The organism is Blastomonas sp. CCH9-A1, from assembly GCF_001557175.1.
Taxonomy (GTDB): Bacteria; Pseudomonadota; Alphaproteobacteria; order Sphingomonadales; family Sphingomonadaceae; genus Blastomonas; species Blastomonas delafieldii_A.
Genome location: NZ_LSHM01000070.1, coordinates 56,548 through 165,540, shown reverse-complemented (window position 1 = coordinate 165,540; position 108,993 = coordinate 56,548). Strand labels below are relative to the sequence as shown.

The window sequence follows — 108,993 nt, the reverse complement described above, 5'->3', positions numbered from 1 at the left end:
AACGCACTGTCGGGCGGGATCAACGGCGAGTTCGCCTCGATCGACTGGGTGCCGGTGCGCTATGTCAACAAGGGCTATGCGCGCGAGGAGCTGTTCGGGATCTACCGCGCCTCGCGCGTCGGGCTGGTCACACCCTTGCGCGACGGGATGAACCTGGTCGCCAAGGAATATGTCGCGGCGCAGGATCCCGAGGACCCCGGCGTGCTGGTGCTGTCGCGCTTCGCCGGCGCGTCGGTGCAGCTCGATGCCGCGCTGATCATCAACCCGCACAGCAGCGAGGACATGGCCGATGCGATCGCGCGCGCGCTCACCATGCCGCTTGAGGAGCGGCGCGAGCGCCATGCCGCGATGCTGGCCTCGGTGGTCAAGCAGGACGTGCGCTGGTGGAGCGCGCGCTTCATCGCCGCGCTGCAGCCGCCCCAGCCGAGCGAGGATCGCCCCCGGCTTGCGCTCGCCGGCGGCAAGGGCTGAATACCGACGGCCATCGTCTGCAAAAAAAATGGCGACCCGAAGGCCGCCAGTGAGGTGGAGAGAAGGAGCGGATCCGCTCTGTTTGTCCGCCGTTACTGATCGGTGGTCGAACCGGTCGCGCGCGGGGCGCGGTTGGCGCTCGACGATTCGTTCGCTGTGCCCATGCTACCGTCCTGCATCGCGCCGCTGCGGTTGCCCGTGCCCACCCCGGCGGTCGTGCCATTGGCACCCTGGCCATTCTGTTCCAGCCAGTCGTGATGCTTCTGGATGACCGGGATGACCTGTGTCGCAAAGCCCTTGAGCTCGTTATTGTCGCCGCTCTGGGCATAGCCCTGATGCAGCGCCAGCGCCTTGCGGTGCGCCGCCATCTGCTGGCTCAGATATTCGCGATCGAAGGCCTCGCCCCGTGCCGCCTTCAGCCGGTCGATCATCGCCTGATGTTCGGTATCGAGCCGCGCCGGGGGCTGGGTGCCCAGATTGGCGCGCGTCACCATCGCCTTCATGTCCTGCGAGGATTTTGTGTGGTCAGTGACCATCATCCGGCCGAAATCCTTGACCTGTTGCGACTGGCCGTTCTTTGCTGCCAGCTCGCCCGCCTGGATCTCGTACAAATCCGAATTGGCGGCCTGCGCCACATAGGTGCCAGTCGATACCGGTGTTGCCGTGACGGCGGGATCGTTCGCCGAATTCATTGCCATATCGTCCTGCCCGGTCGCAGCCGCATCGCCCGCTGCCGTGTCCGAGCGCGCGCCATCGGGTGCATCGCAGGCCGCCACCAGCAGGGCCGCCGTCAAGATTGCCATATTCCGCATAACCACATCCTTTCGATGGTTGGTGCGGCAGGAATAGGCGGGGCTAGGCGAGGGTGAACTTACATAGGCAAGTCCATTTCGGCGTTCAGCGCAACGGCCCTCCCCGCGCGCTCTGCATCATGCGCGCGATCATCTGCACCATCTCGGTAAAGCTCTGGTGCGACAGCGGCTTTTCGAAGCGCGTGACCTCGCGAAAGCAATCGGCAATCGGGTCTTCGCCATAGCCGGTGCAGAAGAGAAAGGGGATGTCCAGCGCCTCGAGATGGCGGGCAAGGGGAAAGACCAGCGTGCCGCGCAAGTTGATATCGAGCACAGCCACATCGACCGATCCCGCCTGATCGAGCGCTTGCAGGGCAGCGTCGAGGGTTGCGGCCGGCCCAACGATCTGCGCGCCATGCGCAACCAGCCGCCGCGAGAAATCATCGGCGATCAGGAAATCGTCTTCCACGACGAGGACGCGGCAGCCGCGCAGCAAGGCTTCGTCAGACGGCGGTGATGTCATTGACCACTCAAGCTTTTTTCACTGGAACGGATGAGTTCGGTTTCCCTGTGCAACATACTCGCAGGCCGTGCGTAGGTTCCCCACAAGACGCCATGGGAGGCCGAAAATCTTGACGCCGCACGTCACCTTGAAGCTGCGCGGCTTTGGCGAATTGAACAGCGCGTCTGAAGCCTGGCTGGCCAAGCGGGTGCAACGCGATGTGCGCGCCCTGCCCCCGCGGGTCGATCTCGTGCGTCAGGGCGAAGGCAGCGGTCCGCTGCATGTGCTGATCGAAGGCTGGGCAATCCGCTACAAGACGCTCGAGGATGGGCGCAGGCAGATTCTCTCGGTCCTCATCCCCGGCGATATCTTCGACATCAACGGCCATCTCGCAAAATCGATGGACCACAGCATCGCCACGCTGACCCAGACGAGAGTCGGGCTGCTGGACGACGATTTTCTCGATATCGCCCGCGCCCGGCATTCCGACCTAGAGAAGCTGCTCTGGTGCGACATGCATGTTTCCTCCGCCATCCAGCGCGAACGGTCCACCTCGCTCGGACAGCGCACGGCGCGCGAGCGGATGGCGCATTTTCTGTGCGAGCTGTTCCTGCGTCAGCGCTCGGTCGGGCTCAGTACCGGCCGCAGGTGCAGCTTCCACCTCACCCAGACCGAACTGGCCGAGGCGCTCGGCATGACCCCGGTCTATGTCAATCGGACCCTGCAGGATCTGCGCCGTGACGGGCTGATCCAGCTCGAACAGAAATGTCTGACGGTGCTCGACCTGCCGCGGCTCGAAGCAACCGCGCTGTTTGATGGCGGTTATCTCAAGATCTGCGATGCCGATGGCGGGGCAGGTGCGCACAAGGAGAATGCCCATGCCTTCTAGCTGGTCCGGCCCGGTCCAGACGCTCAACCATTTCATCGCTACGCTGCCGCTGCTCGTGTGGCGCGCGGGGCGCGATGGGGCGTGGCTCTGGGCGAGCCCGCAATGGGAGGCGTTTACCGGCCAGAGCGAGGCCGAGTATGTCGGCGATGGCTGGCTTGATGTCGTCCATCCCGACGATCGCGAGGCTGCGCAGACCGCATGGAGCCTCGCGTCCGATCGGCAGAGTTTCGAGGTCGAATTTCGCATCCGAAAGGCGGAAGAAGACCGCTATTACTGGCACAAGACCCGCGCCGGACCGGTCCACGGCGATGATGGCAGCATCATCGAATGGCTGGGCACCTCGACCGATATCGACGACCTCAAGCGATTGCGCGACCAGGAGCGGTCGCTGCTGGGGGAGTTGCAGCATCGCGTCCGCAACACGCTGGGCGTGGTGCGGGCGCTGTCGCGGCGGACGGCAGACCATTGCGATACCATTGAGGATTTCGTCGCCAAGTTCGACGGGCGCATCAACACCTTCGCGCGCACCCAGTCGCTTTCGACCCGCTCAGCGACTGGCCAGGTCAACCTTGCCGATCTGGTGCATGACGAGCTGCTGAGCCACCATCTCGACGGCGAGGAACAGGTGCGCGCCGAAGGGCCGGACATCATGCTGGGGGTCAAGGCCGCGAACATGCTGGGCCTGGCAATCCACGAGCTTGCCAGCCATGCGGTGACCTTTGGCGAACCGGGTGATCCGCCGCCGCGCCTGCAGGTGCAATGGGGCATTGACGATAGCGCCGCCAAGCCGCTGCTGACGCTGATCTGGAAGGAAGAGGGCCGCAACCTCTCAGATCCCGATCAGGCGCTGGGCGCACTGGCGCGCGATTTTGTCGAGCGCGCGCTGCATTACGAGATGGACGCCGAGACTGCGATCGAGACGCTGCCCGGCGGGCTGATGTTCGATGTGCGCTTGCCGCTCGCTCGCGCGCAGGATCGCGACAGCTGACCGCGGAATATGCGGATTTTATCGGTACTTACCAACCCATGTGATGATCGCGGGCGGCCTCGCCGCCTAATCCTGACCCCGACACGGTGCCTTTACCCACCCCCCGACGAGCCTTGAGGGGCACCGTGTCACCATTGCTCGCAACCAGGGACACAGGCCATGAACATCGCCAACTGGGCCCGATACGGGCTCGCTGCCACGCTTGCCACTGCGGCAGGCGGGGTCCTGATCTATCGCCGCAAGCCGGGCATCAACCATGATGCCGCCCCCGCGCGCAGCGCCCGGCACCGCCGACGCTTTGGCGATTATCGCGTCACCGGCGCCACCGTCACCATCCGCGCCACCCCCGAGCAGATCCGCGCCTGCTGGCAGGGCACTGCACAGCTCTGGTCGGTACTCGAATATCTGCCCTTTCCCGAAGGCAACCAGCCCGATCTGCTGCTGCCCCCATCCGAACTGCGCGACATGGCCTCGCGCCCGCTGCTCACCCGGATCGTCGCCGAGCGCGAGGACGAGCTGATCGCCTGGCGCTCCGAGGGCGAGGGCCATGCCGATATGCACGGCCGACTGCGCTTTCGCGACAATGGCGACAAGGGCACGGCGGTCGAGGTGATCATGGCGGTGCGTCCGCACCATTTTGCGTCTGCCTGGAAGACCGAGGCGATGATGGCCGAAGCGCTCGAGCTGGGCCTGCTGCGCGATCTGCGCCGGATGAAGATGCTGGTCGAGACGGGCGAGATCGCCACCGCGAAGATGCGCCCCGACGCCGCCTGAGGCCCGTGCATCCCGATCCCCCGAATACAAGGAACCTCAAGCCATGCGTGCTGCCACCTTTCAGGGCAAGGGCGATATCGACGTCCGTCAGATGCCCGACCCTGCCATCGTCAACCCGCGCGACTGCATCATCGAAGTCACCTCCACCGCGATCTGCGGGTCGGACCTCCACCTGTATGACGGCGTGATCCCTGCGGTCGAAAAGGATGACATATTGGGTCACGAGTTCATGGGCCGGGTCGTCGCCGTGGGCAAGGATAGCACGCTTGAGGTCGGCCAGCGCGTCGTCGTGCCCTTCACCATCTTCTGCGGCCAATGCTTCCACTGCAGCGAGCAGCGCTACAGCAATTGCGACAACAGCTGCCCGGTCGAGGACCAGGAAGTCGCCGAAAAGGCGTTCGGCCACCCGATGGCTGGCATGTTCGGCTATTCGCACCTGACCGGGGGCTATGCCGGTGGCCAGGCCGAATATGTCCGCATCCCCTATTCGGACGTCGTGCCTTTGGTCGTGCCCGAGGATATTCCCGACGAGCGGCTGCTGTTCCTCTCGGATATCCTGCCCACCGGCTGGATGGCCGCGCTCAACGCCGAGATCGCGCCGGGCGACACCATCGCGGTCTGGGGCTGCGGCCCGGTCGGGCTGTTCACGATCCTCAGCGCCTTCCAGCAAAAGGCCGGGCGCGTGATCGCGATCGACGGTGTCCAGGGGCGGCTCGACATGGCCGAGCAGCTGGGCGCCGAGCCGGTCAATTTCCACGAGACCGACATTCTCGATGCGCTCAAGCAGATGACCGGCGGGATCGGCCCTGATGCGGTGATCGACGCGGTCGGCATGGAAGCGCACGGCTTTGTGGTCGACAATATCGCCGACCGGATCAAGCAGACGGTCGGCCTGGGGCAAGACCGTGCGCATGTGCTGCGCCAGGCGATCATGGCCTGCCGCAAGGGTGGGCGCGTCTCGGTCCCCGGTGTCTATGGCGGCAAGGCCGATCTGTTTCCCCTGGGTGCGATGATGCAGAAGGGGCTGCAGCTGCGCACCGGTCAGACGCATGTTCGACGCTATACGGCGGAACTACTCGACCTCATCGAGCGTGATGTCATTGATCCCAGTTTCTTGATCAGCCACCGCCTGCCGCTCGACGAGGCAGCGACCGGCTACCGCAATTTCCGCGATCATCAGAATGAATGGATCAAGGTGGTCATGCACCCCTGATCGCGGTCCCGAGGAGAATACCCATGGAATACAGCATTTTCGGCATCGTCATCCTGATTCTGGACGTGATCGCGGTGCTCAGCGTCTGGGGCAGCGGTGCCACCACCACGACCAAATTGCTCTGGACGCTGCTCATCGTCATCCTTCCGGTAATCGGTCTGATCGCCTGGTTCTTCCTCGGCCCCAAGCGCGGGCGGGTCTGACCGCGGCGTTGGTCAGCCCGGCGGCAGGATGAAGGCCCGTAACGGCTGCCAGGCTTCGGCCTTGGCAGCGAGGGGCAGTGTATAAGCCGGGCTGCTCGACGGCAAAGGCACGATCGGCAGGTCCAGCCCGGCCAGCGCGCGCAGCGCGCCCCTCGCCGACAGCGCACCATTGCAGCCGATCGCGCGCAGATGCGGCAGCCGCTCGACCAGCGGGCGCAGCGGATTGGCCACGGCATCGCGAATATCGCCATCCAGGCTCGATCCGCGCCGCGCCGACCCGATCACATCCCACAGACCGATGCCGCGCGCGCCGATTCGCTCGAGCCGCGCGGCATAGTCGAGCGCGACCAGCGATTCGCCGATCACTCGCTCCATCAGCGCCCAGAAATGGTTGCGCGGATGCCCGTAATAGCGCCCAGCCGCCAGCGACGCCCGGCCCGGCAGACTGCCCAGCAGCAGCAGCGTGCAGGTCTGCGGCAGCACCGGTGCAAGGCTGCTGACGGGATCGGGAAGCGGGCGAGAGTGCGTCATGTCGGCGTTTCAGCGCGCCGCGACGAGGCGCGCACTATCCTGCACAAGGCTGGCCGATCGGGGTTTTTCGGGGAAGGAAATGGATGCCCCCCAAGGATTCGAACCTTGATTAACGGAGTCAGAGTCCGTGGTCTTACCATTAGACGAAGGGGCAATAGGCGGTCGCAATTAGGCGCGTCGGCGGACGCGGTCAAGACCCAAATCGCGACGAATCGGTGCCAAGCTTGCGCATTCACCGCATATTGGCTAGCCTTGGCCTCAAGTACCGGCGAAGCGTGGACATATTGGCCGCGTGGGCATGCCCGGATGAGAAAAAGAGCGATTTTGGCATGGTGGAGCGACCCACATCCATGCCGCAGGCCGAATCCCCCGCAATCACCCCGTCCGATGGCGGCAAGGTTGCCAAGGAACTGGCAAATCCTGCCAGAAATGGCCGGAATGCGGCACGACAGCGAGGCAGGTCCAAGACGGGTGCCCATCAGGGCCAGCGCGGCCCGGGGCCCGCACCCGGCACACCGACGCGAATCACCGAATCCAGACCGGCAAAGAGCGGCCATGGCGATCGTGGCGGCTGGAATGCCCGGCGCGCCTATGCCGCGATCGATCTCGGCACCAACAATTGCAGATTGCTGATCGCGAAACCGGCCGCGGACGGCTTTGTCGTGGTCGATGCGTTCTCCCGCGTCGTGCGGCTGGGCGAGGGCCTTGGCCAGAGCGGACGGCTGAGCGATGCCGCAATGGATCGCGCGGTCGCCGCTTTGTCGATCTGCGCCGACAAGCTGCGCCGCCGCCATGTCGCGCTGGCGCGGTCGGTCGCGACCGAGGCGTGCCGCAAGGCGAGCAACGGCCCGGCCTTTATCGATCGCGTGCGCCGCGAAACCGGGATCGTGCTCGACATCATCACCGCCGAGGAAGAGGCGCGGCTCGCGGTCCTTGGCTGTCATATCCTGCTCGAACCCGGCGATGGCCCGGCGCTGATCTTCGATATCGGCGGCGGATCGACCGAGCTCGTGCTGGTCGACAGCTCAGGCCCGGTGCCCGACATTCTCGACTGGATGAGCGTGCCCTGGGGCGTGGTGACGCTGACCGAGAGCGAGCGCTTCGATCATGACGATCCCGAGTCGCGCGCGGCCGCCTATACGCGCATGCGAGCGCGGGTGATGGACGGCTTTGCCCCCTTTGCCCGCCGGTTGCCGGAGCTGCCCGATGCAGAGCGGCGGCTGCTCGGCACCAGCGGCACGGTGACGACGCTCGCCAGCCTGCATCTCGACCTGCCTTGTTATAACCGCGACGCGATCGACGGGCTGATCGTGCCGTCCGAATCGATGCGCGCCATCAGCGCGCGGCTGGCGGGCATGAGCCTGAACCAGCGGCGCGAACTGCCCTGCATCGGCAAGGAGCGCGCCGATCTGGTGGTGGCGGGCTGCGCCATTCTCGAATCGATCCTCGACATATGGCCCGCCATGCGGCTGGGCGTCGCCGATCGCGGCATTCGCGAGGGCATATTGCGCGCATTGATGGGCAAGGATGCGCCGCAACCACGCTCCGCGCATGAGCAACGCGCATGAGCGGCGACGGCAAGGATGGCGGTGCCGGCAGCGGTAGCGGCGGCGGAAGGATTCCCGGCGATTCGCGGCGCAAGGCCAAGGGCAAATATGGCGATGGTCTCAAGCAACGGGTCAAGACTGCGCGCGGGCGCACCGCCTCGTCCAACCGCTGGCTCGAGCGCCAGCTCAACGATCCCTATGTCCGCAAGGCCAAGGCCGAAGGCTATCGCAGCCGCGCGGTGTACAAGCTGGTCGAGCTCGACGAGAAATTCGCCATCGTGCGCAAGGCGCGGCATGTGGTCGATTTAGGCATTGCGCCGGGCGGCTGGTCGCAGCTGGTGCGCCGGGTGAACCCCAAGGCGGCAGTGGTCGGCATCGACCTGCTGCCGGTCGACCCGATCGAGGGCGTCACCATCTTCCAGATGGACTTCATGGCCGATGATGCGCCGGGCAAGCTGATCGATGCGCTCGGCGGCAGGCCCGATCTGGTTCTGTCCGACATGGCGGCGAACACCGTCGGCCACAAGCAGACCGATCATCTGCGCACCATGGGGCTGGTCGAGGCGGCGGCGCATTTCGCGGTCGATCAGCTGATCGAGGGTGGGACCTTCGTTGCCAAGGTGCTGGCCGGTGGCACCGACAACGACCTGCTCACGCTGCTCAAGCAGCATTTCAAGACCGTGAAGCACGCCAAGCCGCCTGCCAGCCGCAAGGGCAGCAACGAATGGTATGTCGTGGCGCAAGGTCGCAAACCGCGAGCAGCGTCTGCGGGCGGCGACGAACTGGCCTGAAACTGGGGGTGATTCGCCTTGCCCTGTGGGGCGGAATGGCGATGCTGGGGGCTGATGCAGCCTGACCGATGCGCTGCCATGGACGTGGGGGCCTCATGATCCATCGCAATTTGCTGGTTCTGGCGTCGATCGTGTTCATCGACATGGCCGGTATCGGCCTGATCGTGCCGGTGATGCCGTCGCTGATCCAGTCGCTGACAGGGCAAGGCCTCGATCACGCGGCGACCTGGGGCGGCTGGCTGCTGTTCACTTATGCTGCGATGCAATTCCTGTTCGCGCCGGTGATAGGGGGGCTGAGCGACCGGTTCGGGCGGCGTCCGGTGCTGCTGGCGACACTGGCGCTTTTGGGCGTCGACTATGCGCTGATGGCTTTTGCCCCGAGCCTTGCCTGGCTGTTCGCAGGCCGCGCCATTTCGGGCGTGATGGGCGCAAGCTATGCCGCCGCGAACAGCTGCATCGCCGACAGCATTCCGGCCGAGCGGCGCGGGGCGGCGTTTGGCATGCTCGGCGGCGCGGGCGCAGCGGGCTTCGTGCTCGGCCCGGCGATCGGCGGGCTGATCGGCCAGTTTGGCGACCGGCTGCCGTTTGTCGCTGCGGCTCTGTTGTGCGCCGCCGGGGCGGTTTTCGGGCTGTTGCGGTTCGAGGAAACGCTTCTTCCCGAGCGGCGGCGGCGATTCGATCCCTTCCGATCCAATCCGCTGGGCACGATTCGCCGAATGCGGCGCATCCCGCTGGTCATGGGATGCCTCTGCGCGATCTTCCTGATGCAGCTCGCCAGCCAGGCGCAGCTTTCGGTCTGGGCCTATTATGGCACGGCGAAATTCGAGTGGACGCCTGCGGTCACCGGCGCAACCATCGCGCTGTTCGGCATATTGCTGGTTTTGACCCAGGGCGTGCTGTCGGGCAAGGCCATCGCCCGGTTCGGCCCGGTGCGCACCGCGACGATCAGCCTGCTGTTCTCGATCCCCTCGTTTCTGACGCTCGCCTTTGCGCCGAGCACGCCCGTGGTGATCCTGGGTGTGATCATCGGCGCCATCCCGGGCATGTGCTTCCCGGCGATGCAGCAGCTGATGAGCCCCCGCGTGGCCGAAGATGCGCAGGGCGAGTTGCAGGGTGCCATCGCCAGCACCATCAGCCTGACCGCGATCATCGGGCCGCCGCTGATGACCGGGGTGTTTGCCGCTTATGCCGATGCCCAGGGCCCTTTCTTCCCGGGCGCACCCTTTGTCGTTGCAGCAGGGCTGATGGCGGGCGCGGTGACGGTGCTGACGGTCACGCTGCTGCGCCATGCCGGGCAACCCTCCGCCGCCTGAGCGCAGCAAAAAGCCCCGCCCGCGATGTGCGGACGGGGCTTTTTAGCGTTACCCTTGCAGAGCGATCAGAAACGGCCGCGCAGGGTGATGCCATAGGTGCGCGGTTCGCCCAGGAAGGCCGAGAAAATCTGGCGTCCACCGGGGAATTGCGGATCGACGAACGGCGCTGCGGTCGTACCGGCCTGGAACGGGCTGTTGAACGCGACCTGGGTGAAGTCCTCGTTGAACAGGTTCTGTGCCCAGAGCTCGACCGCCCAGGCCTGGTCCGGACCGCGCAGGCCGACGCGTGCGTTGACCACCACGAAGCTCGGCTGTTCCTTCTGCGGGAACAGGTCCGATCCGGTGTTGAAGGCATCGGTCACGCGGGTGTCGAGATAGACCAGACCCGAGAGGCCGTTATTGCCGATATCCGGCGTCCAGGCCATCGATCCGGTCAGCGTCAGCTCGGGCGCGTTCGACAGGTTGTCGCCGGGCAGCTTGCGCAGCGCCGGATCCAGCGGCGCGCCGTTGCGGTTGCCGATCAGGTTGTTGCGATAGCTGGTATCGGCATAGGTCAGACCGCCATTGACCGTGAAGGTGCGCGACGGACGGATCGAGGCTTCGAGCTCGACGCCTTGGGCGACCACGCCATAGGTCACGTCGCCACGGGCACAGCCGCCGGTCGTGGCGCTGAGATCGCGGTCGGCGCCGGCGAGATCGGTCGAGCAGCCGTTGACCGTCTGCACCAGGAAGACGGTGCCGTTGAAGGTGTTGAGCTGGAAATTCTCGAACTGCTGACGGAACAGCGCGAGGTTGATGGTCAGCGGACCGCGCGAATATTTCGCGCCCAGTTCGAACGCATCGACGATTTCCTGGTCGAACTGCAGGTTGCGCACCAGCGCCTGCGCACCGCCGACCGCCGCGAAGGTGGTCACCGGAGCGCCGCCCAGCGGAGCGACGACCGGGCCCTTGAGCGCCGAACGGTCGAGGTTGAAACCGCCTGCCTTGTAGCCGCGCGAATAGCTGCCGTAGAGCAGCAGATCGTCGGTGGGCTTCCACGACAGCACCGCAGTGCCGGTGAACTCGTTCTCGCTGCGGCGATCGCGGATCGATACGCCGTTGAGCTCTGCGGTCGAGTTGCCCTGGCAGCCCAGGCCGACCAGAGCGCCAGCCAGCGCGCGTGCGGTGGCATTGGGGCTGATCAGATCGTCGGTGAGCGATGCCTGCAGGCGGGTACAGACGGTGTTGTCGTTGCTGAAGGTCGCGTTGAAGCGCTTGCGCTCGTTGGTGTAGCGCAGGCCGACCGTCAGATCGAGATTGTCGGTGATGTGGAAGATATTGTGCGTGAAGAACGCATAGTTGCGGCTGTTCTGGAAATAGCGATCGCTGATCGAGCCGAGATTGTTGAGCGTATCGAGCAGCGCGAAGCCGTTGGCGATATCCGCGCCGGTCTGTCCACCGCCGCTCGCCGCAGCCAGCGTGGCGGGACCCACGCCGGGTACGACGCATCCCGGCGAGGTCGGCGAATACAGGCCGGCGAGACCGCCGCCCGAGATGATGCGGCAGGTGGCGAAGCGGCCATATTGGTTGCCGAAGCGCAGGTTGTCGCGCACGGTCAGGTCTTCGTCGGCGAAATAGCCACCGACCAGCCAGTCGAGCTTGCCGTCGAACGCCTCGCCCTGCAGGCGCAGTTCCTGGGTGAAGGTCTTGAACTGACGGAACTGGGCGTCGGTATCGTCGGCGCGATAGAGAATGTCGACCGCGCTGTAATCGGTGTCCGAGGCCTGGCTGTTCTTGTAATAGCGATAGCCGGTGATCGAGGTCAGCGTTGCGCCGCCCATGTCCCAGTTCACTTCGAGCGAGAGACCGCCATCCTTGGTCTTGCCGTTATAGGTGCGGCCGCGGGTGACGAAGGTGTTGCGGCTGAACGGATCGTTGAACGAACCGATCGGCTGGCCGAGGTCGCGCAGCACGTTGATGATGTTGTTGCCCGTGGTCTGGAGCGGCGCGAGCGGAGTCGACGGGTTGTTGAGGTCGCCGATCAGCGGGTTGAAATCGCGGCCCAGATAAACCGCACCGCAGCAGCGCTCGTCGCGGTTGGTATAGTCGGCGATGAAGCGGAACGAGACCGCATCCACCGGCTCCCACAGCAGCTGGCCCTTGACGAAATAGCGGTCGCGATTGTTCAGGTCGATATTGTTGTTCACATCGCGCAGGAAGCCGTCGCGCTTTTCGTACACGCCGTCGAAGCGCGCCGCGAGCGTTTCGCTCAACGGGCCGGTGAGGCCGGCCTGCAGACGGATATTGTCGAAATTGCCATAGGTCGCCTCGCCAAAGCCGCCGAATTCGAATTCGGGCTTTTTCGAGTAGATCGACAGGATACCGGCCGAGGCGTTGCGGCCGAACAAGGTGCCCTGCGGACCGCGCAGCACTTCCACCCGGTCGAGCTCACCCAGTTCGTTGAGACCGATGCCCGAGCGCGAGCGATAGACGCCGTCGATGAACACCGCGACCGAGCTTTCGAGGCCCGGATTGTCACCCACCGTGCCGATACCGCGGATACGCGCCGATCCGTTCGCCTCGTTGCCGGTGGAGGATACGAGCAGCGAGGGGACGACCTGGTTCAGCTGGCGGATGTCGTTGGCGCCGGTATTCTCGAGCGTTTCGGCGTTGACGGCCGACACCGCGACCGGAACGTCGGACAGCAGCTGCTCGCGGCCCTGGGCCACGACGACGATGGTGTTGCTGTCGTTGACGCCTTCCTGATCCGTATCCTGCGCCAGGGCGGGGCTCGCCATGGCCACCAGGCCGGCTGAAAGCATGAGGGACACACGGCTGGCTTTGCCGAAACGCATGGGCATATCTCTCTCCTGATTGTGGTCTCTCTGGCGGTCATGCGCCGCCTTGACGTGAACGTTAGACCAAAATCGGCGGGATTCCAGCGGTTGCGCGGGCTGCCCGCAAAAATGCAGAGTGTTGTCGCGAAAACGCAACACCAGTTATGCAAGTGACTTTATCGCCGGAATTCTGCCGTTTTTTGCAAGTCGAAGCGCAAGGCCGCGCTTTCCGTAGCGACAAAGGCATGAGGGCCTGCGCCCAGAACGGACAGAATAGCCGGGTCATCGGCATCGAGCCCTCCGGTCAATGCACCGAAGGCGGGCAGGATCAGCCGGTCGGAACAGGCGACGAAACAGGGGCGCGAGACCGTCCGCCCGCGCAGCCGTACCCTGAGGCGCGGATGGAAATGGCCCGAAAGTTCGGGCACGCTCCTGCGCGATTCGGCCTTGTGGCGCAGCGCCAGCCCGGCAAGTTCGGCCTCTTCGATTACCCTGCCGCCGAAACCGGTTTCGAGCGCGCTGTCATGGTTGCCGGTGATCCAGTGCAGCGCGATCCGGCACGACAGGCTTTCGATCCGCGCAGCGAGCGCCGGGTCGAGCCGCGAGGCGCCGTCACTGTCGTGGAAATTGTCGCCCAGGCACCACAGGCTGGTCGCGCCCGAGGCCGCGAGCGCGCGTTCGAGCCGGTCGAGCGTCGCCGCGCTGTCATAGGGCGGCAGCATCTGCCCGCCCCGTGCATACCAGCTCGCCTTCTCGAAATGCAGGTCGGCCACGAACAGCGCCTTTTCGCGCGGCCAGTAGAGCGCGGCGCGATCGACGATGACGAAATCCTGCCCGGCGAACGAAAGGGGAACCATGGCTCTGCCATGCCGCAGACATCGGGGTGTTGCAAGCCCGGTGCTTGGCAGATCGTCGCACGCCGATTATGGGGCAGCGCATGACCTTGCCCACCGACTATCCGCTGACCGTCGCGGCGCTCTATCATTTCGCGCCGATCGCGGAGCCTCAGGCCGCGCGCGATGCGCTGCACGCGCTGTGCGAGGCGCAAGCGCTGTGCGGCACGCTGCTGATCGCGCACGAGGGCGTCAACGGCACGCTGGCGGGGCCTGGAGACGGGATCGCAGCTTTGGTCGATGCCATCCGCGCGATGCCGGGCTTTGCCCCGATCGAGGTCAAATATTCGGGCGCGCATATGCCCCCATTCAAGCGGCTCAAGGTCAAGGTGAAGCGCGAGATCGTGACGATGGGCGTGCCCGATATCGACCCAGTGCATGGCCAGGGCGCCTATGTCGAACCCGCGGACTGGAACGCGCTGATCGCCGATCCCGATACGGTGGTGATCGACACGCGCAACAGCTTCGAATTCGCGCAAGGGACCTTTGCCGGCTCGGTCGATCCTGGCACCGAGCGATTCACCCAGTTTCCCGCATGGTTCGATGCGCAGGCCGAGCAGTTGCGCACTTCGGGCAAGAAGATCGCGATGTTCTGCACCGGCGGCATCCGCTGCGAAAAAGCGACCGCCTATGTCCGCGCGCAGGGTTTTGACGAGGTCTATCACCTCAGGGGCGGCATCCTGAAATATCTGGAACAGGTGCCCGCCGAGCAATCGCTGTTCGAGGGCGGCTGCTTCGTGTTCGACGAGCGCGTCGCGCTGGGCCAGGGGCTCGAACTGCTCGATGTCGAGCGTGCGGTGGCGAAAGGTGGCACCGACTAAATCCCGTTTTCCGGCGAAAGCCGGAATCCAGAAGCGGCTACAGCACCACCTCGCCCTTAGGCTCCGGCTTTCGCCGGAGAACAGGAAAATTTAACGCCGTCCGAAGGTGCTCTTCACCAGCCGCGTCACCAGCCCGGAAAGGCTGCGATAATTCGCCAGCTGGTAGGTCGATTCCACGCCGAGTTCGCGCACCAGGCGGCGGTGCGCCTCGGGCAGCGCGTGATAGGGCACGCCGGGCAGCAGATGGTGCAGCGCATGGTAGCGCAGGCCCACCGGCGCCCAGAGCTCGGGCAGCAGGCCGGGCGGTGGCACGTTGACGCTGTCGAGATATTGCGCGGTGACGCTCATCGGCTCCTCCTCGTTCTCCCACAGATGCGCGACCAGCGTGCGTACCTGGTTGAGCACCATGGTGCCCGAGACGATGGCAAGACCGATCAGGAAGGCGCGCAGCGGCAGCGTGCCGGTCGCGACCAGCGCGATCAGCGTCATCGCCCAGGCGCTGGCGAGCGTTTCGAGCACCAGCCAGTGGCGGCGCGCCTGACCTTCGGGCATGACGCGGCGGAAGGCGGGGTTGATGACGAGCCCCGAATAGCGCTCCACGACGATGCGGCGCAGCGGCGGGATGATCAGCGAGAGCGGCGACAGCACGCCATAGCGCACGATAAGGCCGATCGGGCCCAGGGCCGCGACCAGCACGAACAGCGGCACCGTCCACGGCTTCATCAGCGCGAGCGGCAGATATTCGGGGTCCTTGACCGTGCCATAGCGCAGCCGCTGGTGGTGCAGATTGTGCACGCCCTCGTACATGAAGCTGGGAATGAGCAGCGGAATGCCGACCAGCGCGTTCCAGCCGGCATTGAATCCGGGGACGGCATCGGGGCGCAAATGAGTCAGTTCGTGGATGAAGCTGCCAGCGCGGTAGAGCGCCAGGATCGCGACCAGCGCGCACAGCAGCGCCAGCCCGGTGCCATCGACCAGGATCGCGCCGACCAGCGCGCCATAGCCGACCGCGACCGAGGCGAGCATGTCCGCCCAGTAAACGCCCGGCTTCGCGGCGTTGAGATCGCGCGTCAGCGATGCGGCCGCGCGGATCATCGCCATGTCGTCGGGCACCTGGCCGCTGGCGCGCGCCAGGGTCGCGCCCTGGGCGGCACTGCGGCCGGAATCGGAAAGGGGGAAACTGCTAGCCATGATGTTCCTGTACTGATCGCCCGCTTAAGCCACGGCAACGTGGCAGCATGATGGCAATATCTGGCCCGCAATTCCTTGACACAGATCATGGCGGAGCGACAAAGGGCACGGCCCTTTGGGGCTTCCATGACGATGAAGGATGAGTTTTGGCGGACCAGCAGCAGATAAGCGTCAGCCCGGTGAACGACAAGGCCGCCCTCAAGGCGTTCGTCGATATCGCCTATGATCTGAATGCCTCCGACCCGGCCTGGGTGCCGCCCCTGCGCGCCGAAGTCTACGAGATGTTCAATCCGGCCAAGAACCCGTTTTATGGCCATGCCACCGTCCAGCCGATGATCGCGCGGCGCGATGGCAAGGTGGTGGGGCGCATTTCGGCGCATATCGACCATCTCGCGCTGACCCAGCCGGTCGAACAGGGCATGGGCCCCGGCACTGGCAATTTCGGCATGTTCGAGGCGGCGGACGAGGCCGTAGCCCGCGCGCTGCTGAACGCCGCCGAGCAATGGCTGCGCGACCAGGGCATGACCCGCGCGCTCGGCCCCTTGAGCCTGTCGATCTGGGACGAGCCGGGGCTGCTCACCTTCGGTCATGACCGCCCGCCGATCATCATGATGGGGCATCACAACCGCGCCTATCAGGGCTGGATCGAGCGCGCCGGCTACACGCCCGCCAAGAAGCTGCTGTCCTACGAGCTGCCGATCGTCGAGGGCTTTTCGCCGCTGGTCCAGCGCATCGTCGCCGCCGGGCGCAAGAACGAGCGCATCCGGCTGCGCAAGGTCGACAAGAGCCGGTTCGACGAGGATGCTGCGACGATCCTGGCGATCCTCAACGATGCCTGGGGCGAGAACTGGGGCTTCGTGCCGATCACCGATGCAGAGGTCGCCTATATCGGCAAGAAGCTGCGCCCGCTGGTGCGCGAGGACCTGATCATGATCGCCGAATATGACGGCCGTCCTGTCGCGTTCCTGATGACGCTGCCCGATATCAACACCGTCACCGCACCGCTTAACGGATCGCTCTTCCCCTTCGGCTGGGCCAAGCTGCTCTGGTGGCTGCGCACCTGCCGTTCGCCCAGCGTGCGCGTGCCGCTGATGGGCGTGGTCAAGGACCTGCAGAACACGCGCATGGCCGCGCAGCTTGCCTTCATGCTGATCGAGACGATCCGCGTCGAGGCGGTGAAGAATTACGGCACCGTGCGCGGCGAGATCGGCTGGGTGCTCGAGGACAATCAGGGCATGAACGCGATCGCCGATGCGATCGAGAGCAAGGTCAACCGCGAATATCTGATCTACGAAAAGCCGCTCTGATCGCCTGACCGGACTGCCGGGCGTTCAGACCATTGCAACATTCGCGCGTTAAGGCGTCCGGCCGGCCCGGCGCGGCGGGGATTTGACGCCCCGTTTTGCGCCCTCTAGACGACACGCAAACGCTGTGGAGCTTATCCCCTTATGAAGATCGCGATGATTGGTTCGGGCTATGTCGGCCTGGTGTCGGGTGCCTGTTTCGCCGATTTCGGCCATGACGTGGTCTGCGTCGACAAGGATCCGGCCAAGATCGAATCTCTGCTCGCCGGCAAGATGCCGATCTACGAGCCGGGGCTTGAAGGGCTGGTTGCCGCCAATGTGCGCGCTGGCCGCCTGTCGTTCTCGACCGATCTGCCCTCGAGCGTCGCCGATGCCGATGCGGTGTTCATCGCGGTGGGCACGCCCTCGCGCCGCGGCGACGGCTTTGCGGACCTCAGCTATGTGCGCGATGCCGCGCGCGAGATCGGCGAATCGATCCGCAAGCGCTGCGTCGTCGTCACCAAGTCGACCGTGCCGGTGGGCACCGGCGACGAGGTCGAGAAGATCATCCGCCAGACCGCGCCGGAAGCCGATTTCGAGGTCGTCTCCAACCCCGAATTCCTGCGCGAGGGCGCGGCGATCGGCGATTTCAAGCGGCCCGACCGCATCGTCGTCGGCACCGAGGTCGAATGGGCACGCGAATATATGCGCGAGATCTACCAGCCGCTGTTCCTCAATGAATCGCCGATCCTGTTCGTTTCGCGCCGCACGTCCGAGGTAATCAAATACGCCGCCAACGCGTTTCTCGCGACCAAGATCACCTTCATCAACGAAATGGCAGATCTGTGCGAGAAGGTCGGCGCGAACGTGCAGGACGTCTCGCGCGGCATCGGGCTCGATGGCCGGATCGGCTCCAAGTTCCTGCACGCAGGCCCCGGCTATGGCGGCAGCTGCTTCCCCAAGGACACGCTCGCGCTGATGAAGACCGCGCAGGACCATGAGGCGCCGCTGCAGATCGTCGAGGCCGTGGTGCGCGTCAACGACCTGCGCAAGCGCGCGATGGCGCGCAAGGTGATCGCGGCGATGGGCGGCGATGTCGAGGGCAAGCGCATCGCGATGCTGGGCCTGACCTTCAAGCCGAATACCGACGACATGCGCGATGCCCCCGCCATCGTCATCGCCCAGGGGCTGATCGACGCGGGCGCCGAGGTCATCGCCTATGATCCCGAGGGCATGGAGGCAGCCGCCGCACTGATGCCCGGCGTGACGATGGCCGAAGGCGCCTATCAGGCATTGCAGGACGCCGATTGCGCGGTGATCGTCACCGAATGGGACGTGTTCCGCGCCCTCGCGCTGCCGCGCGTGCTCAGCACCATGCGCGGCAACACGCTGGTCGATCTGCGCAACATCTATAAGCCCGAGCAGATGAGTGCGGCGGGCTTCCATTATGTGAGCGTCGGCCGCTGAGCTGACAGGCGGGGGGAGACAAGGGCATGACACGGCGGATTGCGGTGATCTTCGGCACGCGGCCCGAGGCGATCAAGCTGTTCCCGGTGGTGGCCGCGCTCCAGGCCGCGCCGGATCTGGAGCCGGTGGTGCTGGTCACCGGCCAGCACCGCGAGATGCTCGACCAGGTGCTGGAAATCGCCGGGCTGGTGCCCGATCATGACCTCGCGCTGATGCAGCCGGGTCAGAGCCTCGACGAGATCAGCGCGCGGCTGCTCACCGGCATCGGCAGCGTGCTCGATGCCGAAAAGCCCGACATGGTGATCGTGCAGGGCGATACCGCGACCGCGATGTGCGGCGCGCTCGCCGCCTATTATCGCAAGATTCCGGTCGCGCATGTCGAGGCGGGCCTGCGCTCGGGCAATATCTATCATCCCTGGCCCGAAGAGGTGAACCGCAAGATCATCGGATCCTTCGCCGACCTGCACTTCGCACCGACCGAAACCGCCGCCAGCGCCCTGCGCCGCGAGGCGGTGGACGAGGCGAAGATTCTGGTCACCGGCAACACCGTGATCGATGCGCTGCACTGGGTGACCGGCAAGCTCGCCGCCGATCCGGGCCGGGCGGGCCTGCTCGCCCCGGTCGAGGCGCGCTTTGCGGGCAAGCGGATCATCGGCGTCACGACGCACCGGCGCGAGAATTTCGGCAGCGGGATGGACGATATCGCCCATGCCATTCGCGAACTCGCCGCGCGCGACGATGTCGCGATCATCTTCCCCGTGCATCTCAATCCGCAGGTGCGTGCCGCGATGCTGCCAATCCTGGGTGGGCTGGACAATGTCGCGCTGCTCGAGCCGCTCGACTATCTCAACTTCACCCGGCTGCTGCAGATTGCCGAGCTGATGCTGACCGATAGCGGCGGCGTGCAGGAAGAGGCTCCGGCGCTCGGCAAGCCCGTGCTGGTGATGCGCGACACCACCGAGCGGCCCGAGGGCGTCGCGGCGGGCACGGCGAAGCTGGTCGGCACCGACCGCGCGACGATCATCGCCGAAGCGACCCGGCTGCTCGACGATGGGCAAGCTTATGCCGCGATGGCGCAGGCGCACAATCCCTTTGGCGACGGCAAGAGCTCAGCCCGGATCGTCAATGCCATCAGCGCCTGGTTCGCCCGCCTATAGCCAGCCCTGGCTGCGCAGCACCGGCTGCATCGCCCTCGACACCGGCGCGCTGATATTACCGGGCAGCGCCAGTTCCATCCGGCCCGATTGCTGGCGCACCGCCTGCACCGCATCGCGCGCAACCCACCAGCTGCGATGCACGCGCGCGCCCGCCGAATCGTCGAGCAGCGCACAGGCATCGGCCATGCGCATCAGCACCAGATCGCTGCCCAGATCGGTATGCACGCGCAGATAATGGTCCTCCGCCTCGATCGCGATCAGCCGTCCGGCGCGCAACCGGTGCGGCAGCTTTTCGGCGAGCAGCGGCGGAAGCGCGGAATGATCGGTCACGGGGGCTTCGGCAGAGGTCGATGCGGGCGCAGGCTCGGTTGCAGGCTGCGGCATGGGCACGACCGCCGCCTGGACGACCTGGTGTCCAGTCGCCAGATAGTTGATCGTGGTGAGCACCACCGAAATGAGCAGCACCGCCAGCCAGAATTCGAGCACGACGATCGGCGTGATCAGACCGATGCCGAAGAACAGCGCGCTGACCACGATGACGACGAAGCTGTGCGGCAGCGACACTAGCAGCGCGACCAGCCCGGCCTCTGCCCAGCGATGCGCCGCGAGGCCGCCCCAGCCGCGCACCAGCGCATTGACCCCCAGGCCGAGCAGCGATCCGGGCAGGATCACCGCCGCCCAATAGGCAAAGCGCTGGAGAAAGGGCGCAGCCTGGGTGCCCATCGCGCCCAGATAGGCGAGCACCGCCGCCGCGATTATCCCGATGACAAGTCCCCGCAATGCCTGGCTTTTCGCATCCCAAGCATTTCGCGAAGCGTGAACGGCAGGGGGTGGCAACTCACGCATCAGGGCGGGCAACTCGCGTAACCGGACAGGACAGCCGGGTCTAGCTGCGCCAGGGTGAGGGGGTCAAGCATGGCCCCGTCGCCATCGCAACCCGCAAGGAGAACCAGACCCATGAAAGCCCTGTATCTCGCCGCCACGCTCGCGCTTGCCACCGCCGGAAACGGCATCGCCTGGGCCAGCGCGCCCGCTACCGCCCCTGCCGCCTCCAACGCGGCGCTGACCGTTACCTTCGAGCAGATCGAGATGCCTGAGGGCCAGATCCTGCTCAGCCTCTATGACAACGAAGGTGCGCACGATGCGGGCGGCAAGCCGGTGCGCGCCGCAATGGCCAAGGTGGAAGGCAAGACCGTCTCGGTCCGCTTCGAGGGCCTCGCGCCCGGCCGCTATGCGATCAAGGCGTTTCATGATGTCGATGGCGACGGCAAGATGAAGACAAACCCCTTCGGCATGCCGCTCGAACCCTTTGCCTTTTCGAACAACGCCAAGCCCGTGGGCGGCCCGGCGCGCTGGCAGGCGGCCAGCTTCGACGTACCCGCCGGCGGTTCCGAAACCCGCATCGCGATCCAGTAAGGACACGATCTCATGAACCGTCGTGATCTGCTGATCGGTGGAGGCCTGGCCGCGCTCGGCACCCTCGCCCCCGTTACCGCCCGTGCCGCTGCCGCCGTGGCTACCGCGCCCGACTGGACGCTGGGCACCACCGACATTCTGGCAGACATCGCCCCGCGCAGCCTCCGCCGCATCCAGGGCCGTGCGCCCGATCTGGCCGGCACGCTCTACCGCAACGGACCGGCGCGCTTCCGGCGGGGCGACAGCGCTTCAGGCCACTGGTTCGATGGCGACGGGCTGATCCGCGCCTGGCAGCTGCGCGGCAACGAGGCACGGCTCGCCGCGCGCTTTGTCGATACGCCCAAGCGCCGCCTCGAGGAAAAGCTCGGCCGCATCGTCCAGCCGGGCTTCGGCACGCTCGAGCAGCCCGGCGCGCTCGTCGGCAGCTCCGACGATACCAATGCCGCCAACACGCATGTCATCAAGGCGGGCAATCGCCTGCTGGCGCTATGGGAGGCGGGCTCTGCCACCGCAATGGACCCGGGCACGCTGGACACGATCGGCCAGGTCACCTTTCGCGACGACCTGAAGCACATGCCCTTCCTCGCGCATCCGCGCATCGAGCCCGATGGCCGCATCTGGAACATCGGATCGGGCGGGGCGGCGGTCTATGTCTGGCGGCTGTCGAAGCATGGCACGTTCGAGGCGGGCGAAGCGGTGAAGCTGCCGATGGCGAGCTATATCCATGATTTCACCGCGACCGCGCGACACCTGGTGATCCTGTGCCAGCCCTGGATCGCGGGTGCGATGAAGCTGCCCTTCTCGAAAAGCCTGACCTGGCAGCCCGAATTGGGATCGAAGGTGCTGGTGCTCGACAAGGACGACCTGTCGAAGGCCCGCGTGTTCGATCTGCCGCCGCTCTCCTTCTTTCATCTGGGCGATGCCTGGGAAGAGACGGACGGCACGATCCGTTTCGATGGCTGCTTCCACAAGGACGTGACCTTTGCGGTCGAAGGCGCACCCGGGCTGGTCGAGGGACGCTATGTCCATGCCGAACGGCCCGAGCTTAACCTGGTCGCGCTGCACCCCGATGGCCGCGCGACGCTGACGCCGGCCGGGATCACCGCCGAATTCCCGCGCAGCGCGCCCGAGCGGGCCGGCTTGCCCCGGTCGGCCACGGTGCATGTCGGCGGCTATACCGGCGACCGGCCGTTTGCGCGCAGCGTCGGCAGCTGGGACTGGGTCAGGGGACGCCATGACAGCTTCGATTTCGGCGCGCGGCATCTGGTCGAGGAATTCGTGCCCGCAGGCGCGCATCACCTGATCGGCACCACGCTTAACCTCGACGCCAGCGCCACCGAGCTGCACCTGTTCGATGCCCGCCGCATCGCCGATGGCCCGGTGGCGAGCTGGCGCAGCGACATCGCGCTGCCGGTCAGCTTCCATGGCAGCTGGGTCAGCGCCTGACGGGTGCGACGAAAGGCGGGTCAAGCCACTGGTCGCGTCACGATGCGTGCGTTAGAGCAGGGAAATGTCCTCTGCCTTCATTGCGCTCCAGCATCTCGTACCGCAGCACGCGCTGACCCGGCTCGCCGGACGGCTGGCGGCGAGCGAGAGCCCCTGGCTGCGCGACCGGATGATCCGCCGCTTTGCCGCCGCCTATAATGTCGACATGGGCGAGGCGGCGCGCGGCTTCGGACAGTTTGCCAGCTTCAACGACTTCTTCACCCGCGAGCTCAAGCCCGGAGCGCGTCCGCTCGCCGATGCGGGGCGCTTCATCCTCAGCCCCGCCGACGGCGCGGTCAGCCAGGCGGGGCCGATCCGCGACGGGCGCATCATCCAGGCCAAGGGGCGCGACTACAGCGTCGAGGAGCTGCTCGGCGGCCAAAGCGGCGACGCGCACCGTTTCGATGGCGGGCAGTTCGTCACCATTTACCTGAGCCCGCGCGACTATCACCGCGTGCACATGCCGGCGGCGGGAACGCTGCAATCGACCGTATACCTTCCCGGCAAGCTGTTCTCGGTCAATCCGGGCACCGCCGCAGGGGTCGACCGGCTGTTCGCGCGCAACGAGCGCCTGGCATGTCTGTTCGACGGGCACGATGGGGTGTTTGCGAGCGTGATGGTCGGCGCGATGATCGTCGCCGGGATCGACACCGTCTGGCCGCACCGTTTTGCCGACCATGAAACCGCGCCGGTCGCCGAGGATTTCTCGGCTAGCGGTTTCCACCTCGCGGCGGGCGACGAGATGGGCCGCTTCTATCTGGGATCGACCGTGGTGCTGCTGTTCGAGCCGGGCCGCGTTGCCTGGACCGATGCGCTTCAGCCCGGCGCGACGCTGCGCATGGGCCAGGCGATCGGAAAGCGGTTGTCGGGAGGATGAGGGGCCGCCTGAGCGGCGGAACCCCGAAGTGACTGGTGCGGTCAAGAAGACTCGAACTTCCACGGGCTTTCGCCCACAACGACCTCAACGTTGCGCGTCTACCAATTCCGCCATGACCGCACAGTCCAGCAATTCGCGGGGATTTCGGCCGTTTCGACGGCCCTGCCCGCGTGGCAGGCCGCGCCATTAGCAAAGCGTAACGCCCATAGCAACAAGGGAATCTCGTGTGCCTGTCAGGCAGCGCGTGCGATCAGTTGCGCTTGGCCCAGGCGATCTCGGCCGAGGTGGCAGAGCGCGGAACATCGACCATCGCCTGGCGGAAATCGGCCGACTGGCCTGGCTCCAGCTTCTCGACCGGCGGGTTGATGATCCAGTTGAACACTACCCGGTCCTGCGCATCGCGCAGCACCACCAGCATCGGCGGCACATCCTGCGCGCGCTGGCTCAGGTTCTTGATCGTGCCCGAGGCGCTGAAATATTCGGTGCCGTTGGGCAGGGTGCGCCGTTCCTGCTTCTTGGGCGGGAAATCGATCACCAGATCGGGCTCGACCTCGGCAAAGGGCAGGCTGTAATCGGCGATGAAGCCGGGCAGTCCGAAGGTCTGGATCGCCACCGCTGCCCCCGATGCAACGAGCGCAAAGGCGACCGCACCGATCATCCACAGCTTGGCCGGGTTGCGGCGCGGACGGAAGGGCGGCTCGTGGCTGAAGCTGCTCGGCCGATCGGCCAGCGCGTCGTCGGCATAGCTGGCGACGATCGGACGGTCGACCGGAGGAACCGGCCGGGGCAGCGGCGGCAATTCGGGCTCCGGCTCGCGCGCGGATTCGGGCTCGACCGGCACCGGCGCGACCATCGGCGGCTCCGGGCTCGCTGCCGGCGGCGGCGCAGGCGCAGCCGGTCTTGGCTCGGATTCGACCGGCGCTGCTGGCGAAGCGGCAGGTGCTGCCGGTTCCGCGACCGGCGCAGGTGCGGGGGTGGGCGCAGGCTGCACTACCGGATCGGCGACCGACTCCGGCGCGGGAATGCCCGGACCATGCTGGAACCAGCTGTGCCCGCACTTGGCGCAACGCACCGATCGTCCATCGATACCGATGGCGCTGTCGGGAACCGCATAGCGGGTGTTGCACGCAGGGCACGCAATAATCATGGCGTTTCTAACCATGATGGGCGAATCGCCGCAAGGGGCTTGCAGCGCCTGCAAACGCGGTGACCCCATGTTTTCCACTGCTGATTGCACGCAAGGGCGGTTTTTCAACGGCTTGACGCCATGGCAGCGGGATTTGGCAGTGCGGGTGACGTGAGGGTGCGCATTCCCATTGCCTGTTTGGGCCGCGCCGCGCTATCGCCGCTGTATGAGCGCCCCGCAGATGGCCCCTTCGGTCGAAAGCATCGTCCAGTTCGAGAATGTGGGGCTGCGCTATGGCACCGGGCCCGAAGCGCTGATCGATCTGTCGTTCACGCTCTTTTCCGGCCAGTTCTATTTCCTCACCGGCCCGTCGGGCGCGGGCAAGTCCTCGCTGCTCAAGCTGCTCTATCTGGCGCAGCGGCCCAGCCGCGGGATGATCCGGCTGTTCGGCAGCGACCTCATGACGCTGGCGCGCGACCGGCTGCCCGGCTTTCGCCGTCGCATCGGCGTCGTCTTCCAGGATTTCCGGCTGGTGCCGCACCTCTCTGCATTCGACAATATCGCGCTGCCGCTGCGCATCGCGGGGATGCGCGATGCCGATATCGCGACGCCCGTGCGCGAGATTCTCGACTGGGTGGGGCTGAGCGCGCGCGGCGATGCCCTGCCTGCGACGCTTTCGGGCGGCGAGCAGCAGCGCGTGGCGATCGCGCGCGCGGTCATCACCCGGCCCGACATTCTCGTCGCCGACGAACCCACGGGCAATGTCGATCCCGATATGGCGGTGAAGCTGCTGCGGCTGTTCGAGGCGCTCAATCGCATGGGCACCACGATCATCGTCGCGACGCATGACGTGCACCTGATGACGCGGATCAAGCGCGCGCAGATGATGCGGCTGGAAGGCGGGCGCCTGTCCGACCCCACCGGTGCGCTGCGCTATCCGCCGCGCCCGTCCGACATGACCGGCTGGGGCGACATGCCCGGCAAGCCCGGCGAGGCACGCTGATGCTCGGCGCGCTCTTCCCCACCGGGCACGACCGGCGCCTGATCCCGCAGGCGCGGCTGACCGGGCCGATGCCCTGGGTAATCGCGGTGATGCTGTTCCTCACCCTGCTCGCCGCTGCGGCAGCGCTGGCGCTGGGCAGCGCGGCGCAGCAGATCAATGCGGATCTTGCGGGCCGGGCAACGGTGCAGATCGTCAATGCCGATGCCGAGGCGCGGCAGAAACAGGCGCTCGCGGCCGAGGCGCTGCTGCGCTCCGATCGCGCGGTGGCCAGCGTCACCCAGGTGAGCGAGGCCGAGGTCCGTGCGCTGCTGACGCCATGGCTGGGCAGCGGCGCGGTCAGCCGCGACATCCCCCTGCCCGCGCTGATCGATGTCGATTTTCGCGCCGAGGCCGATACTGCCACGCTCACCCGGCTGCGCCGCGCAATGAGGCCCGTCGCGCCCGATGCGCGGATCGATGCGCATGGCCAGTGGCTGAAACCGGTGTTCGATCTGATCGGGACGCTGCGCTGGCTGGCGATCGCGCTGGTCGCGCTGCTCGCGCTCGCCACCACCGCCTCGGTCATGCTCTCGGCCCGCAGCAGCTTTGCCGCGCATTCCGAGACGATCGACATCATGCACCTGCTCGGCAGCACGCATCAGCAGATCGCGCGGCTGTTCCAGCGCCGCATCGCGCTCGATGCCGCCATGGGAGCGCTGATCGGCTGCCTGCTTGCTGCGCCGGTGCTCTGGATGCTCGGGCGCGCCGCCGCCCGGCTCGATTCGGGGCTGATTTCTGCCGGATCGTTCGGCCCGATCGACTGGCTGCAGCTTGCAACTGTGCCGATAGCGGGTATTGCGCTCGCAGTGTTCACCGCGCGGGTGACGGTGCTCGGCGCGCTCAGGAAGAAGCTGTGATCGTTCGCCTGTTGTCATCGGTGCTGCTGGCCTGGATCCTGGGCTTTGCCTGGTTCGCGATCCTGCTGCCCCAGCCCTTGGGCGACCAGCGGACCGATGCCGTGGTGGTACCCACCGGCGGCCCGCTGCGCATTGATCGCGGGCTCGAGGCGCTGCGCAACAAATGGGCCGAGCGCATGCTGATTTCGGGCGTCGACCGCGATGTTCGTCCGGCAGAGCTCAGCGCGCGCTTTCCCGGATCGGTGGCGCTGTTCGACTGCTGCGTCGACCTCGGCTTTCGCGCCTATGACACGCGCTCGAACGGGCTGGAGACCGCGCGCTGGGCCAAGCAGCGCAAGGTCAAGTCGGTCCGGCTGGTCACCACCGACTGGCACATGCGTCGCGCCGAATATGAGCTGCACCGCGCGCTGCCCGACGACATCGCCATCTATCCCGATGCGGTCGCGAGCAAGCCCAGCCTGATGACGCTGTGGCGCGAATATAACAAGCTGGTGCTGCGCGTCATCGCCGGGCTGTTCGGGGTCTGATCATGGCACGCACGCTGCTGGCGATTTTCCGGTCTATCCTGTTCACCATCGCCTTTTACGGCGGATCGGTGTTCATCGTCATCATCGCCTTCATCATCCTGCCCTTCTCGCGGCACCGGCTGCAGAGCATGGCGCGCGGATGGGGCATGTATCATTATTGCTGCGCGCGGACGTTTCTCGGTATCCGCGTGCGCATCGAAGGGCCGATACCGCAGGGCCAGGTGCTCTATGCCATCAAGCACGAAAGCTTTTTCGAGACGATCGAGCTGCTGCGCATCTTCAACCGGCCTGCCGTCGTCGCCAAGATCGAGCTGTCGCGCATTCCGCTATGGAGCCATATCGCGCGCACCTATGGCATGATCTTCATCGATCGGGCGGGCGGCGCGGTGGCGCTGCGCAACATGATGGCCGAGGTGCGCCGCTTCGTCGCCGAAGGGCGATCGATCGTGATCTATCCCGAAGGCACCAGCACCCCGCCAGGCGAGCAGCCGCCGCTCCAGGCGGGCTTTGCCGGGCTGTACAAGCTCGCCAAGCTGCCGGTGGTGCCGATCGCGCTGGCGAGCGGGCATCTCTATCCCCGGCGCGGCTTCATCAAGCGCCCCGGCGTGATCATCTACAAGTTCGGCGAGATGATCCCTGCAGGGCTCTCGCGCGAGGAGATCGAGGCGCGGGTGCACAAGGCGATCAACGAGCTGAACGCGGTGGAGCGGGGCTGAAGTTTCTACCCCCTTTTCATCGTCACCCCCGCGCAGGCGGGGGTCCCGCTGCCCTGAACGTTCGCACTTGAAGCGGGATTCCTGCTTTCGCGGGAATGAAAGGTTAAATATCTGTAATAATTAGATTATCTCACCCGAAAGACGCTGACAGATCAGGTCGAGCTGGTCGAGATTGCCATAGCGGATGGTGACGCTGCCGCTGCGCTGGTTCGCCTCGCTGCTGATCTTGACCTTGAGGCCGAGCAGGTCTTCCAGATGCCGCTCGACCGCCTCGATATCGGCATTGCTCGCCGGATCGCCCGCCCCGCCAGTGCGGGACCTGCCGCCCGGCTTGCCCCCGGCATCGCTGCGCGCGCGGCGCACCAGCTTCTCGACCTCGCGCACCGAAAGCCCGCGATCGACCACTTCGGCGGCGATCGCCTCGGCATCGGGCACGTTGATCAGCGCGCGGGCATGACCCATGCTGAGGCTCTTGTCGGCGACCATCTTGAGCACCGGCTGCGGCAATGCGAGCAGGCGCATGAGGTTCGCGATATGGCTACGCGACTTGTCGACCATCCGCGCGACCTCGACCGGGGTATAGCCCTGGTCGCCGACCAGCCGCTGATAGGCTTCGGCCTCTTCGACCGGATTCAGGTCCTCGCGCTGGATATTCTCGATCAGCGCCAGTGCCAGCGTATCGGGGTCGCTGAGTTCGCGGACGATCGCCGGAATCTCGTGCAGCCGGGCGCGCTGCGCCGCGCGCCAACGGCGTTCGCCGGCGACCAGCTCATACCCCCCACCCTTGCGCGGACGGACGATGACCGGTTGAATCACCCCGCGCTGCGCAATCGAGCGCGCCAGATCATCGAGCGCTTCCTCATCGAAATAACGGCGGGGCTGGCCGGGGTGCGGGCGGATCTCGGCGAGCGGCAGCGTGCGCAGGCCGGTGGCAGAACCGGGCTGCCCCTCGCTGCCCTCGTCGCGCCGCACCAGCGGTTCCTCGCGCCCGACTTCGCCCAGCAGCGCATTGAGCCCCCGCCCCAGCCCGCTCGGACGCTTGCGTCCCAGCGCCTTGGCGATATCGGGCAGACCGCTATTGTCTTCGGCCATCAGGCAGCTTCCTCTTCCATGCGCGGCATGCGGGTGATGAATTCGCGGGCCAGCGCGATATAGGCTTCCGATCCGACGCAGCGATGGTCGTAGATCAGCGCCGGCATGCCATGGCTCGGCGCTTCGGACAGGCGCACATTGCGCGGGATCACGGTATCGAACACCAGCCGCCCGAGCACCGCGCGCACGTCATCGGAAACCTGATCGGTCAGCCGGTTGCGGCGATCGTACATGGTCAGCACCACACCGATGATCGACAGATCCGGATTGAACCGCTGCTGCACGCGTTCTACCGTCTGCAGCAGCTGGCTCAGTCCCTCGAGCGCGAAGAACTCGCACTGCAGCGGGACCAGCACCTGATCGGTGGCGACAAGCGCATTCAGGGTCAGCAGACCGAGCGAAGGCGGACAATCGATCAGACACACCTGCCAGCGATCTTCGGGTGCGTTGTCCATTGCCGCCTTCAGCCGGTGCGTGCGCATTTCCAGATCGACCATCTCGATCTCTGCGCCCGAAAGATCGACCGTCGCCGGGATGACATCGAGCCCCGGAATCTGCGTCGGGACGCAGCATTGAACGAGCGAGCTTTCGTTGGTGAGCAGATCATAGCTCGAATATTCGCGATCGTTGCGCGCAATGCCGAGCCCGGTCGAGGCATTGCCTTGCGGGTCGAGATCGATCAGCAACACCGACAGTCCGGTCGCTGCCAGCGCCGTCGCCAGGTTGATCGCGGTCGTGGTCTTGCCCACCCCGCCTTTCTGATTCGCGACCGCAATGCGGATCATCTTTTGCTCCTGTGTCTGCGCTCGATCTTGCGGCGCGGTGCCTGCCGGGCTCCGATCGGCGCCACGCGTCCGGTTCCGACGAGAATCGCGGCGTCGGCATCGGTGAGGCTCTGTTCCACGTGGAACAGTTTCTGCCACGCCGCGGCGATGCTTTCCAGTTCTGCACGCGCATTGCGTCCCTTTGGCAGCAACCAGCGCGTCTTTTCTGTGGAAAAGCGCCCCGCCCCCTCCAGCAGACGCGGCAGCGGCGCAAACGCACGCGCGGATATGTAATCGGCAGCAAAGCTCTCCACCTTGTCGAGCGCACTGCCCGCCACCTCGGCCCGCCCCCCAAGCCCGAACCGATCGATGGCTTTGTCCAGATAGGCGATGCGCAAGCCGCGCGACTCGATCAGAGTAACCCGGCACGGCGCGAGCAGCGCGATCACCAGTCCAGGAAAGCCCGCACCACTGCCCAGGTCCACCCAGTGCTCATCGGGCTGCGGTGCGGCGAAGCGGAACAGCTGGGCGCTGTCGGCGATATGGCGTTGCCACATCGATGCCAGGGTCGCCGCCGATACAAGGTTCTGGTGCCTCGCCTCTTCCGCCACGAACGCGGCCAGCGCATCGAGCCGGTCCATTGTTTCACGTGAAACACCTGGCCGGCTGGCAACCCAGGATCGGGCCTGGTCCTCGGTCTCGAGAATCATGCTGCGCGCTTGCGGGCGTGCACGAGAATGGCAGCGAGCGCTGCAGGAGTGACACCCCGAACCCGTCCCGCCTCGGCCAGCGTCTCGGGCCGGGCAAGATCGAGCCGCTCGACCATCTCGTTCGACAGCCCGGTGATCGCGCGATAATCGATATCCGCCCCCAGCAGCACCTTCTCGTTCGCGCGAAGATCGCGCAGCTCGGCATCCTGCCGCGCGAGATAGGGTGCGTAGACCGCATCCTCCTCGATCTCGGCGCGCAGATCGTCAGGCAGATCGGCCATTGCCTCGGGCAACAGCGCCGCCAGTGATTTGAGCGTGACCGATGGGAAGCGCAGCCAATCGTACAGGCTCTGCCGCGTGCCATCGGCCTTGATCGGTAGGCCGAGTGCCGCCAGCTCGGTGCATGTCGTCTGTCGATCCAGCACAGCGAGCATCTCGGCCTTGGCCTGCTGGCGCTGCTCGAACCAGCGCTGGCGCTCCTCACCCACCACGCTATTGGCGATGGCCATTCCGGTCAATCGGTCGGTCGCATTGTTGGCGCGCAGACGCAGGCGATATTCAGCGCGCGCGGTGAGCATGCGATAGGGCTCGGTCACGCCCTGCAGCACCAGGTCGTCGATCATGACCGCCAGATAGCTGCTCGCACGATCGGGCAACACAATGTCACGACCCAGCACCGCACCGGCAGCCGCCATGCCTGCAGTCAGCCCTTGCGCCGCAGCCTCCTCGTACCCGGTCGTGCCATTGATCTGGCCCGCGCAATAGAGCCCCGGGATCGCGCGCACTTCCAGCCGATGGTCGAGCGCGCGTGGGTCGATATGGTCATATTCGACCGCATATCCCGGCACGACAATCTCGGCGCGCTCGAGCCCCGCCATGCTGCGCACAAAGGCGAGCTGCACATCGGTGGGCAGCGAGGTCGAGATGCCGTTGGGATAGACCAGATGCGTGTCGAGACCCTCGGGCTCGAGGAACACCTGATGCCCGTCGCGATCGCCGAAACGGTGGATCTTGTCCTCGATCGAGGGGCAGTAGCGCGGTCCCTGCGCCCCGATCGCACCGCTGAACAGCGGCGAACGGTCGAGATTCGCGCGGATGATATCATGCGTCTGCTGGCTGGTCCGGGTGATCGCGCAGAAGACTTGCGGTACTGTGCGGCCTTCGCTCAGCGGCGACATGGTCCAGGCTTCGCCGTCGCTCGGCTGTTCCTCGAGCTGCGCCCAGTTAATGGTGCGTCCATCGATGCGGGGAGGGGTGCCGGTCTTGAGCCGCGCCATCGGCAGATTGGCCGCGCGGAGCTGCTGCGCGAGCAGGCTCGCACCGGGTTCACCGATGCGACCGCCCTCGAGCCGCTCTTCGCCGCGGAACAATCGTCCGCCCAGAAAGGTCCCGGTCGCCAGCACCACGGCGCGTGCGGCAACTGCACCGCCATCGGCGAGATCGACCCCTGCCACCCGGCCCTGTTCGAGCCGCAGCGCTGCGACCTCGCCCTCGGCAATCGACAGGTTCGGCTGCGCTGCCAGCATCGCCTGGATCGCAGCCTTGTACAGCTTGCGGTCAGCCTGGACGCGCGGCCCCTGCACGGCGCTGCCCTTTGAGCTGTTGAGCATGCGATAGTGGATCGCGGCCTTGTCTGCCGCGCGCGCGATCAGGCCATCAAAGGCATCCACCTCGCGCACCAGATGGCCCTTGCCCAGGCCACCGATCGCCGGATTGCACGACATCGCCCCGATCGCGTCGCGCGTGAAGCTGACCAGCCCGACGCGCGCACCCATGCGCGCGGCGACCGCCGCCGCTTCGCAACCGGCATGACCGCCGCCGACCACCAGAACATCAAATTGCTGCATGGAGCCGCGCATACAGCAATTGCGGGATTCGGTCGAGGGGGTGTCATGCGAGCGAAACGGCATAGCGAGCCGTACCGTCTCCCCTCCCGCCAGCGGAAGGGGAGAGGTTCATTTCCCGATGCAAAACGCGCCGAACAGGGCGTCGAGCATATCTTCGACATGCGTGCGGCCGAGCAGTTGGTCGAGCGCATGTCGTGCGAGCCGCAGACCTTCGGCACGAAGCAACAGGTCCGTCTGTGCCCTGGCTCCGTGGAGAGCGGAGGCGCATTCGCCGAGCAGCCGGTGCTGGCGCGCATTGAGCGCGACCTCGTTGCTCGCCGGAAGCAACGTCCGCGCTGTTGCCACAAGATCGTTGATCAGCGCATCGAGCCCCTGCCCCGTCTTCGCCGAAAGCCGATGGCGTGCCACCTGCTTTGTTTCACGTGGAACACCCGTTCGATCAATCTGCGACTCGACCTCCCACAGGGCAGGATGAGAAGGCCCTTCACCTTCTGTACCTAACCACAGGACGATGTCCGCCGCCGCGATCGCATCTTGCGCCCGGGCAATGCCAATGGACTCGATCTCCTCGGCCCCCTCGTCGCGCAGCCCCGCCGTATCGGTCAGCACGAAAGGGATTCCGCCCAGCGCCACCGGCGCTTCGATGACATCGCGCGTGGTCCCCGCGATATCGGATACGATGGCCGCTTCGCGCTGCAGCAGTGCGTTGAGCAATGTGGACTTGCCGGCATTGGGCGGCCCGGCAAGCACCACGCGGATACCATCGCGCAACCGCTCGGCGCGCGGCCTTGCCAGCGCAAGGTCGATATCGCCTGCCAGCGTGCCGATCCCCTGCCCCACCGCATCAACGGCATGCTCAGGCACATCATCCTCATCGGAAAAGTCGAGATCGGCCTCGACCAGCGCAGAGAGCCTCAGCACATCGCGCCGCCACGCCTCGACCTGGCGCGAAAGATGCCCGCTCGCCATGCGGATCGCGGCGACGCGCTGCGCCTCCGTTTCGGCGAACAACAGATCGGACAGGCCCTCGGCCTCGGCCAGGTCCATGCGGCCGTTGAGAAAGGCGCGGCGGGTGAACTCGCCGGGTTCCGCGAGCCGGAGCCCTTCAATCCCTGCAAGCGCGATCTCGACCGCGCGCACCACTGCCCTGCCTCCGTGCAGATGCAGTTCGGCCAGATCCTCGCCCGTGGCCGTGTCTGGCCCTGGAAACCACAGGATGAGCGCACGGTCGAGTATCTCGCTCGAGACCGGATGGCGCAGGGTACGCAAAGAGGCGCGGCGCGGCCCGGGCAGCGCGCCGGAAAGCGCCTTGAGCGCCGTTCCTGCATCTGGCCCACTGATCCTAATGATCGCCAGGGCTGCGGGAGGTGCGCCGCTCGACAGCGCATAGATCGTCGCCCCCGCAGTCATGATTCAATAAGGGGAAAGGTCAGTCCGAGGACTTCTTGCCGCTCGCCCCGGCGGCAGCGGCGTCCATGATCTGCTGGAAGAAGCGCAGGCCCATTTCGCCCATCGGGGCGATGTTCTTGGCGATGGTCTGCAGCTGGTCGACATTGCTGGTGCCCTTCATCGCGCTGACGACACCATCGACATAGGTCTTGTTGACATCGGAGACATCGGGCAACCCCATGAATCGGCGCATCTCTTCCGGGGAACAATCGACTTCGATATTCACTTTCATGGCATTACCCTCTTGTCAGCGCAAAGGCCCCCAAGCCCCGGATTCACGCTTATCAGCACGGGCAAAGTGGGTATAAACGGGTCACAAATCAATCGAATTGATGATGGAGAGCAGAATGGGTTCGACGCACAGCATCGCCACTTTCGACCACGAGGCAAGCTTCGACGCCTATGTCGCCGCGCCCGAAGGCACGCCAAAGGCCGCGATCATCGTGATCCAGGAGATTTTCGGCGTCAATCCGGGCATCCGCCAGAAGTGCGATGGGTGGGCGGCGCAAGGCTATCTCGCGGTCGCGCCCGATCTGTTCTGGCGGATCAAGCCGGGGATCGAGCTCGACCCCGATGTCGAGGCCGAGCTGCACGAAGCCTTCGGCTATTTCGGCCAGTATGATCCCGATGATGGCGTCAAGGATATCGAGGCGACCATCCGCGCGATCCGGTCCGGCATCGGCGGGCTTGATGGCGTCGCCAAGGTCGGCGCGGTAGGCTACTGCCTCGGCGGACGGCTCGCCTATATGACGGCTGCGCGCACCGATATCGACGCCAGCGTCGGCTATTACGGCGTGATGATCGACCAGATGCTGGGCGAGGCGCACGCGATTGCCAATCCCCTGATGCTGCACATTCCGACCGCGGACCATCTTGTCGGGCCCGAGGCGCAGGCAGCGATTCATGCCGGGCTGGATGATCACCCCAAGGTCACGCTGCATGATTATGAAGGGCTCGATCACGGCTTTGCCGCCGAGATGGGCAACCGCCGCGACGAGTCCGGCGCGCAGCTCGCCGATGGCCGCACCGCTGCCTTCTTTGCGGAGCATCTGGCATGAGCGTCGCACAAGCCGGAATCGCCGCCTGGCACGATTACATGCATGGCGGCTCGGACCCCGAAAAGCTGAGCGCCATGCTGGCAGACGACGCGGTATTCCATTCGCCCGTCGTCCACACCCCGCAAGAAGGCAAGGCCAAGGTCTTCGCCTATCTGCACGCCGCCGCGCACGTGCTGGGCAATGACAGCTTTCATTACGTCCGCGAGATCGTCGATGGGGACACCGCCGTGCTCGAATTCGCGCTCGTGCTCGATGGCATCCAGGTCAACGGCGTCGACATGGTCCGCTGGAATGCCGATGGCAAGATCGAGGACTTCAAGGTGATGGTGCGGCCGCTGAAGGCGGTCAACAAGGTCTGGGAGAAAATGGGCGAGATGCTGGCTAGGGCGGGTTAAGAGGCAGACCGCTAACACCAGCATCGTCATTCTCGCGAAAGCGGGAATCCCGCTACTGAGAAGCGCTGAAGTAAGCGGGACCCCCGCCTTTGCGGGGACGATAGATATGAACCGTTGTGGTTAATCGTCCGCCATCAGATAGGCGATAATCGCCGCGCGCTCCTCGGCTTTGCGCAGGCCGAAAAAGCCCATCTGGTTGCCTGGCACCAAAGCTTCCGGATCGGTCATTAAGCGGTCGAGCAGTTCGGGGGTCCAGCGCGGGTTGCTGGCGGCGAAAGCCTTGAAAGCCTTGGAATAGGCAAAAGTCCTGTCGCCAGCGACGGGGCGCTGGCTCAACCCATGCAGATTGGGCCCGCTCAGCCCCTTCTCGCCCTTTTGCACCGAATGGCAACTGTAACAGCGTTGGAAAGCACGTTCACCCATCTGGTTGGTGGATTGCGCCAATGCTGTACCGGGCAGTATCAGGACCAGCAGCGACAGGACAACGCGCAGCCTCATCTGTCGGTCCGGATCACCATCAGCCGCTCGGTGCCCGATTCGGGCAGGAACACCTCCCCCTTGCGGCCCAGGATCTGGCGGACATTCGCCCCCTCGCCGCTGCCGGCATAGCGTTGCACGAACTTCTCGGTGCGCGGATCGAAGACGCGGGTGGAATTGTCACCAAAATCGCTGACCCACACCATGTCGCGCTCGTCGACATAGACCGCATAGGCCTTGGGTGCGGGTCCGGGGAGCTTCCAGGCCTTCCAGCTCTTGTTTGAAGGCCTGTAGCGATAGAGCTCGCCGCTATTCCATCCCGTGATCCACAGATCGCCCTTGCTGTCCGCCCAGACGCGGCGCAGCCCTGTGTCCTTTGTCGGCGGCTCGATCACGCTGATGTCGCCAGTGGCGCTGTCGATCCGCGCGAGATGGCTGCCCGCGAGCGAGACATACCAGACCGTGCCGTCGGGCGCGGTGGCGATGCCATAGGGGCCGCGTCCCTTGGGGTCCTTCCACACCCGAACCTTGCCGTCGGCGGCGCTCACCCGGCCATAAATTCCGTTCTGGCCGGTGAACCAGTGCGTGCCCTGCTTGTCAAAGGCGCCCGTGTTGAGATTGGTATAGCCCGTGTCCTCGGGCAGCTTCCAGACGTCCAGCTTGCCATTCTTCGGGTCGTAGCGGACGATGGCATTCTGACCGCCATCGGTGATCCAGGCCATGCCATCGGGCCCCTGAATGACCCCGTGCGGGGCAGAATCGGGGCCGAGCGAGAGCTGCACGACCTTGCCCGACACCGGATCGAGAATGCCGAGCGCACCCTGTTTCTGTGCGGTGTACCAGATCCTGCCGTCGGGTGCCGGGGCAACATCGTGCGGGCGCGATCCCTTGGGAAGCTCGAACAGCTGGACGTTGCGGCCAATTTCGGCCGAGGCGGCGATCTGGGCCTTTTCCTCAGCGACCAGCGGGCCGCTAGCAAAACAGGCCAGCACCATTCCGGAAAGCCATACCCGCTTCATGCAAAAATCCTCCCCGATCGATGTTGCGATCCTATCAGGGATCCAACACCGATGGAGAGGAAATGTTGCGCGCTAAACGATGGTCAGTTGAACAGCGTCACCACGCCGACGCCGGGATCGACGAACCCGTCATAGATCATCTTGCCCGCGACATAGAGGATCACGGCCAGGCCGATATAGGCGATCCAGCGATAGCGCTCGATATATTTGGCGATGAAATTCGCCGCGATGCCCATCAGCGCGACCGACAGGATCAGGCCGACGATCAGGATGCCGGGATGTTCGCGCGCAGCCCCTGCCACCGCGAGCACATTGTCGAGGCTCATGCTGACATCGGCCACCGCAACCGCCCAGGCGGCAGCGGCGAAGCTCTTGGCCGGTGCGACGCCGCTATGCTCGTCGCCTTCGATTTCGGGCGAGCCTGCGTTCGCGCCCGCCGGTTGCAGCTCGCGGTACATCTTCCACGAGACCCAGAGCAGCAACAGGCCGCCGGCAAAGATCAGCCCGACGATCTGCATCAGCTGGGTGACGACCAGCGCGAATCCGATGCGCAGCACCAGAGCGGCGATGATGCCGATCAGGATCACCTTCTTGCGCTGATCGGCAGGCAGGCCCGCCGCCAGTGCGCCGACGACGATGGCATTGTCGCCGGCGAGCAGCACGTCGATCATCAGCACCTGGCCGAAAGCGGCGAGCGCGGACGGGGAGCCGATATTCGAGAAATCGGCAACGATATGGTTCCAAAGTTCCATCATGATGGGTGTCGCAGCCCTGAAGGATTACTGGTTCATGGAATCGAAGAAGTCTTCGTTGGTCTTCGAATCCTTCATCTTGTCGAGCAGGAACTCCATCGCGTCGACGGTGCCCATCTGCATGAGGATGCGGCGCAGCACCCACATCTTGGAAAGAATATCCTTCTCCACGAGCAGTTCCTCCTTGCGCGTGCCGGACTTTCCGACATCGAGCGCGGGGAAGATACGCTTGTCGGCGACCTTGCGATCCAGCACGATTTCGCTGTTGCCGGTGCCCTTGAATTCTTCGAAGATGACCTCGTCCATGCGGCTGCCGGTATCGATCAGCGCGGTGGCGATGATCGAGAGCGAACCGCCTTCCTCGATATTGCGCGCGGCACCGAAGAAGCGCTTGGGACGCTGCAGCGCATTGGCATCGACACCGCCGGTCAGCACCTTGCCCGACGAGGGCACGACGGTGTTATAGGCACGGCCCAGACGCGTAATCGAATCGAGCAGGATGACGACATCCTTCTTGTGCTCGACCAGACGCTTGGCCTTCTCGATCACCATTTCGGCGACCTGGACGTGGCGCTGCGCGGGTTCGTCAAAGGTTGAGCTGATGACCTCGCCCTTCACGCTGCGCTGCATGTCGGTGACTTCTTCCGGGCGCTCGTCGATCAGCAGCACGATCAGGAAGACTTCGGGATGGTTGTCGGTGATCGCCTTGGCAATGTTCTGCAGCAGCACGGTCTTGCCGACGCGCGGCGGCGCGACGATCAGCGCGCGCTGGCCCTTGCCCTGCGGCGAGACGATGTCGATGACCCGCGCCGACTTGTCCTTGACCGTCGGGTCGAGCGTGTCGAGCCGCAACTTCTCGTTCGGGTAGAGCGGGGTCAGGTTGTCGAAATTGACGCGGTGACGCACGACATCGGGATCGTCGAAATTGACCGCAGTGAGCTTGGTCAGCGCGAAATAGCGCTCGCCATCGCGCGGCGCGCGGATTTCGCCTTCCACCGTATCACCGGTGCGCAGGCCGAAGCGGCGCACCTGGTTGGGGCTGACGTAAATGTCATCGGGCCCGGCGAGATAGTTCGCCTCGGGGCTGCGCAGGAACCCGAAACCGTCGGACAGCACCTCGATGGTGCCCAGACCCATGATCTGCTCGCCGTCTTCGGCCAGTTCCTTGAGGATCGCGAACATCAGGTCCTGGCGGCGAAGCGTCGATGCGCCCTCGACGCCCAGCTCTTCGGCCATGGTGACGAGTTCGGCGGGGGTTTTCTGCTTGAGTTCTTTGAGATGCATGAGGTGCAGGATTCCGTGGGAAGGGTGCCGCCAAAAATGGAAACGCGGCAGTCAGGAAAGAGATGCGGGACGCCCAACCGGTAATCCGGTCACTGGTGAAGCGGGTCGTCGAAGGTCCCGGACGGGACGGGATCGGAAATAGGGCCGAGAGCGGCGAAAGTCAATCCGGGCTGCGATGGGTGGAGGCCTGGGCGCAATCTCCACCACCCCCGCTCAGCCTGGGCCTGTCGCAGGCCCCGCTATATGGCCAGCGTGGGCGCGGGCCCTTCGACTACGCGGGCTGCGCCCGCTGCTCAGGGTGAGCGGACGTGGTCAGGCGAAAGTCTTCGCGACTAGAACGGCTTCACGATCACCAGGATCACGATCACCGCGGCAGCGACGCCCGGAACCTCGTTGATCAGCCGCAGCTGCTTGCCGGTAAGCTTGCGCTCGCCGCGAGCCAGCTTCTTCGCATAGCCGATCATCCAGCCATGATAGCCGCTCAAAAGCAGCACGAAGAGCAGCTTGGCGTGCAGCCAGCCGGCGGTCCACCAGTTGCCCTGGCTCGCCAGCACCAGCCCCAGCACCCAGACTATGATCAGCGAGGGGTTGAGGATGATCTTTCGCAGCTTGTTCTCGCGGTCGATCCAGCGCGTCGCCTCTTCGGAGCCGTGCTCGGCCTCCTGATGATAGACCAGGAAGCGCGGCATCATGAACAGGCCGGCCATCCAGAAGATGACGAAGATGAGGTGCGCCGCTTTCAGCCAGAGATAGAGCATGGAGAGAACATAATCCGTTGTCAGAAGAAGCTCGTTCATGGGTTCTGCCGCCAGTCACACCGGTTGAGGCGGCAGGGCGGTCATACGCCCTGCTTCACCAGTGTAAGCAGTGCATGCACGTGTTCAATGGGGGTCTGCTGCAATATGCCGTGCCCCAGGTTGAAAATATGCGGCCGTCCCTCGAACGTGCGCAGGATATGCCGGACCGCATTTTCCATCTGCTCGCCGCCCGCCAGCAGCGCCAGCGGGTCGAGATTGCCTTGGACGGGCAGATGCGCCGGAATATTGGCGGCAGCCCAGACCGGATCGATCGTCTCGTCGAGCCCCAGCGCATCGACGCCGGTTTCGCGGGCATAGGCGGCAAGCTTCTCGCCTGCACCCTTGGGGAAACCGATCACCGGCACGCCGGGGCGTGCTTCGTGGATGGCTGCGGCAATGCGCGCATTGGGCGCGATCACCCAGCGTTCGAACTGCGCCGGGGCGAGCGAACCCGACCAGCTGTCGAAAATCTGGACGGCATCGACGCCGGCATCGATCTGGCCGATCAGATATTCGATGGTGAGATCGACGATTCCGTCGATGAGCGCCTGAAAACCGGCGGGATCGCGATAGGCATATTCGCGTGTTGCGTGCTGGTCCTTGCTGCCCTCGCCGTTGACCATATAGGTCGCAACGGTCCAGGCCGACCCTGCAAAGCCCAGAAACGTCTTTTCAGGCGCAAGCTCGGCCCTGACCAGCCGCACGGTCTCGTAGATCGCCTCGAGCCGCTCAGGGACCGCGACAAGGCTCTCCAGCGCATGATCGAGCAACCGGGGCGACAGATGCGGCCCCTCGCCCACCAGGAATTTCAGATCCTGGCCCATCGCATAGGGGACGATCAGGATATCGGAAAACAGGATCGCGGCATCGAGCGCGAACCGGCGCAGCGGCTGCAGCGTGATCTCGGCGGCCGCCGGACTGTCATAGACCAGCTCGAGAAAGCCGCCCTTTTCCGCCCGCAGCGCGCGATATTCGGGAAGATAGCGCCCGGCCTGGCGCATCATCCACATCGGCGGCACCTTGGCCACATGTCCGTTCAGGCAATCGAGCAAGGGCGCCTTGCGCGCCGTCGTCTGCATTGTGTCCCCACCCATCTTAATTCTTATATCCTTTATATAGGGATTCTGTTGAAGAAAGCCGCTGGAAAACCGGCATGACGCTTTCTTGCCCTATGTATCGACAGATTGACAGTCGCCAAATCGCAGCAGCCTGACGAGTCGGCAAATTTTTGCCCGCTATCAACAGCCTGTGGGTAAAGCTTTCACTTGTGGACAAGCCCTGTGAGGAATCTCGGGTCAGGGGGGAGCAAAACCATCCCCGGTTTTGCCCACAATATCATGCCTTGATTTATCCCCGCGCTGCCCACAGACCATGGGCATGAGCCGCTTTCACCTGCACCTCTTGTCAGATTCCACGGGAGAGACCCTGGAGAACATCGCCAAGGCGGCGCTGGCGCAGTTTGACGCGGTGGAGATCATCAAGCATTTCTGGCCAATGGTGCGTTCCGAAACGCATCTCGACCGGATATTGGACGAGGTCGCGGCCAATCCGGGGCTGGTGCTGTTCACCTTGGTCAATCCCGATATCCGCGCCAAGCTCGAGCGGCGCTGCCGCGTGCTCGGGCTGCCGATGGTGCCCGCGCTCGATGCGGTGAGTGATGCCTTGTCCAATCTGCTCGGCCAGGCGGCCAAGGCGCGGCCGGGCCGACAGCATGTGCTCGATGCCGCCTATTTCGCACGCGTGGAAGCGATCCAGTTCACGATCGCGCATGATGACGGGCAGAACTGGGAGAATTGGGAGGCGGCGGACATCGTGCTCGCCGGCGTCTCGCGCTCGTCCAAGACGCCGACCTCGATCTATCTCGCCAATCGCGGCTACAAGACCGCGAACATCCCGATCGTGATCGAATCGCCGCCGCCTTCCGCGCTGTTCACGCTCAGGCATCCGCTGGTGGTGGGGCTGACGACCAATCCCGAACGGCTGATCGCGGTGCGCCGCAACCGGCTGTTGTCCTTGAACCAGGCCCCCGAAACCGATTATGTCAATGACGAGAAGGTGAAGGCCGAGCTGGCCTTTGCCAGGCGGATGTTTGCGGATAATGGTTGGCCGGTGATCGACGTGACGCGTCGATCGATCGAGGAATCGGCGGCGGCGATCATCAACCTGTTCAACGAGCGCGAAGCCGCGCGCGAAAACAGGCGGCAGGCGACCGAGCCGATGGATAAAGCCTAGTTTGCTTCGGGCATAAGGACGATGGAAATGCTGATACTCGCATCGCAGAGCACCGCACGCCGGGCCATGCTCGATGCTGCCGATGTGCCTTTCTCGGTCGTGGCGGCGCATATCGATGAATCCTCGATCCGTGCCTCGCTCCATGCCGAGGGCACCTCCCCTCGCGATATCGCCGATGCCCTGGCAGAAGCCAAAGCGATGCGCGTCGGCACCCGGCGGCCCGAGGCGATGGTGCTCGGCTCCGACCAGATCCTGGAAACCAGCGAAGGCGAGATGCTGAGCAAACCGCAGACCCCCGACGATGCGATCCGCCAGCTCGAATCGCTGTCGGGCAAGCCGCACAAATTGTGGAGCGCCGCCGTCATCGTCGAGGGCGGTCGGCCGATCTGGCGGCATGTCGGCAAGGCGGTGATGCACGTGCGTCCGCTGGGCCCTGCCTTTGTCCGTGACTATGTGGAAAAGCACTGGGAAACCATTGGATATACGGTGGGTTGCTACGAGATAGAGGGTGCGGGAGCCCAGCTTTTCAGCCATATCGAGGGCGATGTGTTCACCGTCCAGGGCATGCCGCTGCTGCCGCTGCTCGGCTTCCTGCGCGAACGCGAACTGATGCCGAGCTGATTCATCCGCTTGGAAAATCGGCAAGGGTTTCAGCAGAGTCCGCCTTACCCCCTCCGTTTGTCCCGAGCGAAGTCGAGGGACGCAGACCCAAGGGTTTCCCATGTCCCAACCCTATGCCGAGTTGATCGGCGACCCGATCGCGCACAGCAAATCGCCGCTGATCCACAATTTCTGGCTCAAAACGCTGGGGATGGAAGCCGAGTATCGCGCCTGCCATGTCACGCCCGACGCGCTGGCCGATTATATCGCCCAGCGCCGTGCCGATCCGCTCTGGCGCGGGTGCAATGTCACCATTCCGCACAAGATTGCGGTGATGGAGCATGTCGCCGATCCGGGCGATGTGCGCAGCAGCATCGGGGCGATGAACACGATCGCGCGCGATGAACAGGGCGCGCTGTTCGGCACCAACACCGATGCCGGCGGTTTCTACGCACCGCTCGGGCAGAGCGATTTTACCGGTGCAGATGTCGCGCTGATCGGCGCGGGCGGGGCGGCGCGGGCGGTGCTGTTCGCGCTCGCCCGAATGGAGGTCGCCAGCGTGACAATCCATGCGCGCAATCCCCTGAAAGCCATGGGGCTGCTTGCGAGCTTCGCGCTCAAGGGCCAGGTGCGCGGCATGGACGATCCGCTGGGCGAGGTCGATCTGCTGGTCAACACGAGCCCCTTGGGCATGAAGGGTTTCGACCCGCTGGTGCTCGACCTTTTGCCGCTGCCCGAGAGCGCGCTGGTCTATGACATTGTCTACAATCCGCTCGAAACCGGGCTGCTGAAGGCGGCGCGGGCGCGCGGGCTCGAGACGGTCGACGGGCTCGAGATGCTGATCGGCCAGGCAGCGCTCGCCTTCGAAATCTTCTTCGGTGCCGCTCCCCCGCGGAACCGCGACGATGAGCTCCGGGCATTGCTGCTGGCATGATGGCACCGATCAAGCGCCTGCCGCCGCACCATCGTCATCGGCCACTGGTGCTGGGGCTGACCGGATCGATCGGCATGGGCAAATCGGCGGTGGCGAAGATGCTGCGCGCCGAGGGCGTGCCGGTGTTCGATGCCGATGCCGAGGTACATGTGCTGCAGGGACCGGGCGGAGCGCTGCTGCCCGCGATCGAGGCCGCGTTTCCCGGCACGACAGGGCCGCAAGGTGTCGACCGTGCGAAGCTGGGTGCGGCGGTGTTCGGCAATCCGGTGGCGCTGAAAAGGCTCGAGCATATCGTGCATCCGGCGGTGGCGCGCTCGCGCGCCGCCTTCGTCCGCGCCCACCGGTCGCGCCGGATCATCGTGTTCGATATCCCGCTGCTGTTCGAGAAAGGCGGTACCCAGAATGTCGATGGCATCGTGGTCGTCTCCGCGGCGCTGTGGCAGCAGCGCAAGCGCGTGCTCGCCCGCCCGGGCATGACCGCGGCACGCCTGCGCCATATCCGTCACCTGCAGATGGCTGATCACCACAAGCGCGCGCATGCCGATTGGGTGATCCCCACCGGCGGCACCAAATTGGCGACGCGACAGGCGGTGCGCAGGCTGCTTCAGAATTTACGTTCGGCCCTTGCACGATGAGCAAATCGGTCCAATAGTATCGGAAATGAGAGAGATCATTTTCGATACCGAAACCACCGGCCTGTCCCCTGATGAAGGACACAGGATGGTGGAAATCGGGTGTATCGAGATGGTCGGTCGCAGCCTGACGGGCCGCACCTTCCACGCCTATTTCAATCCCGAAATCCCGATGCCGCCCGAAGCCGAGAAGGTGCATGGCCTGGGCGATGCGTTTCTCGCCGACAAGCCGCTGTTTGGCGCAGGCGTCGAGGATCTGCTCGAGTTTCTCGGCGATGCGACCCTGGTCGCGCACAATGCCGGGTTCGACATGCGCTTCCTGAATGCGGAACTGGCCATGGTCGGCAAGCCCGCCATTGCGATGAGCCGTGTGATCGACACCGTCGCGATGGCACGCGCCAAGTTTCCCGGATCGCCCGCCAGCCTGGATGCATTGTGCAAGCGCTTCGGCGTCGATCGCAGCCACCGCGTGCTGCACGGCGCGCTGCTCGATGCCGAGCTGCTGGCGCAGGTCTATATCGAGCTGACCGGGGGTCGCCAGATCGGGCTCGGTCTCGCCGACGACAGCGCGGAAACCGCCGTCGTCCCCGGTGCACGGCCTCGCCTCATTCCCAGTGTCCAGCGTCCGCACCGCCTGCCGCGCCCGTTTGCCGCCAGCGAGGAAGAGCTGGCCGCGCATGCCGAGTTCCTGGGCAAGATCAAGCAGCCGCTCTGGCTGTCGACACGCTAACCTTTGTACTGAAAATCATTCCGGAAAGGAGGTCTTTACCCGAATCGTCACCCGATCCTTAGCGTTGGACGCCAAGGATATATCGATCCGGCCCGTCGCGGCAGTGATCCTGCGGCTGGCCCCAAAAAATGGAGAATATCATGGACATTCGTATTTCTGGTCATCAGGTCGACACTGGCGAAGCGCTCAAGGTGCACGTCGCGGACCGACTCAATGCGATTGTCGAAAAGTATTTTTCCAAGGCGATATCCAGCCAGGTCACCTTCAGCCGAGGGCCTCACGAACAGTTCCAGTGCGATATCGTCACGCATGTGATGCAGGGCCTGATCCTCAAGGGCCATGGCCTGGCGCAGGATGCGCATGTCTGCTTCGACGGCGCGGCGGACAAGATCGAGAAGCAGCTGCGCCGCTATATGGGCCGCCTCAAGGGCCGCCATGAACAGTTCCAGCATGCCGCGCGCGAGGAAGAAGCCGCCTATGTCGTGTTCGACAGCGGCAACGAGGAAGAGGAGGTCGTGGGCGATGCTCCGGTCGTGATCGCCGAAACCCGCGTCGACGTGCCCACCGCCACCGTATCCGACGCCGTGATGATGCTCGACCTGCGCAACACCAATGCGCTGTTCTTCAAGAATACCGGCACCGGGCGGCACAACATGGTCTATCGCCGCCCCGATGGTTCGATCGGCTGGGTCGAACCGCGCGTCTGAATATTTTCGGCGCGTTGTGCGCCCGTGCATCGCATGGCTTGGTTTTTCGGGCGATATGGTGCATGGGCGCGGCAGCAATGCGTCGGCGGGATGAGGCAACCCCCTCCCGGCAGGGCCGACGGTGATCCTTTGAACATTCGTGCGCGCCGCCTCGGCAACGATCGGGGGCGGCGCGACAGAATCGAGAATTTTGACTGTCATGGCATGGTTCGAACTCCATAAGCAGGCGGTGCTGATCTCGGCACGCGTCGCGGACAAGCACCAGGCGCTCGAGCTGGCCGCCGAACAGTTCGGTCATTGCTACGGGCTGGATCCGGACAAGGTGCTCGGCTGCCTGCTCGAGCGCGAGCAACTCGGTTCGACCGGCTTCGGGCGCCGCGTTGCCATTCCGCATGGCAAGATGGATGGGCTGGACCATTCGGTGGCGGTGGTGCTGCGGCTGGGCAAGCCGATCGAGTTCGGCTCGATCGACAATCTTCCGGTCGATCTGGTGATCGCGCTGCTCTCGCCGGTGGCCACGGGTGCGATGCACCTTCAGGCACTTGCGCATATCTCGCGGCTGACGCGTGACGAAAAGACGCTCGCCAAGATCAAGGGCGCGGATGACCCGGACGCGATCTATGCGCTGGTCACCGCCGAGCTGGATCGTGACGCTGCCTGACCGGGCGACAGGGCCTGGCGAAGAGGCGCATTTCCGCGCGCTCGAACGCCTTTATGCCGCCGCTGCGATCAATCGGCTGTTCCCGTCGCGGCTGACGATCACGGCAGCGGGCAAGGCACGGATCGATTTCGAGGTGACCCCTGAACATTTCCATGCGGCCGGTGCGGCGCATGGCACGCTCTATTTCAAGATGCTCGACGATGCCGCCTTTTATGCGTGCAATGCGCTGGTCACCGACCGATTCCTGCTCACCACGGCGTTCAACCTGCATTTCACCGCGCCGGTGCGCGCGGGGCCGGTCTATGCCGAGGGCCATTGGGTAAGCGGGCGCCGACGCGTCTGGGTGGGCGAATCCCGGCTGGTGGATAGCCATGGCGAGGAGATCGCGCGCGGCACGGGCACGTTCATGCGCTCGCACATCGCGCTGTCGGGGCTGGAAGGCTACAAGCCGCCGATCGCGGACAGCCTGTGATCGAGCCTCGGCTGGCGACTCACGTCCGCATCGAGGCGCTCAAGCGTCTCACCGCCGCAGCAGGCGGCTTTGCCACCATCATCGCCAAAGGGGACCCGGTATCGGGCGCGATCCTTATCGCGCGGACGGTTCGCGGACAGGACAATGCGCTGTTCGAACTGTTCCGCAGGTTCGACGACCAGGCGGAGTGGCAGGAGGTGTGGAGCGAGGATTCCGGCTCGCTGGCGCGCAAGGGCAGCATGGCCGAATATGCCGAGCGACGCCGTCTTCGCGATGCCGACTTGTGGATTATTGAACTGGATGTCGCCAGCCGCGCACAGTTCAACGCGATAATGGGTCAGACGAGTTGACTCATTATCGCCGCTGCTAGAGGGGCCGCTGCACCGATCAACGCGCAGGCGGCTCATATGGTTCCCCGGCTTTTCAAGGCCAGAGAAGAACAGGGCTAGCACGCAGACGGGGGGTTTCCCTTCCGGAACCGGCCGGGCTTTTCTGCCCGATCCCAGTTCCGGCCGTGGTGATCCACCGCACAGTCAAAGTTTGTAATGAGTAAGATCCTCAAGGTCGCCAGCATGGCCGCCATGACAGTCTATTCGATTGTCACCTTCTCTCTCACCGACGCGTCAGCCGCCCTTGCATCGCCGCTGATTGCCGACATGATCCAGCCGGTTCCCGCCCAGACGAGCGAAACCACCGCCTCCAGCGCTGATGAAGCCGCTGTCGTAGCCGGTGCTGCCTCGGCCGAAACCGCTCCCCAGCAGATCGACACCCAGACCGCCAAGCCGCCGCTCAAGGCCGAAAGCCTGGCGCAGCTCGTGTCGATGTCCGACATGCCCGCCGAAATCGACGAGGAAACCCGTTGTCTCGCCGGTGCCGTCTATTTCGAATCCAAGGGCGAGACCCTTAACGGCCAGCTCGCCGTCGCCAAGGTGGTGATCGCGCGCCGCGATTCGGGCCGCTTCGCCAGCAGCCTGTGCGGCGTGGTCTATCAGCCCAGCCAGTTCTCGTTCGTTCGCGGCGGCCGCATGCCCGCCATTCCCACCGCCAGCCAGGACTGGAAGGAAGCCGTCGCCATCGCGCAGATCGCGATGAAAGACAGCTGGGACAGCCCGGTCGAAGGCGCGCTGTTCTTCCACGCGCGTCATGTCTCGCCGGGCTGGCGCATGCAGCGCCTCGCCGCGGTCGACAATCACGTCTTCTATCGCTGATCGCCTGGCCTCAGGGCCAGCCACGACAGCTTGAGAGCTAGTCCTTTGGGTCGCAAAGGACTGAGGCGGGCGCTCCTCTAGCGTCCGCCTCGACCTTTTTGCGCGTAGGGAAAGCGCATGAAGAAAGGACCGGCAGCTTGGGGGCTACCGGTCCAGTCGGGTTTCTACCAAGGGTGTGGTAAAGGCTTGGCGCGTCAGCTGCCGACGGCAATGCGCTCGCCGGGCTTGAAACGCTCGCCGGCTTCGGCGCGGGCGATCAGCGTCACCATCGCGCGCTGGCCGCTGGCGATCGTTTCGCTCACGCAGTTGCGGTAATCGATGCGCTCGCGCAGGGTGGGCGTTTCGGGCGTACCGCAGACCTGGCGCGAGGCGGTTTTCAGCCGGGCCTGCAGCGTTGCAGCGCCCGCCGGCGTGGTGAGATCGAGATCGACGAACGGAACCTCGACGCTGCGGACGACGCGGCCGCCAGCGGCCTCGCTGGTCTTGACGGGATTGGCCTGGACGGAAGCGGAAAAGATGATGGCCGAGGCGGCAGCGGCGGCCAGGGCACGGGTGGCGACGGGGGCGAGAGCACGGGCGAACATGGGGTGGGGTCCTTTCTTGGGGGCAAACTGAACGGTGGGGCCGGTCCTGTCGGCAAGGGTCCCTTCAGGACCGGCCTTGTTGTCGTTTGCCGCCGATGTCCTGCCTGGGGAGCTATGGAGCATCGGCGACATCATCTGGATAGGGCAAGGCGCGCCGATGCGCGCGCCGCGCTCGACAAGGACGCAGCAGATGTCGCTCAACGACTACAGCTGTCGACGAACGACACAGCCGCATCGACCAATGTAACATATGCAAAGAAAGCGTCACCGAATCGGCAAGAAACGGTCATGCTTCCGCTACGGAAAGCTGGGGCCGTCAGCCGATAGGGAATGTCGCGAGCGCTTCCGCCAGAAGCGCCGCGCGGGGTTCCACGTGGAACCCTGTCAGATCAGTCCCGCGAGCGGGCTGGAGGGATCGGCATATTTGCGCGTGCCCATGCGACCGGCGAGATAGGCCTCGCGGCCGGCCTCGACTGCCAGCTTCATCGCGCGCGCCATGCGGATCGGGTCCTTCGCCTCGGCGATCGCAGTGTTCATCAGCACGCCGTCACAGCCCAGCTCCATTGCGATCGCCGCATCAGAAGCCGTGCCGACCCCGGCATCGACCAGCACCGGCACCTTGGCGTTCTCGACGATCAGCCGGATGGTGACGCGGTTCTGGATGCCCAGCCCCGATCCGATCGGCGCGCCCAGCGGCATGATCGCCACGGCACCGGCGTCTTCCAGGCGTTTCGCGCCGATGGGATCGTCGACGCAATAGACCATCGGCTTGAAACCTTCCCTGGCGAGAATCTCGGTCGCGCGCAGCGTTTCGTGCATGTCGGGATAGAGCGTCTTCGCCTCGCCCAGCACCTCGAGCTTGACCAGGTCCCAGCCGCCTGCCTCGCGCGCCAGGCGCAGCGTGCGGATTGCCTCCTCGCCGGTGAAACAGCCGGCGGTGTTGGGAAGATAGGTGATCTTCTTCGGGTCGATAAAGTCGGTGAGCATCGGCGCATTGGGGTCCGACACGTTGACCCGGCGCACCGCGACGGTGACGATCTCTGCCCCCGAAGCGGCGACCGCTGCGGCGTTCTGCGCGAAATCCTTGTACTTGCCGGTGCCGACGATCAGCCGCGAGCGAAACGTGTGACCCGCGACGGTCCAGCTGTCATCCGCCGGAGCATGATCGCCGCCGCCGACGAAATGCACGATCTCCAGCCGGTCGCCATCGTGCACGGTGACATCGCCGAGCGTCGAACGCGGCACGATCTCCAGATTGCGCTCGACCGCCACCTTGGCGGCGTCGAGCCCGAGCGAGCCGACGAGCGCAGCAATGCTCTGGCCCGCGGCAACGCGGCGCGGCTCGCCATTGATATGAATGCTGATCTGGGCGGTTTCGGTGGAGGTGCTGGTCATAGGGCGCGACTCTTGGCGCGGATCGAGGGGCAAGGGCAAGCCCCAATATTGGCAATCGGGATTGCGTTCAGTGCTGGCGCGCGGCGCGATAGTTCAGCAGATGCGCGATGCTGAGCAGCGCGACGCCGGTCAGCGTCAGCGCATATTCCCAGGAACCGCCATGCGGCACGGTCATCGCGGCGAGCATCGCGGCAATGCCCATCGAGCCGATGGCGAGCGGTGTCCAGGCACCGTGCAATCGGACGCCATGGCCCAGCGCGAGTGCGGCCATGATCGCCGCAAGCACGAAGCCGATCTCATGCACCCAGGGAGAAAGGAAGATGCCGCCCATCGAGGCGAATCCCGCCACCAGCCACAGGCCCGCCGCGCAATGCACCATGCATAGCGCAGACAGCGCAATCGCGGCCGAATCGAGCTGGCCGGACCGGGTGATACGAGACAACATGCCTCGCACATAGGTGATATGATATCATTGCGCAATCGGGCTTTAGCAACAATCTCGCCAGGACGCGATGAGCGGTGCCGAAAAACCCCTTGCAAGCAGGGCATCGCCGTCCGAAATGCGTGCATCATGACCAGCCTGTCGCACCCCCGGATCGCCACGCCGCTGTCGCCCGACCGCAGCACGCCCAATGCCATCGCCATCTGGCTCTACGGCGTCGCGCTGCTGGTCTTCTGCATGGTGGTCGTGGGCGGGATTACACGGTTGACCGAATCGGGCCTGTCGATCACCGAATGGAATGTGGTCACCGGTACCCTGCCGCCGCTGTCCGAAGCCGCCTGGGTGGCGGAGTTCGAGAAATACAAGCGCATCCCCGAATATATCGAGGTCAATGCCGGCATGTCGCTGGCCGAGTTCAAGACCATCTATTTCTGGGAATATGTCCACCGGCTGCTCGGGCGGCTCGTCGGAGTCGCCTTCGCCCTGCCCTTCGCCTGGTTCGCCATCCGCCGCGCGATTCCGCAGGGCTATGGCTGGCGGCTGTTCGCGCTGTTCGCGCTGGGCGGGCTGCAGGGTGCGATCGGATGGTGGATGGTCGCGTCGGGCCTGACCGAGCGTACCGATGTCAGCCATTTCCGGCTCGCGGTGCACCTGCTCAACGCGCTGTTCATCATGGCAGGGCTGATCTGGACCGCGCGCGACCTGCAGGTGCTCGCGCGCGATCCCGCAGCGCGGCCGGCGCGCATGACCGGGCTGGCGCTGGCGACGATCCTCATCCTCTTCGTGCAGCTGCTGCTCGGCGCCTGGGTCGCGGGGCTCAACGCGGGCTATGCCGCCAAGAGCTGGCCGCTGATGAATGGCAGCTTCGTTCCGCAAGATATCGACTGGTCGCATGGCGTGGTGCACACGCTGACGCACGACCCGTTCCTGCTGCATTTCCTGCATCGCTGGTGGGCCTTTGTCGCGGTCGCCGCACTGGTCGTGATGGCGCGTGCGGTGCGCAAGGCCGACCGGCCTGCCTCGGTCGCGATCCACAGCGCGTTCGGCGTGCAGGTGCTGCTCGGCATCGCCACGGTGATGAGCAGCGTCGATCTGCACCTCGCCGTGCTGCACCAGGCCGTGGGCGCGATTCTGGTCGGCACCGTCGCCTGGGGTGCGCACAGCCTGGGCCGTCAGGGTGCGACGCACCCGGCATGATCGGCGATTCGCTTACCGACACCAGCGAGATCCGGCTGGTCTATTGCCCCTTTGCCGACAAGGAAGAGGCACAGACGATCGCACGCACCGTGGTGCGCGAACAGCTCGCCGCCTGCGCCAATGTGCTGGGGACGGTCCAGTCGATCTATCACTGGAACGGTGAGCTGACCGAACAGGCCGAGGTGCCGGTGCTGTTCAAGACCGCCCTGCCCCAGTCCAAGGCGCTGGTCGCCCGAATTGTGCATCTGCACAGCTATGACGAGCCGGCAGTGCTGGTGCTGCCGGTGGAATATTGCCCGCCCAGCTTTCGCGCCTGGGTGCTCGGCCAGACTCTGGCGATCGACTGAGCCGCGCCGGGCGACAGTTCCTGCGGATGGTGCGAATCGAGGCTTTTCCCAGCCTCCTCTAGGGCCGGAAACCCGATGGTATCATGATACCCTACGCCAAAAGCCCCAAAATGCTTGACGAATCGGGACCTGATCGTCATTAGCCGCGCTTCGTTCAGGCCTGCTGACCAGCGGCCTGTCGTGTCACGGAAATCTGTCAGCCGATCGCACTTCCCGATCCACCCGATCCGGAACCGCAGCGGAGGACGTTTTGGAAGGTTGAAGGCCATGAAGGCTTTGCTCAAGACCACCAAGTCGATCAAGCCGGCTGAGGTGGAAAAGAAATGGCATATTATCGATGCCGATGGACTGGTGGTCGGCCGCGTCGCGGTGATCATCGCCAACATCCTGCGCGGCAAGCACAAGCCGAGCTACACCCCGCATGTCGATTGCGGTGACCATGTCATCGTCATCAACGCAGGCAAGGTGCAGCTGACCGGCAACAAGCGCAGCGACAAGGTCTATTACAAGCACACCGGTTATATCGGTGGCATCAAGGAAGTGACCGCCGCCAAGGTGCTGGACGGCCGCTTCCCCGAGCGCGTGCTTGAAAAGGCGGTGGAGCGCATGGTTCCCCGTGGTCCGCTGGGTCGCCAGCAGATGCGCAACCTGCACCTCTTCACCGGAACCGAACATCCGCATGCCGGCCAGCAGCCCGAAGTGCTCGACGTGGCCTCGCTCAACCGCAAGAACAAGGTGGGTGCATAATGTCTGATACCGTGCAATCCCTGTCCGACATCAAGGACATCGCTGCCGACATCGAAACCACCGACGCGCCCGTCGCCAAGGTTTCGAACGCCCCGCTGCGCGAGCAGGAGCTCGACAAGCAGGGCCGCGCCTATGCCACCGGTCGCCGCAAGGACGCCGTGGCCCGCGTGTGGCTGAAGCCCGGCACTGGCAAGATCATCGTCAACAAGCGCGACCAGGCCGTGTATTTCGCACGCCCGACTCTGCGTCTGGTGATCAACCAGGTGTTCGACATCACCGACCGCAAGGATCAGTATGACGTGATCTGCACCGTCAAGGGCGGCGGTCTCTCGGGCCAGGCCGGCGCGGTCAAGCACGGCATCAGCCAGGCGCTGACCAAGTACGAACCCGCTCTGCGCAGCACGGTTAAGCAGGCAGGCTTCCTGACCCGCGACAGCCGCACCGTCGAGCGCAAGAAGTACGGCAAGGCCAAGGCGCGCAAGAGCTTCCAGTTCTCGAAGCGCTGATGCGTCTCGTCGCCGGGGTCTTCGGACTCCGTGCGATGCCGGAATGAAAAACGGGGTGATCGCCCCCCTTGGATTGGGCCTTCGGGCGTCTCCATCGGGCCAGCGATCGCCCCGATTTTCATTTCAGGCCGCCCGATCGGTGCAGCAGCGCTTGCACAGCGCGGTTGCACCCGCTAAGGGCGTCGCCTGCCCGCGAAGGAGTGTAGCTCAGCTGGTAGAGCGTCGGTCTCCAAAACCGAATGCCGGGGGTTCGAGTCCCTCCACTCCTGCCAGCGGCGATCAGTGTCTCCCCCAAGCGGGGCATCCCCTTCCATTGAATCCCCTTGCTTCTGCGGATTTGCGCGGCTATGGGGCTGTCTTTCTCCGACAGGGTGCATATATCGCGTTTCAGCCGGGCAAGGCTGGCGGCGATGTGTCTGCCAATGCGAATATGCCCGCCCATCGGAACAAGGAAAGTGAAGGCCATGGCCAGCGAAGGAAAGAAGACCAGCCCCGGCGAGTTCGTGCGACAGGTGCGCACTGAAGCCTCGAAGGTCGTCTGGCCGAGCCGCCAGGAAACGGTGACCACCTCGATCATGGTGTTCATCCTGATGACCATCCTGGCGATCTTCTTCCTGACCGTCGATTCGATCTTCGGTGCCATCGTCAAGTGGCTGCTCACGCTCGCGTAAGAGCGCCAAAACGTCTTTTGAAAGAGAACTGAATGTCGCGCTGGTACATCATTCACGCTTATTCGGGCTTCGAGAACAAGGTCCGCGACGCGATTCTCGCCGATGCCGAGCGCATGGGCCTGTCGGCGCTGGTCGAGCAGGTCGAGGTTCCGACCGAAACCGTGACCGAGGTGCGCCGCGGCAAGAAGGTGCAGACCGAGCGCAAGTTCTTCCCCGGCTATGTGCTGGCCAAGCTCAAGATGACCGACGATGTCTATCACGTCGTCAAGAACACGCCCAAGGTCACCGGTTTTCTCGGCCCCAATGGCAAGCCCCAGGCGATCAGCGATGCCGAGGCTGCGCGCATCCTGAACACCAAGGAAGAAGCCGCCAACGCGCCGCGCGCCCGTATCGATGTCGATTACGAAATCGGCGATTCGGTCAAGGTGCTCGAAGGTCCGTTCGCCAGCTTCAACGGCATTGTCGAGGAACTCGATTTCGACAAGGCCCGCGTCAAGGTCTCGGTCTCGATCTTCGGCCGCGCCACGCCGGTCGATCTCGATTTCGAGCATGTGGAACTGGCGAAGTAAGGGAGCATCGCAGGAAAAGTGGGAACCGGTTTTCCGGTTCGCGATGCGACCCACAAGGAATTTTGTCCTCACCCCTTTAGGGGAGAGGGCGACGAGACTTGGCAGCTTGCTGCCTAGTCGCAGTGGGAGAGGGTCTCCGGCGTTCGATCTTGACGCATCCCCTCTCCAACTCCGCGTAACCGGCAAGCCGGTAACGCTCCGTATCCTCTCCCCTGAAGGAGAGAGGATACATCGTGCGGGAGACTGGCCTTAAACCAGTCGCTTGACCGCTTAATTTGAGGGCGACGGGCACCTGCCTTTCGCCTGACAGAATGAAGGAGTGCCATCATGGCAAAGAAGATTGAAGGCTATATCAAGCTGCAGGTGGCCGCTGGTGCCGCCAACCCCTCGCCGCCGATCGGCCCTGCTCTGGGTCAGCGCGGCGTCAACATCATGGAATTCTGCAAGCAGTTCAACGCTGCCACGCAGGACATGGAAAAGGGCACCCCGCTGCCGACCGTCATCACCGTGTACGGCGACCGCAGCTTCACCTTCGTGACCAAGACGCCGCCGGCGAGCTACCTGATCAAGAAGGCGGCGAACCTCAAGAGCGGTTCGAAGCTTCCGGGCAAGGAAAGCGCGGGCACCATCAAGCGTTCGCAGCTTGCGGAAATCGCGCAGGTGAAGATGGCCGACCTCAATGCCAACGACATCGAGGCAGCAACGAAGATTATCGAAGGCTCGGCAACGTCGATGGGCCTTGAAGTGGTGGAGGGCTGAGATCATGGCAAAGGTGACCAAGAAGGCAAAGGCTCTCGCCGCCAAGCTCGACGCTGAAAAGCTGTATGGTGTCGATGAAGCCATCAAGACCATCAAGGAACTGGCGAGCGCCAAGTTCGACGAGACCATCGAAGTCGCGCTGAACCTGGGCGTCGACCCGCGTCATGCCGACCAGATGGTCCGCGGTGTCGTGTCGCTGCCCTCGGGCACCGGCAAGGACGTCCGCGTCGCCGTGTTCGCGCGTGGCGACAAGGCCGAAGCGGCTCTGGCCGCCGGTGCCGAGCGTGCGGGTGCCGAAGACCTGATGGAAGAAATCCAGAACGGCAAGATCGACTATGATCGCATCATCGCCACCCCCGACATGATGGGCGTGGTCGGTCGTCTCGGCAAGCTGCTGGGTCCCAAGGGCCTGATGCCGAACCCGAAGCTGGGCACCGTCACCCCGAACGTCGCCGAAGCCGTCAAGGCGGCCAAGGGCGGCCAGGTGGAATTCCGCGTCGAAAAGGCCGGCATCATCCATTCGGGCATCGGCAAGGCCAGCTTCTCGGACGAAGCGCTGCGCGCCAATTTCGACGCGTTCGTCGATGCGATCGTCAAGGCGAAGCCCTCGGGCTCCAAGGGCAAGTATCTGCGCAAGATCTCGGTCAGCTCGTCGATGGGCCCCGGCCTGAAGGTCGACGTGTCGGAAGTGCACGCAGGCTGATCGTCACAATCTGCTGCTAAGCCATTCAGGGGCCGGAGGGGAACCTTCGGCCCCTTTTTGGTGTCTGGCTTCGACAGCCAATCCACCCCATCGCCTTCCCTCTCTGGCCGGAGCCGCGCCCCATGACCCTCGATCTGCACGTCACGCTGACCTATGACATGGAGGGGCCTACCGACATCCTGCTCCAGGTCGAGGCCGCCGCCATCCCCGAACAGCGGATCGAATCGGCGCATATCCAGGCTTCGCATTGCGACCATTTCGTCCGGGTGGCGGCGCTTGACGGGATCGGCGACCGCATCTGGCTGCGCACCAGCGGGCGGCTCAGCATCGATTACCGCGCGCGGATGACGGTGCTGCGCGATCTCGCCGATGTCGCCACGCTGCCGCAGATGCCACTGCACCAGCTGCCCGGCGAGACGGTGCAATATCTGTTCGATTCGCATTATTGCCCGGCGACCAAGTTCCACAGCTTCGTTGATACCGAGTTCGGCACCCTGTCGGGCGGCGCGCGGATCGCGGCGATGCGGGACTGGATCGCCGAGCATTTCACCTATCAATCGGGCAGCTCGGACGCGACCACCACCGCGCTCGACAGCTTCGTCACCCGGCACGGGGTGTGCCGCGACTATGCGCATGTCATGATCGTGCTTGCGCGCGCCTGTTCGATCCCCGCGCGCTTCGCCAGCGTCTATGCGCCCGATGTGACCCCGCAGGATTTCCATGCGGTGGCCGAGGTCTTCCTCGCCAATCCGGACGGCGAGGGCGGCGCCTGGCATCTGGTCGACCCCACCGGCATGGCGACCGCCGCCGACATGGTGAAGATCGGCGTCGGTCGCGACGCGCTCGACGTGGCGTTTCTCACCGCCTTCGGCACCGTCGAGCTGGTCGAGCAGCAGGTCAGCGTGAAACGCGCGGCGTAACGGGCACGCGCGAGCTTGACTCTACGGCCGTAGCTGCTAATGCCCGCGCCGACCGGATCGCTCGCAAGGGCGTATCCGATCGCCGTCCGAGACAGTTGGTGCGGGGGATCTGCCCTGCTTAATTCCCAGCCTAGACGGGGACATGTTTTTCGCTGTCGTGCGCTCGTCGCACCACAGACGCTGCCATTTTCGTCCCTCTGACGCACAGGCGCAGCAGGGGCTTCGGCTCGGCAAACACCCCCCACGGACAGACGTAGCAGTGCGGCCAGGACCGGCAACGGCCCCTTTTCGTGCTGCACAAGCAACCGGGCGCACCGGTGGATGGTCTCGTGTCATCCATCAAACCGATGCGCTCATGTGGAAGGAGAACGGCATGGATCGTGCTGAAAAAGAAGCCGCTGTTGCCTCGCTGAACGCAACCTTCGGTGAAGCCGGTGTGGTGGTGGTGACCCGTAATCTGGGTCTGACCGTTGCCAAGTCGACCGAGCTTCGCACGAAGATGCGCGCGGAAGGCGCCAGCTACAAAGTGACCAAGAACCGGCTGGCCAAGCTTGCCGCTCAGGGCACGCCTTATGCCTCGATCGCCGACCTGTTCACCGGCCCCGTCGCGCTTGCGACCTCGGGTGATCCGGTGGCAGCGGCCAAGGTCGCGGTCAACTTCGCCAAGGATAACGACAAGCTCGAGATCGTTGGCGGCGCGATGGGCGATGTGGTCCTCGATGCCGAAGGTGTGAAGGCGCTCGCCTCGATGCCCTCGCTCGACGAACTGCGCGCCAAGATCATTGGTCTCGTCAATGCCCCGGCCACTAAGGTGGTTCAGGTCATTCAGGCTCCCGCCGGGCAGCTCGCCCGCGTGTTCGGCGCCTATGCGGCCAAGGAAGACGCATAAGTTTTGGTACCCCCTGCCGCACGCCCGAACGGCTGCGGCAAGCAACATGTTTAGAATTGGAGACTTAAAATGGCAGATATCGCAAACCTGGTCGAAGAACTCTCGAAGCTGACCGTTCTGGAAGCCGCTGAACTCTCGAAGGCTCTGGAAGAAGCATGGGGCGTTTCGGCCGCTGCTGCTGTGGCTGTTGCTGCACCCGCCGCTGGCGGCGCTGCTCCGGCTGCTGAAGAGCAGACCGAATTCGACGTCATCCTGACCGGCGACGGCGGCAAGAAGATCCAGGTCATCAAGGAAGTCCGCGCGATCACCAACCTGGGTCTGACCGAAGCCAAGACCCTGGTCGAAAGCGCTCCCAAGGCGATCAAGGAAGGCGTCAGCAAGGCTGAAGCCGAAGACATCAAGGCGAAGATCGAAGCAGCCGGCGGCACCGTCGAGCTCAAGTAATCTTCTGCGCCCAAGCCTTCGGGCCTGGGGATGAAGAAAAGGGCGGCCTGCTTTCGCGCAGGTCGCCCTTTTTCGTTTTCAGGCAGCGGGTTGTTTCACGTGAAGCCGCCCACCCCTTCCCTAACGCCCCTCGAACGCGCATATGTCTGCGATGACCCAGACAGACCCCCGCTCGTTCCTCTACCGCGCCGATGCGCTCGACCCCGATACCGCGCAGGCGATCACCCGCGATGCGCTGAAAGCCTGCGACGATGGCGAGCTCTATCTGCAATATTCGGCGAGCGAGAGCTTCGTCTTCGACGACGGGCGGCTGAAGACCGCCGATTATTCGACCGATTCTGGCTTCGGCCTGCGCGGTGTTTCGGGCGAGATGACCGGCTTTGCCCATGCCAATGATGTCAGCGCCTCCGGAATCCGCCGCGCCGCCGAGACGCTCAAGCTGCTCGATCCCGCCAGGGGCGAGGCCGCGCCGCCGCCGCGCAAGAACAACCGGCATCTGTACACCGATGGCAATCCGCTCGAATCGATCCCCTTCGAGGCGAAGATCGCGCTGCTCGAGAAGATCGATGCCGCCGCGCGCGCCCGCGATCCGCGCGTCGCGCAGGTCACCGCGAGCCTGGTCGGCAGCTGGTCGGTGGTCGAGGTGGTGCGCGCCGATGGCTTTATCGCCACCGATGTGCGGCCCCTGGTGCGGCTCAACGTCTCGATCGTGGCGCAGAGCGGCGACCGGCGCGAGGTCGGCAGCTTCGGCATGGGCGGACGCTATCTGTACGACAGCATGTTCGAGGACGCGGTCTGGAACCGCGCGATCGACGAGGCGCTCGCCCAGGCGCTGACCAATCTGGAAAGCGTCGCCGCGCCCGCGGGCGAGATGACGGTGCTGCTCGGCCCCGGCTGGCCCGGCATCATCCTGCACGAGGCGATCGGGCACGGGCTGGAGGGTGATTTCAACCGCAAGGGCACCAGCGCCTTTTCGGGCCGCATCGGCCAGCGCGTCGCCGCCGATGGCGTCACCGTGGTCGACGATGGCTCGATCCAGGACCGGCGCGGCTCGCTCTCCATCGACGATGAAGGCACGCCCACGCAGGAAAATGTGCTGATCGAGAACGGCATATTGCGCGGCTATATGCAGGACCGGCTGAACGCCCGGCTGATGGGTGTCGCCCCGACCGGCAACGGCCGCCGCCAGTCCTATGCCCATGCCCCGATGCCGCGCATGACCAACACCTTCATGCGCGCCGGCAACGACGACCCCGCCGAGCTGCTGAGCCGAGTGAAAAACGGCATCTATGCCAGAAGCTTCGGCGGCGGCCAGGTCGACATCGTCTCGGGCAAGTTCGTCTTCACCTGCACCGAGGCGTACCGCGTCGAAAACGGAAAGCTGGGTGCCCCGATCAAGGGCGCGACGCTGATCGGCGACGGCCCGACGGTGCTCACCAAGGTCACCGGCATCGGCAACGACTTCGCCCTCGATGAAGGCGTCGGCGTCTGCGGCAAGGGGGGGCAGGGCGTGCCCGCAGGCGTGGGCCAGCCCAGCTTGCTGGTCAGCGGGCTGACGGTGGGTGGGACGGGGGGCTAATCCGCTTCGCCACCCCCGTCGAGATCGTCGGGGGAATAGCTATAGCCGATAATGTCGCCCGGCTCGCATTCGAGATAGCAGCAGATCGCGGCGAGCGTCGAAAAGCGCAGGCCTTTGACCTTGCCCGACTTGAGCAGCGACAGGTTGGATTCGGTGATCCCGATCGCTTCGGCGAGCTGCTTGGAGCGCACCTTGCGCTGCGCGAGCATGACATTCAGGTTGACGACGATCGGCATCAGACGAACCCGTCGAGCTCGTGCTGCTTGCGCAGCGCGGTCTCGATCGCCCAGGTGACCGAATAGGCCGCGAGCGCCAGCAGCAATGGTGTCGCGAGATAGGCAAGGTTGACCACGATCTGGAACACGGGCCCTGTCGGCGTACCGGGCGACAGGAAGGATTCGAGCAGCGTTTCGTGCACCGGGCTGGCCAGGGCCCAGACCACCGCTGCCCCCGATGCGCGTTTGAGCCATCGCAGCGCCTCGACCAGCGCGGCGTCTGTCGGCCCGCCGAGGCGGCGCAGGGCCAGCCCCACGCACGCAAGCAGCAGCGCATAAGGCACGCTGACGACCGCCTCGATGGCGGCGAGACCCAGCCGCACTTCGGATCGATCGACATAGGCCGCGAAGACGGCGCGTGTTTCGGCTGTGGCCTCGACCTGCAGGCGGATTTCCTGGCTGAGCAGGCTGGCGGGTTTGGACACCCACAGGCACCCCTCGCCACCGCAATAGGGCGACGCTCCGGGGGTCAATCCGGCAAAGACGATCACGGGAAGCATCACAAGCGCTGCGACCAGGAACAGCGCCCCGATCAGCCGAAACCGGCGCGCCTGGTCTGGCGTCAGCCAATATCTGTCGGACATGATATTCTTTCTGTTTGACAGCAATTTTTTGCCATTATACATGAAAGACGCGGCGCAACGACAGCCGTTTTGTCTTGAGGTTTTCCATGATGCGGATGCAATGGACCGCGCTTTTCGCGGCGCTGACGCTTGCCTGCCATGCCGCCCCCGCCAAGGCCCGCGATGGCAGCGAGCTCGAACAGGTGGGTCCCGAACTGGCGGTCGGCATGTTTCGGCACGGTGCGAACTTTCACCCGCTTGGCAGTGCGCTCAGTTTCGATCTGCCGCCACTACCGCTGGGCCAGGTCTATGACGGGATGGAGGAAGACGGCACCGCCGACGTGCAGGTGCTCTATCGTACCGCTCCTTTGAAATTCGCGCTCAAGCCGCGTCTCACCGCCAAGCTGCAGATCAGCCTCGACAAGCGCACCAGCTTTGCTAGCGTCGGCGCGGAATGGCGGCAGCACATCCTCGGTGGGCGTGTTTACGGCCAGGTCGGCATCGGGGTGAGCGTGCACGACGGCTATCGCTTCACCCCCAATCCGTTCGTACCCGGCCTGCCGCTTGCCGAGGCGCGGCGGCGCTTTGCCATCTACCAGACGCGCACGGCGTTCGGATCGCGCGTGCTGTTCAACCCCAATGCCTCGATTGGCATCCGTCTGAGCCGCAAATGGGCGGCGGAACTGGCCTGGGAACATCAGAGCCATGCCCAGCTGTTTTCCGACCAGAATCCCGGGATCGACCATGTCGGACTGCGCCTAGTGCATAGCTTCTAGATGGCGTCAGCGGAGAGCCCGGATGGGTCGGCGGCAGCAGTGACAAGCTGTCATCCAGCCTTTCTCGGCCTCCCGCCCTTCCTCCCATTTTCGCGCGACGCCCGCGCCTTCGCGCTTGACGTCGCCTGCCCTGCCCGCGCCGCCATCCATCGCGCGGTGCCGAACACGCCGTTCATCAGGCCGGGCACAGTATAGTCGACGTCCAGCGTCTCCCAGTGCAGCCCGAAGCCCGCGCCCTGCACCTCGACTTCGGCAAGCTGCTCGGGCGTGGCGTCCTGCAGGAATTCGACCAGCGCGGGCGGGAAGGCAAAGGTCGCGCCGCTCGTCAGATCGACGATGATGCGGTCCGTTTCGGCGTCATAGCGCGCCGCGACTGCGCGCGGTTCGGCGTCCAGTTTTGCCTTGCCGCGCTGCCTGGCGGCGGGGGCTTGCGCATCGGACCAGTGGGTATCGGCGGTCACGTCATTCACTCCCGTGTATCTCTTGCCAGCGCTGATGAAAGTCGGCGCTGTGGCGTTCGATGATGTCCATCGCGCGCCTGCGGTCATTGGTCTTCATGGCGATGCTATAGTCCATCACCGGACGCCCTTCTGGGCCGAACAGAAAGACCTTCATCTCGCCGTCCTGACCGATCACATGGACATGCGGCGGATCGTGGTCGTCGACATAGATCACGAAACGCATTCCGGCTTCTCGATGGACGACGACCATGGACGATATGGATAACCCAACAAGCTGGGTTTTTCAATATAGCCAACCCCCTTCCCCGCCGCAGAACCTTGCGCTAAGGGCTTGGCCGACTTATCGGTTGATGCATCGGCCCGCCGGTTCCGCGCACAAAAAAATGGTCGCGCGCGTCCCCATCCGGCCTGTCGGTGACGAACCGCCTGAGATCGGGCACCGCTCCGGTGCCGTGGGACATATAACTGGAAGGGACTCCACATGACCGCTGTTGGACAGGACACGCTCGGCACCCGGGCGACGATGGAAGTGGGCGGACGCACCATCGCCTATTATTCGCTGGCCAAGGCGGCGGAAAAGCTGGGCGATATCTCGCGCCTGCCGTTCAGCATGAAGGTGCTGCTCGAGAACATGCTGCGCTTCGAGGACGGCGGCTTCACCGTCTCGACCGCCGACGCGCAGGCAATCGTCGACTGGCAGAAGAACCCCTCGTCCGACGCGGAAATCCAGTATCGCCCCGCGCGCGTGCTGCTGCAGGATTTCACCGGCGTGCCCTGCGTCGTCGACCTCGCCGCGATGCGCGATGCCATCGCCAAGCTCGGCGGCGATACCAGCAAGATCAACCCGCTGGTCCCCGTGCACCTCGTCATCGACCACTCGGTGATGGTCGACGAATTCGGTCATCCCAAGGCGTTCGAGCAGAATGTGGAAATCGAATATTACCGCAATGGCGAGCGCTACGATTTCCTGAAATGGGGATCGAAGAGCCTCGACAATTTCAAGGCGGTCCCTCCCGGCACCGGCATCTGCCACCAGGTGAACCTGGAAAATATCGCGCAGGCGGTGTGGACCAGCACCGATGAGAGCGGCGCGATCGTCGCCTATCCCGATACCTGTGTCGGAACCGACAGCCACACCACGATGATCAACGGCCTGGGCGTGCTCGGCTGGGGCGTGGGCGGGATCGAGGCGGAAGCCGCGATGCTCGGCCAGCCGGTCTCGATGCTGATCCCCGAAGTCGTCGGCTTCAAGCTGACCGGACAGCTGCGCGAAGGCGTCACCGCCACCGACCTCGTGCTCACCTGCACGAACATGCTGCGCAAGCATGGCGTGGTCGGCCGTTTCGTCGAATATTACGGCCCGGGCCTCGCCTCGCTGAGCCTCGCCGATCGTGCGACGCTGGCCAATATGGCGCCGGAATATGGCGCGACCTGCGGTTTCTTCGGCATCGACGACAAGACCATCGATTACATGCGCCTGACCGGCCGCGACGAGGAGCTGCTGGCGCTGGTCGAGGCCTATGCCAAGGCGCAGGGCTTCTGGATCGAACCCGATGCGGTGGACCCGGTGTTCACCAGCACGCTCGAGCTCGACATGTCGACCGTCGTCCCCTCGCTCGCCGGCCCCAAGCGTCCGCAGGACCGCGTCGACCTCACGCAAGTCGACGATGTCTTCGCCAAGGACATGGCGGAAACCTACAAGAAGGCGAACCAGCGCGTTCCGGTCGAAGGCAAGGATTTCGACATCGGCGATGGCGACGTGATGATCGCCGCGATCACCAGCTGCACCAACACCTCGAACCCCGGCGTGCTCGTCGCGGCGGGTCTCGTCGCCAAGAAGGCCGATGAGCTGGGCCTCAAGCCCAAGCCCTGGGTCAAGACCTCGCTCGCACCGGGATCGCAGGTGGTCACCGACTATCTCGTCAAGGCCGGGCTGCAGCAGCATCTCGACAATGTCGGCTTCAACCTGGTCGGCTATGGCTGCACCACCTGTATCGGCAATTCGGGTCCGCTCGCCGAGCCGATCAGCAAGGCGATCAACGACAATGGCCTGGTCGCCGCTGCCGTCATCTCGGGCAACCGCAATTTCGAGGGCCGCGTCTCGCCCGACGTGCGCGCGAACTTCCTGGCCAGCCCGCCGCTGGTCGTCGCCTATGCGCTCAAGGGCACGGTGATCGAGGATTTCACCACCACCCCGATCGGCACCGGCAAGGACGGCCAGAATGTGTTCCTCAAGGACATCTGGCCGACCAATCTCGAAGTCGCCGACACCATGGCATCGTGCATGGACCGCTCGATGTTCCAGGCGCGCTATGCCAATGTCTACAAGGGTGACGAGCACTGGCAGGCGATCAATGTCGAAGGATCGGAAACCTATAGCTGGCGCGCCGGTTCAACCTATGTCGCCAACCCCCCCTATTTCGAGGGCATGAGCATGACGCCCGCGCCGGTGGGCGACATCATCGAGGCCAAGCCGCTCGCGATCCTGGGCGATTCGATCACCACCGACCACATCTCGCCCGCCGGATCGATCAAGGCGGATTCGCCTGCGGGCAAGTGGCTGATGGAGCATCAGGTCGCCAAGGCCGATTTCAACAGCTATGGCGCGCGTCGCGGCCATCACGAGGTGATGATGCGCGGCACCTTCGCCAATATCCGCATCAAGAACGAGATGGTCCCGGGGATCGAAGGCGGCATGAGCCGCTATGGCCAGGAAGTGATGCCGATCTATGACGCCGCGATGCGCCACAAGGCCGATGGCACGCCGCTGGTCGTGATCGCGGGCAAGGAATATGGCACCGGATCGTCGCGCGACTGGGCGGCCAAGGGCACCAACCTCTTGGGCGTCAAGGCGGTGATCGTCGAGAGTTTCGAGCGTATCCACCGTTCGAACCTCGTCGGCATGGGCGTGCTGCCGCTGCAGTTCCAGAACGGCGATACCCGCCAGTCGCTGGGCCTGACCGGTGACGATACGTTCACGATCCGGGGCATTGCCGATCTCAAGCCGCGCCAGCAGGTGACGGTCGAAGTGACCCGCGCCGATGGCTCGACCTTCAGCTTCGAGGCTTTGTGCCGCATCGATACCGCCAACGAGATCGAGTATTTCATGAACGGCGGCATCCTCCACTACGTGCTGCGCAAGCTCGCGGCATGATCCGGTTCGTGTCCAGGGCCATGGTTGCGCTCGCCAGCGCGGCGATGGCCCTTGGCGCGGCCCCGATGGCGGGCGCCCAGGCGCCCGCCCGTCAGGCGAGGCTGGCTACCGATCCGCAAGAGGCCGGTCTCACCTGTTTCTATGCGGCGGTGGTGACCGGCGGCGGCAAGACCGAGGCTGTGGCCGAGGCAAGCTGGTTCCTGTTCGACCTGACCCGCCAGCAGACGGAAGGCGCGCCCGAGACGTTCGCCGAGAAGCTCGAGGCGACGGCGAGCCTGCCCCCGCCCAATCTCGATACGCTCGCCGCCGATGCGCAGACGCTGCTGCCGCAATGCGCCAGCCGCTATCCGCTGATCAGCTCGAAGCGCGTCGTCACCCTGCCCTCAGACCCGTTCACGCGCGAGATGCAGTGCTTTGCGCTGACCAGCTATCTCGCCGGCATGGCCGAAAGCGAGCTCGAGGATTCGGGCGAAAGCCCGTTCGGCAAGCGCGTCGGTGCGCTGGCAGACAGGCTCGCGGCGCAACTGACCGAAGAGCGCGCCAAGGCCGCCGGCATTGCGGATGAGGCGGGGATGATCCGCCAGTTCTCGCTGGCGCTGCGCGATGTCAGCCCGCTCGGCAACCCGATGAAGGTGCTCGAAGCCTGCGAGGCGATGAAGTGACCGGCGCGGCTCGCTCTGCCCGCCAGCAGAGGAGCCGCTGATGCCGCGTCTGCGCCAGGTCCCGCGCGACGAGGCGGACGATTATGTGCGCAAGCTTTATACCGCTTTGTTCGGGGATCGCGATCCCGTAGATCAGCCCGGCACCGCCACGGGCACGCCGGGCAACTGGTGGACCGTCTTCGCGCTCGTCCCCGATGCCTTCCGCCACACCACCGAGGGCTTCGGTTTCTACCGCTCCGACAAGCGCAAACTCGATCCTGTCCTGCGCGAACTCGGTCAGACGCGCGCGGGCTATGCGGTGGGATCGCGCTTCGTCTATTCGCAGCACATGAAGGCGGCGCGCTTTGCCGGGCTCAGCGAGGAGCAGGTCCAGGCGATCGCGCACTGGCAGGTCGCCGATTGCTTCACACCCGTGCAACGCGCGGTCCTGGCCTATGCCGACGCACTGGTGCTGCAGCATGGCCGCGTGCCCGATGGCGTGTTCGCCGCCTTGAAGGCGGAGCTCTCCGACGAGGAAATTCTGGAGCTCACCTATGTCACCGCGACCTATATCATGCATGCCGTGATGAGCCGCGCGCTGCGGCTGGAATATGACGATGTCGACGATCCCGTGACCGAGGTGCCCGCGCCCGAAGGCGCCACCGCCGATGTCATGGGCATGGTCGACCGGCGGAAACGGGACTGAGATGAGCTATCACCACCTCGCCATGGCGGCGCGCGACATGGCCGCGATCCACGATTTCTACGAACGGATCACCGGGTTCGAGCTGGTCAAGGTCGAGATCTCGCCGATGATGGGCGGCGGCTGGGGCAAGCATTTCTTCTACCGCATGGACGGCGACGACAGCAGCTTCATCGCCTTCTGGGAACTGAACGAGGTGCCGAATGCCGAGCGCCATGAGTTCAACCTCAACAAGGCCGCGCACATGCCGCCGGGCACCAACCATTTCGCCTTTGCGGTGCACAGCGCCGAAGAGCTCGACGCGCGGCGCGACCAGTGGAATGCGGCCGGGCTCGACGTGCTCGAGATCGATCACAACTGGTGCCGCTCGATTTATACCCGCGACCCCAATGGCAATATGGTCGAATTCTGCCTGACCACAGGCAGCTTTACCGAGGCGGATCGGGCGCGGGCGCTCGCGGCGCTGGGCGAACGCGAGATGAACCCGTCGCCGCCGCCCGCATCGATGCGGCAATGGCTGGCCAAGGACCGGGCGCAGGCGGAAACCCAAAGCACCTGAAGCTGCCCGCGCGCGCTTGACTTTCCACAGGCCTCCCCTTATGCGCCCAGCTTTCGCGGGGACGGCTTGGCCGGTTTCTGCAGCGAATCATTTGAACCCGTAATTTTCAGGAGTGCCGCATGAAGCGCACATTTCAGCCCAGCAATCTCGTGCGCGCGCGTCGCCATGGTTTCCGTTCGCGCATGGCGACCCCGGGTGGCCGCGCCGTGCTGCGTGCACGCCGTGCCCGTGGCCGCAAGCGCCTGAGCGCCTGATCGGGCCGCCGCCCGTGATTGCGGGCGCGCACGACAGCACCAAATTCGACAGCACGGGCGCTCCGGAAGGCTCCGGGGCGCCCGTTGTCATGCGGCTGCGGTCCGATTTTCTCGCCGCCAATGGCGGCCTGCGTGTCGGTACGCCGGGCTTCGTGTTGCTGGTCAAGCCGCGCGCGGACGAGAGCCCGCAGGCGCGGATCGGCTATACCGTCACCAAGAAGACCGGCAATGCGGTAGTGCGCAACCGGATCAAGCGGCGCTTCCGCGAACTGGCGCGCGCGCTGCTGCCCGAACACGGGATCGCGGGCGCAGACCATGTGCTGATCGGGCGCAACGAGGCGCTGACCCGCGATTTTGCCGCGATGAAGGCCGATCTCGAGCGCGCTCTCGCCCGGGTGCGCGAAGGCAAGGCGAGCTCGGACCGCCGTCCGCCGCGTGCCAAGCCGCGCAGGCGCTGATGCTGCGCCGGTCGTCTGGCCTTGCATGTCCGTCTAACGCCGCTGGCATGTTCGGCGCGCTTCGGGTGAGGGCAGGGGGCATGGAGCCACAATGCGCCAGATCCTGATCCTGATCGCCCGCGCCTGGCAGCTCGGTCCCTCGCGCGTGCTGCCGCCCAGCTGCCGTTACAGCCCCAGTTGCTCGCAATATGCCATCGAGGCGCTGACGAAATACGGTGCGATTAAGGGTGGCTGGCTGGCGATGAAGCGGCTATTGCGCTGTCACCCATGGGGCGGGCACGGCCATGATCCAGTGCCCTGACAGCATCGCGCCCCCTTATGAATTGCCGGAAGAAGGTTTGAAGCGTGGAGAATCAGCGTAACGTCATCCTGGCCATCGGTTTGATGGCTCTGGTACTGTTCGGATGGCCCTATGCGCTGGAATTCTTCTATCCAGCGCGCCCGGCGACGATCGAGGATGCGGTCGAAGCGCCGCGCCCCGGCCTCAAGAACGCCGACGCCGTGCCCGATACCGGCACCGCGCCCAAGGTGATCCGCGAGCGCAAGGCGGTGATCGCCAGCTCGGCGCGCATTCCCATCGACGCGCCGCGCGTCGCCGGATCGATCAACCTCACCGGTGCGCGGCTCGACGATCTGGTGCTCAAGGATTATCGCGAGAAGCTCGACAAGAATTCGGACCTTGTCCACCTGTTCTCGCCGGCGGGTACCGAAGACCAGTATTTCGCGCAGTTCGGCTGGATCGGCGAGGGTGTCGTCACCCCGACCAGCCAGACCGTCTGGACGGCCAATGGCAGCAAGCTGACGCAGAAGACGCCGGTGACGCTGAGCTGGACCAATCCTGCGGGCCAGCGGTTCGAGATCACCTATGCCATCGACGCCAATTACCTGATCACCGTCACCCAGCGCTTCATCAACAGCGGCACCGCGCCTGCGATCGTGCGTCCGCTGGGGCTGATCAACCGCACCAGCGCCAATGCCGATCCCAGCACCTGGACGGTGCGCAACGGGCCGCTCGGCGTGTTCGACGATGTTGCCGATTTCGACGTCCACTATGACGATCTCGACGAAAACCCGAAAAAGCTGGTCGAATATAACGGCAATATCGACTGGCTCGGCTTTACCGACCATTACTGGCTCTCGGCGCTGATCCCCGCACCCGATACCAAGGGCAAGATGGCGGGCAATTTCCGTGCATTGGGCGGCAAGCTCTACCAGTCCGAGCTGCTGTTCGACACCACCGTCGTCGCGCCGGGCAAGCAGATCCAGACCAAATCGATGCTGTTTGCCGGGGCGAAGGAAACCGAGCTGCTCGACGATTATGTCGATGCCAAGGGGATCAAGCTGCTCGACCGCGCGGTCGACTGGGGCTGGTTCATCTGGTTCGAAAAGCCGATCTTCAAGCTGCTCAACTGGCTGTTCGAACAGGTCGGCAATTTCGGCGTGGCGATCATCCTTTTGACCATCATCATCCGCGGCCTGATGTTCCCGATCGCGCAAAAGCAATTCGCCTCGATGGCGGCGATGCGCGCGGTGCAGCCCAAGATGAAGGCGCTGCAGGAACGCTACAAGGACGACAAGCAGAAGCTGCAAACCGAGATGATGGAGCTGTACCGCAAGGAAAAGGTCAATCCGCTTGCCGGATGTCTGCCCATGTTCCTGCAGATCCCGGTCTTCTTTGCGCTGTACAAGGTGCTGCTGCTGGCGATCGAGATGCGCCACCAGCCGTTCGCGCTGTGGATCAAGGACCTGTCCGCGCCCGATCCGCTCACCCCGGTCAACCTGTTCGGGCTGCTGCCCTTCGATCCGCCGAGCATGATCGCCATCGGCGTCCTGCCGATCATCCTGGGTGTTACCATGTGGCTGCAGTTCAAGCTCAATCCCGCGCCGATGGACCCGGTCCAGCAGCAGGTCTTCGGAATCATGCCCTGGGTGCTGATGTTCGTGATGGCGCCGTTCGCCGCCGGTTTGCAATTGTACTGGGCGATGTCGAACGTGCTCACCATCGCGCAGCAGAAATGGCTGTACAGTCGCCATCCGCAATTGAAGGAGCTGGCGGCCAAGGAAGCGGCAGAGAAGGCGGCGAAGGCCGACGGCAAGGGCAAGGCGTGACCGACGAAGCCCAACCCATCATCCACCCGCTGCTTCAGGAAGCGAACCGGCTGTTCTCGGGATCGGTCACCTTCCTCAAGTCCGCGCCCTCGCTCGAATTCCTGCCGCCGCCCACCGTGCCGGAAATCGCGTTTGCCGGCCGGTCGAATGTCGGCAAGTCCTCGCTGCTTAACGCGCTGGTGGGCCGGCGCGCGATCGCGCGCACCTCGGTGACGCCGGGGCGCACGCAGGAATTGAACTTCTTCGATATCGGCGATCCGCCGCGCTTTCGCGTGGTCGACATGCCCGGCTATGGCTTTGCCAAGGCGCCCAAGGATGTCGTCAAGAAATGGCGCTTCCTGATCAACGACTATCTGCGCGGCCGCGCGGCGCTCAAGCGCACTTTGGTGCTGATCGACAGCCGTCATGGCGTGAAGCCGGTCGATCTCGATGTCATGAAGATGCTCGATGAGGCCGCTGTGAGCTATCGCCTCGTGCTGACCAAGGCGGACAAGATCAAGGCGAGCGAACTCGAGCGCATCGCCGATCTCACCCGTGCCGAAGCGCGCAAGCATCCCGCGGCCTTTCCCGATGTCATCATCACCTCGTCCGAAAAGCGCATGGGGATTGACGATCTGCGCGGCTTTGTGATGGACAGCATCAGCGAGTAACCTTCTCGCAGACCATCTCCGTTTCGTGGCCCTTGCCGGGAAACAGGTCAGACATACAGCCGATCGATTGGGGCAGATATGAAGCTGTACATTGGCAACAAGAACTATTCGAGCTGGTCGCTGCGCGGCTGGCTGGCGTGCAAGCAATCGGGGCTGCCGTTCGAGGAAGTGGTCGTGCCGCTTTACGACGAGGCCTGGCCCGAGCGGCGGCAGGCGCCCGAATTCCAGCCCTCTGCCGGCAAGGTGCCGGTGCTGTGGGACGGCGAGGCGGTGGTGTGGGATTCGCTCGCCATTATCGACTGGCTGGCAGACAGGACCCATCGCGATCGTTTCTGGCCGAAGGACCCCGTAGCCGCTGCGCTTGCCCGTTCGATGGCGGCGGAAATGCACGCCGGCTTCCTGCCGCTGCGGCGCGAATGCGGCATGAACATGCGCCGGACCTACGACGATTTCAGCGTCAGCCCCGAAGTGCATCAGGACGTGATGCGCATATTGTCGCTCTGGGCCGAGGCACGCGCGCGCTTCGGGCGCGGCGGGCCGTTCCTGTTCGGCAGTTTCAGCGCGGCGGACATCATGTTCGCCCCTGTCATCACCCGCTTCCAGACCTATGGCATCACCCTGCCGGGCTTCGCCCAGGCCTATAGCGAGGCGATCCTGGGCCATGAATGGATGCTCGATTGGGCCGAGGCCGCAAAATCCGAGCCGTGGGTGATCGAACGGTTCGAGCGCTGAGTCTTCAGCCGCCGCCGCGCAGGATGGCGGCGAGCCCGGCCTCGTAATCGGGATAGGCGAGCTTCCACCCGAGCATCCGCTTCGCCTTGCCGTTCGCGACTCTGCGGTTCTCGGCATAAAAGCCCAGCGCCATCGGCGAGAGGTTCGCCTGCTCGAGCGATTGCAGCGCCGGCAGCGGCGCGCCCAGCAACCGGCACGCCGCCTCGATCACCCGGTTCTGCGAGCAGGGCAGGTCGTCGGCAAGATTGTACACGCCCGCAGGCCCGTCAAACGAGGCGATGACGCCGCCTGCAATATCCTCGACATGCACCCGGCTGAACACCTGGCCCGGCATGGCGATACGCTTTGCGCTGCCATCGCGCACCCGGTCGAGCGCGCTGCGGCCCGGGCCATAGATGCCGGGCAGGCGGAGCACGCGGACGCGCGTATCAAGCGCCTGCCAGACCAGGTCCGCCTCGGTGCGCGCATTGCGCCGTCCGGTGCCGACGACGGACGTTTCATCCACCCACGCCCCGCCCGCATCGCCATAGACGCCGGTCGAGGAGAGATAGCCGATCCAGCGCGCGGGGGAGGCGCGCAGGATGTCGGCATAGTGCGTCAGCACCGGATCGAGCCCGGTCGCGCGGTCGGGCGGCACGCTGGACAGGATGTGCGTGGCTTCGGCGAGGGCGGCTTGCACCGAGGCAGAATCGGCAAAATCCACGTCGCCCGCGCGCCCGGTCCCGCGCACCTGCCAGCCCTGAGCGCGCAGCTTTGCCGCAAGGTGCGAGGCCGAATAACCCATGCCGAAGATGAAGAGATGGCTCATGCGGGCGAACCTAATCAACTCCCGTCCACAGGCAACCGTTCTCCGGCGAAAGCCGGAGTCCAGTGGCGAGATAGTGTTGTATCCGCTCTGGATTCCGGCGTTCGCCGGAAAACGGCGTGACGCGGCCGGACACGCGCACTAGTCTCTCGCCCCATGGCCGATATCCAGACCGCAACCGCCAGCCCGGCGCTCCACGAACCTCCGGTGATCTACCGCGCCGATTATCAGCCGCCCGACTGGCGCGTCGAGACGGTGGCGCTGGAATTCGATCTCGATCTCTCGGCGACCGAGGTCCACGCGACGCTTGCCATCGTGCGAAACGGCGATCATGACCGCCCCGTTCGGTTCGATTGCGACGGCGCGCTGCCGCGATCCCTCGCCGTCGATGGCCAGTCGGTGAACTGGCGGACCGAGGGCAGCGCCATCGCCTTCGACTTGGCAAGCGAACGCGCCACCGTCACGCTCACCACGCGCATCGCGCCCGATACCAACACCCAGCTGATGGGCCTGTTCGCCTCGAACGGCATGCTGTGCACCCAGTGCGAGGCCGAAGGCTTCCGCCGGGTCATCCCGTTCATCGACCGGCCCGACAACATGGCGGTCTACGAGGTGCTGCTGCGCGCGGACAAGCAACGCTTCCCCGTCCTGCTCTCCAACGGCGCGCTGGTCGAATCGGGCGATCTGGACGGTGGGCGGCACTTTGCCCGCTGGCGCGATCCGCACCCCAAGCCGAGCTATCTGTTCGCTTTGGTCGCGGGCGATCTGGTGGCGACGCGCGACCATTTTGTCACGAAGAGCGGCAAGGATGTCGATCTCGCCATCTTCGTGCGCGCAGGCGACGAGGGGCGCACCGCGCACGCAATGCAGGCGCTGAAAGCCTCGATGGCCTGGGACGAGCGCGTCTATGGCCTCGAATATGACCTGCCGGTGTTCAACATCGTCGCGGTCAGCGATTTCAACATGGGGGCAATGGAGAACAAGGGCCTCAACATCTTCAATTCGCGCTATATTCTCGCCGATCCCGATACCGCGACCGACTATGACTATGACGCAATCGAGGGCGTGGTCGCGCACGAATATTTCCACAACTGGTCGGGCAACCGGGTCACCTGCCGCGACTGGTTCCAGCTGAGCCTGAAAGAGGGCTTCACCGTCTATCGCGACCAGTGCTTTTCCGCCGATATGGGTTCAGAAGCGGTCAAGCGGATCGAGGACGTGCGGATGCTGCGCGCGAGCCAGTTCCCCGAGGATGCTGGGCCGCTGGCGCACCCGATCCGCCCCGACAGCTATATGGAGATCAGCAACTTCTACACCTCCACCGTCTACAACAAGGGCGCCGAGGTGATCCGCATGATGGCGACCATGGCGGGACCCGAGCGCTTCCGCGCGGGCTGCGACCTCTATTTTACGCGGCATGACGGCGAGGCGGTGACCTGCGAGGACTTCGTCCGGGCGATGGAGGAGGGCGCCGGGCTCGACTTGAGCCAGTTCCGCCGCTGGTACGAACAAGCGGGCACGCCGCAGGTTCAGGCGCGGCTCGAGCATGATGCGGCGACCGGCACCGCGACGCTGCACCTCCGCCAGAATTTCGCCTCCACGCCCGGCCAGCCAGTCAAGCCGCTTATGCCGATCCCCTTGCGCACCGCATTGATCGACCGCGACATGAAGGCGCATCGCGGCGAGATGCTGTTGATGCTGACCGAGGCCGAGCAGGCGCTGACTTTTACCGGCTATGCGCGCGCGCCGGTGCTGTCGATCAACCGCGGCTTTTCCGCGCCGGTGAATCTCGATGTCGCGCGCGCAAGCGGCGACCTGCCGTTTCTGGTGCGCCACGATGACGATCCGTTCGCGCGCTACGAGGCGCTGCAGCAGCTCGTCATCGACCGGCTGATTGCGGATATCGCCGCTCTGGACGGCCCCGGCGGCGCGCTGGGCCACGCGGTCTCGCTCGACGAGATCATCGCGGTGTTCGGCGATCTGGTCAGCGACCAGCGGCTCGACGATTCGATGCGCGCCGAGATCCTCAGCCTGCCGACCGAGGCGTTCCTCGGCGAACAGATGCTGGTGGTGCGGCCCGAGGCGATCCATGCGGCGCGCAAGAGCCTGCGCAAGGCGATCGGAGCGCGGCTGCTGAACCAATGGCGGATCGTGCACGAGCGCGCGAGTGCGGTGCCCTATTCGCTGAGCCGCGAGGCGAGGGGGGCACGCAAGATCAAGTCGCTGGCGCTCGGTTACATCGCTTCGTCAGAAGCCGGCGACGCTGCGGCGCTTGCGTTCGATCAGTTCGCGCGCGCCGACAACATGACCGACCGCCAGGGCGCGCTATCGGTGCTCGCCAGCATGCAGGCGGACGAACGCGAGACCGCGCTCGACAGCTTTTACAACCGCTATCAGGGCAACGCGCTGGTCATCGACAAATGGTTCTCGCTGCAGACCGGATCGGCGCATCCGAAGGTGTACGAGCAGATGCTCGAGCTTATCCGGCACAAGGATTTCACGCTGACCAACCCCAACAGGGTGCGCGCGCTCTACTGGCCGTTCGTCTCCAACCAGCCGGTTTTCCATCACGAAAGCGGGCGCGGCTATGATCTGCTGACCGATCTGGTCTTGAGGCTCGATCCGCTCAACCCGCAGACCACCGCGCGCTTCATCGCGCCGCTGGGTCGCTGGCGGCGGTTCGACGAGGCGCGCGCTGGCATGATGCGCGGATGCCTCGAGCGGATCCTGGCGCAGCCGGGACTGTCGAAGGATGTGACCGAACAGGTGGTGAAGAGTCTGGAATAGCCATTCCTTCTCCCTTGAAGGGAGAAGGATACTGAGCCTTGCCAGCGGAGCTGGCTAGGCGAAGTTGGATGAGGGTGACAAACGCAACGCTGGCGCATGGTCACCCTCACCCAGCTGCGACTAACTCGCTGCGCTCGTAAGTCTTCGCAGCCCTCTCCCTTCAAGGGAGAGGGGTATTTGGGAAAAGAGAATTGACCGATATCCCCATCCTCACCTCGCCCGCTCTTTCCGGCATCGCGCATGGCTTTACCGGGCGGCGGGGCGGGGTTTCGACCGGGCTGGTCGCAGGGCTCAATGTCGGGCTGGGATCAGACGACGATCCGGCGGCGGTGCACGAGAACCGGCGGCGCGCGGCAGAGGCGATCCTGCCCGGTTCCACGCTGGTGACGCTGCACCAGGTGCACAGCGCCGATGTGGTGCGGGTCAATGCCGCGATTCCGGTCGACGACCGGCCGAAAGCCGATGCGATGGTCACCGACCGGCCGGGGCTGCTGCTCGGCGTGCTCGGCGCGGATTGCCCGCCGATCCTGTTCGCCGACGCGCGTGCGCAGATCATCGGCGCGGCGCATTCGGGCTGGAAGGGCGCGTTTGCCGGGGTCGGCGAGGCGACGGTGGCGGCGATGGAGCGCATGGGCGCGCATCGCGAGAATATCGTCGCCGCGGTCGGCCCGTGCATCCAGCAGAAAAGCTATGAGGTAGATGCAGGCTTCTTCCGCCGCTTCTGCGAGGCCGCGCCCGAAAACGAGCGCTTCTTTCGCGAAGGCCGGGCCGACCATTATCAGTTCGATCTGGAAGGCTATATCGCTGCCCGGCTCGCCGCCTTTGGCATCGGTACGGTGCATGTGAGCGGCGTGGACACCTATTCGGACGAGGCGGGCTATTTCAGCTTCCGCCGCGCGACGCACCGGGGCGAGCCCGATTACGGGCGGCAGATGGGCGCGATCGGGCTTCGCGGCTGACCGGGCCGCAGATGCGGCACGGAGCGGATGGTTTCCTTTGTAATCATTTGCGCGCTCGGGCATAGATTGGGGCATAACAAGGGACCGGGACCAACATCCTCAACCACCTCCGCTCAGCTAAGAGCCTGTCGAAGGCCCCGCAATTCCGCCAACGTGCGCGCGTGACCTTCGACAGGCTCAGGTTGAGCGGGGTTGGGAAAGGGGAAGTGGAAACCCGCCCCAATCGCAGGAACCCCGCATATGACCGACACCCCGATCAAGCCGATCGCCACCCCCACCCCGCGCCGCAAGCCCAAGCCCGAGATCGGCACGCTCGGCGGACGCAAGCTCAAGCCCGCCACGCTGATGATGGGGCACGGCTTCGACCCCGTATTGTCCGAAGGCTCGCTGAAAGCCCCGATCTTCCTCACCTCGACCTTCGCGTTCGAAAATGCCGCGGCGGGCAAGCGCCATTTCGAGGGGCTGACCGGAAAGCGCCCCGGCGGCGCCGAAGGCCTGGTCTATTCGCGCTTCAACGGCCCCAATCAGGAGATTCTCGAAGATCGCCTGAGCATCTGGGACGATGCGGAGGACGCGCTGGTGTTTTCCAGCGGCATGTCCGCGATCGCCACCTTGCTGCTCGCCTATTGCAGCAACAATGACGTGATCGTGCATTCCGGCCCGCTCTATGCCGCGACCGAGGCGATGATCGCGCGCATCCTGTCGCGCTTCGGCATCACCTATCTCGACTTCCCCGCCGGCGCGACCCGCGCGGAGATCGATGCGGTGCTCGAACAGGCGAAGGACATGGCAGCGAAGCAGGGCGGCCGGGTCGCGATGATCTATCTCGAAAGCCCGGCCAACCCGACCAATGCGCTGGTCGACATCGAAGCGGTATCGCAGGCCCGCGATGCGGTGCTGGGCGCTGAGGCCGTGCCGACGCCGATCGCGATCGACAACACCTTCCTGGGTCCGCTCTGGCAGCAGCCGCTGCATCATGGCGCGGATATCGTCGTCTACAGCCTCACCAAATATGTCGGCGGGCATAGCGATCTGGTCGCGGGTGGCCTGTCTGGCCCCAAAAAGTGGATGGACCCGGTGCGCGCGCTGCGCAACACCATCGGCACGATCTGCGATCCCAATACCGCCTGGATGCTGATGCGCTCATTGGAGACGGTCGAGCTGCGCATGACGCGGGCGGGCGAGAATGCCGCCAAGGTCTGCGCGTTCCTGGCGCAGCACCCCAAGGTCGAGGGGCTGGGCTATCTCGGCATGATCCACGATGCGCGCCAGCAGGACATTTTCGATCGCCATTGTTCGGGCGCTGGATCGACCTTCTCGCTGTTCATCAAGGGCGGCGAGGCCGAAAGCTTCCGCTTCCTTGACAGTCTGCGTCTCGCCAAGCTGGCGGTGAGCCTTGGTGGCACCGAAACACTGGCCAGCCATCCGGCTGCAATGACGCATCTTTCGGTCCCCGACGCGCGCAAGGCCGCGCTCGGCATCACCGACAATCTGGTGCGCATCTCGATCGGCGTCGAAGATCCCGACGATCTGATCGCCGATTTCGAACAGGCGCTCGAGCAGGTCTGACCAATCGATGGCCCCCGGAGCGCTCCGGGGGCCGATGCTCGCTTAGCGGATCGCGCGATAGGGCACGCCGCCGCTGCCCGCCTGGCGCTGGCGGATCAGGCGGATATAGGTTTCGGCAAGACCCCGGTTGATCCGGTCCCAGCTGTATTTCTCGCTGCGCTTGAGGCCCGCCTGGCCATGGCGTGCGCGAAGCTCGGCATCGCCGCAATAGGCCTGGAGCGCATCGGCGAACTCGACCGTCGCGCCGGGGCGCACCAGCTGGCCGGTGACATTGTGTTCGACCAGGCTCTCGCTGCCCGTCGCGCGCGCGGCGACCACGGGCACGCCGCAGGCCATGGCCTCGAGCGTCACATTGCCGAAGGTCTCGGTGATCGAGGGGTTGAAGAACAGGTCCATGCTCGCGACCGCGCGGCCGAGATCGGTGCCGCCCTGGAAGCCCGCAAATACCGCTTTGGGCAACCGCGATTCGAACCATCCGCGCGCGGGCCCTTCGCCCACTACCAGCACCTGATGCGGCACCTGGCGGCGGACCAGCCGGTCGATCGAATCGGAAAAGACGTCGAGCCCCTTTTCCATCACCAGCCGCCCGAGAAAGCCTATCACCGGCACGTTATCGGCCAGCCCCAGCGAGCGCCGCCAGTCCATGTCGCGCATGCCGGGGTTGAAGATGTGCTTGTCGACGCCGCGCGACCAGATGCCGACATCATAGCTCATCCGCTGTTCGCGAAGCACCTGCGCCATCGAATCGGACGGCGCGACGATGGCGTCGCACTTGCGATACAGGCGGCGCAGGATCGCCTCGAGCAATGGCTCGAGAAACGCCATGTTGTAATAGCGCGGATAGGTCTCGAACCGCGTGTGCACCGATCCGAGCACCGGGATATTGTGCCGCTGCGCCCAGCGCACGGCGCTGTGCCCGGCGCTGTCGGGGCTGGAAATGTGCACGACATTGGGTGCGAACCGGTTCAGGTCCTTCTTGATCCTGGGCGGCAGGATCGTCGTCACGCGATATTCGGCGCGGCCGGGGATCGGCAGTGAGGGCAGGCTGATCAAATCGCCCGCCGGCTCGAACGCGGGGGTTTTGGTCGTCGGCGAATAGACGCGAACCTGCGCGCCATTGTCGAGCAGCCAGCCGACCAGCCGGTTGAGCGCCTGGTTCGCGCCATCGCGCACGTAATTGTAGTTGCCGCTGAACAGCGCAATGCGGAGATCGGAAATGTCCATGATCGGCCCGCCTTAGGCCCGCTTCGATACAAAAGCCAGCATTTGCGGGATGGCGGCCCGATCAGGCTTCCGCCGCGACCGTCTCGGGCGGCGGCAGCAGGCGGATGCGGGTCACGCGGCGCTCGTCGCCATCTATGATCTCCAGCCGCCAGCCGCTGTCATGCTCGAGCATGCGTCCGGGAGCCGGCACCTCGCCCGCCAGCATGAAGGCCAGCCCGCCCAAGGTATCGACCTCGTCGTCGATCTCGCCCAGCGCCGCATCGACCAGCTTGGCGACATCGGCGAGTTCGGCGCGCGCATCGGCCTCCCATGCGCCGTTCTCGCCGGGCGTCACCAGCGTCTCGGGCTCGTCGTCATGCTCGTCCTCGATATCGCCGACGATTTCCTCGACCAGATCCTCGATCGTCACCAGCCCTTCGGTGCCCGAATATTCGTCGATGACGATGGCGAGGTGGGTGCGTGTCTGGCGCATCTCCGCCAGCAGATCGAGCACGCCCATGGTTTCGGGCACGAAGCGCGGCTGGCGGATCAGATTGTCCCAGGTTGCCGGGCGCGGGCCATCGGCGGCGATGATCGGGAACACGTCCTTGATGTGCACCATGCCGACAATGTGATCGAGCGATCCGTCATAGACCGGCACGCGGCTGTGCCCGTGTTCGGCGAAAATCTGCACCAGCGCATCGAAGCTCGCATGCTTGTCGATCGCGATGATGTCGCTGCGCGGCACCGCGACATCGTCGACGTCGTGCTCGCTGAAATGCAGCAGGTTGCGCAGCATCTCGCGCTCGATGCGCGACAGGTCGCCACGCGACGATGCACTGTCGGAATCGTCATCATCCTCGTGCTCGTCGATCGCCTCTTCAAGCTGGGCGCGCAGCGACTGGTCGTGTTGTTCTCCGAACAGCAGGGCCTTCAAGCCCCGCCATATTCGCCCCGAACCTTCGTCTTGTGCGGTGGATTTCCCCCCGCCATTACTGTCTCCGTCTGCCATGACTGGCTGAATCTTAACCCCGCTCTTGGATTTGATGGGAAGGCAGCATCTGAACTTGCGCCGCTAATATGGATTGTCGATGCCCAGATTGGCAAGCGCTTTCACCTCCAGCGCTTCCATGATCTCCGCATCGGCCTCGTCGATATGGTCATGCCCCAGCAGGTGGAGCATGCCGTGCAGCGCCAGATGGGTGGCATGGGCGGCCAGCGCAATGCCCTTTTCCTCGGCCTCGCGCGCACAGGTCTGATAGGCGAGCATGATGTCGCCGAGCAGCACCTCGCCGTCATCGGTATTGGCGAGCGCCGCAAAATCATCCGGATCGATCATGGGAAAGGACAGCACGTTGGTCGGCTTGTCCTTGTGGCGGTAATCGCGGTTGAGCGCCTGCACCTCGTCATCGGTGCCGAAATGCACGCTGACCGAGACGGTGAAGCGGGCATCGGCGAGCGATCCTTGCGCACTAACGGCGAGCGCGGCGGAGACGGCGCGCGCGGCCAGCGCTTCCCAGTCGGTATCGCCGGGCCAGATCGGGTCAACAGAGGCTTCGGTCTCGATCATGGGGCTATCAAGATCCCTTCGTCATTCCCGCGAACGCGGGAATCCCGCTATCGTTTCAATCGTGCGGAAGAAGCGGGACCCCCGCCTGCGCGGGGGTGACGGGCAGGAAGAAGCGAGGGTGCGCTTCACGCATCCTTGCCCTCATAGGCCTCGACGATGCGCCCGACGATCGGGTGGCGCACCACGTCCGCGGCGGTGAAGCGCACGGTGCCGATGCCCTGCACGCCCTCAAGCCGCCCGACCGCATCGGCGAGGCCCGAAGCGCCGACCCCGCCGGGCAGGTCGACCTGTTTGGGGTCGCCGCAGATCACCATGCGGCTGTTCATGCCGAAGCGGGTGAGGAACATCTTCATCTGTGCCGGCGTGGTGTTCTGTGCCTCATCGAGGATGATGAAGCTGTCGGCCAATGTGCGCCCGCGCATGAAGGCGAGCGGGGCGATCTCGATTTCGCCGCTGGCAATCCGCCGCTCGACCTGCTCGGCGGGCAACGTGTCGTACAGCGCGTCGTAGAGCGGGCGAAGGTACGGATCGACCTTCTCCTTCATGTCGCCGGGCAGGAAGCCCAGACGCTCGCCCGCCTCGACTGCGGGGCGCGACAGGATCAGCCGGTTGACGGTGCCGGTGATCAGCTGGCTCACCGCCTGCGCCACCGCGAGATAGGTCTTGCCGGTGCCCGCCGGGCCGAGCGCGAAGATCACGTCGTCGCGCACCAGCGAGCGCATGTACTCGGTCTGCGTCGCAGAACGCGGCACGATGGTCTTCTTGCGCGTGCGGATCATGATGCCGGGCGGCTCGGCCACCTCGGAACGCACGATGCCCTCCAGCGTCGGTTCGGCGGACATCGTGATCAGCGCGTCGACCGCGCCCTCATCGATATCGAGTCCCTGCTCGATCCTTTTGTGCAGGCCGACCAGCACGTCGCGCGCGCGCGCGGCGCTTTCCGCCTCGCCCTCGATCTGGATGCGGTTGCCGCGCGCCTGGATGTAGACGCCGAGCCGGTTCTCGATCGCCACCAGATTCTTGTCGAACTGGCCGAACAATGGCCCGAGCAGCGTGGGTTCGTCGAACTCGACCCCGATCCGCGCCTTGTTGGCCGGTTCGGGCCGATTGAACGGAAAGTCGCTGCCATAGACAGGCGAGAGCTGCGTCGATTGCGGGTCGCGCTTGCCGCGAAACTTGGTCGAATCGCCGCCGCGTCCGCCGCTACCCTTCTTGTGCGCCATCAGGCCGCCACCAGTGCCAGCGGCTCGCCCGCCAGGCTGTTGGGGCCGGCAGAAACGATTTCGACCTCGATCAGATCGCCGATCTTCGCCCCCTCCTGCGTCACATGCACCGATTGCAGCCAGGGCGATTTGCCCACCAGCTGGCCCGGCTTGCGCCCCTGCCGTTCGAGCAGCACCTTCATGCGCTTGCCGACCGTGTCCATGTTGAAGGCATGCTGCTGGGCGTTGAGCAGGTCCTGCAGACGCTGCAACCGCTCGTCCATGATCTCGGGCGCGATCTGATCCTCCATATCGGCGGCGGGGGTACCGGGGCGGGGCGAATATTTGAAGCTGAACGCCTGAGCGTAAACCGTGTCGCGCACGATATCGAGCGTCGCCCGGAAATCGGCCTCGGTCTCGCCGGGAAAGCCCACGATGAAATCGCCCGACATCGCGATATCGGGCTTGGCGGCGCGGATCCGGTCGATGAGCTTGAGATAGCTCGCCGCCGTGTGGCTGCGGTTCATCGCCTTGAGGATGCGGTCCGAACCTGCCTGCACGGGCAGGTGAAGGTACGGCATCAGCTTGGGGATGTCGCGGTGCGCCGCGATCAGCGCGTCGGTCATGTCATTGGGGTGGCTGGTGGTATAGCGGATGCGCTCGAGCCCGCTCATATCGGCCAGCGCCTCGATCAGTCCTTCCAGCCCCCTGGCGCGGCCACGATCGTCGCTGCCGGTCCAGGCGTTGACGTTCTGACCGAGCAGCGTGATTTCCTTCACCCCCGCCTCGACCAGCGTGCGCGCTTCGGCCACCAGATCCGCATAGGGGCGGCTGATTTCCGCGCCGCGGGTATAGGGCACCACGCAATAGGTGCAGAACTTGTCGCAGCCTTCCTGCACGGTGAGGAAGGCGGAAGGCCGCTGCTGGCGCGCGCGACCAGGCAACGCGCCGAACTTGGTAGCGGCGGGCATGTCGGTATCAATCGCGGTTTCGCCGCGCCGCGCCTGTTCGATCAACTCGGGCAGCCGGTGATAGGCCTGCGGTCCGACGACGATATCGACGCTTCGCGCGCGCTTTGCGATTTCCTCGCCCTCGGCCTGGGCGACGCAGCCTGCGACCGCGATCATCGGTTTGGTGCCATCCTCGCGCTTCAGGCGACCGATGTCGGAATAGACCCGCGCCACCGCCTTTTCGCGGATATGGCAGGTGTTGAGGATGACGAGATCGGCCTCGTCGCGACTTTCGGCCTGGCTCATGCCCTGGGCAGCGAGCATCTCGCCCATGCGCTCGCCATCATAGACGTTCATCTGGCAGCCGAACGAGGTGACGAAATAGCGGCGAGGGGCGTCCCCGGCGGATTCGGGGGCGGATGCGGCAGGGTTATCGATGCTGTGGGTCATGAATGCCAATGGCTATACAGCCGGTTCACGCCCCAAGGAAGCACAAAGCGCCGCATCGATCCGCGCCCGCGCCTCGGCCGCGATCGCCTTGCGCCCGGGAAAATCGGCCGGGCTGAACGGTTCGAGGAAATGCATCGTCACCCAGAAGCTGCCGCGCCGGGTGAACAGCCGCAGCGCATTGTTCGGCGCGGTTTCCTCGCCCACCCAGGCGATGTCATGCGCATTCGCGCCGTAATCGAGATAGATCGGCTGGACGAGCACGCCGGGCGGCGGCGGATCGAGCACCTGCAGCAGCGGCGACTTGAACGGCAGCAGCGTGCTGCCATCGGTGGTCGTGCCTTCGGGAAAGATGGTGATCGCCCAGGTCTCGGCGAGCGCGTCGCGCAACTCGTTGATCTGCCCGGCAATGCCGAGCCGGTTGGTGCGCGAGACGAACACGGTGTCGTTGAGCTTGCACAGCCAGCCGATGACAGGCCAGCTCTTGATCCCGTCCTGCGCCACGAACGCACTGCCGTTGCGTCCGGCGATGACCGGAATGTCCAGCCAGCTCAAGTGGTTGGCAATATAGAACACGTCGCGCTTGAGCGGCGTTCCGACCACCCGGACCTTGGCCCCGCAGGCGCGCCCCACCCCGCGCAGGAACAGCTTGGGCCAGGGATTGGAGAGGCGGAGCGTGCGCCAGACATAATAGAGCGGCACGCAGACCAAGAGCATCGCCACGATCAGCAGCACGCGCAAGGCGAGCCGCACGCGCCCGATGGGCCCGGGATCGCGCCAGTGCAGATGCGCCATGTCGGGCGTATCGGGATAGAGCGGCGGCGACGGTGCGGGTGCCGGGCTGGCCTCGCTCATGGAAAGGCTCAATCCTTGCGGTCGAGCGCGACGCCGTAAAGCTCCATGCGATGATCGACCAGCCGATAGCCGAGCCTCTCGGCGATCAGCTTCTGCAGCGCCTCGAGCTCGGGGTCGACGAACTCGAGCACCTTGCCGGTCTCGACATCGATCAGATGGTCGTGATGCGCTTCGGGCGCAGCCTCATAGCGCGCGCGGCCATCGCCGAAATCGTGCCGGTCGAGAATGCCCGCCTCTTCGAACAGCCGGACGGTGCGATAGACCGTGGCGATCGAAATGCGCGGATCGATGGCCGAGGCGCGTTCGTGCAGCCGCTCGACATCGGGATGATCATCGGCTTCGGACAGCACGCGCGCGATCACGCGCCGCTGATCGGTGATCCGCAGGCCACGATCGGCGCACAACGCCTCCAGGTCGATTTTCTGGCGCATGCTGCCCCTTTTGCAATGCCGTTGCTGGTTGAGGCCAGTCCGCCGCATGGTGAAAGGCGATGGCTGGCCGGCGCCGGGACAGGTCCCTTGCGCCTTCCAGCCAATTTATCGTGCCATGCCGCAAATGCAACCGCTCGCGATGCCGGATGGCTCCGGATCAGCGATTAGCTGACGCTGCGCTGGCTTGGCCCCAGGATTACTTGCCGGTCCGCTTGCCAGGCTTGCGACCCAGGCCGATCTTCTTGGCGAGCTCGCGGCGGGTCGCGGCGTAATTGGGCGCAACCATCGGGTAATCGGCGGGCAGGTTCCAGCGCGCGCGATATTCCTCGGGCGTCATGTTGTAATGGGTCATCAGATGGCGCTTGAGCATTTTCAGCTTTTTGCCGTCTTCCAGACAGATGATGTAATCCGGCTTGACCGACGCGCGTACGGAAACTGCAGGTTCGGGCAGCTCGGGCTCGGCCGCGGCTTCTCCGGGCGTCAGGCTATTCAGCGCGCGATGAACATTTTCGATCAGGCCGGGAATATCGGAAACCGACACGCTGTTGTTGCTTACATGCGCAGCGACAATATCCGCCGTCAGTGTAATGAGCGTTTCACGCATATCGAGTTCTGCTTCTGCCATCGTCCTTCATCCCTTTTCTTGTTCTAGTGTGCGACCACTAATCCCGCAAAGTGGCAGGGCACCGGCGGTATGCAAGGGCAAATCATCCCCGTCAATAGCTAAAGTCTATCACAAAAAACGGATAGTGAATGCTAACATTTTTGGCAGATAAATGCGATTCTATTTTTTACAAGTCGAGCGCTAATGTGAGCGCATCGTAGTGATGACTACCGGCGCCCTTGTAGTAACCTTTCCGTAAACCTACGGATTGAAAGCCGAATTTTGAATAAAGATGAATGGCAGGGTTATTTGACCGCATTTCGAGATGGAGTCGCGACACGCCGGCTTGACGCGAATTTTCAACCACTTGATTGAGGAGTGTGGTCGCAGCGCCAAATTGACGCCAATTTGGGGCGACCGCGATCAGCAACAGTTCTTCTTCCTCGGCCACGCGCCGGGTCATGGCAAAACCGACCGGCTCGCCTGCCGTGTCGGGCATCGTGGGGGCGGTCTCGAGCAGCAGCACATGCGTGAGCGGCATTGCCAGCATCGACCGGGTCTGGCTGTGGTTCCAGGCCTCGCCATAAAGCGGATCGAAGGCCCGCTGCATGATGTGCATGACGGGTCCGATCGCATCTTCTGCCGCCAGTCCGGCGACGAGCTGAAAGGCCGGAGCCGCACGCGGAGCGGATGGGTCGTCCTGGGCCATGGTCAGCCAGTGCCCTGCACGGCCATCGGCTTGGCATCGGCGCCGCGACCATAGACCGGATCGGCCGCCAGCCCGCGCGATGGCGCAGGCAGCAGCAGCGCGCGCCTGGCATCGGGCAGCAGCGTCAACGCCATCCCGTGACCGCGCGCGGCCACCAGCGGCTCGGCCATGCTGCCAGCCACCAGGTCGTGCACGCACGCCGCGCTCGCCGCCTCGGGCGGGAGCGAGCCGAGCGCGCTCAGCGCTGCGCCGTCGCGCGCGAAGCTCTGGACGAAATATTCGCCATGGCCGCCGGTCATCGCGACATCGAGTGCCTTGGCGTCGGGATGCGCCTCGAACGCCATCGCGGCGACCAGCGCATGCGTCGAATAGCCGGTCACCGGCACGCCCCAGGCAAGGCCGAGCGCGCGCGCTGCCGCCAGGCCCACGCGCACGCCGGTAAAGCTGCCCGGGCCGCAATTGACCAGAATCGCCTTGGCGCGGCCGCGATCGGGCAGCGCAGCGATCATCGGGACCAGCCTTTCGGCATGGCCGCGGCCCATGACCGCATGGTCGCTGGCGATCAGCTCGGAATCGTGGAACAGCGCCACCGAACAGGCTTCGGTCGCGGTATCGATGACCAGCAATGTTTCACGATCGGGCAGCATACCCGATGGCCGCTAGCTGATTGTGTTGAACCGGTCAAAACCCGGACGCGGGCTGCGACCGAAAATCGTCGACGGGTCGCCATAGCCCAGCGTCGAGATGAAGTTCGACTTCACATTCGGCTGGTCGGCGAAGAAGGCCGCATCGACCGCGGCATTGTCGAACCCCGACATCGGCCCGGTATCAAGCCCCAGCGCGCGCGCGGCGAGGATGAAATAGGCGCCCTGGAGCGAGGAATTGCGCAACGCCGAGATGCGGCGGAACTCGGCCTTGTCGTCGCCGGTGAACCAGCTGCGCGCATCGGTATGCGGGAAGAGTTCGGGCAGGAGCTCGTGAAACTCCAGATCCATGCCGATCACGACGCTGACCGGCGCAGCCAGGATCTTCTTGGCATTGGCCTCCATGCAGCAGGCGGCGAGCTTCTGCTTTGCCTCGTCCGACACGCACCACACAAGGCGCGACGGCAGCATGTTGGCCGAGGTCGGGCCCATCTTCATCAGGTCCCAGATCGCGTGCAGCTGCTCCGTCGTTACCGGCTGGTCGGTATAGCCGTTATAGGTGCGCGCGGTGCGGAACAGCTGGTCAAGCGCGGCATCGTCGAGCGGTGCGGACATGGGGTGCTTTCTGGGTCTCGGGGGAGGGGGAAGAGCCGTCAGGCGGCGCGGACTTCGGTCACTTCGGGGACGTAATGCTTGAGCAGCGATTCGATGCCGTGCTTGAGCGTCGCGCTCGACGAGGGGCAGCCCGAACACGCGCCCTGCATCTGCAGATAGACCACGCCCTTGTCGAAGCCGCGATAGACGATGTCGCCACCGTCATTGGCGACGGCAGGGCGCACGCGCGTCTCGATCAGCTCCTTGATCTGCGCGACGATATCGGCGTCCTCGGGATTGCTCGGCCAGTCGGAATCCTCGGGCGGGACCGAGATGCCCGCAGCACTGGCGGCGCGGAACAGTGGCATGTCGGCCGAGAAATGGTCGAGCAGCACCGAAAGCACGTCGCCCTTCAGGCTCGACCAGTCGGCACCGGGTCCCGAGGTCACCGAAATGAAATTGTGCCCGAAGAACACGCCAGTGACATCGCCGAGCGAAAAGATCGCTTCGGCAAGCGGTGAGGCTTCGGCCTCTTCGGGCGAGGCGAAATCGCGCGTGCCGATTTCCATGACCTGGCGGCCAGGCAGGAACTTGAGCGTTGCGGGATTGGGCGTGGTTTCGGTTTCGATCAGCATGCAGGCTATCTGGTGCGCAAGCGGCGCTGACGCAAGACCGATTCTGTCTATGGCGCGGGCCATCGCGTCCACCGCATATTCACTGGCCAGTCAGGATGGCGCTGCCTATACATCGGCGCATGACCTTTCCCCTGATGCGCTGTGCGCCCGTGGCCGCTGCTCTGGCGGCGCTTTCGCTGGTAATCTCCCCGCCGCTGCTCGCCAATCTGCCCGGCGAACCGGTCGCCAGCGGCAAGGATGCCAATGGCAGGCCGCTGCGTCCGCCCAATCTGGAGCCTGGCGAAAAGACCCCCTGGTTGTACAAGGGCAGCAACGTGCCGGTCGACAAGGGCTGGACCTTCGGCGAACTGAGCAACGGCGTGCGTTATGCGGTGCGCCGCAACGGCGTGCCGCCGGGCCAGGTGGCGATCCGCGTGCGCATCGATGCCGGGTCGATGATGGAGACCGATCCCGAACAGGGCTATGCGCACCTGCTCGAGCATCTGACCTTTCGCGGGTCCAAATATGTCCCCGATGGTGAGGCAATCCGCATCTGGCAGCGGCTGGGCGCGAGCTTCGGCAGCGACAGCAATGCCGAAACCACGCCGACGCACACCGTCTACAAGCTCGACCTGCCCGCCGCGACCCCCGCGGGCCTCGACGAGAGCATGAAGATCCTGTCAGGCATGATCCGCGAGCCGGGGCTCACCGCAGAGGCGGTCAAGGCCGAGGTGCCGGTGGTGATGGCCGAATTGCGCGAACGGTCGGGCGCGCAGGTGCGCGTCGGCGATGCGACCCGCAACCTGTTCTTCGCCGGGCAGAAGCTGGCCGAACGCTCCCCCATCGGCAAGATCGAGACGCTGAACGCCGCGACGTCCGAGGCGGTGCGCGCCTTTCACCAGCGCTGGTACCGGCCCGAGAACACCGTGATCTCGATCGCGGGCGATGTCGATCCGGCGACGCTCGAACAGCTGATCAAGACCTATTATGCCGACTGGAAGGTTGCCGGAAAGCAGGCGCCCTATCCCGGCTTCGGGGCGCCCGATCCCAAGCTGCCGATCGCGCGGACGATCGTCGAGCCGGGCTTCCCCTATCTCATCAGCATGGCGATCCTCCGGCCCTGGAAGCCGGTCAACGACACGATCGAATATAATCAGCAGCTGCTGATCGATCTGGTCGCGACCCAGCTGATCAACCGCCGGCTCGAAGGCCGGGCGCGCGGCGGCGGCAGCTTCCTCCAGGCGCAGGTCAACCAGGAGGATGTCAGTCGTTCGGTCGATGGCACGTTCATTTCTGTCGTGCCGATCGGCGACGACTGGCAGGCGGCGCTCGCCGATGTGCGCGGCGTGCTCGCCGACGCACTCGCCACCCCGCCAACGCCCGAGGAAATCGCGCGCGAGATGGCCGAGTTCGATGCCGCGCTGGCGGTGCGCGTCGAAAGCGCCGCGACCGAGGCGGGGGCCAAGCAGGCCGACGATATCGTGGGCGCGGTCGATATCCGCGAGACCATCGCCTCGCCGCAGACCGCGCTCGACGTGTTCCGTGGCATGAAGGACCTGTACACGCCCGAAAGGCTGCTCGAATCGACCCGGCGCCAGTTTACCGGCGTCACCACCCGCGCGATCCTGGTCTCGCCCAAGCCGGTCGACAATGGCGAGGCACTGCTCAACGCGGCACTGACCCGCGATGTCAGCGCCGATGCCAGCGCGCGGCTTGCAGCCGCCAAAGTAACCTTCGACGATCTGCCCAGGCTCGGCGCGCCGGGCACGGTTGCGGCGACCACCGATCTCCAGCTGCTCGACATCGAGATGATCGAGCTGTCGAACGGGGTGAAGGCGATCCTCTATCCCAATGACGCCGAAGTCTCGAAGATCATGGTCAAGGTCCGCTTTGGTAACGGCTATCAGGCGTTTCCGGCGGACAAGCCCTCGCTGGTCTGGGCGGGCCAGTCGGCACTGGTCGCCAGCGGCATCGGCGAGATCGGCCAGGAAGGGCTCGACCGGCTGACCAATGGCCGCCGCATCGGTTTCGGCTTCGACGTCGAGAACGACGCGTTCTCGTTCTCCGCCGACACCCGCCGCGCCGATCTGGAGGACCAGCTCAAGCTGTTCGCGACCAAGCTGGCCGCGCCGCGCTGGGATGCGAACCCCGTCCGCCGCGCCAAGGCGGGGACAGAGCTTGCCTATCGCAGCTTCTCGATGTCGCCGCAGACCGTGCTCGAGCGCGATCTGAACTATCTCACCCGCGACCGCGATCCGCGCTGGAAGGTGCCGGGCCCGGACGAAGCCGCGCAGCTGACCCCCGAGGCGTTCCGTGCGACCTGGGAGCCGCTGCTGCAACAGGGGCCGATCGAGGTGCTGCTGTTCGGCGATTTCGACCGGGCAGAGGCGATTGCCGCGCTGGAAAAGACCTTTGGTGCGCTGCCTCCGCGCCAGCCGGTGCCGGTGGTGGCCGGTCCCGAAACGGTGCGCTTCCCCGCCCCCAATGGCGAACCGGTCGTCGTCCGCCATGAAGGTGCGCCCGATCAGGCCGCAGCCTTTATCGGCTGGCCGACCGGAGGCGGGCTTGAGGGCGTGCAGGAAAGCCGCCAGCTCGAAATCCTGACCGCGATCTTCAACAGCCGTCTGTTCGACCAGCTTCGGGCCCAGGCCGGCGCGAGCTATGCACCCCAGGTGGTCAACAACTGGCCGATCGCGTTCGACCAGGGCGGCTATATCGGCGTGATCGGACAGCTTGCACCGGAAAACGTCGGCAAGTTCTTCGAGATCGCCAATGCCATCGCGGCGGATCTTGCGGCAAAGCCGGTGGATGCGGACGAACTGGCTCGTGCGACCGAACCGCTGCGGCAGCTCGTCTCGAGGGCCAGCACGGGCAACAATTTCTGGCTCAACCAGCTCCAGGGCGCGACGCGCGATCCGCGCCGGATATCGGCGCTGCGCACGATCCTGCCCGATTACACGGTGACGACGCCCGAAAAGATGCAGGCGCTTGCCGCCAGATATCTGCTGCGCGACAAGGCCTGGTCGTTCGTGGTGCTGCCCGAGGAAGCACCTGCCCCCTCGGGTCGGTGATACGGCCGGTCAGCTCGTTGGCATCTCGTCGGGCCCGCGGCCGGGCTCGACGGTATCTGGGCTAACCGGATCGATCTCGGGCGGCTGCTGCACCGGGTCTTCCATCGGCGGCTCGTTGACCGGAAGTTCGGGCGGGCTTTGCGGCTCGATTCGGTCGGGCGCGGGGATCTTGGGGTCGTCGGGACGTGTGGCCATGAAAAGGCTCCTTTCGTTCGACCTACGCGCCGCCGGTACAGCGGTTGCGGGCGAGACATCGCGCGGGATGCGCCCCCTTGCCCTTTGCGGCAACCTTCTTTAGACGCGCACGCTTGATTACCGCGACGCGGGCGTGGCGAAACTGGTAGACGCGCCAGATTTAGGTTCTGGTATCGCAAGATGTGGGGGTTCAAGTCCCTTCGCCCGCACCATCGCATGGATGGCCGGGAAAGGGTGGGATTGCCCTTTCTTATTATGGAAAGACAAGAGTTTAAGCCGATGCAGATTGTCGAGACGCTGAACGAGGGCCTGAAGCGGGCCTATACCATCACCATCCCCGCCAAGGATCTGGACGCCCGGGTCGATGCGGAGGTGAAGAAGATCGCGCCGCAGGTGCGCATGCCCGGTTTCCGCCCCGGCAAGGTGCCCGCCAACCTGATTCGCAAGATGCACGGCGAATCGATTCACGCCGATGCGCTCAACGCCACCATTCAGGAAAGCGTCGACAAGGCGATCCGCGACAACAACCTGCGCCCCGCCATCCAGCCCTCGGTTGATCTGAACGAAGACTATGCTGCCGGCAAGGATGCCGAGGTCAAGGTCTCGCTCGAAGTTCTGCCCCAGGTTCCCACCCCGTCGATCGATTCGATCACGCTCGAGCGCCTGACGGTCGAGCCTGCCGAGGAAGCCGTGACCGAAGCGCTGCAGCGCATTGCCGACGGCCAGAAGAGCTATGATGCCGCGCCCAAGAGCTACAAGGCCAAGGAAGGCGACCAGGTTGTCATCGATTTCGAAGGCAAGGTCGATGGCGTGCCGTTCGAAGGCGGCAAGGGCGAAGGCATGGCCGTGGTCATCGGTTCGGGCCAGCTCATCCCCGGTTTCGAGGACCAGCTCGTCGGCCTCAAGGCCAATGACGAAGCCGTGATCAACGTGACCTTCCCCGAAAATTACGGTGCCAAGGATCTTGCAGGCAAGGCCGCGACCTTCGACATCATCGTCGGCGAGGTGAAGAAGCCCGGCGAGACCAAGCTGGACGACGATTTCGCCAAGTCGCTCGGCCTCGAAAGCCTCGAGCAGCTGACCGGCCTGATCAAGGGCCAGCTGGAGCAGGAACTGAACGGCCTGACCCGCACGCACATGAAGCGCCGCCTGCTCGACCAGCTGGCCGCCAATCATGATTTCGAGGTTCCGCCCTCGATGGTCGAAGCCGAGTTCAACCAGATCTGGGCGCAGCTCGAACAGGAAGCCGCGCAGGAAGAAGATGTCGAGGCCGCTCGCGCCGAGATGGAAAAGGACCGCGACGAATATCACGCGATCGCCGTGCGCCGCGTGCGCCTGGGCCTGCTGCTCTCCGAGATCGGCCAGGCCAATGGCGTCGAAGTGTCGGCGCAGGAAATGAACATGCTGATCGCGCAGGCCGCGCAGCAGTATCGCCAGGAAGACCGTCAGCGCTTCGCGGAATATATCCGCAACACGCCGATGGCCGCCGCCCAGCTGCGCGCGCCGCTCTATGAGGACAAGGTCGTCGACTTCCTGTTCGACAAGGCGACGATCACCGACCGCAAGGTCACCCGCGAAGAGCTGGAAGCGGCGATCGAGGCGGACGAGGACGGCCATGTCCACGGTCCCGATTGCGGTCACGACCATGCCCATGACGAAAAGCCCAAGGCCAAGAAGGCCGCGCCGAAAAAGGCTGCGGTGAAGAAGGACGCCGAAGCCGCTCCGGCTGAGGCGGCTGAAGACGCCAAGCCCGCCAAGAAGGCTCCGGCCAAGAAGGCGGCAGCGAAGAAGGAAGAGGCACCGGCCGAAACCGCAGAAGCTGCCGAAAAGCCCGCCAAGAAGGCCCCGGCGAAGAAGGCTGCAGCCAAGAAGGCCTGATCCTTCCGCGCTTCGAACCGAAACAAACCCCCGCGATTCCGTATCGCGGGGGTTTTTTCATGTCCGCCGCCAGCGCCGGTCGGCCAGGATCGCGCGCGCGGCATTGTGTCCCGGCGCGCCGGTGACGCCGCCGCCCGGGTGCGTGCCCGATCCGCACATGTACAGGCCCTTCAAGGGCCCGCGATAATCGGCATGGCCCAGCACCGGCCGCGCCGCCCAGAGCTGGTCGAGGCTCATCCGCCCATGGAAGATATCGCCGCCGATCAGCCCGAACGTGCGCTCGAGACCCTTGGGGCTGAGCACCTGCCGCCCGAGGATCGAGGCGCGGAAACCCGGCGCATGCGCCTCGACCGTGTCGATGATCGTGTCCGCTGCCGCCGCTTCCTGCTCTGGCGTCCAGGCGAGCACAGGATCGAACTGCTGGCAGAACAGGCTGGCGACATGATGGCCTGCCGGCGCGAGGCTGTCGTCGACGATCGACGGAATCAGCATCTCGACGATCGGTTCGCGCGACCAGCCGTGCGCCTTGGCGTCGGTGAACGCGCGGTCCATATAGTCGAGGCTGGGCGCGATCACGATTCCGGCGCGCAGATGCTCGCCTTGCCCAGGCAGGGACGTGAAATCGGGCAGGCGACCCAGCGCGACATTCATGCGGAAGCTGCCCGATCCGGTGGCATAGCCGCGCATCCGCCGCGCGAAATCCTCAGGCAGCGCGGCTTCGGGCACCAGCCGACCGTAGAGCAGTCTGGGTCCGACATTGGCGACGATCCGCGCCGCTCGCATCTCCTCGCCGCTCGCCAGCCGCACGCCGACCGCGCGCCCGCCCTCGACCAGCACCTGCTCGACCGGGCTGTTCAGCCGGATGTCGACCCCCTGTTCGGCACACGCTTCGGCCATCAGCCGGGTGATCGTCCCCATGCCGCCGATGACATGCCCCCAGCTGCCCTTGTTGCCGTTCACCTGCCCAAACACATGATGCAGCAGCACATAGGCCGAGCCGGGCGTATCAGGGCTGGCATAATTGCCGACCACCGCGTCGAAGCCGAACGCGGCTTGCACGGGCGCGCTTTCGAACCATTGGGCCAGGAACTCGCGCGCCGATTTGGTGAACAGCTCGAGCACGTCGCGCTGCACGTCGCGCGACAGCCGCGAGAGCAGCCGTCCGGTGGTGAGCGCCTCCACTAAACCGGCGATACCGCTGCCGATATTGGGCGGGGGCCGCAGCGCCAGATCGCGCAGCACATCGGCGACCCGGTCGAGCATTGCGTAATAGCCTGGCAGCGCCTCGGCATCGCGCTTCGAGAATCGCGCGAACTCGGCTTGCGCCCGCTCGAGTCCGCCGCCCAGAATCAGGTAATCGCCTTGCGGCAGCGGCAGGAAATTGGAAACGGGCCGCTCGATCACCCGATAGCCGCGCTCAACCAGCCCCATGTCGGCGATGACGCGCGGCTGCAAAAGGCTGACGGTATAGCTCGCCACCGAGTTGCGGAAACCGGGATGGAATTCCTCCGTCACCGCCGCGCCGCCGACGACATGCCGCGCCTCGAGCACGCGCACCTTCATGCCTGCACGCGCGAGATAAAAGGCTGAGGTCAGGCCGTTATGCCCGCCCCCGATGATGATCGCATCCGGCTGTGTGTCGCTCGTCCCCATGGATTGAAGGCCTAGCCCAGCCTTGCGCCCTCGCCAACTGCGCACAGCCCCAAGAATTCGCTGGCGTGGGCTTGCGGATATTGATAGCGGTTCGCAAAACCATGCTTCTTGACCAGCTTCCCAATGGCCAGCGCGCGGAAATTGCCGCGATCGACTGGAGCATCCTGCCTCCGGACGAGGGCAAGCGCCTGCGCGCGCTCGGCGTCGACGAGGGCGCGTTTGTCTCGATCCGCCAGCGCGGTATCTTTTTCGGGCGCGATCCGATCGCGCTCGACATCGGGCGGATGACCGTGGCGATCCGCCGCGTCCACGCGCGCGCGATCACGCTGCGCGCGCCGGAGCCTATCGCATGACCCGGCACCAGCCGCTGATCGCGCTGGTCGGCAATCCCAATGCCGGCAAGAGCGCCTTGTTCAATGCGCTGACCGGCGCGCGGCAGAAGATCGCCAACTATCCCGGCGTCACGGTCGAGCGTAAATCGGGCCGCTTCGCCTTTGCCGATGGCCGCCCCGCCGAGCTGATCGACCTGCCCGGCAGCTACAGCCTCGACCCGACCAGCCCCGACGAGGCCGTGACGCGCGATGTCGTCATGGGCCGCCAGGCCGGCGAGCGCCAGCCCGATGCGCTGGTGATCGTGCTCGATTCGGCCAATCTCGACCAGCATCTGGTGTTCGCGCTCGAACTGCTGGCATTGGGCCTGCCCACCGTGGTCGCGCTCAACATGGTCGATCTCGCCGAACGCGACGGGCTGACGCTCGATGCCGAGCGGCTGGCGGCGGATCTCGGCGTGCCGGTCATCCCGACCGTCGCGGTGCGCAGGCGGGGCCTGACCGAGCTGGCGGGAGCGCTCGATGCGGTGATCCTCGCCAAACAGGTGCCGCACGCGCCGCTCGGCGAACCCGACATGCGCGCGCGGCGCAGGCGTGCCGAGCATATCGCCAATGCCGCGATCGTCAGCCAGACGCAGAGCCGCCGCTGGACCGACCGCGCCGATGCCGTGCTGCTCCACCCCTTTGCCGGGCCGCTGATCCTGTTCGCGCTGCTGTTCGTCATCTTCCAGGCGGTGTTCAGCTGGGCGTCGCCCTTTGCCGATGCGCTGGAAGCGGGCGCAGGCGCGCTGAGCGAGCTGGCCACCGCCGCCATTCCCGAAGGCTTTTTCCGCTCGCTGGTCGTCGATGGGGCAATCGCGGGCGTCGGCGCCGTCGTCGTCTTCCTGCCGCAGATCGTCATCCTGTTCTTCTTCATCCTGATGATGGAGGCGACCGGATACATGGCGCGCGCTGCGTTCATCATGGACCGGCTGATGGCCAGCGTCGGCCTGTCGGGCCGCTCGTTCATTCCGCTCTTGTCCTCGTTCGCCTGCGCCATTCCCGGCATCATGGCGACGCGCAGCATCTCGGACGAGAAGGACCGGCTCACCACCATCCTGATCGCGCCGCTGATGACCTGTTCGGCGCGGCTGCCGGTGTACACGGTGATCATCGCCGCATTCATCCCCGAAATCACCGTCGGGCCGGGTGTCGGGCTGCAGGGGCTGGTGCTGTTCGGCCTCTATGTCTTCGGCATCATCGGTGCGATGGTGGTGGCGCTCGTGCTGCGCTCGACCGTGGCCAAGGGCGGGGCGAGCGGCTTCCTGATGGAAATGCCCAAATATCAGATGCCGCGCATCGCCGATCTCGCGCTCGGCCTGTGGCAGCGCGCCTGGCTGTTCCTCCGCCGCGCGGGCACGATCATCTTTGCCGTCACCATCGGCCTGTGGCTGCTGCTCAGCTATCCGCAGGTGCCGCCAGGCAGCAGCATGAGCCAGTCCGAATATTCCGCCGCCGGGCGGATCGCCAGCGTGCTGGAACCGGTGGTCGCGCCGATCGGCTTTTCGCGCGACATCGCGCTCGCGCTGATCCCCGCCATGGCGGCGCGCGAGGTCGCGGTCTCGGCGCTCGCCACCACTTACGCGATCGACGCAACCGACGAAGACGAACAGGCCCAGGCCTTGGGCGAGCGGCTCGCCGGGCGCTGGTCGCTGCCGACCGCGCTCGCCTTCCTTGCCTGGTTCGTGTTCGCGCCGCAATGCATCTCGACCATCGCGGTCACACGGCGCGAGACCAATGGCTGGAAATGGCCGATGTTCATGGTCGGTTATCTGTTCGGCCTGGCCTGGATCGCCGCCGGGATTACCTTCTGGACCGCCACCGCATTCGGTCTATAAACGGGCCAACGGACCGCGCGGTGCATCGCGCGTTCTCTCCATCACAGCATCATTATCCTGAGGAAAGCATATGTCGGGCAGCGTCAACAAGGTCATCCTGATCGGCAATCTGGGGGCCGATCCCGAGGTCCGCAGCTTCGCCAATGGCGGCAAGGTCGCCAATCTCCGCCTCGCCACCACCGAGACGTGGAAGGACCGCAACAGCGGCGAGAAGCAGGAGCGCACCGACTGGCACACCGTCGCGGTGTTCGGCGATGGCCTCGCCGGTGTCGCCGAGCGGTACCTCCGCAAGGGCAGCAAGATCTATGTCGAAGGCCAGCTGCGCACGCGCAAATGGCAGGACCAGCAGGGCAATGACCGCTACACCACCGAAGTCGTGCTGCAGGGCCCCGGCGCGGTGCTGACCATGCTCGACAGCGCGCAGGGCCGCGGCGGCGGTGGCGGCATGGGCGGCGGCGGCGGCGATTATGGCGGCGGTTCGCGCGGCGGATCGTCTGGCGGCAGCTCGGGCGGTGGATCGCGCGGCTTCAACGATGGCGGTTCCAGCAGCGGCTGGGGCGGCGGCGGCTTTGACGACGATCTGAACGACGACGTGCCGTTCTGATCGGTATCGCGCCATGCCCTTCACCATCTATCACAACCCAAAATGCGGCACCTCGCGCAATGTCCTGGCGGCGCTGCGCGAGGCGGGGCACGAGCCTGAGGTCATCGAATATCTGAAGACCCCGCCGTCGCGCGAGACGCTGGAAAGCCTGATCAAACGGGCAGGCGAGGGCGCGCGCGCTCTGCTGCGCGCCAAGGAGCCGCTGGTGAAGGAACTCGGCCTCGACGGGGCCGATGTCACCGATGCGGCGATCGTCGACGCGATGATGGCGCACCCGGTCCTGATCAACCGCCCGATCGTGGTGACCGAAACTGCGGTGAAGCTCTGCCGCCCTAGCGAGACGGTGCAGGCGCTGCTCTGAAACGCGAAACCCCGACGAGGCTCTCGCCATCGCCGGGGTCTGGAGTGTTTGGCGTTAAGCCTGATCAGCTAAGATAATCGTGCAGTACGCGGCCATAGGGCAGCGTCATGTCGGTGACGAGGTGCAAGCCCCCGACATGCTCGATCACGGGCAGGTCAGCCAGCGGGCAGTTGACCGAATCGATGAGCTCCACCCGCGCCCGTCCGGTCCAGGCGCCCTTGACCACGATATTCTCGAAAGTGATGCCGACGAGCTGCGCGATGGCAGGCGTGCCGTCGATATCGGGGATCAGCTTCAGCGTCACTTGCGTCCGCTTCAGCAGCGTCTCGATCTCGCCAAGGTCGGTCGGGCCGCCATGCTTGTAGACCATGGTGCCATGCGCCACCGCCTGACCCGAATAGGTCAGCTCGCCGGTCAGCGTGTCGCCCACGGTCTTGAGCCTGGCGATGCCGTATTTCATCGGATAGCCCCAGATCTCGCGGCCTCCGGCGAGCGGCGGGCAATTGTCGACATACATTTGCGTCAGGAAATTGCATTTCTCGCCGTTGAAGGTGCACGGGATCGCCTGCGCCACCGCCGAATAGGCGCCGAAACCCTCGCCATCGGGCAGATCGAGCCATTGCACCGAGACTATTTCGCCATCGGGCTCGAGCGGCTCGGGCAGCATCTTGCGAATCTTCGCCGGATCGGTGCGATAGCTGACGATCATGTACTGGCGTTCGAAGAACTTGTACGGGCCCACCGGGTAAGTCGGGCTCTGCAGCGGCATCGAGCTGAGTTTCAGCACATCCTGCTTTTTCATGGTTTTGCCTCCCCTCAGCCCGCGGCGTCTTTGATATAATCGAACAGCACCCGGCCATGCGGCAGGGTGAGGTCGCTGACGAAATGCTTGCCGCCGACGATGCGCAGGATCGGCAGGTCGGCGACCGGCGCGTTGACATGCGGGATCAGCTGCAGCCGCGCCGGGCTGACCCAGCAGCCCTTCACCGTGATATTCTCCAGATTATAGGCGACGAGCTGGCAGATCTTGGGGCTGCCATCGACATCGGGGATGATCTTGAGGTTGCACGAGGTCTTGGTCATCGACTTGGCCTGTGCCTCGCAGCCGCCTGGCGCTTCCTGCCATTTATAGGCCATCGTCCCCATTGCCACGGTCTGGCCGGCATAGCTCAATGTACCGGTCAGCGTGTCCGATGCGATCACCAGCTTGGGCAGCGCATATTTCTTGGGAAAGCCCCAGATCTCGCGTCCGCCATCGATGGGTGGCTGGTCGTCGAGATACATCTGTGCGGTATAGTTGATCGGCTCGCCATTGAAGGTGCAGGGGATGACGATGCCGCTTTCGGTATAGTCGCCGAAGCCCGAGCTGTCGGGCATCTTGATCCATTCGTAGAGAACCAGATTCTCTTCGTTCGGCACCAAAGGCTCGGGCACCGCGGCGCGCAGCGCGACCGGATCGGTCTCGTAGGTGACGATCATGAATTCGCGGTTGATGAAGCGGTACGGACCCAGCGGATAGCTCGGCGCGGCCGCCGGCATGGAAGGCAGTTTCAGGATGTCTTCAGGCGTCATGGCAGGACAGCCCCTTTTTTTGACGTTGGGATCAGAGGAAGAAGGACTTGATATCCGTCGATGATTTCACCCCGACATCGTCGAAGTGGTTTTCCAGCCACTGGCTGGCACAGGCGCGACCCACATCTCTCAATTTCTGCATGAACGACCAGTCCGGGTTCAGCTTGCTGGTGACGCCCAGGCTTTCCATGAACACCTCGTCCTGGATCGAATGGATCAGCATCCGCCGGTGCTTGTCGTCGTTGAGCTGACCGTCGTCGATCAGGTGCGTGACGAAGGCGATCGCGCGCATTTCGCGCATCAGGCTGGAATTGAAGCTGATCTCGTTGATCCGGTTGAGGATGTCCTTGGCGGTCCTGGGCACTTCCTCGCGGTTGAGCGGGTTGATGTGCACGATCACCACATCGCTGGTCTGGCTGCCATAGATCAGCGGGAAGATCGCCGGATTGCCCATATAGCCTCCGTCCCAATAGGCCTCGCCGTCGATCTCGATGGTCTGGAACATGAACGGCAGACAGCCCGAGGCGAGCACCTGATCGGGGCCGATCTCGTGATTTTCGAACATCCGCACCTTGCCGGTCCGGACATTGGTGGCCGAGAGGAACAGCTTGATCGGGCAGCCTTCGCGCAGCACGTCGAAATCGACGCTGCTTTCGAGCACCTGGCGCAACGGATTGAAATTGAACGGGTTGAGCTCATAGGGCGACATGACCCGCGAAAGGATGTCCATGAACACGAATGCCGGGCTGAAATCGAGGCTGTGATTGCCCAGCGCCTTGTCGATCCAGCTCGGCTGGAGCGGGCCCTTCGCGCCCTCGTCGCTGATCTTCTTCCAGAATTTGGCGAGCTCCTCGCGCGCGCCTTCCGCGCCGCCGATGGTCAGGCCATAGCCCAATACCGTGGCGTTCATCGCCCCCGCGCTGGTCGCGCTCACCGCGTCGAAATGGAGCCGCCGGTCCTCAAGCAGTCTGTCGAGCACGCCCCAGGCAAAGGCCCCGTGCGCGCCTCCACCCTGCAAGGCCAGATTGACCGGCTTGCTGTTCGCCGCTGCAACATATCTGTCACTTTTCGGTTTCGCATCCGCAGCATAAGCCGCCGACGACGGACCAGGCTTGGCCATCGTACATCCCCCAGAAACAGTCGCGAAACCCGAGTTTTTCCGTTGGAACCTAGGGGTAACTCACGTTAGACGAGTCGGCAAGAGTGATTCGCTGCAACTGCGAACATCGCCCGGGCCGCGTCCTGCAACCGCATTGAAATTGAAGAGGATCTTTTATGCTCAAGGGTTTGAATGCCATCGTCACCGGCTCGACCAGCGGAATTGGCCTGGGCATCGCGAACGTGCTGGCGTCCAAGGGCGCTAACCTCGTCATCACCGGTTTCGGCGATGCCGACGCGATCGAGAAGGAGCGCGCCGGCCTGGCCGAGAAATACGGCGTCGAGGTCGTCTACAGCAATGCCGACATGTCGAAGCCCGATGAGGTCAAGGCGATGGTCGAACTGTGCGTCGAGAAGCTCGGCTCGGTCGACATCCTCGTCAACAATGCCGGCATCCAGCACACGGCTTCCGTCGAGGAATTTCCGGAAGAAAAATGGCACCAGGTGATCGCGATCAACCTGTCGGGCATCTTCTTCGCCATCCAGGCCGCGCTGCCGCACATGAAAAAGAAGGGCTTCGGCCGCATCATCAATATCGGATCGGTTCACGGCCTGATCGCCAGCAAGCACAAGGCGGCCTATGTCGCCGCCAAGCACGGCGTGGTGGGCCTTTCCAAGGTGGTCGCGCTGGAAAACGCCGGCACCGGCATCACCAGCAACACCATCTGCCCCGGCTGGGTCCACACCCCTCTGGTGCAAAAGCAGATCGAGGCGATGGCCGAGGAACAGGGCATCAGCGTCGAGGCCGCGACCGAAAAGCTGCTGATCGAAAAGCAGCCGAGCAAGCAGTTCGCCACCCCCGAACAGATGGGCGAACTCGCCGCGTTCCTCTCGAGCGAGGCCGCAGCGCAAATCACTGGCACCGCGATCCCTGTGGATGGCGGCTGGACCGCGCAATGATGCGATAATGGTGGCGGGGCCTCCGCTGCGGACATTTCGAAACATCGGAACGGCGGGGCGTAAGCTCCGCCATTTTTCGTTAGCGCGTCCAGTGGTAAACTGTGTGCGAACCTACACGGAGTAGTTGAGATGACGAGGGCATCCTATCCGCTGAAACTTCCGGCTTCGATCAAGGATGCGGCGGCACGACTGGCGAAGGAAGATGGCGTGTCGCTCAACCAATGGATTTCATTCGCGGTCGCGCAAAAGATTGGCGCTGTGGAAACGGCGGCTGAGTTTCTGAAGCAACGTGCCGGGTCGCCAAAGCCCTCTGACATGCTGCCTTTCCTGGATCGGGCAGGAATCGAGCCACCGCCTCCGGGAGACCAGATCGAACCATGATCTAAGCTTCGCAAGATAATCACCCCACCGGTGCCCGCCTTCGATAGCCCAGCGCCCCCGCCACTTGCACCCGGCCAACCGTCTCCGCGCGGCCCAAGATTCGTGATTTGTGTAACCACACTTAGCGCCGGCACGGCCGAACCGACCACCGACCAGTGTCCCCGCAGCACCCACTACATGTTATTTGAACGCTTCCGGCGTTTTGGAGCAAATATGCGAAAGCAATACCTGTGTTACCACATGCGGCTACACATGCCTGCGTCAGCGTTAACGTCGCTCAAAGTAGGAGCTAGTGCACCTCAAGCTCAAATGGATTATCATAGCCTTCCTCACCTTCATCAACGATGAAACCGGGATGGATGCTCGCTTTAAATGGTTGTCCACTATCGGCGACATCAATACCTATGACGAAGACACGCTTTCTAGAGAAGTGGATAGTGGTGGTATAGCATATACAACCTTGCATCCATCCGCGCTTATTGGCAACAACTTGCAGATTTTCAGACAATGAAAAAGATTCTCCTCCACTGATCATCATCTGATAGCTTAAACGATCTTCGCCCTCCATCTCTACCCAATTTATTATAGCAGGTGATCTCCCAACGTTACGGACTAGAATTTTAAAATAAACATACCATAAATCATTTATTTTTATGAATTTAGGTTGCTCAGAAAATCGTACATCAATGCCTGCATTTTCAAAAGCGATGAACGCGTCATAGGACTTTGAAGAGGCAGTAGCAGCTTTTCTGGTCTCTTCAAATGTCGTCCAAATCAGATAGACACCAATACCACTGAGCGAGACGCCGAAGATCGCAGCGTACCCCATTACGATCGTCCAAATGGCCATTGAACGCTGACTATAAAGGTCATACTCTTTGCGCTGACCTTCTCGGGCGATCTCTTGGGCTATGTTAACGCAATTCGCCTTGGCTTGCCGTGTTAGAGATATGCAGGTCTGACTTATCCGCTTATCGGCATCCCGGCGATACTGCTCGGCATGAACGGATGCGGTCTTATGATGACGCGATTGCTCAGAGTGCGCCAAAATTACAGCGCACAAGGCAATAAGCATCGCAACCCAAAACCAGATCCCTAGGGCGGCTTGATTCACTCCATCACGATTGCTTCGATGCATTGGATCATGGTCACCGATGTAAATCTATGTCGTCTTACTTGTTACCGATATTCGGCTGGGAGTCTATAAAGCCTACGTCAGTTATCTCCCCCTCTCACCCCACCGGTGCCCGTCTGCGATAACTCAGCGCCTCCGCAACATGCACCCGGCCCACCGTTTCCGCGCCGCTAAGGTCCGCGATCGTGCGGGCGACCCTCAGCACCCGCGTATACCCGCGCGCCGACAGGCGCATCGCTTCGGCGGCGCGGGCGAGGAGCTGGCGCGCGGGTTCGTCCGGCGTCGCGAAGCGTTCGAGGGCTTCTCCGTCGATCTCGGCATTGGTGCGGGCCTTTATGTCCTGGTAGCGCGCGGTCTGGAGGGCGCGGGCGGCGGCGACTCTGGCCGCGACGTCTTTCGAGCCTTCGGCGGGCGGGGGAAGGGTGAGGTCGGCGGCGGTGACGGCCTCGACCTCGACATGCAGGTCGATGCGGTCGAGCAGCGGGCCGGACACCTTGGCCTGATAGTCTGCCGCGCATCGGGGCGCGCGCGAGCAGCCGAGCGCAGGATCGCCCAGATGGCCGCAGCGGCACGGGTTCATCGCCGCGATCATCTGCACCCGCGCCGGAAAGGTGACATGCGCATTGGCGCGCGCGACGCTGACCTCTCCCGTTTCCAGCGGCTGGCGCAGCGAATCGAGCACGGTGCGCTGGAATTCGGGCAGTTCGTCGAGGAACAATACGCCCAGATGCGCCATCGACACCTCGCCGGGGCGGACCTTCAATCCGCCACCGACGAGCGCTGCCATCGAAGCGCTGTGGTGCGGCGCACGGAAGGGCCGTGCGCGGCTGATCCGGCCATCGACCAGGGTGCCCGCGACGCTCGCCACCATCGAGACTTCCAGCGCCTCCTGCGGGGTCAGCGGCGGCAATATGCCCGGCAGGCACGATGCCATCAGCGACTTGCCCGCGCCGGGCGGGCCGACCATCACAAGATTGTGTCAAGGTACACCTTGTGGTAGAAGAGGCGATATGGAAGCGATCATTTATGTCCGTTGGTCCAATGACGAGCAGTCAAAGGGTCATTCTCAAGAGCGTCAACTGAGCATGTGTCGAGAGCATGCCCGGTGCCGAGGGTGGTCGATTCTTGATGAGGTAATTGAAGATGGGCAGTCAGCGTTCACCGGTGGCCATCTAAAGTCCGGCAAACTCGGCAACTTGCAGAGGGACTTCGAGAGCGACCGTTATCCGGATGGCATCATCCTACTGGTCGAACGGCTCGACAGGCTGTCGCGCGAAGCCCCAGGCCAGTTCTTCCTCTGGCTAAGCGCAATGACCGCAAAAGGCGTAACGATCGCTACTGTGGATGGTGCAAGGACCTACAGTGGCACCCTCGATATGCCTGCAATCATCGAAGTCATTGTTAAGGCGTCCTTAGCCAACGAAGAATCAATGGCAAAAAGTAGCCGCGTTGCATCCGCGTGGGCAGGAAAAAGGGCTCGTTTGGCAGCTGGAGACCGACGGGCATTGACCACTCGCGTTCCGGCTTGGCTCACGGTCACGGACGATCGCACCATATCCGTCCAGCCAGAGCGCGCAGCAATCGTAAAGCGCATTTTTGAGGAGACGGTTCAAGGCATCGGCAAGCATACAATTGCACGTAGCCTTAACCAAGATCGCATCCCGACGTTCGGTCGTTCCACGGCTTGGCATGCTTCATATATTCAGAAAATCCTCAGCAGCCCGGCTGTCATCGGTGAGTTTCAACCTGGCGTAAAGCCCCGTGGCGCGCAACGCCAAACAGTCGATCTGCCCATTCAGAACTATTACCCGGCAGTAATCGACGCCGATCTTTACGCTAGGGCAAGGATAAGCATGCAATCTCGCTCGCGCAAATCCCAAGGACGCGGTCGCAGAATTGCGAATCTCTTCTCTGGATTGGGGCGATGCCATACGTGTGAAGGAAAAATGACACTTCGCAGCAAGGGCATGCGTATTCTTGCAGACGGAAGCACCTGCTATGAAGATTATCTTGTCTGCGATAATATGCAGCGCGGCATTATAAGAGAAAACGGAAAGAAATGCCCAAATAATGTTAAGTATAATTATGCAATCATTGAAAATGCAGTTCTAGACGCAATTTTGGAGGATGCGGTCGATGACACGCATTTTGCTGACGGTTCTCTAGCGCACCAACTCTCCATCGAAAAGGCGAAATTATTGCTCATATTAGAGCGGTTAGAAAAAAAGGCCAAGTCAACACTTGATTTGCTGGGTGAAGATGATGATGATGAATATACAAAGTCTGTTTATCGGGAGGTGAGGAGTGAGCAAAAAACGATTAGGCTAGAAATTGATCATTTATCTGAGAGGATCACCGAGGCAAAAGGTCGAGTATCTCCTGAAGAGCATACTGCTCGTATTATTTCACTTCGAGCGGCCATGCTTAGTAATGACGAGGATGAAAGATTTCATGCAAGATCGACCGTTAGAATTGCGATTTCTGAACTTATTAGAGAAATGCGATTTCACCGCAAAGGCCCTCGTGTTGGATTGATGCTACTAAATGGTGCTCGCAACATAACATTTACTGCGGACGTTGGCCGCATGACACTTGATATCGCCCCCGCTGAAATTAACATACCAGAGCCGGGCCTTTCTGATCGCCAGGTGCGTGGCCGGGACCGCGTCTTAAAGTCCAACCTGTCGAGGCGGCGCTCCGAATCCGGCTCAATATAGTTCATCCAAGCGGCCCGAAGCGCCGCTGGCGCATGCCCCAATCAGCGAACTTCCCTAGGCAAGCATAGACACGCCACGCCAACCGCAAGATTCAACCGCGAGTTGAAAATGGCGTTACTGACGCCTGTGCGTTATTTCGCTTCCCCGCTTTTGCGGAATGGTGTATGCCGTCTCTCGCCACAGGAGGTTTAGGGTATGGATAATGACATCGTTGCAAAGATGCGAGCTGAAGAAGCCGATCTGACGCGGAAGTTGAAAGCCGTGCGCGACTTCTTGGCGGCGTATGGTGAGACGCCGAGCGCAGAGGCTAATTCACCTGTACGCGGCAGTAGGCCTCAGTCCGTCGGACGGGAAAAGGTCGAGATCACCAGTTTCACTGAGCAAACGCGCAGGTCTGTGGTTTTGGCCATGCAAGCCATGACCACAACCAATGCACTCATGAAGACAAAGGACTTGGTGGCTTTTGTAGAAGCTATGGGCCACACGATCACCGGCCAGAATAAAGTGAATGCTCTGGGGGCGTTGCTCGCCCGCAGCATCGATATCCAAGGACACGGAAAATCGGGATGGTCGCTTGTGAACCGAGACAGGGCGCTCGAGATCGTAAGCAAATACGTCCTGCAAGAGAATGAGCCGGTAAGCAATGATGCCACCGGCTCAGACGCTGGCGGTTGGGGTGCGCCAACACCCTCACCGTCATTGGTTCACTCAAGCTGGGGCCGGACAGCCTAGAAAGAGAGAAACCCTATGTGGCAAGCCGCCTTAAGACAATGATCTAGGCCGCTGCGCCTATTGCTTACGCGATAGGCGCAGATTGGCTAGCAAAATCCAACGGACTCGTCTAGTCGGTTTGCGTGCTTCAACGCTTTCCGAAAGGGGTTCATATGTCCATCACCCCCATGCGTCGTGGGAAAACGGAGTCCCCGGCGCGGCGTATAAGGAACCATAGAGTGTATGCAATCGCATACGATCTGAATGCTGAGGCAGCCATTCGGCATGGAGCATACGACAAGATTGCGCGTGTTCTGGCCAGTCATGGCTTCAGCCGCCAGCAGGGTTCGGTTTTCTATGGCACCATTGAAACGCAGGCTTCGGACTGCTTCATGGCTGTCATGGAGGTTCACCGGAAGTACCCTTGGTTCTGGGAAGTTGTCCGCGATATGCGCATGCTGCGCATTGACGAGAATGACGATTTGCTCAGGGTAGTGCCTAGGGAACTTCGCTTCGATAAAGGCGAGGCAGCTTGATGGATGCGCCCGAGCGTTAAACGCTTTCGCGGAACAGCGCACGGGCGCATTCAAAGGTTAATCGATCAGGGGAAACACGGTCAGCTCGGCAAATCCGCTACCTGACAGTCAGCAGCCTCACGTCGCCGATGAAGCTTTCTAGTGTCTGGAGGTGAGGCCGTACATCTCTGGGATATGTGCCAATGATATCCGTCGGCACAACGAGCTGTACGCCCGCGTTGGTCATTTCACGAAATTGTGGCTCTGACACCCCTTCCTGTAGCGTCAGCAAATGCTTCGCGGGAATGCGGTCGGCTTCGTTCAAAATTTGGCGCCAGCGATCCTTGCAAGTTGTCTTGACGGCTAACATTCTGAGCCGATCGGCAGGGAAATTGGCATCGCGATACGCGTCCGCAGACGGAAAAAGAAAGTCAGGCCGCTTCCCTCGTTCTGATTCGGGTTGGTGAGCAAAGTGGGTGCCCTCTACCAGCCGCTCCTCTAGGAAGATCGCGCGGGCATGTAGCTCTAGCGATCGTCCGGACCTGGCCTTCCGCCGCTGGAGGATAGTCTGGGCGCGTGCGATGAATTCATCCACAGTGGCGAAACCGGCTTGAATGAATGGTAGCTCGATCGCTCGCTCTACACTGCGAAAAATTTCGAACTCGCACTCTCGGCGTCGTATCAACCGTTTATCAGGATCAAGGGCCGCATCTGCGCGCAGTTCGACCGCCTTGTTGATTATGTCAGCACCGGAAGGGAATTTTGCGCGCCATTGAGCGGGAATTTCGTTATCGTCCAGCCAGCAGTTCGCTCGCACAGGCGGCATCTGTAACAGGTGTAGCAAGCCAGGTTGGGCTGGAGGCCACAAAAGCCATTTGCCGGGTTCAACTGGGCCAACGCGATCCTCGACCAAATCCTCTTCTGTTTCGTGTCGGCAAACCCAGACATGGCAGTCGGGCATTCTAGGTGGATTGATCTGATTGAAGGCAAAAACCGTTAGTGCGCCCGTGCTCTCTGGATCGAGGAGGGCCGATGCTTGGCCGCCTAAGTTGGTCAGTCGCGTTTCATTGCGGCCGCCCTGCGGCTTGTCGTGCAATTTGTTGTTATACCAGACAGCCCGAACCCGTTTAAGGTCTGAGTGGGAGTCGACATAGAGGTCGAACCACACATCCGGGTTCTTCACAGCTGGCTGGTTCAAGGCAGGGTAGAGATCGAAAAGGACCTCCCGTGGCACGTAAGGTCCAGCTTGATTACTGCCGTTTGCAAGTGTGTCATTGGCTGAGAGACGCTTTACATACCACACGAACCCGGGCCCGCCGTATTCGTCTAACCATTCGACGAGATCACCTACCGGCACGATCTGTCCCCCTCGATTTCTCCCTTGCGCAGATTGGACTGAAGCCAGTCAGCAGCAAGTTGTGTAACGCTTTCAACACCAAGACGGCCACGGCCCTTCATCGAGCATTCCCAGATTTTCAACACTCGCCAGCCAGAAAGGTCAAGCGCGGTCTCAACTTCCGCGTCGCGCTCTCGATTGCGGCCGATCTTTTGCCGCCAGAAGTCCTGCCGCGTGCTCGGCCATCGGAAAAGCGGGCAATCATGGCCGTGCCAAAAACAGCCGTGAACGAAGATGACGGCACTCCAGCGGGGCAGCACAATATCTGGTCGTCCTGGCAATCCGGGACGGTGTAGCCGAAACCGAAAACCGGCCGCGTGCAGTCCTCGCCTCACAGCCAGCTCCGGCTTGGTGTTCTTGCCCCTGATGCCAGCCATCATGCGGCTCCGCGTAGCGGCATCGACCAAATCACCCGGCAAGAGCCAGCTTTCGTTGGAGCCGTTCCGGTTCAATATTGGCGTTATCAACCAGCCACGGCAGCATATGCTCAGCGACTGCTTTAACGACTGGAACAACGACGGCGTTACCAAATTGGCGATAAGCTTGGGTGTCAGACACAGGGATAATGAAATTGCGCTCTCCCGGTCCATCAAAACCCATCAACCGTGAGCATTCGCGTGGGGTCAGGCGACGGGGGTTCTTCCCCTTCTGCTCAACCAAAATTTCTGAGCCGTCCTTGTAATAGCGCGCAGACAGCGTGCGTGCCACGTCCGTGGGTCCGACCAGTCCAAAGCCGAAGCCATTTCCAGCTGCCCTGTGTTTCTCCGCATATCCTTGGAGGTAACTCCAAAGGTGATCGGTAAGGGTGTACTTGTCCGAGACAGCCCCAATGTTCCCACGTGTGTAGGGAGGGTCTAGGTCCTCCGTGCCGTCTTGAGGATGCAGTATTGATCCAAGCTTGGGTCCGTTAATCAGATCGGGCAGCACGAGATCGGCAAAGGTGAAGTCGTTGGGATCGCGAAAGCCAACAATGAAGATGCGCTCACGCTGTTGAGGAACGAATGCCTTGGAGTTGATGACCTTCCAGTGGACCTGATAGCCTAGCTCACCCGCTAGCGTGCGATGGATCACCTCAAAAGTCCGACCTCGGTCATGGTTGACCAGATTTTTGACGTTCTCCAGCAAAAACGCCTTTGGTCGGTGGTGTTTGATGATATTGGCAACGTTAAAGAACAGGGTGCCCTGTGTCTCGTCGGCAAACCCATGCGGCCGATTGAGCGCGTTCTTCTTCGACACGCCAGCAATCGAGAATGGCTGGCACGGAAAACCGGCCAATAGCAAATCGTGCTCTGGTATGTTCTCGACAGCTACCTGCGTGATGTCACCGGTGACCTCATGCTCGCAATCGTAGTTGGCAAGGTAGGTCTGCAGAGAATAGCGATCCCACTCACTAGTGAAAACGCATTCTCCCCACTCGTCGAAACCCCTGCGAAGTCCGCCGATCCCCGCGAATAGGTCGATAAAACGAAACGCCTTTCCGTGCGGTTTTGCCGCTCGGCTTTCCCGAATCATGCCGTTTAGCAGTTTGACGGCCGCACTACGGGGCGGCACGTCACCGCGTTCCCAACGATAGACCGTGCGACGAGAAAAACCCGAAGTCTCGGCGAATGCCTCCACGCTTATCCCGGCGCTGCTACGAAGGCGAGAAAACTCAGACACTTTTGGACGCAAGAGACACCTCTGGGAAATTTTGTGCCACCATGTCGTAAGTGTTCCCTTTTTGCAAGAACAAAAAGCGAAAATAGTCGACTTTGGTCACCGGGGGTGAACGGCGTCGCCGACATTAAATCTCTAGCTCGGCGCTCCGGGCTGTAATAGGGCTTGCCATGGCGAATGTAGCTCTGTTGCGGCCATGCGGCTCATCCAGTGCTGCAATTTTCGAGCCGTCGCGGTAATCAATGGCACAAGCCAAGCTTTCGGAGTCGTCCGTGTAGATGGCTGCATACCGTTTAGCGCGGGACACTGCCACGTAAGCAAGGCTGGCATCGACATTGTGACGGAAG

General features: G+C 64.1%; 119 protein-coding genes, 4 tRNA genes and 1 pseudogene (2 of these 124 cut by a window edge). 71 read left to right on the top strand and 53 right to left on the bottom strand.

Annotated elements, in window-relative coordinates; genetic code table 11:
- Positions 1-471: the final stretch of an alpha,alpha-trehalose-phosphate synthase (UDP-forming) gene (locus tag AX725_RS18870; protein ID WP_060979007.1), read on the top strand. It extends 948 nt beyond the left edge of the window; only the last 471 of its 1,419 coding nucleotides appear in the window; its start codon lies off the left edge, out of view; its stop codon occupies positions 469-471.
- Between the two features lie 92 nt (positions 472-563).
- Here the strand turns inward: AX725_RS18870 and AX725_RS18865 are convergent, their stop codons facing one another.
- Entirely contained in the window at positions 564-1,283 is a 720-nt protein-coding gene (locus tag AX725_RS18865) for a DUF4142 domain-containing protein (RefSeq protein WP_066043956.1), read from the bottom strand.
- An 85-nt stretch (positions 1,284-1,368) separates the two neighbouring features.
- Positions 1,369-1,785: a response regulator gene (locus AX725_RS18860; protein WP_066117499.1), complete on the bottom strand. Its 417-nt coding sequence runs from the start codon at positions 1,783-1,785 to the stop codon at positions 1,369-1,371.
- Between the two features lie 109 nt (positions 1,786-1,894).
- On the opposite strand from AX725_RS18860, the gene AX725_RS18855 reads away from it, so the two are divergent.
- The 5 genes from AX725_RS18855 (at position 1,895) to AX725_RS18835 (ending at position 5,831) form a co-directional block, all read left to right on the top strand.
- The gene (locus AX725_RS18855) at positions 1,895-2,653 is read left to right on the top strand and encodes a Crp/Fnr family transcriptional regulator (RefSeq protein WP_171455892.1); all 759 of its coding nucleotides are present in this window, start codon (positions 1,895-1,897) and stop codon (positions 2,651-2,653) included.
- A complete protein-coding gene (locus tag AX725_RS18850) occupies positions 2,643-3,641 on the top strand; it encodes a sensor histidine kinase (RefSeq protein ID WP_060977917.1) in 999 nt (332 codons plus the stop codon). Before AX725_RS18855 ends, AX725_RS18850 begins: the two co-directional genes overlap by 11 nt.
- A gap of 159 nt (positions 3,642-3,800) precedes the next feature.
- Positions 3,801-4,415 carry an SRPBCC family protein gene (locus AX725_RS18845; RefSeq protein WP_060977918.1) on the top strand — a complete coding sequence of 205 codons (615 nt, stop codon included), beginning with the start codon at positions 3,801-3,803 and terminating at the stop codon, positions 4,413-4,415.
- Between the two features lie 43 nt (positions 4,416-4,458).
- Positions 4,459-5,628, top strand: a complete 1,170-nt coding sequence (locus AX725_RS18840; protein WP_060977919.1) for a zinc-dependent alcohol dehydrogenase — start codon at positions 4,459-4,461, stop codon at positions 5,626-5,628.
- 23 nt (positions 5,629-5,651) lie between these two features.
- Complete coding sequence (locus AX725_RS18835; RefSeq protein WP_060977920.1) at positions 5,652-5,831, top strand: PLDc N-terminal domain-containing protein; 180 nt, start codon at positions 5,652-5,654, stop codon at positions 5,829-5,831.
- A gap of 12 nt (positions 5,832-5,843) precedes the next feature.
- On the opposite strand, the gene AX725_RS18830 is transcribed toward AX725_RS18835, so the two are convergent.
- Together AX725_RS18830 and AX725_RS18825 are read right to left on the bottom strand one after the other, a co-directional pair.
- Complete coding sequence (locus AX725_RS18830; protein WP_060977921.1) at positions 5,844-6,362, bottom strand: DNA-deoxyinosine glycosylase; 519 nt, start codon at positions 6,360-6,362, stop codon at positions 5,844-5,846.
- 80 nt (positions 6,363-6,442) lie between these two features.
- Positions 6,443-6,516, bottom strand: a tRNA-Gln gene (locus tag AX725_RS18825).
- A 196-nt stretch (positions 6,517-6,712) separates the two neighbouring features.
- Between AX725_RS18825 and AX725_RS18820 the strand changes: the two genes are divergently transcribed.
- From AX725_RS18820 to AX725_RS18810, 3 genes are all read left to right on the top strand, one after another.
- A complete protein-coding gene (locus AX725_RS18820) occupies positions 6,713-7,930 on the top strand; it encodes a Ppx/GppA phosphatase family protein (RefSeq protein ID WP_231726923.1) in 1,218 nt (405 codons plus the stop codon).
- Positions 7,927-8,700 carry an RlmE family RNA methyltransferase gene (locus AX725_RS18815; RefSeq protein ID WP_082730784.1) on the top strand — a complete coding sequence of 258 codons (774 nt, stop codon included), beginning with the start codon at positions 7,927-7,929 and terminating at the stop codon, positions 8,698-8,700. Before AX725_RS18820 ends, AX725_RS18815 begins: the two co-directional genes overlap by 4 nt.
- Positions 8,701-8,795: 95 nt before the next feature.
- Complete coding sequence (locus AX725_RS18810) at positions 8,796-10,013, top strand: MFS transporter (RefSeq protein ID WP_060977922.1); 1,218 nt, start codon at positions 8,796-8,798, stop codon at positions 10,011-10,013.
- A gap of 65 nt (positions 10,014-10,078) precedes the next feature.
- Here the strand turns inward: AX725_RS18810 and AX725_RS18805 are convergent, their stop codons facing one another.
- Positions 10,079-12,853, bottom strand: a complete 2,775-nt coding sequence (locus tag AX725_RS18805; protein ID WP_060977923.1) for a TonB-dependent receptor — start codon at positions 12,851-12,853, stop codon at positions 10,079-10,081.
- Between the two features lie 152 nt (positions 12,854-13,005).
- Positions 13,006-13,686 carry a ligase-associated DNA damage response endonuclease PdeM gene (gene pdeM, locus AX725_RS18800; RefSeq protein ID WP_060977924.1) on the bottom strand — a complete coding sequence of 227 codons (681 nt, stop codon included), beginning with the start codon at positions 13,684-13,686 and terminating at the stop codon, positions 13,006-13,008.
- Positions 13,687-13,766: 80 nt separating this feature from the next.
- Between pdeM and trhO the strand changes: the two genes are divergently transcribed.
- Complete coding sequence (trhO, locus tag AX725_RS18795; protein WP_066112444.1) at positions 13,767-14,543, top strand: oxygen-dependent tRNA uridine(34) hydroxylase TrhO; 777 nt, start codon at positions 13,767-13,769, stop codon at positions 14,541-14,543.
- 90 nt (positions 14,544-14,633) lie between these two features.
- Here the strand turns inward: trhO and AX725_RS18790 are convergent, their stop codons facing one another.
- A complete protein-coding gene (locus tag AX725_RS18790) occupies positions 14,634-15,734 on the bottom strand; it encodes a fatty acid desaturase family protein (RefSeq protein WP_060977926.1) in 1,101 nt (366 codons plus the stop codon).
- A 179-nt stretch (positions 15,735-15,913) separates the two neighbouring features.
- Between AX725_RS18790 and AX725_RS18785 the strand changes: the two genes are divergently transcribed.
- The 3 genes from AX725_RS18785 to wecB all read left to right on the top strand — a co-directional run bounded on the left by AX725_RS18785 (position 15,914) and on the right by wecB (position 19,641).
- Positions 15,914-17,041, top strand: coding sequence for a hypothetical protein (locus tag AX725_RS18785; protein WP_208597888.1), 1,128 nt, complete (start codon positions 15,914-15,916; stop codon positions 17,039-17,041).
- 141 nt (positions 17,042-17,182) lie between these two features.
- Positions 17,183-18,484 (top strand): UDP-glucose dehydrogenase family protein, encoded by a 1,302-nt coding sequence (locus AX725_RS18780; RefSeq protein ID WP_060977928.1) that lies wholly within the window; start codon positions 17,183-17,185, stop codon positions 18,482-18,484.
- Between the two features lie 26 nt (positions 18,485-18,510).
- Positions 18,511-19,641: a non-hydrolyzing UDP-N-acetylglucosamine 2-epimerase gene (gene wecB / locus AX725_RS18775; protein ID WP_060977929.1), complete on the top strand. Its 1,131-nt coding sequence runs from the start codon at positions 18,511-18,513 to the stop codon at positions 19,639-19,641.
- On the opposite strand, the gene AX725_RS18770 is transcribed toward wecB, so the two are convergent.
- On the bottom strand, positions 19,636-20,421 hold the full coding sequence (locus tag AX725_RS18770; RefSeq protein ID WP_066043951.1) for a LytTR family DNA-binding domain-containing protein: 786 nt from the start codon (positions 20,419-20,421) through the stop codon (positions 19,636-19,638). The two genes, wecB and AX725_RS18770, sit on opposite strands and share 6 nt — an antisense overlap.
- 177 nt (positions 20,422-20,598) lie before the next feature.
- On the opposite strand from AX725_RS18770, the gene AX725_RS18765 reads away from it, so the two are divergent.
- The 3 genes from AX725_RS18765 to asd all read left to right on the top strand — a co-directional run bounded on the left by AX725_RS18765 (position 20,599) and on the right by asd (position 23,419).
- Complete coding sequence (locus tag AX725_RS18765; protein ID WP_060977931.1) at positions 20,599-21,057, top strand: DUF2141 domain-containing protein; 459 nt, start codon at positions 20,599-20,601, stop codon at positions 21,055-21,057.
- A 12-nt stretch (positions 21,058-21,069) separates the two neighbouring features.
- The gene (locus AX725_RS18760; RefSeq protein ID WP_060977932.1) at positions 21,070-22,503 is read left to right on the top strand and encodes a carotenoid oxygenase family protein; all 1,434 of its coding nucleotides are present in this window, start codon (positions 21,070-21,072) and stop codon (positions 22,501-22,503) included.
- 64 nt (positions 22,504-22,567) lie between these two features.
- Positions 22,568-23,419, top strand: a complete 852-nt coding sequence (gene asd, locus AX725_RS18755; protein WP_060977933.1) for an archaetidylserine decarboxylase — start codon at positions 22,568-22,570, stop codon at positions 23,417-23,419.
- A 33-nt stretch (positions 23,420-23,452) separates the two neighbouring features.
- Here the strand turns inward: asd and AX725_RS18750 are convergent.
- Positions 23,453-23,539, bottom strand: a tRNA-Leu gene (locus tag AX725_RS18750).
- Positions 23,540-23,669: 130 nt separating this feature from the next.
- The gene (locus AX725_RS18745; RefSeq protein ID WP_060977934.1) at positions 23,670-24,566 is read right to left on the bottom strand and encodes an MJ0042-type zinc finger domain-containing protein; all 897 of its coding nucleotides are present in this window, start codon (positions 24,564-24,566) and stop codon (positions 23,670-23,672) included.
- A gap of 220 nt (positions 24,567-24,786) precedes the next feature.
- Here AX725_RS18745 and ftsE point away from each other — a divergent pair, with 220 nt between their 5' ends.
- The 4 genes from ftsE to AX725_RS18725 are packed head-to-tail and all read left to right on the top strand — an operon-like array spanning position 24,787 to position 27,687.
- On the top strand, positions 24,787-25,548 hold the full coding sequence (gene ftsE, locus AX725_RS18740) for a cell division ATP-binding protein FtsE (RefSeq protein WP_060977961.1): 762 nt from the start codon (positions 24,787-24,789) through the stop codon (positions 25,546-25,548).
- Positions 25,548-26,444 carry a cell division protein FtsX gene (locus AX725_RS18735; RefSeq protein WP_060977935.1) on the top strand — a complete coding sequence of 299 codons (897 nt, stop codon included), beginning with the start codon at positions 25,548-25,550 and terminating at the stop codon, positions 26,442-26,444. Before ftsE ends, AX725_RS18735 begins: the two co-directional genes overlap by 1 nt.
- Positions 26,441-26,971: a YdcF family protein gene (locus tag AX725_RS18730; RefSeq protein ID WP_060977936.1), complete on the top strand. Its 531-nt coding sequence runs from the start codon at positions 26,441-26,443 to the stop codon at positions 26,969-26,971. The genes AX725_RS18735 and AX725_RS18730 overlap by 4 nt, the downstream gene beginning before the upstream one ends.
- Before the next feature lie 2 nt (positions 26,972-26,973).
- A complete protein-coding gene (locus AX725_RS18725) occupies positions 26,974-27,687 on the top strand; it encodes a lysophospholipid acyltransferase family protein (protein ID WP_060977937.1) in 714 nt (237 codons plus the stop codon).
- Between the two features lie 120 nt (positions 27,688-27,807).
- Here the strand turns inward: AX725_RS18725 and AX725_RS18720 are convergent, their stop codons facing one another.
- The 6 genes from AX725_RS18720 to AX725_RS18695 form a co-directional block, all read right to left on the bottom strand.
- Positions 27,808-28,779, bottom strand: coding sequence for a ParB/RepB/Spo0J family partition protein (locus AX725_RS18720; RefSeq protein ID WP_060977938.1), 972 nt, complete (start codon positions 28,777-28,779; stop codon positions 27,808-27,810).
- A complete protein-coding gene (locus AX725_RS18715; RefSeq protein WP_060977939.1) occupies positions 28,779-29,564 on the bottom strand; it encodes a ParA family protein in 786 nt (261 codons plus the stop codon). The genes AX725_RS18720 and AX725_RS18715 overlap by 1 nt, the downstream gene beginning before the upstream one ends.
- Positions 29,561-30,253 (bottom strand): 16S rRNA (guanine(527)-N(7))-methyltransferase RsmG, encoded by a 693-nt coding sequence (rsmG, locus tag AX725_RS18710; RefSeq protein ID WP_060977940.1) that lies wholly within the window; start codon positions 30,251-30,253, stop codon positions 29,561-29,563. The genes AX725_RS18715 and rsmG overlap by 4 nt, the downstream gene beginning before the upstream one ends.
- Complete coding sequence (mnmG, locus tag AX725_RS18705; RefSeq protein ID WP_060977962.1) at positions 30,250-32,100, bottom strand: tRNA uridine-5-carboxymethylaminomethyl(34) synthesis enzyme MnmG; 1,851 nt, start codon at positions 32,098-32,100, stop codon at positions 30,250-30,252. The genes rsmG and mnmG overlap by 4 nt, the downstream gene beginning before the upstream one ends.
- Positions 32,101-32,208: 108 nt before the next feature.
- Complete coding sequence (gene mnmE, locus AX725_RS18700) at positions 32,209-33,510, bottom strand: tRNA uridine-5-carboxymethylaminomethyl(34) synthesis GTPase MnmE (protein ID WP_060977941.1); 1,302 nt, start codon at positions 33,508-33,510, stop codon at positions 32,209-32,211.
- A 19-nt stretch (positions 33,511-33,529) separates the two neighbouring features.
- Entirely contained in the window at positions 33,530-33,781 is a 252-nt protein-coding gene (locus AX725_RS18695; protein WP_060977942.1) for a DUF6489 family protein, read from the bottom strand.
- 115 nt (positions 33,782-33,896) lie between these two features.
- On the opposite strand from AX725_RS18695, the gene AX725_RS18690 reads away from it, so the two are divergent.
- Both AX725_RS18690 and AX725_RS18685 read left to right on the top strand, forming a co-directional pair.
- Positions 33,897-34,607 (top strand): dienelactone hydrolase family protein, encoded by a 711-nt coding sequence (locus AX725_RS18690; protein ID WP_060977943.1) that lies wholly within the window; start codon positions 33,897-33,899, stop codon positions 34,605-34,607.
- On the top strand, positions 34,604-35,002 hold the full coding sequence (locus AX725_RS18685) for a nuclear transport factor 2 family protein (protein ID WP_060977944.1): 399 nt from the start codon (positions 34,604-34,606) through the stop codon (positions 35,000-35,002). Before AX725_RS18690 ends, AX725_RS18685 begins: the two co-directional genes overlap by 4 nt.
- A gap of 120 nt (positions 35,003-35,122) precedes the next feature.
- Here the strand turns inward: AX725_RS18685 and AX725_RS18680 are convergent, their stop codons facing one another.
- The 6 genes from AX725_RS18680 to hemE all read right to left on the bottom strand — a co-directional run bounded on the left by AX725_RS18680 (position 35,123) and on the right by hemE (position 40,425).
- Positions 35,123-35,500, bottom strand: coding sequence for a c-type cytochrome (locus AX725_RS18680; RefSeq protein WP_066043946.1), 378 nt, complete (start codon positions 35,498-35,500; stop codon positions 35,123-35,125).
- A complete protein-coding gene (locus AX725_RS18675; protein WP_081097137.1) occupies positions 35,497-36,498 on the bottom strand; it encodes a Vgb family protein in 1,002 nt (333 codons plus the stop codon). The genes AX725_RS18680 and AX725_RS18675 overlap by 4 nt, the downstream gene beginning before the upstream one ends.
- An 83-nt stretch (positions 36,499-36,581) precedes the next feature.
- Entirely contained in the window at positions 36,582-37,253 is a 672-nt protein-coding gene (locus AX725_RS18670) for a TerC family protein (protein ID WP_060977947.1), read from the bottom strand.
- Between the two features lie 24 nt (positions 37,254-37,277).
- Positions 37,278-38,534 (bottom strand): transcription termination factor Rho, encoded by a 1,257-nt coding sequence (gene rho, locus AX725_RS18665; RefSeq protein ID WP_060977948.1) that lies wholly within the window; start codon positions 38,532-38,534, stop codon positions 37,278-37,280.
- Positions 38,535-38,866: 332 nt separating this feature from the next.
- Entirely contained in the window at positions 38,867-39,331 is a 465-nt protein-coding gene (locus tag AX725_RS18660) for a CopD family protein (RefSeq protein ID WP_067512647.1), read from the bottom strand.
- A 41-nt stretch (positions 39,332-39,372) separates the two neighbouring features.
- The gene (gene hemE / locus AX725_RS18655) at positions 39,373-40,425 is read right to left on the bottom strand and encodes a uroporphyrinogen decarboxylase (protein WP_208597889.1); all 1,053 of its coding nucleotides are present in this window, start codon (positions 40,423-40,425) and stop codon (positions 39,373-39,375) included.
- A 283-nt stretch (positions 40,426-40,708) separates the two neighbouring features.
- On the opposite strand from hemE, the gene AX725_RS18650 reads away from it, so the two are divergent.
- The 10 genes from AX725_RS18650 to AX725_RS18605 all read left to right on the top strand — a co-directional run bounded on the left by AX725_RS18650 (position 40,709) and on the right by AX725_RS18605 (position 47,507).
- A complete protein-coding gene (locus AX725_RS18650; RefSeq protein ID WP_060977963.1) occupies positions 40,709-41,563 on the top strand; it encodes a pyruvate, water dikinase regulatory protein in 855 nt (284 codons plus the stop codon).
- Positions 41,564-41,590: 27 nt separating this feature from the next.
- Entirely contained in the window at positions 41,591-42,184 is a 594-nt protein-coding gene (locus AX725_RS18645; protein WP_081097138.1) for a Maf family protein, read from the top strand.
- A gap of 100 nt (positions 42,185-42,284) precedes the next feature.
- Positions 42,285-43,097, top strand: a complete 813-nt coding sequence (aroE, locus tag AX725_RS18640) for a shikimate dehydrogenase (protein ID WP_060977952.1) — start codon at positions 42,285-42,287, stop codon at positions 43,095-43,097.
- Positions 43,094-43,732: a dephospho-CoA kinase gene (gene coaE / locus AX725_RS18635; protein ID WP_081096998.1), complete on the top strand. Its 639-nt coding sequence runs from the start codon at positions 43,094-43,096 to the stop codon at positions 43,730-43,732. Before aroE ends, coaE begins: the two co-directional genes overlap by 4 nt.
- Before the next feature lie 25 nt (positions 43,733-43,757).
- Positions 43,758-44,459, top strand: a complete 702-nt coding sequence (gene dnaQ, locus AX725_RS18630; protein ID WP_060977954.1) for a DNA polymerase III subunit epsilon — start codon at positions 43,758-43,760, stop codon at positions 44,457-44,459.
- Between the two features lie 140 nt (positions 44,460-44,599).
- Entirely contained in the window at positions 44,600-45,166 is a 567-nt protein-coding gene (gene hpf, locus AX725_RS18625) for a ribosome hibernation-promoting factor, HPF/YfiA family (protein WP_060977964.1), read from the top strand.
- 199 nt (positions 45,167-45,365) lie between these two features.
- Positions 45,366-45,827: a PTS sugar transporter subunit IIA gene (locus tag AX725_RS18620; protein WP_060977955.1), complete on the top strand. Its 462-nt coding sequence runs from the start codon at positions 45,366-45,368 to the stop codon at positions 45,825-45,827.
- Positions 45,787-46,299, top strand: a complete 513-nt coding sequence (locus AX725_RS18615) for a PaaI family thioesterase (protein WP_060977956.1) — start codon at positions 45,787-45,789, stop codon at positions 46,297-46,299. Before AX725_RS18620 ends, AX725_RS18615 begins: the two co-directional genes overlap by 41 nt.
- Entirely contained in the window at positions 46,296-46,649 is a 354-nt protein-coding gene (locus tag AX725_RS18610) for a DUF1491 family protein (protein WP_060977957.1), read from the top strand. Before AX725_RS18615 ends, AX725_RS18610 begins: the two co-directional genes overlap by 4 nt.
- 195 nt (positions 46,650-46,844) lie before the next feature.
- Positions 46,845-47,507, top strand: coding sequence for a cell wall hydrolase (locus AX725_RS18605; RefSeq protein ID WP_060977958.1), 663 nt, complete (start codon positions 46,845-46,847; stop codon positions 47,505-47,507).
- Positions 47,508-47,701: 194 nt separating this feature from the next.
- Here the strand turns inward: AX725_RS18605 and AX725_RS18600 are convergent, their stop codons facing one another.
- The 3 genes from AX725_RS18600 to AX725_RS18590 form a co-directional block, all read right to left on the bottom strand.
- The gene (locus tag AX725_RS18600; RefSeq protein ID WP_023839452.1) at positions 47,702-48,091 is read right to left on the bottom strand and encodes a UrcA family protein; all 390 of its coding nucleotides are present in this window, start codon (positions 48,089-48,091) and stop codon (positions 47,702-47,704) included.
- Positions 48,092-48,475: 384 nt separating this feature from the next.
- Complete coding sequence (thiS, locus tag AX725_RS18595; RefSeq protein ID WP_081097130.1) at positions 48,476-49,486, bottom strand: sulfur carrier protein ThiS; 1,011 nt, start codon at positions 49,484-49,486, stop codon at positions 48,476-48,478.
- 67 nt (positions 49,487-49,553) lie between these two features.
- Complete coding sequence (locus AX725_RS18590; protein ID WP_060977440.1) at positions 49,554-49,931, bottom strand: MerC domain-containing protein; 378 nt, start codon at positions 49,929-49,931, stop codon at positions 49,554-49,556.
- A gap of 126 nt (positions 49,932-50,057) precedes the next feature.
- Here AX725_RS18590 and AX725_RS18585 point away from each other — a divergent pair, with 126 nt between their 5' ends.
- From AX725_RS18585 to tldD, 13 genes are all read left to right on the top strand, one after another.
- Positions 50,058-51,125, top strand: a complete 1,068-nt coding sequence (locus AX725_RS18585) for a COX15/CtaA family protein (protein WP_060977439.1) — start codon at positions 50,058-50,060, stop codon at positions 51,123-51,125.
- A complete protein-coding gene (cutA, locus tag AX725_RS18580; protein WP_060977438.1) occupies positions 51,122-51,472 on the top strand; it encodes a divalent-cation tolerance protein CutA in 351 nt (116 codons plus the stop codon). The genes AX725_RS18585 and cutA overlap by 4 nt, the downstream gene beginning before the upstream one ends.
- Before the next feature lie 267 nt (positions 51,473-51,739).
- A complete protein-coding gene (gene rplM / locus AX725_RS18575; RefSeq protein WP_060977437.1) occupies positions 51,740-52,219 on the top strand; it encodes a 50S ribosomal protein L13 in 480 nt (159 codons plus the stop codon).
- A complete protein-coding gene (gene rpsI / locus AX725_RS18570) occupies positions 52,219-52,725 on the top strand; it encodes a 30S ribosomal protein S9 (RefSeq protein WP_066043943.1) in 507 nt (168 codons plus the stop codon). The genes rplM and rpsI overlap by 1 nt, the downstream gene beginning before the upstream one ends.
- 196 nt (positions 52,726-52,921) lie before the next feature.
- Positions 52,922-52,997, top strand: a tRNA-Trp gene (locus AX725_RS18565).
- 192 nt (positions 52,998-53,189) lie between these two features.
- Complete coding sequence (secE, locus tag AX725_RS18560; protein WP_060977436.1) at positions 53,190-53,396, top strand: preprotein translocase subunit SecE; 207 nt, start codon at positions 53,190-53,192, stop codon at positions 53,394-53,396.
- A gap of 32 nt (positions 53,397-53,428) precedes the next feature.
- The gene (gene nusG / locus AX725_RS18555) at positions 53,429-53,965 is read left to right on the top strand and encodes a transcription termination/antitermination protein NusG (protein WP_023839461.1); all 537 of its coding nucleotides are present in this window, start codon (positions 53,429-53,431) and stop codon (positions 53,963-53,965) included.
- A 327-nt stretch (positions 53,966-54,292) separates the two neighbouring features.
- Positions 54,293-54,724: a 50S ribosomal protein L11 gene (gene rplK, locus AX725_RS18550; RefSeq protein ID WP_060977435.1), complete on the top strand. Its 432-nt coding sequence runs from the start codon at positions 54,293-54,295 to the stop codon at positions 54,722-54,724.
- A 4-nt stretch (positions 54,725-54,728) separates the two neighbouring features.
- Positions 54,729-55,427 (top strand): 50S ribosomal protein L1, encoded by a 699-nt coding sequence (rplA, locus tag AX725_RS18545; protein ID WP_060977434.1) that lies wholly within the window; start codon positions 54,729-54,731, stop codon positions 55,425-55,427.
- Between the two features lie 122 nt (positions 55,428-55,549).
- Positions 55,550-56,347: a transglutaminase-like domain-containing protein gene (locus tag AX725_RS18540; protein WP_060977433.1), complete on the top strand. Its 798-nt coding sequence runs from the start codon at positions 55,550-55,552 to the stop codon at positions 56,345-56,347.
- Between the two features lie 373 nt (positions 56,348-56,720).
- Entirely contained in the window at positions 56,721-57,236 is a 516-nt protein-coding gene (gene rplJ / locus AX725_RS18535) for a 50S ribosomal protein L10 (protein WP_060977453.1), read from the top strand.
- Positions 57,237-57,305: 69 nt separating this feature from the next.
- A complete protein-coding gene (rplL, locus tag AX725_RS18530; RefSeq protein ID WP_060977432.1) occupies positions 57,306-57,680 on the top strand; it encodes a 50S ribosomal protein L7/L12 in 375 nt (124 codons plus the stop codon).
- A gap of 151 nt (positions 57,681-57,831) precedes the next feature.
- Positions 57,832-59,259: a metalloprotease TldD gene (gene tldD, locus AX725_RS18525; RefSeq protein ID WP_060977452.1), complete on the top strand. Its 1,428-nt coding sequence runs from the start codon at positions 57,832-57,834 to the stop codon at positions 59,257-59,259.
- Here tldD and AX725_RS18520 read toward each other — a convergent pair.
- A complete protein-coding gene (locus AX725_RS18520; protein WP_060977431.1) occupies positions 59,256-59,495 on the bottom strand; it encodes a helix-turn-helix domain-containing protein in 240 nt (79 codons plus the stop codon). The two genes, tldD and AX725_RS18520, sit on opposite strands and share 4 nt — an antisense overlap.
- The gene (locus AX725_RS18515) at positions 59,495-60,118 is read right to left on the bottom strand and encodes a hypothetical protein (protein ID WP_208597825.1); all 624 of its coding nucleotides are present in this window, start codon (positions 60,116-60,118) and stop codon (positions 59,495-59,497) included. The genes AX725_RS18520 and AX725_RS18515 overlap by 1 nt, the downstream gene beginning before the upstream one ends.
- An 86-nt stretch (positions 60,119-60,204) precedes the next feature.
- Here AX725_RS18515 and AX725_RS18510 point away from each other — a divergent pair, with 86 nt between their 5' ends.
- Positions 60,205-60,873 carry an acyloxyacyl hydrolase gene (locus AX725_RS18510; protein WP_208597824.1) on the top strand — a complete coding sequence of 223 codons (669 nt, stop codon included), beginning with the start codon at positions 60,205-60,207 and terminating at the stop codon, positions 60,871-60,873.
- Between the two features lie 50 nt (positions 60,874-60,923).
- On the opposite strand, the gene AX725_RS18505 is transcribed toward AX725_RS18510, so the two are convergent.
- Positions 60,924-61,334: a DUF2442 domain-containing protein gene (locus AX725_RS18505; RefSeq protein WP_060977430.1), complete on the bottom strand. Its 411-nt coding sequence runs from the start codon at positions 61,332-61,334 to the stop codon at positions 60,924-60,926.
- Between the two features lies 1 nt (position 61,335).
- A complete protein-coding gene (locus tag AX725_RS18500; protein WP_208597823.1) occupies positions 61,336-61,557 on the bottom strand; it encodes a DUF4160 domain-containing protein in 222 nt (73 codons plus the stop codon).
- Positions 61,558-61,815: 258 nt separating this feature from the next.
- Between AX725_RS18500 and acnA the strand changes: the two genes are divergently transcribed.
- From acnA to AX725_RS18450, 10 genes are all read left to right on the top strand, one after another.
- Complete coding sequence (gene acnA, locus AX725_RS18495) at positions 61,816-64,488, top strand: aconitate hydratase AcnA (RefSeq protein WP_060977428.1); 2,673 nt, start codon at positions 61,816-61,818, stop codon at positions 64,486-64,488.
- Positions 64,485-65,150 (top strand): hypothetical protein, encoded by a 666-nt coding sequence (locus tag AX725_RS18490; protein ID WP_066114605.1) that lies wholly within the window; start codon positions 64,485-64,487, stop codon positions 65,148-65,150. Before acnA ends, AX725_RS18490 begins: the two co-directional genes overlap by 4 nt.
- Positions 65,151-65,190: 40 nt before the next feature.
- Positions 65,191-65,835, top strand: a complete 645-nt coding sequence (locus AX725_RS18485; protein WP_060977426.1) for a carboxymuconolactone decarboxylase family protein — start codon at positions 65,191-65,193, stop codon at positions 65,833-65,835.
- 1 nt (position 65,836) lies between these two features.
- Positions 65,837-66,391, top strand: coding sequence for a VOC family protein (locus tag AX725_RS18480; protein ID WP_060977425.1), 555 nt, complete (start codon positions 65,837-65,839; stop codon positions 66,389-66,391).
- A 119-nt stretch (positions 66,392-66,510) separates the two neighbouring features.
- Complete coding sequence (gene rpmH, locus AX725_RS18475) at positions 66,511-66,645, top strand: 50S ribosomal protein L34 (protein WP_060977424.1); 135 nt, start codon at positions 66,511-66,513, stop codon at positions 66,643-66,645.
- A gap of 89 nt (positions 66,646-66,734) precedes the next feature.
- Positions 66,735-67,103, top strand: coding sequence for a ribonuclease P protein component (gene rnpA, locus AX725_RS18470; RefSeq protein WP_060977449.1), 369 nt, complete (start codon positions 66,735-66,737; stop codon positions 67,101-67,103).
- 91 nt (positions 67,104-67,194) lie between these two features.
- Complete coding sequence (gene yidD, locus AX725_RS18465; RefSeq protein ID WP_060977423.1) at positions 67,195-67,404, top strand: membrane protein insertion efficiency factor YidD; 210 nt, start codon at positions 67,195-67,197, stop codon at positions 67,402-67,404.
- Positions 67,405-67,448: 44 nt separating this feature from the next.
- Positions 67,449-69,212 carry a membrane protein insertase YidC gene (gene yidC, locus AX725_RS18460; protein ID WP_060977422.1) on the top strand — a complete coding sequence of 588 codons (1,764 nt, stop codon included), beginning with the start codon at positions 67,449-67,451 and terminating at the stop codon, positions 69,210-69,212.
- On the top strand, positions 69,209-69,862 hold the full coding sequence (yihA, locus tag AX725_RS18455; RefSeq protein WP_082730767.1) for a ribosome biogenesis GTP-binding protein YihA/YsxC: 654 nt from the start codon (positions 69,209-69,211) through the stop codon (positions 69,860-69,862). Before yidC ends, yihA begins: the two co-directional genes overlap by 4 nt.
- 78 nt (positions 69,863-69,940) lie before the next feature.
- Positions 69,941-70,594, top strand: coding sequence for a glutathione S-transferase family protein (locus tag AX725_RS18450; protein WP_060977421.1), 654 nt, complete (start codon positions 69,941-69,943; stop codon positions 70,592-70,594).
- A gap of 4 nt (positions 70,595-70,598) precedes the next feature.
- Here the strand turns inward: AX725_RS18450 and AX725_RS18445 are convergent, their stop codons facing one another.
- Positions 70,599-71,402, bottom strand: a complete 804-nt coding sequence (locus AX725_RS18445; RefSeq protein WP_060977420.1) for a Rossmann-fold NAD(P)-binding domain-containing protein — start codon at positions 71,400-71,402, stop codon at positions 70,599-70,601.
- Positions 71,403-71,555: 153 nt separating this feature from the next.
- On the opposite strand from AX725_RS18445, the gene pepN reads away from it, so the two are divergent.
- The 3 genes from pepN to AX725_RS18430 all read left to right on the top strand — a co-directional run bounded on the left by pepN (position 71,556) and on the right by AX725_RS18430 (position 76,714).
- Entirely contained in the window at positions 71,556-74,186 is a 2,631-nt protein-coding gene (gene pepN, locus AX725_RS18440) for an aminopeptidase N (RefSeq protein ID WP_060977419.1), read from the top strand.
- Positions 74,187-74,377: 191 nt separating this feature from the next.
- Entirely contained in the window at positions 74,378-75,145 is a 768-nt protein-coding gene (gene pgeF, locus AX725_RS18435; RefSeq protein ID WP_060977418.1) for a peptidoglycan editing factor PgeF, read from the top strand.
- A gap of 240 nt (positions 75,146-75,385) precedes the next feature.
- Complete coding sequence (locus AX725_RS18430; RefSeq protein ID WP_060977417.1) at positions 75,386-76,714, top strand: cystathionine gamma-synthase family protein; 1,329 nt, start codon at positions 75,386-75,388, stop codon at positions 76,712-76,714.
- A gap of 42 nt (positions 76,715-76,756) precedes the next feature.
- Here AX725_RS18430 and AX725_RS18425 read toward each other — a convergent pair whose 3' ends face one another.
- The 12 genes from AX725_RS18425 to AX725_RS18370 all read right to left on the bottom strand — a co-directional run bounded on the left by AX725_RS18425 (position 76,757) and on the right by AX725_RS18370 (position 86,558).
- On the bottom strand, positions 76,757-77,938 hold the full coding sequence (locus AX725_RS18425; RefSeq protein ID WP_060977416.1) for a glycosyltransferase family 4 protein: 1,182 nt from the start codon (positions 77,936-77,938) through the stop codon (positions 76,757-76,759).
- A 61-nt stretch (positions 77,939-77,999) separates the two neighbouring features.
- Complete coding sequence (locus tag AX725_RS18420) at positions 78,000-78,929, bottom strand: hemolysin family protein (protein ID WP_060977415.1); 930 nt, start codon at positions 78,927-78,929, stop codon at positions 78,000-78,002.
- Between the two features lie 63 nt (positions 78,930-78,992).
- Positions 78,993-79,487, bottom strand: a complete 495-nt coding sequence (gene ybeY, locus AX725_RS18415) for an rRNA maturation RNase YbeY (protein WP_060977414.1) — start codon at positions 79,485-79,487, stop codon at positions 78,993-78,995.
- 125 nt (positions 79,488-79,612) lie between these two features.
- Positions 79,613-80,710, bottom strand: a complete 1,098-nt coding sequence (locus tag AX725_RS18410) for a PhoH family protein (RefSeq protein WP_208597821.1) — start codon at positions 80,708-80,710, stop codon at positions 79,613-79,615.
- Entirely contained in the window at positions 80,710-82,089 is a 1,380-nt protein-coding gene (gene miaB / locus AX725_RS18405) for a tRNA (N6-isopentenyl adenosine(37)-C2)-methylthiotransferase MiaB (protein ID WP_081096865.1), read from the bottom strand. The genes AX725_RS18410 and miaB overlap by 1 nt, the downstream gene beginning before the upstream one ends.
- A 12-nt stretch (positions 82,090-82,101) precedes the next feature.
- Positions 82,102-82,941, bottom strand: a complete 840-nt coding sequence (locus tag AX725_RS18400) for a lysophospholipid acyltransferase family protein (protein ID WP_067512692.1) — start codon at positions 82,939-82,941, stop codon at positions 82,102-82,104.
- Positions 82,942-82,949: 8 nt separating this feature from the next.
- Positions 82,950-83,372 (bottom strand): Fur family transcriptional regulator, encoded by a 423-nt coding sequence (locus AX725_RS18395; RefSeq protein ID WP_060977413.1) that lies wholly within the window; start codon positions 83,370-83,372, stop codon positions 82,950-82,952.
- A 196-nt stretch (positions 83,373-83,568) separates the two neighbouring features.
- Positions 83,569-83,997: a Ros/MucR family transcriptional regulator gene (locus AX725_RS18390; RefSeq protein WP_060977412.1), complete on the bottom strand. Its 429-nt coding sequence runs from the start codon at positions 83,995-83,997 to the stop codon at positions 83,569-83,571.
- Between the two features lie 166 nt (positions 83,998-84,163).
- Positions 84,164-84,685, bottom strand: a complete 522-nt coding sequence (locus tag AX725_RS18385; protein ID WP_066114606.1) for a GNAT family N-acetyltransferase — start codon at positions 84,683-84,685, stop codon at positions 84,164-84,166.
- Between the two features lie 2 nt (positions 84,686-84,687).
- On the bottom strand, positions 84,688-85,332 hold the full coding sequence (gene tsaB / locus AX725_RS18380) for a tRNA (adenosine(37)-N6)-threonylcarbamoyltransferase complex dimerization subunit type 1 TsaB (RefSeq protein ID WP_060977411.1): 645 nt from the start codon (positions 85,330-85,332) through the stop codon (positions 84,688-84,690).
- 12 nt (positions 85,333-85,344) lie between these two features.
- Complete coding sequence (locus AX725_RS18375; protein WP_060977410.1) at positions 85,345-85,944, bottom strand: malonic semialdehyde reductase; 600 nt, start codon at positions 85,942-85,944, stop codon at positions 85,345-85,347.
- Between the two features lie 38 nt (positions 85,945-85,982).
- Positions 85,983-86,558, bottom strand: coding sequence for a NifU family protein (locus AX725_RS18370; protein ID WP_060977409.1), 576 nt, complete (start codon positions 86,556-86,558; stop codon positions 85,983-85,985).
- 119 nt (positions 86,559-86,677) lie between these two features.
- On the opposite strand from AX725_RS18370, the gene AX725_RS18365 reads away from it, so the two are divergent.
- The gene (locus AX725_RS18365; protein WP_066114609.1) at positions 86,678-89,608 is read left to right on the top strand and encodes a M16 family metallopeptidase; all 2,931 of its coding nucleotides are present in this window, start codon (positions 86,678-86,680) and stop codon (positions 89,606-89,608) included.
- A gap of 9 nt (positions 89,609-89,617) precedes the next feature.
- Here the strand turns inward: AX725_RS18365 and AX725_RS18360 are convergent, their stop codons facing one another.
- Entirely contained in the window at positions 89,618-89,803 is a 186-nt protein-coding gene (locus AX725_RS18360; RefSeq protein ID WP_060977407.1) for a hypothetical protein, read from the bottom strand.
- Positions 89,804-89,930: 127 nt separating this feature from the next.
- Between AX725_RS18360 and AX725_RS18355 the strand changes: the two genes are divergently transcribed.
- Together AX725_RS18355 and tig are read left to right on the top strand one after the other, a co-directional pair.
- Positions 89,931-90,015: transfer RNA gene (locus AX725_RS18355), tRNA-Leu, on the top strand.
- A 67-nt stretch (positions 90,016-90,082) separates the two neighbouring features.
- Positions 90,083-91,681, top strand: coding sequence for a trigger factor (tig, locus tag AX725_RS18350; RefSeq protein WP_060977406.1), 1,599 nt, complete (start codon positions 90,083-90,085; stop codon positions 91,679-91,681).
- Positions 91,682-91,738: 57 nt separating this feature from the next.
- Here the strand turns inward: tig and AX725_RS18345 are convergent, their stop codons facing one another.
- Positions 91,739-93,334 (bottom strand): phytoene desaturase family protein, encoded by a 1,596-nt coding sequence (locus AX725_RS18345; protein ID WP_060977405.1) that lies wholly within the window; start codon positions 93,332-93,334, stop codon positions 91,739-91,741.
- A 101-nt stretch (positions 93,335-93,435) separates the two neighbouring features.
- Here AX725_RS18345 and AX725_RS18340 point away from each other — a divergent pair, with 101 nt between their 5' ends.
- From AX725_RS18340 to arsC, 4 genes are all read left to right on the top strand, one after another.
- On the top strand, positions 93,436-93,687 hold the full coding sequence (locus AX725_RS18340; protein ID WP_060977404.1) for a FeoA family protein: 252 nt from the start codon (positions 93,436-93,438) through the stop codon (positions 93,685-93,687).
- Positions 93,684-95,540: a ferrous iron transporter B gene (gene feoB, locus AX725_RS18335; protein ID WP_060977403.1), complete on the top strand. Its 1,857-nt coding sequence runs from the start codon at positions 93,684-93,686 to the stop codon at positions 95,538-95,540. Before AX725_RS18340 ends, feoB begins: the two co-directional genes overlap by 4 nt.
- Before the next feature lie 70 nt (positions 95,541-95,610).
- Complete coding sequence (ssb, locus tag AX725_RS18330; RefSeq protein WP_060977402.1) at positions 95,611-96,144, top strand: single-stranded DNA-binding protein; 534 nt, start codon at positions 95,611-95,613, stop codon at positions 96,142-96,144.
- Between the two features lie 13 nt (positions 96,145-96,157).
- Positions 96,158-96,505, top strand: a complete 348-nt coding sequence (gene arsC / locus AX725_RS18325; RefSeq protein WP_060977401.1) for an arsenate reductase (glutaredoxin) — start codon at positions 96,158-96,160, stop codon at positions 96,503-96,505.
- 64 nt (positions 96,506-96,569) lie between these two features.
- On the opposite strand, the gene AX725_RS18320 is transcribed toward arsC, so the two are convergent.
- The 3 genes from AX725_RS18320 to AX725_RS18310 are packed head-to-tail and all read right to left on the bottom strand — an operon-like array spanning position 96,570 to position 99,197.
- On the bottom strand, positions 96,570-97,307 hold the full coding sequence (locus AX725_RS18320; protein WP_060977400.1) for an acetoacetate decarboxylase family protein: 738 nt from the start codon (positions 97,305-97,307) through the stop codon (positions 96,570-96,572).
- Positions 97,308-97,321: 14 nt separating this feature from the next.
- Entirely contained in the window at positions 97,322-98,077 is a 756-nt protein-coding gene (locus tag AX725_RS18315) for an acetoacetate decarboxylase (RefSeq protein ID WP_060977399.1), read from the bottom strand.
- Between the two features lie 31 nt (positions 98,078-98,108).
- Positions 98,109-99,197 carry a patatin-like phospholipase family protein gene (locus tag AX725_RS18310; RefSeq protein ID WP_081097030.1) on the bottom strand — a complete coding sequence of 363 codons (1,089 nt, stop codon included), beginning with the start codon at positions 99,195-99,197 and terminating at the stop codon, positions 98,109-98,111.
- A gap of 155 nt (positions 99,198-99,352) precedes the next feature.
- Between AX725_RS18310 and AX725_RS18305 the strand changes: the two genes are divergently transcribed.
- Together AX725_RS18305 and AX725_RS18300 are read left to right on the top strand one after the other, a co-directional pair.
- On the top strand, positions 99,353-100,135 hold the full coding sequence (locus AX725_RS18305) for a 3-hydroxybutyrate dehydrogenase (RefSeq protein WP_060977398.1): 783 nt from the start codon (positions 99,353-99,355) through the stop codon (positions 100,133-100,135).
- A 129-nt stretch (positions 100,136-100,264) separates the two neighbouring features.
- Positions 100,265-100,516: a hypothetical protein gene (locus AX725_RS18300; protein ID WP_060977397.1), complete on the top strand. Its 252-nt coding sequence runs from the start codon at positions 100,265-100,267 to the stop codon at positions 100,514-100,516.
- Positions 100,517-100,805: 289 nt separating this feature from the next.
- Here AX725_RS18300 and AX725_RS21060 read toward each other — a convergent pair whose 3' ends face one another.
- Positions 100,806-101,630, bottom strand: a complete 825-nt coding sequence (locus AX725_RS21060; protein ID WP_155645708.1) for a hypothetical protein — start codon at positions 101,628-101,630, stop codon at positions 100,806-100,808.
- Between the two features lie 118 nt (positions 101,631-101,748).
- Positions 101,749-102,630 (bottom strand): annotated as a pseudogene (locus AX725_RS18295) (YifB family Mg chelatase-like AAA ATPase); the annotation flags it as partial.
- A gap of 31 nt (positions 102,631-102,661) precedes the next feature.
- On the opposite strand from AX725_RS18295, the gene AX725_RS21055 reads away from it, so the two are divergent.
- The 3 genes from AX725_RS21055 (at position 102,662) to cas2 (ending at position 105,615) form a co-directional block, all read left to right on the top strand.
- A complete protein-coding gene (locus AX725_RS21055; RefSeq protein ID WP_196490385.1) occupies positions 102,662-104,368 on the top strand; it encodes a recombinase family protein in 1,707 nt (568 codons plus the stop codon).
- Between the two features lie 195 nt (positions 104,369-104,563).
- Positions 104,564-105,100 carry a hypothetical protein gene (locus AX725_RS18290; protein WP_066114610.1) on the top strand — a complete coding sequence of 179 codons (537 nt, stop codon included), beginning with the start codon at positions 104,564-104,566 and terminating at the stop codon, positions 105,098-105,100.
- Positions 105,101-105,318: 218 nt separating this feature from the next.
- Positions 105,319-105,615: a CRISPR-associated endonuclease Cas2 gene (gene cas2, locus AX725_RS18285; protein ID WP_081096901.1), complete on the top strand. Its 297-nt coding sequence runs from the start codon at positions 105,319-105,321 to the stop codon at positions 105,613-105,615.
- Between the two features lie 97 nt (positions 105,616-105,712).
- Here the strand turns inward: cas2 and AX725_RS20680 are convergent, their stop codons facing one another.
- From AX725_RS20680 to mobF, 4 genes are all read right to left on the bottom strand, one after another.
- Positions 105,713-106,951 carry a type II restriction endonuclease gene (locus AX725_RS20680; protein WP_082737501.1) on the bottom strand — a complete coding sequence of 413 codons (1,239 nt, stop codon included), beginning with the start codon at positions 106,949-106,951 and terminating at the stop codon, positions 105,713-105,715.
- On the bottom strand, positions 106,942-107,397 hold the full coding sequence (locus AX725_RS20675) for a very short patch repair endonuclease (protein ID WP_353611932.1): 456 nt from the start codon (positions 107,395-107,397) through the stop codon (positions 106,942-106,944). The genes AX725_RS20680 and AX725_RS20675 overlap by 10 nt, the downstream gene beginning before the upstream one ends.
- A gap of 1 nt (position 107,398) precedes the next feature.
- Positions 107,399-108,607 carry a DNA (cytosine-5-)-methyltransferase gene (gene dcm, locus AX725_RS18275; RefSeq protein ID WP_081096880.1) on the bottom strand — a complete coding sequence of 403 codons (1,209 nt, stop codon included), beginning with the start codon at positions 108,605-108,607 and terminating at the stop codon, positions 107,399-107,401.
- Positions 108,608-108,773: 166 nt separating this feature from the next.
- On the bottom strand, positions 108,774-108,993 hold the 3' portion of the coding sequence (gene mobF / locus AX725_RS18270; protein ID WP_066114616.1) for a MobF family relaxase. The gene runs 2,579 nt beyond the window's last position; only the last 220 of its 2,799 coding nucleotides appear in the window; its start codon lies beyond the right edge, outside the window — the gene reads right to left on this strand; its stop codon occupies positions 108,774-108,776.

Bases quoted from the DNA above. Each gene is read 5' to 3' on its own strand.
- AX725_RS18670 (WP_060977947.1), bottom strand. From the start codon at position 37,253: ATGATGGAACTTTGGAACCATATCGTTGCCGATTTCTCGAATATCGGC.
- AX725_RS18395 (WP_060977413.1), bottom strand. From the start codon at position 83,372: ATGCGCCAGAAAATCGACCTGGAGGCGTTGTGCGCCGATCGTGGCCTG.
- AX725_RS18520 (WP_060977431.1), bottom strand. From the start codon at position 59,495: ATGCCGATCGTCGTCAACCTGAATGTCATGCTCGCGCAGCGCAAGGTG.
- rsmG (WP_060977940.1), bottom strand. From the start codon at position 30,253: ATGATTCTCGAGACCGAGGACCAGGCCCGATCCTGGGTTGCCAGCCGG.
- AX725_RS18745 (WP_060977934.1), bottom strand. From the start codon at position 24,566: ATGATTATTGCGTGCCCTGCGTGCAACACCCGCTATGCGGTTCCCGAC.
- acnA (WP_060977428.1), top strand. From the start codon at position 61,816: ATGACCGCTGTTGGACAGGACACGCTCGGCACCCGGGCGACGATGGAA.
- AX725_RS18365 (WP_066114609.1), top strand. From the start codon at position 86,678: ATGACCTTTCCCCTGATGCGCTGTGCGCCCGTGGCCGCTGCTCTGGCG.
- AX725_RS18865 (WP_066043956.1), bottom strand. From the start codon at position 1,283: ATGCGGAATATGGCAATCTTGACGGCGGCCCTGCTGGTGGCGGCCTGC.
- AX725_RS18765 (WP_060977931.1), top strand. From the start codon at position 20,599: ATGAAAGCCCTGTATCTCGCCGCCACGCTCGCGCTTGCCACCGCCGGA.
- miaB (WP_081096865.1), bottom strand. From the start codon at position 82,089: ATGACCCACAGCATCGATAACCCTGCCGCATCCGCCCCCGAATCCGCC.
- AX725_RS18820 (WP_231726923.1), top strand. From the start codon at position 6,713: ATGCCGCAGGCCGAATCCCCCGCAATCACCCCGTCCGATGGCGGCAAG.
- AX725_RS18650 (WP_060977963.1), top strand. From the start codon at position 40,709: ATGAGCCGCTTTCACCTGCACCTCTTGTCAGATTCCACGGGAGAGACC.
- AX725_RS18675 (WP_081097137.1), bottom strand. From the start codon at position 36,498: ATGAAGCGGGTATGGCTTTCCGGAATGGTGCTGGCCTGTTTTGCTAGC.
- AX725_RS18585 (WP_060977439.1), top strand. From the start codon at position 50,058: ATGACCAGCCTGTCGCACCCCCGGATCGCCACGCCGCTGTCGCCCGAC.
- cutA (WP_060977438.1), top strand. From the start codon at position 51,122: ATGATCGGCGATTCGCTTACCGACACCAGCGAGATCCGGCTGGTCTAT.
- AX725_RS18485 (WP_060977426.1), top strand. From the start codon at position 65,191: ATGCCGCGTCTGCGCCAGGTCCCGCGCGACGAGGCGGACGATTATGTG.
- tldD (WP_060977452.1), top strand. From the start codon at position 57,832: ATGACCCAGACAGACCCCCGCTCGTTCCTCTACCGCGCCGATGCGCTC.
- AX725_RS18385 (WP_066114606.1), bottom strand. From the start codon at position 84,685: ATGGCCCAGGACGACCCATCCGCTCCGCGTGCGGCTCCGGCCTTTCAG.
- AX725_RS18690 (WP_060977943.1), top strand. From the start codon at position 33,897: ATGGGTTCGACGCACAGCATCGCCACTTTCGACCACGAGGCAAGCTTC.
- rnpA (WP_060977449.1), top strand. From the start codon at position 66,735: ATGCGGCTGCGGTCCGATTTTCTCGCCGCCAATGGCGGCCTGCGTGTC.
- AX725_RS18645 (WP_081097138.1), top strand. From the start codon at position 41,591: ATGCTGATACTCGCATCGCAGAGCACCGCACGCCGGGCCATGCTCGAT.
- AX725_RS18430 (WP_060977417.1), top strand. From the start codon at position 75,386: ATGACCGACACCCCGATCAAGCCGATCGCCACCCCCACCCCGCGCCGC.
- AX725_RS18315 (WP_060977399.1), bottom strand. From the start codon at position 98,077: ATGACGCCTGAAGACATCCTGAAACTGCCTTCCATGCCGGCGGCCGCG.
- AX725_RS18400 (WP_067512692.1), bottom strand. From the start codon at position 82,941: ATGAGCGAGGCCAGCCCGGCACCCGCACCGTCGCCGCCGCTCTATCCC.
- AX725_RS18310 (WP_081097030.1), bottom strand. From the start codon at position 99,197: ATGGCCAAGCCTGGTCCGTCGTCGGCGGCTTATGCTGCGGATGCGAAA.
- AX725_RS18735 (WP_060977935.1), top strand. From the start codon at position 25,548: ATGCTCGGCGCGCTCTTCCCCACCGGGCACGACCGGCGCCTGATCCCG.
- rho (WP_060977948.1), bottom strand. From the start codon at position 38,534: ATGCATCTCAAAGAACTCAAGCAGAAAACCCCCGCCGAACTCGTCACC.
- AX725_RS18490 (WP_066114605.1), top strand. From the start codon at position 64,485: ATGATCCGGTTCGTGTCCAGGGCCATGGTTGCGCTCGCCAGCGCGGCG.
- AX725_RS18290 (WP_066114610.1), top strand. From the start codon at position 104,564: ATGGATAATGACATCGTTGCAAAGATGCGAGCTGAAGAAGCCGATCTG.
- AX725_RS18780 (WP_060977928.1), top strand. From the start codon at position 17,183: ATGAAGATCGCGATGATTGGTTCGGGCTATGTCGGCCTGGTGTCGGGT.
- AX725_RS18390 (WP_060977412.1), bottom strand. From the start codon at position 83,997: ATGGCAGAAGCAGAACTCGATATGCGTGAAACGCTCATTACACTGACG.
- AX725_RS18345 (WP_060977405.1), bottom strand. From the start codon at position 93,334: ATGGGGACGAGCGACACACAGCCGGATGCGATCATCATCGGGGGCGGG.
- wecB (WP_060977929.1), top strand. From the start codon at position 18,511: ATGACACGGCGGATTGCGGTGATCTTCGGCACGCGGCCCGAGGCGATC.
- AX725_RS18360 (WP_060977407.1), bottom strand. From the start codon at position 89,803: ATGGCCACACGTCCCGACGACCCCAAGATCCCCGCGCCCGACCGAATC.
- mnmG (WP_060977962.1), bottom strand. From the start codon at position 32,100: ATGCAGCAATTTGATGTTCTGGTGGTCGGCGGCGGTCATGCCGGTTGC.
- AX725_RS18715 (WP_060977939.1), bottom strand. From the start codon at position 29,564: ATGATCCGCATTGCGGTCGCGAATCAGAAAGGCGGGGTGGGCAAGACC.
- rpsI (WP_066043943.1), top strand. From the start codon at position 52,219: ATGTCTGATACCGTGCAATCCCTGTCCGACATCAAGGACATCGCTGCC.
- AX725_RS18410 (WP_208597821.1), bottom strand. From the start codon at position 80,710: ATGGCGCACAAGAAGGGTAGCGGCGGACGCGGCGGCGATTCGACCAAG.
- nusG (WP_023839461.1), top strand. From the start codon at position 53,429: ATGTCGCGCTGGTACATCATTCACGCTTATTCGGGCTTCGAGAACAAG.
- AX725_RS18420 (WP_060977415.1), bottom strand. From the start codon at position 78,929: ATGGCAGACGGAGACAGTAATGGCGGGGGGAAATCCACCGCACAAGAC.
- AX725_RS18500 (WP_208597823.1), bottom strand. From the start codon at position 61,557: ATGCGTTTCGTGATCTATGTCGACGACCACGATCCGCCGCATGTCCAT.
- asd (WP_060977933.1), top strand. From the start codon at position 22,568: ATGTCCTCTGCCTTCATTGCGCTCCAGCATCTCGTACCGCAGCACGCG.
- ybeY (WP_060977414.1), bottom strand. From the start codon at position 79,487: ATGATCGAGACCGAAGCCTCTGTTGACCCGATCTGGCCCGGCGATACC.
- rplK (WP_060977435.1), top strand. From the start codon at position 54,293: ATGGCAAAGAAGATTGAAGGCTATATCAAGCTGCAGGTGGCCGCTGGT.
- thiS (WP_081097130.1), bottom strand. From the start codon at position 49,486: ATGACCAGCACCTCCACCGAAACCGCCCAGATCAGCATTCATATCAAT.
- AX725_RS18725 (WP_060977937.1), top strand. From the start codon at position 26,974: ATGGCACGCACGCTGCTGGCGATTTTCCGGTCTATCCTGTTCACCATC.
- AX725_RS18620 (WP_060977955.1), top strand. From the start codon at position 45,366: ATGGCATGGTTCGAACTCCATAAGCAGGCGGTGCTGATCTCGGCACGC.
- AX725_RS18300 (WP_060977397.1), top strand. From the start codon at position 100,265: ATGACGAGGGCATCCTATCCGCTGAAACTTCCGGCTTCGATCAAGGAT.
- AX725_RS18805 (WP_060977923.1), bottom strand. From the start codon at position 12,853: ATGCCCATGCGTTTCGGCAAAGCCAGCCGTGTGTCCCTCATGCTTTCA.
- rplJ (WP_060977453.1), top strand. From the start codon at position 56,721: ATGGATCGTGCTGAAAAAGAAGCCGCTGTTGCCTCGCTGAACGCAACC.
- rplL (WP_060977432.1), top strand. From the start codon at position 57,306: ATGGCAGATATCGCAAACCTGGTCGAAGAACTCTCGAAGCTGACCGTT.
- ftsE (WP_060977961.1), top strand. From the start codon at position 24,787: ATGGCCCCTTCGGTCGAAAGCATCGTCCAGTTCGAGAATGTGGGGCTG.
- AX725_RS18305 (WP_060977398.1), top strand. From the start codon at position 99,353: ATGCTCAAGGGTTTGAATGCCATCGTCACCGGCTCGACCAGCGGAATT.
- AX725_RS18760 (WP_060977932.1), top strand. From the start codon at position 21,070: ATGAACCGTCGTGATCTGCTGATCGGTGGAGGCCTGGCCGCGCTCGGC.
- rplM (WP_060977437.1), top strand. From the start codon at position 51,740: ATGAAGGCTTTGCTCAAGACCACCAAGTCGATCAAGCCGGCTGAGGTG.
- tig (WP_060977406.1), top strand. From the start codon at position 90,083: ATGCAGATTGTCGAGACGCTGAACGAGGGCCTGAAGCGGGCCTATACC.
- AX725_RS18320 (WP_060977400.1), bottom strand. From the start codon at position 97,307: ATGAAAAAGCAGGATGTGCTGAAACTCAGCTCGATGCCGCTGCAGAGC.
- mnmE (WP_060977941.1), bottom strand. From the start codon at position 33,510: ATGACTGCGGGGGCGACGATCTATGCGCTGTCGAGCGGCGCACCTCCC.
- AX725_RS18540 (WP_060977433.1), top strand. From the start codon at position 55,550: ATGACCCTCGATCTGCACGTCACGCTGACCTATGACATGGAGGGGCCT.
- AX725_RS18445 (WP_060977420.1), bottom strand. From the start codon at position 71,402: ATGAGCCATCTCTTCATCTTCGGCATGGGTTATTCGGCCTCGCACCTT.
- AX725_RS18850 (WP_060977917.1), top strand. From the start codon at position 2,643: ATGCCTTCTAGCTGGTCCGGCCCGGTCCAGACGCTCAACCATTTCATC.
- AX725_RS18860 (WP_066117499.1), bottom strand. From the start codon at position 1,785: ATGACATCACCGCCGTCTGACGAAGCCTTGCTGCGCGGCTGCCGCGTC.
- ssb (WP_060977402.1), top strand. From the start codon at position 95,611: ATGTCGGGCAGCGTCAACAAGGTCATCCTGATCGGCAATCTGGGGGCC.
- trhO (WP_066112444.1), top strand. From the start codon at position 13,767: ATGACCTTGCCCACCGACTATCCGCTGACCGTCGCGGCGCTCTATCAT.
- AX725_RS18340 (WP_060977404.1), top strand. From the start codon at position 93,436: ATGCTTCTTGACCAGCTTCCCAATGGCCAGCGCGCGGAAATTGCCGCG.
- coaE (WP_081096998.1), top strand. From the start codon at position 43,094: ATGATGGCACCGATCAAGCGCCTGCCGCCGCACCATCGTCATCGGCCA.
- AX725_RS18845 (WP_060977918.1), top strand. From the start codon at position 3,801: ATGAACATCGCCAACTGGGCCCGATACGGGCTCGCTGCCACGCTTGCC.
- tsaB (WP_060977411.1), bottom strand. From the start codon at position 85,332: ATGCTGCCCGATCGTGAAACATTGCTGGTCATCGATACCGCGACCGAA.
- AX725_RS18425 (WP_060977416.1), bottom strand. From the start codon at position 77,938: ATGGACATTTCCGATCTCCGCATTGCGCTGTTCAGCGGCAACTACAAT.
- AX725_RS18790 (WP_060977926.1), bottom strand. From the start codon at position 15,734: ATGGCTAGCAGTTTCCCCCTTTCCGATTCCGGCCGCAGTGCCGCCCAG.
- AX725_RS18695 (WP_060977942.1), bottom strand. From the start codon at position 33,781: ATGAAAGTGAATATCGAAGTCGATTGTTCCCCGGAAGAGATGCGCCGA.
- AX725_RS18810 (WP_060977922.1), top strand. From the start codon at position 8,796: ATGATCCATCGCAATTTGCTGGTTCTGGCGTCGATCGTGTTCATCGAC.
- AX725_RS18515 (WP_208597825.1), bottom strand. From the start codon at position 60,118: ATGTCCGACAGATATTGGCTGACGCCAGACCAGGCGCGCCGGTTTCGG.
- hemE (WP_208597889.1), bottom strand. From the start codon at position 40,425: ATGGGTGGGGACACAATGCAGACGACGGCGCGCAAGGCGCCCTTGCTC.
- pepN (WP_060977419.1), top strand. From the start codon at position 71,556: ATGGCCGATATCCAGACCGCAACCGCCAGCCCGGCGCTCCACGAACCT.
- AX725_RS18600 (WP_023839452.1), bottom strand. From the start codon at position 48,091: ATGTTCGCCCGTGCTCTCGCCCCCGTCGCCACCCGTGCCCTGGCCGCC.
- AX725_RS18835 (WP_060977920.1), top strand. From the start codon at position 5,652: ATGGAATACAGCATTTTCGGCATCGTCATCCTGATTCTGGACGTGATC.
- AX725_RS18840 (WP_060977919.1), top strand. From the start codon at position 4,459: ATGCGTGCTGCCACCTTTCAGGGCAAGGGCGATATCGACGTCCGTCAG.
- AX725_RS18680 (WP_066043946.1), bottom strand. From the start codon at position 35,500: ATGAGGCTGCGCGTTGTCCTGTCGCTGCTGGTCCTGATACTGCCCGGT.
- AX725_RS18450 (WP_060977421.1), top strand. From the start codon at position 69,941: ATGAAGCTGTACATTGGCAACAAGAACTATTCGAGCTGGTCGCTGCGC.
- aroE (WP_060977952.1), top strand. From the start codon at position 42,285: ATGTCCCAACCCTATGCCGAGTTGATCGGCGACCCGATCGCGCACAGC.
- AX725_RS18605 (WP_060977958.1), top strand. From the start codon at position 46,845: ATGAGTAAGATCCTCAAGGTCGCCAGCATGGCCGCCATGACAGTCTAT.
- AX725_RS21055 (WP_196490385.1), top strand. From the start codon at position 102,662: ATGGAAGCGATCATTTATGTCCGTTGGTCCAATGACGAGCAGTCAAAG.
- AX725_RS18615 (WP_060977956.1), top strand. From the start codon at position 45,787: ATGCGCTGGTCACCGCCGAGCTGGATCGTGACGCTGCCTGACCGGGCG.
- hpf (WP_060977964.1), top strand. From the start codon at position 44,600: ATGGACATTCGTATTTCTGGTCATCAGGTCGACACTGGCGAAGCGCTC.
- AX725_RS18510 (WP_208597824.1), top strand. From the start codon at position 60,205: ATGATGCGGATGCAATGGACCGCGCTTTTCGCGGCGCTGACGCTTGCC.
- AX725_RS18830 (WP_060977921.1), bottom strand. From the start codon at position 6,362: ATGACGCACTCTCGCCCGCTTCCCGATCCCGTCAGCAGCCTTGCACCG.
- dnaQ (WP_060977954.1), top strand. From the start codon at position 43,758: ATGAGAGAGATCATTTTCGATACCGAAACCACCGGCCTGTCCCCTGAT.
- AX725_RS18685 (WP_060977944.1), top strand. From the start codon at position 34,604: ATGAGCGTCGCACAAGCCGGAATCGCCGCCTGGCACGATTACATGCAT.
- AX725_RS18590 (WP_060977440.1), bottom strand. From the start codon at position 49,931: ATGTTGTCTCGTATCACCCGGTCCGGCCAGCTCGATTCGGCCGCGATT.
- AX725_RS18375 (WP_060977410.1), bottom strand. From the start codon at position 85,944: ATGTCCGCACCGCTCGACGATGCCGCGCTTGACCAGCTGTTCCGCACC.
- rpmH (WP_060977424.1), top strand. From the start codon at position 66,511: ATGAAGCGCACATTTCAGCCCAGCAATCTCGTGCGCGCGCGTCGCCAT.
- pdeM (WP_060977924.1), bottom strand. From the start codon at position 13,686: ATGGTTCCCCTTTCGTTCGCCGGGCAGGATTTCGTCATCGTCGATCGC.
- rplA (WP_060977434.1), top strand. From the start codon at position 54,729: ATGGCAAAGGTGACCAAGAAGGCAAAGGCTCTCGCCGCCAAGCTCGAC.
- AX725_RS18370 (WP_060977409.1), bottom strand. From the start codon at position 86,558: ATGCTGATCGAAACCGAAACCACGCCCAATCCCGCAACGCTCAAGTTC.
- yidD (WP_060977423.1), top strand. From the start codon at position 67,195: ATGCGCCAGATCCTGATCCTGATCGCCCGCGCCTGGCAGCTCGGTCCC.
- AX725_RS18660 (WP_067512647.1), bottom strand. From the start codon at position 39,331: ATGAACGAGCTTCTTCTGACAACGGATTATGTTCTCTCCATGCTCTAT.
- feoB (WP_060977403.1), top strand. From the start codon at position 93,684: ATGACCCGGCACCAGCCGCTGATCGCGCTGGTCGGCAATCCCAATGCC.
- arsC (WP_060977401.1), top strand. From the start codon at position 96,158: ATGCCCTTCACCATCTATCACAACCCAAAATGCGGCACCTCGCGCAAT.
- AX725_RS18480 (WP_060977425.1), top strand. From the start codon at position 65,837: ATGAGCTATCACCACCTCGCCATGGCGGCGCGCGACATGGCCGCGATC.
- AX725_RS18815 (WP_082730784.1), top strand. From the start codon at position 7,927: ATGAGCGGCGACGGCAAGGATGGCGGTGCCGGCAGCGGTAGCGGCGGC.
- secE (WP_060977436.1), top strand. From the start codon at position 53,190: ATGGCCAGCGAAGGAAAGAAGACCAGCCCCGGCGAGTTCGTGCGACAG.
- AX725_RS18720 (WP_060977938.1), bottom strand. From the start codon at position 28,779: ATGGCCGAAGACAATAGCGGTCTGCCCGATATCGCCAAGGCGCTGGGA.